Genomic DNA, 115343 nt, shown 5'->3' with positions numbered 1-115343 from the left:
TACCGAAGGTACGGGCTTCGTCCGGGATGATCGGAACGATGCGCGGGCCGATTTCCTTGTCCTTGACCAGTTGCGCGAGGATCCGCACGAACGCCATGGTGGTGGAAATTTCACGGTCGCCGGAACCGTCGAGGATCGCCTTGAGGGTGTCCAGGTCCGGGGTCGGTACGCTGAAGCTCTGGGCGCGACGCTGAGGCACGAAACCGCCCAGTGCGGCACGACGCTCGGCCAGGTAACGGGCTTCGGCGCTGTTTGGCTCCGGCTTGAAGAACGGCAGGTTTTCCAGCTCTTCGTCTTTCACCGGGATGTCGAAGCGGTCGCGGAACAGCTTCAGGCTGTCGACGTCGACTTTCTTGGTGTTGTGCGCGGTGTTCTTCGCTTCGCCCGCACCGGTGCCGTAACCCTTGATGGTCTTGGCCAGGATGACGGTCGGTTGTTCTTTGTGGTTGACCGCTTCGTGGTACGCCGCGTAGACCTTGTACGGGTCGTGGCCGCCACGGTTGAGTTTCCAGATCTCGTCGTCGGACAGATCAGCAACCATCGCCTTGAGTTCTGGCGTGTTGAAGAAGTGTTCACGCACGAACGCGCCGTCTTTGGCTTTGTAGTTCTGGTACTCGCCGTCGATGACTTCGTCCATGCGACGTTGCAGGATGCCGTCGACGTCTTTGGCCAGCAGTGGGTCCCAGAAACGGCCCCAGATGACTTTGGTCACGTTCCACTGAGCACCGCGGAACACGCCTTCGAGTTCCTGGATGATCTTGCCGTTGCCGCGAACCGGGCCGTCGAGGCGCTGCAGGTTGCAGTTGATGACGAAGATCAGGTTGTCCAGCTTCTCGCGGCCGGCCAGGGAGATCGCGCCCAGGGATTCCGGCTCGTCGCACTCGCCGTCGCCCAGGAAGCACCAGACTTTCTGTTTGCCCGGCTGGATGAAGCCGCGGTGTTCCAGGTACTTCATGAAGCGTGCCTGGTAGATCGCCTGGATCGGGCCCAGACCCATGGATACGGTCGGGAACTGCCAGAAGTCAGGCATCAGCCAAGGGTGCGGGTAGGACGACAGGCCCTGACCGTCGACTTCCTGGCGGAAGTTGTTCATCTGGTCTTCGGTGATGCGGCCTTCCATGAATGCGCGGGCGTAGACGCCTGGCGAGGTGTGGCCCTGGAAGTAGATCAGGTCGCCGCCGTGTTCGTCGGTCGGGGCCTGGAAGAAGTAGTTGAAGCCGATGTCGTACAGGGTCGCACTGGAAGCGAAGCTGGAGATGTGACCACCCAGGTCAGAATCTTTCAGGTTCGTACGCATTACCATGGCCATCGCGTTCCAGCGTACCAGCGAGCGAATGCGGCGTTCCATGAACAGGTCGCCAGGCATGCGTGCTTCGTGGGTAACGGGGATCGTGTTGCGGTAAGGCGTGGTGATGGCGTAAGGGAGCTGCGAACCGCTGCGGGTTGCCAGTTCACCCATACGGGTCATCAGATAGTGAGCACGGTCTTCGCCTTCTTTGTCGAGAACCGATTCCAGGGCGTCCAGCCATTCCTGGGTTTCGACGGGATCGAGGTCTTGCATGGCTTGCTCCAGGGCGGAAAGGCTTCCAGAATCGGTTGCCTGAGTTTGCGACTGGCCTTGTGGGCAGACGATTTAAAATTCTTGGATTGCCGACAGGTTGTTCCGGCGGCGTGTAGTTTTACTACAAATCATCCGGCATTTCAGCCTTTCGAATGTATAGACGAGTAGTAAAACTACAGATGAAAGGCTTGTGGCCTCCGACTGCGTTGTGAGAATAATCGTTAAGGTTGGTCTTTAGCCATCCGAAAAAGGTGAAAGTTTGATGCTGGCTGCCAAAGAAAAAGAAATTTCAGCTATTTCTCACTTTTGTTCGACAGTCCTTCGCGTAGCGGTTTTTCATTCATCACTACAAGCGGCCATTTACACGCCGATCAAGGATAGACCATGACCCTGCCCGCGCTTGCCGAACTGCCCGCCATTCTCCTGCCGTTGGTCAGCCGATCGGAGCAGTCGTTCCGTGCGGCCGTCGCACAACTGGAAGACGATCACGGCTTCTCGTCCTGGACGCCGGAACGCTGGGCGCAGTTCGCCCGCGTCAGCGCCGCCAGCGATTTCGTCATTGAACAGAGCGTTCGTGACCCTTTGATGTTGTTGTCGCTGGTGCAGTCCGGCGAACTCGACCGGGCATTCGCTCCCGGTGAGTTGTGCGGGCAGATGGCGGCTGCGGTCGCCACCGCGCAGACCGAAGACGAATTGGGCCGCGTCCTGCGCCGTCAGCGCACCCGGCATCAGGTGCGGATCATCTGGCGCGACCTCAACCGTCAGGCCGATCTGGTGCAGACCTGCCGCGATCTCTCGGACATGGCCGACGCCAGCATCGATCAGGCCTATCAATGGTTGTACCGCCGCCATTGCGAGCAGTTCGGCACGCCGACCGGCCGGCGCAGCGGCGAACCACAGCAAATGGTCATCCTCGGCATGGGCAAGCTCGGCGCGGTCGAGCTGAACCTGTCGTCGGACATCGACCTGATCTTCGCCTATCCCGAGGGCGGCGAAACCGTCGGCGTGAAACGCCCGCTGGATAACCAGGAATTCTTCATCCGCCTCGGCCAGCGCCTGATCAAGGCTCTCGACCCGATTACCGTCGACGGTTTCGTGTTTCGCGTCGACATGCGCCTGCGCCCGTACGGCTCGTCCGGCGCGCTGGTGCTGAGCTTCAATGCGCTGGAGCAGTATTACCAGGATCAGGGCCGCGACTGGGAACGCTACGCGATGATCAAGTCGCGGGTTGTGGCTGGCGATCAGGTGGCGGGCGAGCAGTTGCAGGAAATGCTGCGGCCGTTCGTGTACCGGCGCTATCTGGACTTCTCGGCGATCGAAGCGCTGCGCACCATGAAGCAGCTGATCCAGCAGGAAGTGCGGCGCAAGGGCATGGCCGACAACATCAAGCTGGGTTCCGGCGGTATCCGTGAAGTCGAGTTCATCGCCCAGGCCTTTCAACTGATTCACGGTGGTCGCGACCTGAGTCTGCAACAGCGCCCTCTATTAAAGGTGTTGAGCACGCTCGAAGGGCAGGGCTATCTGCCGCCAGCGGTCATCAGCGAGCTGCGCGAAGGCTACGAATTCCTGCGTTACACCGAACACGCGATCCAGGCGATTGCCGACCGCCAGACCCAGATGCTGCCGGACAGCGCTCAGGATCAGGCGCGTATCGCATTCATGCTCGGTTTCGCCGACTGGGAAGCGTTCCACGAGAAGCTGATGTTCTGGCGCGGCCGGGTGGCCTGGCACTTCGCGCAAGTGATCGCCGATCCCGATGAGGACGAGGGCGCCGAGAGTGAAGTGGTGGTCGGCGGAGAATGGCTGCCGCTGTGGGAAGAGGCGCAGGACGAAGAGGCGGCCTGTCGCCAGTTGGAGGAGGGCGGTTTCGCCGACGCGACCAAGGCCTTGAAGGCATTGGCGAGCCTGCGTGCCAGCCCGCAGTTGCGGGCGATGCAGCGTCTGGGGCGCGAACGTCTCGATGCCTTTATTCCGCGCCTTCTGGCTCAGGCGGTGGAGCACGAAAATCCCGATCTGGTGCTGGAGCGGGTGCTGCCGCTGGTCGAGGCGGTGGCCCGGCGTTCGGCTTATCTGGTGTTGCTGACGGAAAACCCCGGCGCGCTGCGGCGTTTGCTGACGCTGTGCGCCGCCAGCCCGTGGATCGCCGAGCAGATCACCCGTTTCCCGCTGCTGCTCGATGAACTGCTCAACGAGGGCCGGCTGTTCAAGCCGCCGTTGGCGCCGGAGCTGGCCGCCGAGTTGCGTGAGCGTTTGACGCGGATCCCGGAAGACGACCTCGAACAACAGATGGAAGCGCTGCGTCATTTCAAACTGGCGCACCGCTTGCGCGTCGCCGCCTCGGAAATCGCCGGCAGCCTGCCATTGATGAAAGTCAGCGATTACCTGACCTGGCTGGCCGAAGCAATTCTTGAGCAAGTGCTGGCCCTGGCCTGGCGCCAGACCGTGGCCAAATACGGCACGCCACTGCGCACCGATGGCACGCTGTGCGATCCCGGCTTCATCATTGTCGGTTATGGAAAAGTCGGCGGGATCGAGTTGGGGCATGGTTCGGATCTGGATCTGGTGTTCATCCACGATGGCGATCAGCAGGCCGAAACCGATGGCCCGAAACCCATCGATGGCACGCAGTTTTTCACCCGGCTCGGCCAGCGGATCATTCACTTGCTGACGGCGCAGACCAACTCCGGCCAGCTGTACGAAGTGGACATGCGCCTGCGTCCGTCCGGGGCGTCCGGGCTGCTGGTCAGTTCGCTCGGCGCGTTTGCGCGCTATCAGGAAAATGAAGCCTGGACCTGGGAACATCAGGCCCTGGTGCGGGCGCGGGTGCTGGTGGGCAGCCAGGATGTCGGCCAGGCCTTCGAGAGCGTCCGGGCCCAGGTGCTGGGCAAGGCTCGGGATCTGGCGAAACTGCAACAGGAAGTGAGCGAGATGCGCGCCAAGATGCGCGACAACCTCGGCAGCAAGAGCACCGCCGCCGGCACCGGGGCGAATGCCTTCGAGTCCACGGCGCCGTTCGACCTCAAGCAGGACGCCGGAGGTATCGTCGATATTGAATTTATGGTGCAATACGCGGCCCTGGCGTGGTCGCAGACCCACCCGCCGTTGCTGCGCTGGACGGACAATATCCGCATTCTGGAAGAGTTGGAGCACGAAGGGCTGATGCCGGCCGAAGACGCCAGCCTGTTGCGCGAGGCCTACAAGGCCTATCGTTCCGCCGCCCACCGGCAGGCCTTGCAGAAGGACGCCGGGGTGATACCGGGCGATCAGTTCGCGGACGAACGGCGGCAGGTGATGCGGATCTGGCGTGAGCTGGGGCTAAGCTGATTCTCGAGACGGGGAGGCGTGAAGCCTCCCCGGTTCGTTTATGGAAACCACATGAATATTCTGATCGTTGGGCCCAGTTGGGTCGGTGACATGGTGATGGCGCAGACACTGTTTCAGTGTCTCAAGCAGCGCCACCCACAGTGCGAAATCGACGTGCTGGCCCCGGAGTGGAGCCGGCCGATCCTCGAACGCATGCCCGAAGTGCGCAAGGCCTTGAGCTTCCCGCTCGGCCACGGCGCGCTGGAGCTGGCGACCCGTCGGCGAATCGGCAAATCCCTGGCCGGTCAGTACGACCAGGCGATCCTGCTGCCGAACTCGTTGAAGTCGGCGCTGGTGCCGTTCTTCGCCGGCATCCCGAAACGCACCGGCTGGCGCGGCGAATTCCGCTACGGCCTGCTCAACGACGTGCGCACGCTGGATAAAGAGCGTTATCCGCTGATGATCGAGCGTTTCATGGCGCTGGCTTACGAGCCGAACGCCGAGCTGCCAAAACCTTATCCGCGCCCGAGCCTGCAGATCGATCCGGTGACCCGCGAGGCCGCATTGGCCAAGTTCGGCCTGACCCTCGACCGCCCGGTGCTGGTGCTGTGCCCCGGCGCCGAATTCGGTGAAGCCAAACGCTGGCCGTCCGAGCATTACGCCAAGGTCGCCGAGGCGCGCATCCGTGAAGGCTGGCAGGTCTGGCTGTTCGGTTCGAAGAACGATCACGCGGTGGGCGAAGACATTCGCGCGCGGCTGATTCCGGGCCTGCGCGAAGAGTCCGTGAATCTCAGTGGCGGCACTTCGCTGGCCGAGGCCATCGACCTGATGTCCTGCGCCGACTCGGTGGTCTCGAACGATTCCGGTCTGATGCACGTGGCCGCTGCGCTCAATCGCCCGTTGGTGGCGGTCTACGGTTCGACCTCGCCGGGTTTCACCCCGCCGCTGGCCGAGCATGTGGAAATCGTCCGCCTGGGTCTCGATTGCAGCCCTTGCTTCGATCGCACCTGCCGTTTCGGCCATTACAACTGCCTGCGCCAGCTGATGCCGGACGCGGTCAACGATGCCTTGCAGCGTTTGCAGGGCTCTGTGGTCGAGGTCCATTAACTTGCGGGTATTGCTGATCAAGACTTCATCGCTGGGCGACGTGATTCACGCGTTGCCGGCGCTGAGCGACGCCGCCCGGGCGATTCCCGGGATCAAGTTCGACTGGGTGGTGGAAGAAGGCTTCGCCGAGATTCCGACCTGGCACCCGGCTGTAGGCAAAGTGATTCCGGTGGCGATCCGCCGCTGGCGTAAGAATCTCTGGAAAACCATCACCAGCGGCGAATGGAAGCGCTTCAAGCAGTCCGTTCGGGCTAACAAATATGACCTGGTGATCGACGCTCAGGGCCTGCTGAAAAGCGCCTGGCTGACCCGCTATGTCAAAGCCCCGGTGGCCGGTCTCGACAAGGGCTCGGCCCGCGAACCGATCGCCGCGCGCTTTTATGACCGCAAACTGGCGGTGGCCCGTGGGCAGCACGCCGTCGAGCGCGTGCGCCAGTTGTTTGCGATTGCTTTGGGTTACGACTTGCCCAAAGGCCTGGGCGATTACGGCCTCAACGTCGAGCGTCTGGTCGAGCTGCCGCGCAAGAATGCCTACGTGGTGTTCCTGCATGGCACCACCTGGGACACCAAGCACTGGCCGGAGGCCTACTGGCGCGAGCTGACCGAACGGGTCGGCTACCTCGGCGTCGGGATCAAGCTGCCGTGGGGCAATCCGCTGGAGAAGGCCCGGGCCGAGCGCATCGCCGCCGGTTTCAAACACGCCGAAGTGTTGCCGAAACTGAACCTGGCCGGGGTCGGCAAGGTATTGGCCGGCGCCCAGGCCTGCGTCGCGGTGGACACCGGCCTCGGTCACCTTGCCGCCGCTTTGGATGTGCCGACGATTTCCCTGTTCGGCCCGACCAATCCGGGCCTGACCGGCGCCTACGGCAAGCTGCAGATTCACCTCGGCAGCGATTTCCCGTGCGCGCCGTGCCTGCAAAAGAAATGTACGTATCAACCGACCGCGCAGGATGCCCGTCAGTTTGACCTGAAACGCGAGTGGCCCCTGTGCTTCACGCGTCTGAATCCCGAGCGTGTTGCCAGCCGACTGAGCACGTTGTTGATGGCTGAGGAGCTGCGCTGATGCAATTGGCTTTTGTCCTGTACAAATATTTCCCGTTCGGCGGTTTGCAGCGCGATTTCATGCGCATCGCCCTCGAATGCCAGAAGCGCGGGCACCAGATCCGCGTCTACACCCTGATCTGGGAAGGCGACGTGCCGCCCGGTTTCGAAGTGCTGGTGGCGCCGGTCAAGGCGTTCTTCAATCACCGCCGCAACGAAAAGCTCAGCGCGTGGATGGAAGCGGACCTGGCCAAGCGCCCGGTGGATCGTCTGATCGGTTTCAACAAGATGCCGGGGCTGGACGTCTACTACGCCGCCGACGGCTGCTTCGAAGACAAGGCGCAGAACCTGCGCCATTCGCTGTATCGCCGCTGGGGCCGCTACCGCCACTTCGCCGAATACGAGCGTGCAGTGTTTGCCAAAGACGCGAAGACCGAAGTGCTGATGATTTCCGAAGTGCAGCAGCCGCTGTTCATCAAGCATTACGACACACCGCTGGAACGCTTCCACCTGCTGCCGCCGGGCATTGCCCAGGATCGTCGACGCCCTGCGGATGCCGACCAGATTCGCGCCGGTTTCCGCGCCGAATTCAATCTGAAGGACGACGAACTGCTGCTGGTGCAGATCGGCTCCGGATTCAAGACCAAGGGCGTCGATCGCAGCCTGAAAGCACTGGCCGCATTGCCCGCCGAGCTGAAGAAACGCACCCGGCTGTTTGTAATCGGCCAGGATGACCCCAAGTTGTTCCAGATGCAGAGTGCGACGCTGGGCCTGGGCGACAACGTGACGTTCCTCAAGGGGCGCAGCGATATCCCGCGTTTCCTGCTCGGCGCCGACCTGTTGATCCACCCGGCGTACAACGAAAACACCGGTACGGTGCTGCTTGAAGCACTGGTCGCCGGGTTGCCGGTGCTGGTCAGCGCGGTCTGCGGTTATGCCCATTACATCGCCGAGGCCGACGCCGGGCGAGTGCTGGACGAGCCGTTCGATCAGGCGCAACTGACGCAATACCTGACTGACATGTTGAACGACGACGCTGCACGGGCGGCCTGGAGCCGCAACGGTCTGGCCTTCGCCGAGACGGCCGACCTCTACAGCATGCCGCAGCACGCGGCCGATGTGATTCTGGCGGAGCACGCTTAAATGAAGTTGATGCTGGCTGAACCGTTCAAGAGCCTGTGGGCCGGACGCGACCCGTTCGCCGAGGTCGAGGGCTTGCAGGGCGAGGTGTACCGCGAGCTGGAAGCCCGCCGGACGTTGCGAACGGAAGTCGACGGCAATGGCTTTTTCGTCAAGATTCACCGCGGTATCGGCTGGGGAGAGATCTTCAAAAACCTGCTGACCGCCAAGCTGCCGGTACTCGGCGCGGGCCAGGAATGGAGAGCCATCCAGCGCTTGCAGGAAGTCGGCGTGCCGACCATGACCGCCGTCGCGTACGGCGAGAAGGGCAGCAACCCGGCGGATCAGCATTCGTTCATCGTCACCGAAGAGCTGGCGCCGACCATCAGTCTTGAAGACTTCAGCATCGACTGGGTCAAGCAACCGCCGGAGCCGAAACTCAAGCGGGCGCTGATCGCCGAGGTCGCGCGCATGACCGGCATGATGCACCGCGCCGGGGTCAACCACCGCGATTGCTACATCTGCCACTTTCTGCTGCACACCGACAAACCGATCACCCCGGAAGACTTCAAACTCTCGGTGATCGACCTGCACCGTGCCCAGACCCGCCCGGCGATCACCCAGCGCTGGCGCAACAAGGACCTGGCGGCACTGTACTTTTCCGCACTGGACATCGGCCTGACCCGCCGCGACAAATTGCGCTTCCTCAAAGGCTATTTCCAGCAACCGCTGCGCCAGATCCTGGCCGAAGAAGCGCCGTTGCTGAGCTGGCTCGAAGGCAAGGCCAACAAGCTCTACGCACGCAAGCAACGTTACGGGGATGCGCTCTGATGGCGGGTTGGAATCTGGAGCCTGAGTACAGTGAACTTGCGCAGTATTTCGGTAGCCTCGAAGCGGTATTTGCCCTGCAGGGCGAGCGCCTGACCCGCGATCCCTTGTCCGAAGTCATTCGCGTGCAGCTCAACGGCGTCAACTATTACGTCAAGCGCTACAGCGGTGCCGGCAAGGGCCTGCGGCGTTATCTGGGCAAGCCCCGGGTGAAGATGGAATGGCAGAACCTCAAGCGCTTCGCCAAGTGGGGCATTCCCACCGCCGAAGTGGTGGCGTGGGGTCTGGAGCGCAACGGCATGGCTTACGATCGCGGGGCGATGATCACCCGTGAACTGCCGCGCACCGAAGACCTGTCGGCGCTGGCCGAGCGCAACGATCCCAAGCTCAGGGATCGTGCCTGGGTCGACGGCGTCAGCCGGCAACTGGCCGGTTATACGCGTGTCATGCACGACCACCGCTTTACCCATAACGATCTGAAGTGGCGCAACCTGCTGATCGACGATCAGGCGCAGTTGTATCTGATCGACTGCCCGAACGGCGATTTCTGGCGCGGTTTCTGGCTCAAGTACCGGATCACCAAGGATCTGGCCTGTCTCGACAAGGTGGCCAAGTATCACCTGTCGAACACCCAGCGCCTGCGCTTCTACCTGCAATACCGCCAGCGTGACCGGCTGAATGCCGCCGACAAGCAACGGATTCGCCACGTGGTGAGATTTTTCGAGGGACGCGAATGACTGATTTTCTGGCCGCTGAAGACCGTGCGCTGCTGGAACGCCACGGTCTCGGCACGTTCGATGCGCTGTGGTCCAAGCAGCTCGACGCCGTGGATGAGCCCAACACCGATGGCGGCGGCTGGAGCAGCGTGTTTCGTCTGGAGCTGGAGGGGCATGGCTATTACCTCAAGCGCCAGTGCAATTACCTGACCCGCACCCTGCACGCGCCCTTCGGCGAGCCGACGTTCGCCCGGGAATTTCGCAACATCAGTCGTTACAACAAGCTCGGCATCCCGGCGTTGCAGGCGGCGTTCTTCGGTGAGCGCAAGGTCAACGGCGAAGTCCGTGCGATCCTGCTGACCCGGGCGCTGGATGGCTGGGACGATCTCGATTCGCTGTTGCAGCGCTGGTCGGACCTCGATGCCGCGCAGCAATCGGCGATTCTCAAGTCTTGCGGCCTGTTGGCGCGCCATCTCCACAGCATGCGTCAGGTGCACGGCTGCTTCTATCCAAAGCACATTTTCCTGCGCGCCGAGGGCGACGGCTATCAGGCGCAGTTGATCGACCTGGAAAAGACCCGGCCGTTGCTGTTCGGTCTGCGTGACCGGGTCAAGGACTTGGAACCACTGCTGCGCCGAGCGCCGGAGTGGAGTGACGCGCAATTGCGTGAGTTGCTGGCGGCGTATCTCGATCAGCCGACGGGCAGTTCGCTGGTGGATGCCTGGGTCACGCGGCTGACCGCGCGGCGCAGTCGCAAGGAGACCCGCTGATGCAGCTGTCCGACCTGAAAAATGCCGGGCGCACGCCGAGTCTGCCGCTCACGGTTTCGCTGGCCGATGCGGCGGGCGTTGCCGATTTGCAGTTGCTCAGTCTGTTGCGGGTGTTGCCGGGGCAGCGTTACGTCGGTGCCGGTGTGTGGCGCGGGCGTCCGGTGCTGGCCAAGTTACTGGTCGGCAACAAGGCTGCGCGGCATTTTCAGCGTGAGCTGGAAGGGGTGAAACTGCTCGCTGCTCAGGGCATGACCACGCCGTTGCTGCTGGCTGATGGATTGATGGAGGGCGAGGGTGGCTGGCTGCTGTTCGAGTTCCTCGAAGGTGCCGAAAGCCTGGGCGATGCCTGGAACAAGGTCGAATCCTTGCCGGTGCTGGCCGACGAACAATCGGCGGTGCTGGCCGAAGCGCTTGGTGCCATTGGTCAGTTACACGGCAAAGGTTTGTGGCAGGAAGACCTGCACCTGGACAACCTGTTGCGCCACGGTGGTCAGCTGTATCTGATCGATGGCGCCGGCATCTGTGCAGAAAGTGCCGGCCAGCCATTGTCCCGGCAGAAAGTGCTGGAAAACCTCGGGGTGTTTTTCGCCCAGTTGCCCAAGTCGCTCGAGCCGTTCACCGAAGAATTGCTGGTGTATTACCTGCTGAGCAACAGTGAACACGCGCTGCCGCTGGAGGCCTTGCAAAAGCAGATCGACAAGGTGCGCGCCTGGCGCTTGAAGGACTTCCTGATCAAGGTCGGTCGTGAATGCACGCTGTTCAGCGTCAAGCGCGGCGCGTTCGGTCTGCGGTCGATTCGCCGCGAGGAGGAGCCCGCGATGCTGCCGGTGCTGGAACAGGCCGATGCCTTGCTCGATCAGGGCCATCTGTACAAGACCGGCGGCGCGGCCAGTGTCGGCAAGGTCGAGGTTGCCGGGCGTCCTCTGGTGATCAAGCGTTACAACATCAAGAATTTTGCCCATTGGCTCAAGCGCTTCTGGCGTCCAAGCCGCGCCTGGCATTCCTGGCGCGAAGGCAATCGCCTGGCGTTTCTCGGCATTGCCACACCAAAACCGCTGGCAGTGCTGGAAACCCGCTTTCTCTGGCTGCGCAGCAAGGCTTATCTGATCACCGAGTACCTGGCCGGACCGGACATCATCGAGCGTTTTGCGCCGTATGTTGAAAACGGTGCGGCGCCGGAAGCCGAGTTGCAGGCGCTGGATCAGCTGTTTGCACGGTTGATCGCCGAACGCATCAGCCATGGCGACTTCAAGGGTCATAACCTGTTCTGGCAGGAAGACCGCTGGGCGCTGATCGATCTGGACTCGATGTGCCAGCACGGCTCGGTGAGCAGCTTCGCTCCGGCCTATGCCCGGGATCGTGCGCGGTTCATGCGCAACTGGCCTGAGAGCAGTGCGCTGTATCAGGTAATTGATCAGCGCTTGCCCAGGGATGTAGCGGGCGCTGCGTGATTATTTTCGCCAGCGCGTAAGACGTTTCTGCAGTTGAATTCGGGTAAGGCATGTGGCGACAAATCCTTGTGATTTGTCCTACGGCCTTTCCGGAAGCCATGAACTGCCCCTCGCAAAACCCCGATGCTAGTTTGCCCCGACGTTCCCGGAGGGCAAATCTTGACCATCAAAAACGCTATCACGATCGGCGCATTATCCCTGGCACTGTCCGGCTGCGGCACCGCCGTCACGGTGTTGCAGGACGACGACGGCGCCACGCGCGGCCTGCGCAAACAGAAGACCTACTGTCAGTCGATTCCGCGCATCTACAGCGGGCTTGCCCATGATTTCTGCCTGCTGCACGCGCCGCCCGATCCTACCGGCATTCTGGTACCGGTCGTCCTGCTCGACCTGACCCTGTCCGGTGTGTTCGATACGGCTTTTCTGCCGTACACGATCTATCGCCAGGCGGTGGACGGGAATATCAGTGTTTATTGGCGACCAAGCCGTGGATAGTCCCATGGACAAGGGTTCTGTGGGTTGAACGACATGGGGCAATTCGCGCAGGGTCATTCCCGCCACGTTTACGCTATAATCCCGCCCTTTAGCTGTCTCTCGCCCGGTGCGAGGGCACATCATTTTTCAAGGCGCATCGCGCCTGAATGCAGACTAAAGAGGCTAGACCCCTGTGGCATTGACGATTCTTGGCCTGTCCGGCGCCCTTAGCCATGATCCTTCAGCAGCCTTGTACATCGACGGCAAGCTGGTCGCGGCGGCTGAGGAAGAGCGCTTCGTGCGCGATAAACATGCAAAGAACCGCATGCCCTACGAATCGGCGAAGTTCTGCCTGGAGCAGGCAGGCATCAAACCGTCCGACGTAGACGTGGTCGCGATTCCGTTCGCTCCGATCAGCATTTTCGGCAAGGCCCGCTGGCAGTACGCCAAGCGTTACTGGTACGCCCCGGACCGTGCACTCGACGCGATCCTGATGGGCAACCGTCGCTACAAGCGCTATCGCAACAAGATCGTCTGGTGTCTGGAGCAACTGGGCTTCGATCCGAAGAAAATCAAGATCGAGCCGGTTGAACACCACTTGGCCCACGCTTCCAGCGCCTACCACTGCTCGGGTTTCAAAGAGAAAACCGCGATCCTCGGCATCGACGGCAAGGGCGAGTACGCCACGACCTTCTTCGGTTATGGCGAGAACGGCAAGATCCACAAGATCAAGGAATTCTTCGATCCGGACTCCCTCGGCGGCCTGTACGGTGCGATCACCGAGTTCCTCGGTTTCGACATGCTCGACGGCGAGTTCAAGGTCATGGGCATGGCGCCGTACGGTGACGCCAGCAAATATGATTTCTCGCGCCTGGCTTCGTTCGAGAACGGCGAGCTGGTGATCAACACCGACTACGCCAACGTGATCGGCCTGCGTCGCTATAAAGAGAAGGGCAAGGGTTACTACTTCTCGCCGAAGCTGATCGAGTGGCTGGGTCCGAAGCGCGAAGGCGATATTGCCGACGAGCCGTACATCCATTACGCCGCCAGCATTCAGGCGCTGTTCGAAAAAATCGCGCTGCAGATGATCGACTACTACCTGGGCGACGTGCTCAAGGAAACCGGCAAACTGGCCTATGCCGGTGGCTGTGCGTTGAACGTCAAGCTCAACCAGAAAATCATCGCCCGTGATGACGTCAAGGAACTGTTCGTACAGCCTGCCTCCGGCGATGCTGGCACCGCAGTCGGCGCAGCAGCTTACGTGTCCAACGCCCGTGGCGTGCCGGTCGAGAAGATGGAACACGTCTACCTCGGCCCGTCGTACAGCAACGAAGACGTGATCGCCGCGTGCGCCCGTCACGAGAACAAGCCGACCTGGCGCAAGCTCGACAACATGCCGGAGCAGATCGCCAAAATCATGGTCGATGGCAACCCGGTGGCCTGGTTCCAGGGCCGCATGGAGTTCGGTCCGCGTGCACTGGGCGGTCGTTCGATCATCGGCTGCCCGAGCGTGGCTGGCGTGGCTGACCGCATCAACCACCAGATCAAGTTCCGCGAGCGCTGGAGGCCTTTCTGCCCGTCGATGCTCGACACCGTTGCGCCGCAGATGATCAAGATCGATCACCCGGCACCGTTCATGACCTTCACCTTCGAAGTGGCGGAAGAGTGGAAGACCCGCGTGCCGGAAGTCGTCCACGAAGACGGTACGTCCCGGGCCCAGGTGCTCAAGCGCGAATACAACCCGCGCTACTACGACATGATGAAGGCGCTGGAAGTGCTGACCGGCAACGGCGTGTCCCTGAACACCTCGCTCAACCGCCGCGGTGAACCGATGATCTGCTCGCCGACCGATGCCCTGAACATGTTCTTCGGCTCGGATCTGCAGTACCTGATCATGGAAGACATCCTGGTGGTCAAAGAAGGCGCAAACGCTTATGACACGCTCGGCTGAACGCCATGTGCTGCAGTTCTGTCACGGCTATGACGGGCCGTTCCTCGACTGCGCGCGGCAGTACGCCAGCCTGTTCGCGGGCACCGGTTATCGGGTCACCACGGTCTTTTTGACCGGGGCTGCCGATAGCGAGGTGGCCGCAGCCTGCGCCTCCGATGAAGTGTTGTTCATGGAATACAGCTCCAAGGCCATTCGTGGCTTGAAGCTGGGCGCCATCGGCGATCTGCGCAAGATCGCCGCTTCACGCAATTTCAGTTTCTGCATCGCCCATCGCTTCAAGCCGATCTACATCGCCTTGCTCGGCACTTCGCTGCCGGTGATTGGCGTGCATCACGCGTTTGGCGATTACAAACGCGGCTCGCGCAAACTCTTTGCGCAGATTTTCCGCAAGCGTTTGAGCCTGCTCGGCGTGTCCGATGCAGTGCGCGACGACATGCGCCGTTGCCTGCCGAAATGGCCGGCGGCGCGCATCCAGACCCTCTACAACCGCATCGATGTCTCGGCGTTGCAGATGAGTCAGGTGTCGGCCCGTGAAGCCCGCGAGACCCTCGGTCTGTCAGCGGATGCGTTCATTGTCGGCAACGTCGGTCGTCTGCACCCGGACAAGGATCAGGCCACGCTGCTGCACGGTTTTGCTGCGGCATTGTCCGGTCTGCCGGCCAACAGCCAACTGGTGATTCTCGGCAAAGGGCGTCTGGAACAAGACCTCAAGGAACTGGCCCGTGAACTGGGCATCGGTGATCGCGTGTTGTTCCTCGGCCAGGTGCCGGACGCACGCAATTACTTCCGGGCGTTCGATGTGTTTGCCCTGAGTTCCGACCACGAACCGTTCGGCATGGTGCTGCTGGAGGCCATGGCCGCCGGCGTGCCGTTGCTGGCCACGGCGTGCGGCGGGGCGAAGGAAGTGGTCGAAGGCGTCGGAATCCTGTTTCCGCTGGGTGACGCCGAGCATCTGGCCCAGGGCCTGAAACATCTGGCCGGTATGGACGAGCAGCAGCGTCGTCAGTGCGCCGAGATGATGTTCGACCGCCTGCGCGAGCGTTTCTCCGACCGCGCCGTACGCGACACCTTCTGGCATTTGCCGCAAGTTACCGATCTGGCACCGAGGGGCTGATGCTCAACCGATTTCAAGGCTGGCGCGAACGTGGCTGGTCGCCCGTTGACGCCTCAACTTATGCACAGGCCTGGCAGCGTTTTGGCGGCAGCGTCGCGACTCATCCCATGGTCGTCGAGCGTCTGGCGGATCTGGCCGGCATCCCGGTGCGCTATCTGGCCTGGGAGCAGCAGGGCGAAGTCAAAGCCGCGATCCCGACCTGGGGCCGCGACCTGGCCTTGTCCAAGGACGTGCTCAAGCGCAACGGCAAGAAAGGCTTGTTCGACCTGGGCAACGCCGAGCTGATCCTGCCGGCCGCCGTTGATGCCCAGGCCCCGCTGCGCCATCGCGGACGCTACCTGTCGGCGCTCAACGAAAACCGCTTCAGCGGCCTCAAGTTGCAGACCGAACAACTGGCCATGGCCCGTACCCCCGAAGAACTGTCGAAGAAGTTTCGCTACAACCAGCGCCGTGAACTGCGCCTGCTGGAAGAGGCGGGCGGCGTGGTGCGGCCGGTCAGCGACTTCTCCAGTGCGGAGTTGGCGGCGATCTACTGCGACCTGTTCCAGCGTCGCTGGGGTTTCCCGGCCACTGGCGCGGCACGCATGGCCGAAGTCATCGAACTGTTGCGCGAGCTGTTGATCGGCTCGGTGATCTTCCTCAACGACGCACCGATCGCCATCCAACTGGTGTACCGCGTCGAAGCCCCGGAGTGGATCAGCGTCGAGTACATCAACGGCGGCGTCGACCCCGAAACCCGTGAATTCAGCCCCGGCAGCGTCCTGAGTTTTCTCAATACGCAAAGTGCCTGGGAGCAGGCGCGGGCACTGAACAAGCCGCTGCGCTTTTCCTTCGGTCGCGCCGACCGTGAATACAAGGATCGCTGGTGCAATCCTGTGCCGGTCTTCACCGTATGAGTCAGCCCATGAGCCGCAAACAGCAACTGCTCAAACGTCACCGGCGCAATAAGCGCATCGGCCTGCTGATCGCACTGATCGTGTTGATCATCCTCGGCGTGCTGGTGGCCTGGTGGTTGCCGCTGGTGCTGGCGGTGGTCGGCTGGATTGCCCACGAAGCGTGGTTCGCCGATCACCTGTTCTATTCGCCGAAAGACGATTACCAATACAGCTTTCCGCCGTTCACTCCGCAGCCAAAAGTGCATTTGAACGGTGAGCAATTGCGCCTCGACGAGGGCGTGATGCTGGTGGACGACGCCACGCTGATCCTCGCCGTGAAGGTCAAAAGCAGCTTCCTGGGACGCTTCTTCGACCCTCGGGTCGAGCTGGCCGGTGGCACAAATCCCGATGTGCAGACGTTCGAGCGCGGCGTCAACGGTCTGCGTTATCTGAACCTCAGCGGGCAGGCGCAGGCCTTGTCGCAGGGCCAGTTGCGTCTGCGCGGGCGCTTTTGCCGGGTCTCCGGCGAGCCGATGCTGTGGGCGCTGGAGCAACCGGACTACCGTCAGCAGCGGGTGATGGTCATCGCCCCTCACGCCGACGATGCCGAACTGGCCGCCTACGGACTGTACAGCCAGGCCAAAGAAGCCTGGATCGTGACCCTGACCGCCGGCGAGATCGAAGCCGAACACTATCAACAGATGGGACTGAACAAGGTCGACGCGGCGCGTCTCAAGGGCCGCTTGCGTGCCTGGGACAGTCTTGCCGTACCGCGCTGGGCCGGGGTACCGCAGGAGCATTGCGTGCAGCTCGGTTACTTCTGCCTGCAACTGGCGGCGATGCAGGCTGCGCCGAATCAAACAGTTGGCTCGCGGGAAGCCGATCTGAGCGACACACGCCTGTTCCGTCAGCTGAATCCGTTTGCCTTGCCCGGCGATGCCGACGGCGCGCCGACCTGGAACAATCTGCTGGCCGACCTGCGTGATGTGCTGTTGCGTGCGCGCCCGGATGTGATCGTGCTGCCGCACCCAACGCTCGATCCGCATCCCGACCATATCTGCGCCCAAGAGGCGGTGCTGGAAGCCTTGCGCGGTCTCGATTACCAACCGACGCTGCTCGGTTACGCCAACCATTTGCATGACAACGACCGTTGGCCGATGGGCGACAGCGGGCAGGGCATTGCCCTGCCGCCGACGTTCGATGCGACCCTCGCGATGCAGCCGCTGTGCCTGCCGCTGTCGATCGAACTGCAGCGGGACAAGGCCATGGCGCTGGGCATGATGCATGACCTGCAGCCACCGGCGCCGTTCAAGCGTCGCCTGCGCCGGCTGTTTCAGCGACTGCTGGCTGGTCGGCGTCCATCGGTCTACGGCGAGAACGAATTTTTCCGCAAAGCGGTCAGACGCCAGGAGTTGTTCTGGGTACTGAAGCAGAGCGAAACAGGCGCGACGGGATCGCACCGGGGAGAGGTATGAGTCAACGCGCAAAGGTGCTGCAGCTGCAGCCCGATTACAACGTCAAATCCCATGATTTCGCCGACCTTGCCGAGCAAATCGTCAAGGCGCTGCCGACCGATCGTTACGAAGTGACCGCCGCCTTCCTGCGCGGTAAACCCGGACCGGGCGAGGCGGTCAGCCGTGCCGACCGTTCGGTGTATTTCGAGTTTTCCGACAAGTCCCTCAAAGGCATGCGCCTGCGGGCGATGTGGCAGCTGTACAAGTTCTGCCGCCGGGAAAAGTTCGACGTGGTGATCTGCAACCGCTTCAAACCGGTGAACATGATGCTGACGCTCAACCGCTGGTTGAAGGTGCCGTTGTGCATCGGTATTTCTCACGGCTTCGGCGAGTACGACCGCTTCTACCGTCGTCGCCAGACTCAGCGCCTGATCGACCGCCACTGGCGTTTCGTCGGCGTTTCGCCGGCGGTCAAACAGTACCTGCTGGACTGCGATTGCGGTTTCACTGACCAGAACACGTACGCGATCACCAATGCCATCGACATCGAGCAGGCCGAGGGTTTGCAGCACAGCCGCGAACGTGCGCGCGAATTGCTGGGGATCGATCCGAAGGTGCGCCTGATCGGTGCGCTGGGGCGGCTGGTGTCGGTCAAGGGCCACACTTACCTGTTGCAGGCCTTCGCCCAACTCAAGGAAAAATACCCGAACACCCAGCTGGCCATCATCGGTGCCGGACGCCTGCAGGCGCCTCTGGCCGCCGAGATCGAACAGTTGGGACTGAGCGGCCGGGCGCACCTGCTGGGCTTCAAGGAAAACGCCCTGCAATACGTGCGCGCGTTCGATATCTGGACCATGCCGTCGCTGGCCGAAGGTCTGGGCCTGGCCTTGCTGGAAGGCATGAGCGGGCACCTGCCGGTGATCGCCTCGAACGTGCCGGCCATGCTGCCGCTGATCGAAGGTGCCGGTGGCCTGTCTATCACCCCCAAGGACGTACCGAGCCTGGTGGCGGCGCTGGACACCTACCTCGCGCTGTCGGATGACGAGCTCAAGGCCAAGGGCGAGCAGGCCTACCGCTATTTGCAGGAACAGCACGACATCGAGGTTTTCCGCCAGGAATACCTGAACCTGATCGACTCCGGCCTGGAGCAGGCCCGCAAGGAACAGCCATGAGCGATACAAGTGCCCTGAGCGGTGCCCAGCCCCTGGTCACCGTCATCATCGCGTCCTACAACCACGGGCCGTACATCGAGGAAAGCATCCTCAGTGTCATCAATCAGACCTACCGGAACATCGAGCTGCTGGTGATCGACGACGGTTCGAAGGACGACAGCGTCGAGCGCATCAAGGCCTTGCAGGAAAAGCACGGCTTCGATTTCCGGGTGCAGCAGAACCAGGGCCTGACCAATACGCTCAACGGCGCCATCGCGCGGGCCAAAGGCAGCCTGATCGTACCGTTCGGCTCCGACGACATCATGTACCCGGACCGGATCGCCACCCAGGTCGCCTATATGGACGGCAAACCGGAAGTGGGCATCTGCGCCGGCAACATCGAGCTGATGGACGCCGACGGCAATCTCTATCCGGAAAAGCGTCAGCGCCGGGACGTGCCGTTCCGGCGCCTGGATTTTGATGACATGTTCCTGGAGCGCAAACCGTATCCGCCGGCGCCGACCCTGATGATCCGCCGTGAGGCGCTGGACAAGGTGGGCGGGTTCGACCCGACGATTCGTCTTGAAGATCTGTACATCGAGCTGAAAGTGACCCGCGCCGGGTACTTCATCGATGGCCTGAACGTGGTGATGGCGCGCTATCGCAAGCACGCCACCAATTCCTACAAGAACCACCGTTTCATGATCGAAAACATTCTGCGCACCTATGCGCTGTTCAGCGATCATCCGCTGTACGACGAAGTGCGCTACAAGTCGCTCAACTCGATGTTCCTGAAAACCGCCAACCGCGATCGCAAACTGGCGCGGGAGCTGCTGGCGCAGATTCCTTTCAAGGCCTGGAACAAGAAGACCTGGCGCGGTTTGGGCCGGTTGCTGTTCTCGCCGCTGGAAAAGGACTGAGGTCGTTGTCGCTCGCGGTCAGCGAGCGACTTTTTCCGACAGTTTCTTGCTGCCTTTCTGACGCTGGCGAATCCATTGCACCACGTTCCTGCCCGCATTCATGCCGGGTTGCTCGATGTAAAGGAATGTCGCGCTGCTGATCAGAATCAACAGGCACGTGCAGGCAGCCATCAACGGCAGGTAAACCCAGGTCTCACGGGCATCGAGGTCCAGCGCCAGCGGCAGGCGCTGAACCATCAGCCAGAGCACGAAACCATGGAGCAGGTAAGTGCTGTAGCTGATCTCCCCCAGCCAGCGGATGCTGCGCGGTTTCAAGGCGCCGAACAGGGTGTTGCCCGAAGCCACGATCACAAAAAACAGCGACAGCAGAAACAGCGGAGCGGTTTTGAACGCCCGGTTGAACACGGTGAACGCCAATGCCAGCGCCACCAGGGCAATTACGCTGGCCAGCGTCGTGCGGCTCCAGGCCACCAGCTGCGGGCGCCGGACCCAATAGGCGGCGGCAATTCCGCCGAGAAAACTGGCCAGGAAATGCTTCTTGAGCGAATGCTCCCAGCCGACCAACTGGTACAGCGCGTAAATCCCGATCAGGCACAGCACTACTTGCAGCCAGTTGCCGCGATAGACGAATACCAGGGCCGCCAGTGGCAGCGCCAGATAGAAAAACACTTCATAGGCCAGCGTCCAGGTGACGTTGGAGATCAGCATGCCGGTTTGCGGATACTGGTTGACGTCGGGGCGATCGAACGTCAGCCACAGCAGGCCCTGTTTGAACAGCTGTGACACCGGCTCCTTCAGTTGCCAGTCCTGCAGGTAGAACACGGTGACGAACACCGCCAGCATCAATGGCAGATACAGCGGATACAACCGGAACACTCGCGAAATACCGAAGGCCAGCCAGTCGTGCTGACGGCCCTGGGCCAACAGACGACTCCAGAACAGAAAACCGGTAATCATGAAGAACAGGGCCACGCTGCCCTGGCCCAGCATCGAGTAGAAATTGCTCGGCGGAAACTCGAACACGCCCGTGCGCAGAAAGATCCAGGTAATGATCGAGTGATGCACGAATACACCGAATGCCAGATAGCCGCGCAGGCCATCGATGCTGGCATAGCGGCTTTCACCCGAATGCTGCAGATGGCGTGCGATTTTCGGCACGGCCCGCAGCAGCAACGCGGCGGTGACGGTGGCCAGCAGATAGGCGGCCGGCGCAATGAACGGACTGGTCTGAATCATCAATGAACCCGAGCCGGCGTGTTGCCGGCCAGCACTTGCCTGTGCAGATTGTCTACGGCGGATTTCGACGCCGTTACGGCGTACCCCTGGAGCAGCGCTTCGAGGTGATCCTCGAACAGCCAGCGTTTGTCGACGGTGTAGCGTTGCATGTGGCGCAGATTACGCTGGCGCAGTGACAGGCTGAGGGGTGAAGGGTAGATCCGCAGGTCGGCCAGATCGATCAGCCCGAACTCGCCATCCTCCAGCACCAGCACATTGCCCAGATGCAGCGAGCGGAAATACACACCCTGCTCATGCAGGCCGGCCATGAATTTGCCAAAACGCTCCACCAGCGCCTGTCGCACGGCCGGCGCGGTGATTCCCTGCAAGACCTGGCGCAGGGTATGGCCTGGCAGCGGCGTGTAATGTACGGCACTGCTGCCGTCGTCGAGGCGATACAGGTTCAGCACCTGGGGCGTGGGAATGCCCATCCGGCGCAACTGCTCGCTGTTGACGGCAAACCGCTCGGAATACGGGTTGAAACTGCCCGAGGTATACCAGCGGCGGCGGCGAAACAGCTTGAGAAAGCTGCCATCGGACAGGCGCAGCACCTTCGGCCCCAGGCCGTCCTCTTCAATCACCTGAGCGTCAGTACTCAGCTGTTGCAGCGCGGATGCCGAAAGCCTCCGGACCGGCATTGTCAAAAGGCGTCGGGCACGCTGATTGATGCTCAGGGCTGCAATCAGTGCCAGCGGAATCCACAGCAGGAACCAGTGCTCCTTGGGTCTCGAGATGATCCCGCCACCCTCGGTCAGTCCGGCACCGATGCCGAAGACCAGCCAGGTCGAGGCGATGATCAGCAGCGGCTGCACGCGCTGGCGCCAACTGCTCAGCAACCCCCAGGCCTGAAAAAACAGCCAGGGCAGCATGCCGAGGATGCCGACGTAATAAAGCACGCCCAGCGCAAAACTGTGCGGTTCCTGAAAGTTGTAACCGACACCCGGGTCAATCGCCAGTGCTGCGTTGTAGCCGTGGCCGATCCATGGGTGTTCGGCGATTTTTTCCAGGGCTTGCTGCCAGATTTCGAAACGGTAGGAGTCACCGCGTTCGATGATCATCTTCGAGAACAGCACCGACACGGCTGCACCAGCGACCGCCAATGTCCCCAGCAGCACCAGCGAGCGTCGGTTCCAGCAAATCAGGCTCAGCCACAATGCCGCCATGGTCAGCGCCACCAGCGGGGTGCGCGAGCCGGTCCCGATCACGGCCATGAACATGATCAGCATCGCGGGGATGCTGAGCCAGTACAGCCGGCGATTCTTGCAGGTCATGCTCAGGCTGAGCCAGTAGGCGCAGAAAAATCCGAACAGATGGGAGCTGAGCAACGGGTTGTCAAACGCGCCGCCGCCGATCAGGCGCTCGCCGGGTGCAGAGTGGAGCACGAATGGAATCAGGAAAATGATCGTTGCGACCAGGGCCACCAGCGCGGCGCCGAACAGTAATGGCGAAAGAATGTCGCTGCGGTAACGAACCAGCAGGAAACACCCGGCGAACAGCATCAGGGTATGCAGCGGGGGTTTGAACATGCCGCCTATCGGCTCCCCCTGCGGCCCCCAGCAAAGGCTCAGCAGTGCCCAGGCGGCAAACAGCAGCAACGCAATGAATACTGGCTCACGCAGCATTTCCTTGAGTTCCCTGGGGCGCAGGCACAGTGCAATCAGCGTCGGAATGCTGAACAAACCGTAAAACAGCTTGTGATGAATACTGCGACCCGGCAGGAAAAACAGCGCGCACAAGAGCAGGAAGTAGCCGACGGGAAGTATCCACAGGCTGATGAAATCGAAAATTCGATTGGACGTACTGCTGAAGCCGCGAAGTTGCATGCTGAGAGATTCAATCCTGAAGTTGATCGGCCATTTCGATGATGGCTATTTGACGCTGAAAAAGACGCATAACAATAACAGCCTTTGGCCGATTGCCAGAACCCTGAAGAAGCTGTGCTAAAGTCAGCGTCCTTTTTATCGACTTTCGCGTGATATGACCGACTCCAGTCCCGCCGCAAGCCCTTCGAGCTTGAAAATCTACTTCCGCCTGCTCGGCTATGTCCGGCCGTACATCAGTCTGTTCCTGATCAGCATCGTCGGTTTTCTGATTTTTGCCTCGACCCAGCCGATGCTCGGCTACATCCTCAAGTACTTTGTCGACGGTCTGTCCAATCCCGAGGCAGTACTGTTTCCCACCGTGCCTTACCTGCGCGACCTGCAACTGCTGCAGGCCGTACCGCTGCTGATCATCCTGATCGCCGCCTGGCAGGGGCTGGGATCTTATCTGGGCAACTATTTCCTGGCCAAGGTTTCCCTGGGCCTGGTGCATGACCTGCGGGTACAGCTCTTCAACAACCTGCTGGTCCTGCCCAACCGTTATTTCGACAAGCATAACTCCGGTCACCTGATTTCGCGCATCACCTTCAACGTGACAATGGTCACGGGGGCGGCAACAGATGCGATCAAGGTCGTAATCCGTGAAGGCATGACGGTGATCTTCCTGTTCGCCTCCCTGCTGTTCATGAACTGGAAGCTGACGCTGGTGATGGTTGCGATCCTGCCGCTGATCGCCGTGATGGTGCGCACCGCCAGCAAGAAATTCCGCAAGCAGAGCAAGAAAATCCAGCTGGCCATGGGCGACGTGACCCACGTGGCGTCGGAAACCATTCAGGGCTATCGCGTGGTACGCAGCTTTGGCGGCGAAGCCTACGAGGAAAAGCGCTTCCTCGATGCCAGCCAGGGCAATACCGACAAGCAGCTGCGCATGACCCGCACCGGGGCTATCTACACGCCGTTGCTGCAACTGGTGATCTACAGCGCCATGGCGATCCTGATGTTCCTCGTGCTGTACCTTCGCGGCGACGCCTCGGCCGGTGACATGGTCGCCTACATCACGCTCGCGGGCCTGCTGCCCAAACCGATCCGTCAGTTGTCCGAAGTCAGTTCGACCATCCAGAAAGGCGTGGCCGGGGCCGAAAGCATTTTCGAGCAACTGGACGTCGAGCCGGAAGTCGATACCGGCACGGTCGAGCGCGACTCGGTCAGCGGTCGCCTCGATGTACGCAACCTGAGCTTCACCTATCCGGGCACCGAGCGTCAGGTGCTCGATGACATCAGTTTCTCGGTCGAGCCGGGGCAGATGGTGGCGCTGGTGGGGCGTTCGGGCAGCGGCAAGTCGACCCTGGCCAACCTGATCCCGCGCTTCTATCACCACGACAAGGGCGAGATCCTGATCGACGGTGTGGAAGTCGAGCAATACAAGCTGCTCAATCTGCGTCGCCACATTGCCCAGGTCACCCAGCACGTCACGCTGTTCAGCGACACCGTGGCCAACAATATCGCCTATGGCGATCTGGCAGGGGCACCGCGCGAAGACATCGAAAAAGCAGCGCGTGATGCCTACGCGATGGACTTCATTTCGCAACTGCCCGAAGGCCTGGACACTCAGGTCGGCGAGAACGGCGTGCTGCTTTCCGGCGGCCAGCGCCAGCGTCTGGCGATTGCCCGGGCCTTGCTCAAGAACGCGCCGCTGCTGATTCTCGACGAGGCCACCTCGGCCCTCGACACCGAATCCGAGCGACACATTCAAGCCGCCCTGGATCAAGTGATGAAGGGCCGTACCACGCTGGTGATCGCTCACCGTCTGTCGACCATCGAGAAAGCCGACCTGATTCTGGTCATGGATCAGGGCCGGATCGTCGAGCGCGGCACCCACGACGACCTGCTGGCACAGAACGGCTACTACGCCCGTCTCAATGCCATGGGTCTCGACGCCCCGGCCGAAGACATCGCCTGATCCCCCGGAAAACCCTGTGAGAGCGGGCCTGCTCGCGACAGCGGTGCAACAGTCAACATCAATGTTGAAGGTGCATGCGTCATCGCGAGCAGGCTCGCTCGCACATTCATTTGTATCCAGTCCTTTACCCTTCTTGACCAAACCGGCATAAAACCGGCCGTCGCGCTTGTTAAGGTTCCTGAACGAACTCTGACTTCAATCGAAGGGGCCATCCTCTTCGCGCGGGTGCTGGCATGCTGCAACGTTATCTGTGGAAATTGCTGCCCAAGCCGCAGCGGGCCTTTCTGCTGGGGCGCCTGTCGGTGGTCGACCGGCAAGTGGTGAACAAGTCGATGTCGGCCAGTCTGGCGTTTCCCGCTGCCTTCGAGCAGCGCGACTGTCTGTTTATCCACGTGCCCAAATGCGCCGGCAGCAGCTTGTGTGCGGCGATGTTCGACGGCTGGCGTCCGGGACACTTGCCGTTGTACTGGTACGAAGAGCAATTTCCCGAGCAATATGCCGCCGCCTACAAGTTCGCCTTTGTGCGCGACCCGCTGGAGCGCGCCTATTCGGCTTACGCCTTTTTGCATGGCAACACCTTGAGCGGGCGCGATCATGCCGCTCAGCAGATGGTTCGGCAGTATCGGGATTTTGATGACTTTGTCGCACGCTGGCTGCACCCGGAGACGATTTCGCGGCAGCTGCACTTTGCTGCGCAAACCGACTTTCTCACCGATTCACTGGGGCATCTGGCCCTGGACTTCATCGGTTACCAGGAGCATCTCGAGCAGGATTTCAAACAGGTCTGCGAGCGCTTGGGGATGGTGTGTCAGTTGCCGCACGTCAACAGCTCCCGGCAGCGCCAACCGCGGAAGGCGCGGGAGTTCTGCTCGGCGCGAACCCGTCGGCTGGTGCGTCGGGCCTATCAGCGTGACTACGAGTTGCTCGGTTATGAATGAGGCTCTGCGCAGTCTGGCGACACTGCCTGTCATCAGCCCCTATAGCCTTGCGCTGTCTCGCCAGGCGCGAGCCGCGCTCAAGGGGCAGCGGCCGCGTTGCCTGTGGCTGACCGGACTGTCCGGCGCCGGCAAGTCAACCCTGGCCAATTCGCTGGACCTGCACTTGCATCAGTTCGGGCTGCACACATTTCTGCTCGATGGCGACAACGTACGCAACGGATTGTGTCGTGATCTGGGCATGGACGATGCCGGCCGCCGGGAAAACATCCGGCGCATGGCGGAAGTCGCCCGGCTGATGGTCGATGCCGGCCTGATTGTCATCGTCGCAGCGATCTCGCCATTTCGTGCCGAGCGAGACGCTGCGCGGCAACTGTTTGCCGAGGGCGACTTCATCGAAGTGCATGTGAGCACTTCGCTCAAAGAGTGTGAGCGTCGTGATCCTAAAGGCTTGTATCAGGCCGTACGTCAGGGCCGTATCCAGCATTTCACTGGTATCGACAGCCCTTACGAGGCGCCGTTGGCGGCGGAGTGCCGGATCGACACGCAAGCCCTCGAGTTGAGCGAAGCCTGCGAGCGGTTGGCAACTTTTCTGCTTAAAAAATGAGCAAAAAAGCCAGCTGTTTCATCCTGTTGCAGCCACCGCACAAGCCTTCGCCAACCCTGTGTTAATATCGCGCCCCTGTTCATTTTGTATGTGGGTTGCTCCATGAAGTTGTCCATGCCGCGATTCGATCAAGCCCCTGTCTTGGTGGTCGGCGATGTCATGCTCGACCGTTACTGGCATGGTGGTACCTCACGGATTTCCCCTGAGGCGCCGGTTCCTGTCGTTAAAGTCGAGCAAATCGAAGACCGTCCGGGCGGTGCCGCCAACGTTGCCTTGAACATTGCCGCGCTGGGTGCGCCGGCGTCGCTGGTCGGTGTGACCGGTGACGACGAAGCCGCCGACAGCCTGAGCAACAGCCTCAAGGGTGCGGGCGTGCGAGCCTTGTTTCAACGCATCGCGCACCAGCCGACCATCGTCAAGCTGCGGGTCATGAGCCGGCACCAGCAATTGCTGCGTATCGACTTCGAAGAACCGTTCGCCACCGACGCCCTGGCCCTCGGCGCGCAGGTCGATGATCTGCTCGAAGGCATCAAGGTGCTGGTGCTGTCCGACTACGGCAAAGGTGCCCTGAAAAACCATCAGGCGCTGATCCGGGCCGCTCGTGCCAAAGGCATTCCGGTGCTGGCCGACCCGAAGGGCAAGGATTTCTCGATCTACCGTGGCGCGAGCCTGATCACCCCGAACCTCAGCGAATTCGAAGCCATCGTCGGCGGTTGCGCCGATGAGCACGAGCTGGTGGCCAAGGGCGCGACGCTGATGCATGACCTGGATCTCGGCGCGCTGCTGGTCACCCGTGGCGAACACGGCATGACCCTGCTGCGTCCGGATCATCCGGCCCTGCATTTGCCTGCGCGGGCCCGTGAAGTGTTCGACGTGACCGGTGCCGGCGACACGGTGATTTCTACCTTGGCAGCCGCGATTGCTGCCGGTGAAGAACTGCCGCACGCGGTAGCGCTGGCCAACCTGGCAGCGGGCATCGTGGTCGGCAAGCTGGGTACGGCGGCGATCAGCGCCCCGGAACTGCGTCGCGCCATTCAGCGTGAAGAAGGTTCCGAGCGTGGCGTGCTGGGGCTGGAGCAACTGCTGCTGGCAGTTGCCGATGCCCGGGCGCACAACGAGCGGATCGTGTTCACCAATGGCTGCTTCGACATCCTGCATGCCGGCCACGTGACCTACCTCGAGCAGGCGCGAGCGCAGGGCGATCGGCTGATCGTCGCGATCAACGACGATGCTTCGGTCAGCCGCCTGAAAGGGCCGGGCCGGCCGATCAACAGCGTAGACCGGCGCATGGCGGTTCTCGCCGGTCTCGGCGCGGTGGACTGGGTCATCAGCTTCGCTGAAGGCACCCCGGAAAACCTGCTGCGCGAGGTCAAGCCGGACGTGTTGGTGAAGGGCGGCGACTATGGCATCGACCAGGTTGTCGGCGCCGATATCGTCAAAGCCTACGGCGGCACCGTTAAAGTGCTGGGGCTGGTGGAAAACAGCTCGACCACGGCGATTGTGGAAAAAATCCGCAAGTCCGAGTGATGCAAACATATAGACCGCGCCTGCGACGACTCTCCGGAGTTACTCGCAGGCGCGGTCTTTTGCCGTTCAGGAATTCACTTTCTTGCGCGGCACGATCTTCTTCAGCAATTGCCTGGCCTTGCCGCGCAAGCGCGCCAGCCCCGTGTCCTTGGGTGGCGGCGTCAAACCCTGCTGGCGCAGCCAGTCTTTCCAGCGAATCCGCTCATCGCGCACCAGCCAGCCGTCCTGCCGGGCGAAACTTTCCGCCAGATAAAGACCGCGAGTGCCCGCCGGGTACAACTGACCTTTCTTCAGCGTATACAACTCAGGCAGCGGTTCGCCGTCCTGCAACGGCATCAAGTACAGATCGGGGCGCTTGCGGTCGAGCCGGGCGACCAGTTGATCGCCTTCCAGTCGTTCATCGACATGGAACAGGCTGAGGTTCTTGGCTTCCTTGGGCACGTCCAGCCGCAGGTCGTAGATCAATTGCAGGGACGCGGTCGGCAAGTGCACGTAAGCCCTCGGCCGTTCGAGCAATTGCAGATTGGCGCAGCGCACCGGCCGCGCCGAGCCGGACAGCGGCGTCAGGCGAAAGGGCAGGGCCTCGCGATAATGCAGCGCCGATGAGTACGGCGCCGGCAGCCAGGTGTCGTTGAAACGCCCGCCGAGCCAGCCTTCCGGTGTTTCCAGCAGGCATTCTTCGGCAATCTCCTGGATGGCCGTGTGCAGCGGGATATTCAGTTCATGCGCCGGTACGTAGCCGGAGATCAGTTTGAGCACCACATCACCGCGATCCTGCCGCCGCTGGCGTACCAGCACCCAATAATCGCGATTCTGCCAGTGCAGGGTCAGGCGCACCGAGACGCCGAGGTTGGCCAGCTCCAGCGCAAAGCGCTCGGCATCGGCCACGCTGACCGGCTTGCGCCGCTGCAGGGTCTGGGCGAAATTCAACGGCATGCCCACGCTCTGGTAGGTCAGGCCTTCCGGCGTGGCTTCGACGAACAGCGGCAGCGTCTTGAAGTTGCTCGGGTTCTTTCTGATGAGCGTACGCGGCATGTCGGCTCCTGCTTAAGGCCGCGAGGCGGCGTCAGTGACCACGAAGGACCTGGGCAACGGTCGCAACGTTGTGGGCGAGGTGCAGCGGATTGATCGTCCCGACAATGGCACTGGCCACGCCGGGCTGGGCGAACAGCAACTCGAAGCTGGCGCGCACCGGATCCACGCCGGGACTCAGGCACACATGACCGCTGGCCAGGGCCTTCTTCACCAGAATGGCTTTGCCGTGGGCAGCAGCATAGTCAATGACCGCCTTCTCGTTTTGTTCGTTCAGATTGTAGGTGACCATCGCGCAGTCGCCTTGCTCCAGTGCTTTGAGGCCACCGTCGACGGTTTTGCCGGAAAAACCGAAGCCGCGAATCTTGCCCTCGGCCTTCAGCGCCGCGAGGGTTGCGTAGACTTCGCTGTCGTTGAGGATCGCCAGATCGTTGCCATCGGAGTGCACCAGCACCAGGTCGATAAAATCGGTTTCAAGACGTTGCAGGCTGCGCTCCACCGACATCCGCGTGTGAGCGGCGCTGAAGTCGTGACTCGACTGGCCGTCGACGAATTCTTCGCCGACCTTGCTGACGATCACCCAGTCCTGACGCTGACCGCGCAGCAGTGGGCCGAGGCGTTCTTCGCTGCGGCCATAGGCCGGGGCGGTGTCGATCAGGTTGATGCCCAGCTCCCGCGCCTGCTTGAGCAGCATGCGCGCAGCGTCGTCGTCGGGGATCTGGAAACCGTTGGGATATTTCACACCCTGGTCGCGGCCGAGTTTGACGGTGCCCAGGCCCAGCGGCGAGACCAGCAGCCCGGTGCTGCCCAGCGGGCGATGCAAATCGTGCAGGGTCGGCAGGCTCATGGCAGCAGTTGCTCCCAGGCGGGAACGCCCATCGGTGGTTTTGGCAGCTCGGGCAACGGAGCTGCGTGGCTTGGCTGGATGCCGTCGCGTTCCAGGGAGGCAATCACCCGGTCAGCGAAGTCCGGGGCCAATGCGAGCTTGGTTGGCCAGCCGACCAGCAGGCGACCTTCTTCGGCGAGGAACGCGTTGTCCGGGCGGGTAAGACCGGTTTGCAGCGGTTCGGCGCGATCGACGCGCAGGGTCGCCCATTGCACGGTGCTCAGGTCGATCCATGGCAACAACTGGCCAAGTTCTTTCTGGGCGGTGGCGATCTGTTCGGCCGGCTCACGGGCCACGCCTTCGGATTCGGCAATGTCGCCGCCCAGATACCAGACCCACTGACCGTCAGCGGCAGGGTGGGTGGTCACGGTGATGCGCGGTTTGGTGCCGCCACCGAGGCAGTGCGCGTACAGCGGCTTCAGGCCCGGGCCCTTGGCGATGATCATGTGCAGCGGCCGGCGTTGCATGGCCGGATGAGTCAGGCCCAAAGCAGTCAGCAGGTCGGCGGTACCGGCACCGGCGCTGAGGACGATGCGCTGGGCACGAATCTCACGGCCATCGACTTTCAGACCGACCAGCACACCGCTTTCCAGTAACGGCTCGATGTCGTGGCCGGCGAGCAGACCGTCACCCGACAAATCCGCCAGACGCTGGATCAGGCTTGGCACGTCGATCACCAGCTCGGCGAGACGGTAGACCTTGCCCTTGAAGCGTTTGTCTTGCAGGGCCGGCGGCAGTTGATCGCCCTTGACCTGATCGACCCGGCCACGCACCGCTTTGCTGGCGAAGAAACTGGTCAGATTGCCGGCCAGTGTGCCCGGCGACCACAGGTAATGGGCTTCGGACAACAGGCGCACGCCGGTCAGGTCCAGTTCGCCGTTGCCGGCCAGGGCTTCACGCCAGCGGCGCGGCATGTCGGCGATGGCTTCCGAGGCACCGGTCAGCGCACCGTGCAGCGCGTACTTGGCGCCGCCGTGGATGATGCCCTGGGACTTCACACTCTGCCCGCCGCCGAGGCTGGCACTTTCCACCAGCACGGTCGAGAAACCCTGGCGACGCAGGCGCGCGTTCAGCCAGAGACCGGCGACACCCGCGCCGACAATCAGCACGTCGGTGGAAATTGGAGATGGCATGCAACGACCTCAAGGCTCAAATAAGCCGCAAGTTTCAAGCTTCAAGCTGCAAGCTGCAACCCGAAGGGGAAAAATCGGCTTGGCTTGGCTTGGCTTGCAGCTTGTGGCTTGAAGCCTGTCGCTGCTGTTAATGGCCGGCGGTTTTCGAGAACAGTTGAATCACCACCACGCCGAGCACGATCAGCGCCATTCCGAGCATCGCCGGGATATCTAGCTTCTGCCCGTAGATGAACAGCGCCGCGACACTGACCATCACGATGCCCATGCCGGCCCACACCGCGTAGGCCACGCCCACCGGCACGCTGCGTACCACCAGGGTCAGCATCCAGAACGCAATGGCGTAGCCGACGATGACCAGCACCAGTGGCAATGGCGTGCTGAAGCCTTTGACGGCTTTCATCGAAACGGTCGCGATCACTTCGGCACAGATGGCGATGGCCAGGTAGACGTAAGCGTTCATGTTCAAATCCTCGTGTGTAGCATTGCTTTCTGAGGCGGCATTCTAGTGACTCCCCAGATGGGGTAAAGTCATTACCTATCTGTTTAAGAGATGGGTTGGCCTGATGAGCATGCAATGGAATCTGGAGCAGTTGCGGGTGTTTGTCGGCGTTGCCGAGCAGCGCTCGTTTTCCGCCGTGGCACGTCAGCAGCGTAAGGCACAGTCGGCGATCAGCAGCGCGATTGCCATGCTCGAGGACGACCTCGGTGTCAGTCTGTTCGAGCGTAGCAGCGGCCGTCAGCCGAGTCTTACCGAAGCGGGGGAGGCGTTGCTGGAGGAGGCGCGTGAAGTGTTACGCCAGTGCGAGCGCCTGAACGGCCGGGCCGTGGCCATGATGCGCGGGCAGGAAGCGCAGCTGCGGGTGGCCCAGGATGAGGCGATGCCCTATCAGGCGCTGGTGGAAAGCTTCGCCGCCCTGGCCGAGCAGTTTCCCAGTCTGGAAGTCCAACTGACCAGCGCCGCCCAAGGTGAGGTTTCACGCAAACTGGTGGAGCGCCGGGCCGATCTCGGGCTGCTGTTCTATCACGATGAAATCCCTGAAGCGCTGGAGCGCCGGGTGCTGGGCAGTGTGGAAATGGTCACGGTCTGCGGCGTCAACCATCCCTTGGCAGCGCAGGCTTACGTCACCTGCCAGCAACTGGCGCAGCATCGGCAGTTGTTGATGTCGACCCAGACCAGCATTTATCCCGGCAACGAACCGGCCAGTCCGCAGGTCTGGCGCGCTGACAGTTTCTACGTGATGGCCGAATGGCTGGTGCGTGACCTCGGCTGGGCCTGGCTGCCGCGCCACGTGGTGCAGTACTCGGCGTATCAGGGCCTGATGGTGGAACTGGACAGCGAATGGACGCCGCCGGCGCTGGTGGTGGAACTGGTCTGGCGCCGTGATGAACCGCTTGGACCGGCGGCGCGCTGGCTGGCGGAGCGATTTGCCATACACCTGCGGGCGATCGGCGGCAAAAGCCGATAAACTCCGCCGCCATGAATAGAACTCTCTACACCGCGCTGTTTTACCTGGGGCTGCCATTGGTGGCGATTCGGCTGTGGCTGCGCTCGCGCAAGGCGCCGGCGTATGCCAAGCGGATTGGCGAACGTTTCTCCTACGGCATGCCGACTCTGCAGCCCGGAGGTATCTGGGTTCACGCCGTCTCGGTGGGCGAGAGCATCGCGGCTGCGCCGATGATCCGTGCGCTGCTGCAACGTTATCCACAACTGCCGATCACCGTGACCTGCATGACGCCGACCGGGTCGGAACGCATTCACGCAATGTTCGCCAACGAGCCGCGCATCCAGCATTGCTACCTGCCTTACGACTTGCCCTGCGCGGCGGCGCGTTTTCTGGATCGCGTGCAGCCGAAACTGGCAGTGATCATGGAAACCGAGCTTTGGCCCAACCACATTCACCAATGCGCCAAACGCGGGATTCCGGTGGCGCTGGCCAACGGACGCCTGTCCGAGCGTTCGGCCAAAGGCTATGGCCGCTTCAGCAAACTGACCGCGCCGATGCTCGCCGAGATGAGCCTGTTCGCCGTGCAGACCGAGGCCGAAGCCCAGCGCTTCCGTGATCTCGGTGCGCGTGCGGAGACAGTTGAAGTCACCGGCTCGATCAAGTTCGACCTGACCATCGACCCGCAACTGCTGCAACGCGCCGCTGAACTGCGCGGCCAATGGCAGGCGCTGGAGCGCCCGGTGTGGATCGCCGCCAGCACCCATGAAGGCGAAGACGAAGTGGTGCTGAATGCCCATCGCCGTTTGCTGGCCAACCATCCCGATGCACTGCTGATTCTGGTGCCGCGTCACCCCGAGCGTTTCAATTCGGTGTTCGAGTTGTGCCAACGCGAAGGTTTCGCCACGGTGCGTCGTTCGACCGGCGCGAGCGTCGATGCACAGACTTCGGTGCTGCTCGGCGACACCATGGGCGAATTGCTGTTTCTCTATGCCTTGGCCGACAGCGCGTTCGTCGGCGGCAGTCTGGTAGCCAACGGCGGGCACAATCTGCTGGAGCCGGCGGCGCTGGCGAAACCGGTGATCAGCGGACCGCATCTGTTCAACTTCCTCGACATCGCCGCGCAACTGCGCAGCGCCGGAGCCTTGGCCGAGGTGGATGATGCCGAAGGTCTGGCGATAGAAGTGCAGCGTCTGTTCGAACTGCCGCGCGACGCACAGCGCATGGCCGATGCCGGGCTGAGCGTGATGCGCCGCAATCAGGGCGCGTTGCAGCGCTTGCTCGATGGCCTGGGAAGGTTGATCGACCGCGCATAAAAAAACGCAGCCTCGGGGCTGCGTTTTTTGTTTAAGGCCGGGCCTTGAGCTGGGCTTCCGCAGCCTTGGCCAGATCCGGCGGCAGGAAATCCTTGTCCGGGTTGTAGTCGGCCTTCAGATAACGCGTCAGATCCTGCAGGTCGCCTGGGTTCAATGTCCCCGCTGCCTGCTTCAGACGCAGGTTGTCGAGGATGTAGTCGTAGCGGGTGTTGTTGTAGTTGCGCACCGAGGTGTAGAGCTGACGCTGGGCGTCGAGCACATCGACGATGTTGCGCGTCCCCACCTGGTAACCGATTTCCGTGGCTTCCACCGCGCTCTGGTTGGAGATGATCGACTGGCGGCGCGCCTGCACCTGCTCGACGTCGGTGTTCACCGCGCGGTGCAGGTTGCGGGTGTTCTCCACCACTTGCCGGCGCAGGCCTTCACGCTGCTGCTCGGTCTGGTCCAGCCGCGAGTAGGACTCGCGCACCTGGGAGCTGGTCAATCCGCCACTGTAGATCGGGATGTTCAGTTGCAGGCCCACGGTGCTCTGCTCGACGTTGCCACTGTACGGCGTACCGAACGCGTTCGGGTTGGAGAAGCCGAGGGCGTCGTTGTCGCCTTTTTCGTATTTGGCCACCGCGTCGAGGGTCGGCAGGTGGCCTGCCTTGCGCTGTTTCAGGGTCTGTTCGGCGGAGCTGACCGCGTAGTTGCTGGCCAGCAGATTGAGGTTCTGTTTCGCGGCGGTATCGACCCAGGCCTTGGCGTCGTTCGGCGCCGGCGGCAGGATCGGCAACGTGTGGACGATGCCCTGGATCGAGTTGTACTGGCGGTTGGTCAGGGTGATCAGCGCTTGGAACGCATCATCGACCTGACGCTGGGCGACGATCCGGTTGGCCCGCGCGGTGTCGTAGCTGGCTTGCGATTGCAGCACGTCGGTCTTGTCCGACAGACCCACATCGAAGCGCTCGTTGGACTGGTCGAGCTGGCGCTTGAACGCGGCTTCCTCGGCCTTGGTCGAGGCCAGGTTGTCCTGGCTGCGCAGCACGTTGAAGTAGCTTTCGGCGGTTTGCAGGATCAGGTTCTGCTCGGTGGCCGAGAGTTGCAGCGCGGCCTGCTCATTGACGTCCTTGGCGGCCTGGTACTGGAACCAGCGATCGGCGCGGAACAGCGGTTGCGCCAGCGTCGCCTGATAGGAGTGCGCGCTGCGATTGGCGATGGCCGAGGGCTGGTCGATCGAGGTGCGCACATTGGCGACTTCAGCGCCGCCCGACAGGTTCGGCAGCAGCCCGGCGCGGGCCTGGGGCACCACTTCTTTCTGCGCACCGTACTGGGCGCGGGCGGCGGCCAGGTCGGCGTTGTTGTCGACGGCTTCCTGATAAACGCTGACCAGATCGGTCCTGGTCGATAAAGGCGCTTCTGCTGCCCAGGCCGTTGCGGTGGACGCACAAGACACGGCGACAGCCAGTGAGAGTTTGCGCAGCATGAGGCGATCCCTAGCATGAATATTATGGAAATAATCCGGGCGCCAAAGGTAAGGCGCGGCCCATGCAGCGTCAAGGCGCAGCATGGCGTAGCGAGTGTAGTAGCGCCGGCGGCAGGCAACAATCTGCCAATTGCGCCATTCATCATGGTGTTTGCCACGGTGTTGGCGTTCTTTGCCGGTTGTGTCTAGACTGGCCGGGTTCTTGTCGGGGTGCCTTGCTATGAGGCTGAGATCGAATAATTTCGGATCCCGTTGAACCTGATCAGGTTAGCGCCTGCGTAGGGAACAAGATTTCTCGTCACCCGGCGAGTCCTCTTGTGCTTCGTCCGGGATATTGTTCGACAATCGAACGCTCGACGACGATGCACAGCACCAGTCCTGGTGCGTCCGTGCCTTTCAGGTTCTGCTCCGACAATCCACTGCCTGGATGCTGTCTGGAGAGCCCGTGATGACTACAAAATCTAAAAATGCGATCAACCTGAGTGACTCGGCCAAGGTCGACGAGCAGTCGGTTCAACCGTTCACCCGTTCGCAAAAAGTCTACGTTCAGGGCTCCCGCCCGGACATCCGCGTGCCGATGCGCGAAATCACCCTCGATGTGACCCCGACCGACTTCGGCGGCGAAATCAACGCGCCGGTCACCGTCTACGACACCTCCGGCCCTTACACCGATCCGAATGTGGTGATCGACGTGCGCAAAGGCCTGGGCGACGTACGTTCGGCGTGGATCGACGACCGTGGCGACACCGAGCGCCTGCCAGGCCTGAGCTCGAATTTCGGTCAGGAGCGTCTGGCCGATCCTGAGCTGACCAAACTGCGTTTCGCTCACGTCAACAACCCGCGCCGCGCCAAGGCCGGGGCCAACGTCAGCCAGATGCACTACGCGCGCAAAGGCATCATCACCGCCGAGATGGAATACGTCGCCATCCGCGAAAACATGAAGCTGCAAGAGGCCCGCGCTGCCGGCCTGTTGAAGCAGCAGCACGCCGGCCACAGCTTCGGCGCGAGCATCCCGAATGAAATCACCCCTGAATTCGTGCGCGAAGAAATCGCCCGTGGTCGCGCGATCATTCCGGCCAACATCAACCACGTCGAGCTGGAACCGATGATCATCGGCCGCAACTTCCTGGTGAAGATCAACGGCAATATCGGCAACAGCGCGCTGGGTTCGTCCATCGAAGAAGAAGTGGCGAAACTGACCTGGGGTATTCGCTGGGGTTCGGACACGGTGATGGACTTGTCCACCGGCAAGCACATCCACGAAACCCGCGAGTGGATCATCCGTAACTCGCCGGTTCCGATCGGCACCGTGCCGATTTATCAGGCGCTGGAAAAAGTGAATGGCGTCGCCGAAGACCTGACCTGGGAGCTGTTCCGCGACACGCTGATCGAGCAGGCGGAGCAGGGAGTCGACTACTTCACCATCCACGCCGGCGTGTTGCTGCGCTACGTGCCGCTGACCGCCAAACGTGTGACCGGCATTGTGTCCCGTGGCGGTTCGATCATGGCCAAGTGGTGCCTGGCGCACCACAAAGAGAACTTCCTCTACACCCACTTCGACGAAATCTGCGAAATCATGAAGGCCTACGACGTCAGCTTCTCGCTGGGCGACGGTCTGCGTCCGGGCTCGATTGCCGACGCCAACGACGAAGCGCAATTCGGCGAACTGGAGACCCTCGGCGAGCTGACCAAGATCGCCTGGAAGCACGACGTGCAATGCATGATCGAAGGCCCCGGCCACGTGCCGATGCAGTTGATCAAGGAGAACATGGACAAGCAGCTGGAGTGCTGCGACGAGGCGCCGTTCTACACTCTCGGCCCGCTGACCACCGACATCGCACCAGGTTACGACCACATCACCTCCGGCATCGGTGCGGCGATGATCGGCTGGTTCGGTTGCGCGATGCTCTGCTACGTGACGCCGAAGGAACACTTGGGCCTGCCAAACAAGGATGACGTGAAGACCGGGATCATCACCTACAAGATCGCGGCCCATGCGGCGGATTTGGCCAAGGGGCACCCGGGCGCGCAGATCCGCGACAACGCCTTGAGCAAGGCGCGTTTCGAATTCCGCTGGGAAGACCAGTTCAACCTCGGTCTGGACCCGGACACCGCCCGTTCGTATCACGATGAAACCCTGCCGAAGGATTCGGCGAAGGTCGCGCATTTCTGTTCGATGTGCGGGCCGAAATTCTGCTCGATGAAGATCACTCAGGAAGTCCGCGAATACGCGGCCAACCAGCGGATCGACGCGGTCGACGTGGATGTCGCCCAGGGCCTGGCGGAACAGGCCGAGCGGTTCAGGAAGGAAGGCAGTCAGCTGTACAAGAAAGTCTAGCCACGAGCGGCAAGCTACAAGCTACAAGAGGAGAAGCAGTCCGCATATCGCTTCTGACTTGTAGCTTGCAGCTTGCAGCTTTTTTTCTGCTTCTCTGTGAGAAACGTCCTTGAGCATTCAACCCGGTACTTATTCCCCCGACCTCGCCGTGCCCGCCAACCAGCGTGTGTTCGGCGGTCGCGATCTGTTTTCCCTGTGGTTTTCCCTCGGCATCGGCCTGATGGTGTTGCAGACCGGTGCGTTGCTGGCGCCGGGGCTGGGCCTTTCGGGATCGCTGCTGGCGATCTTTCTCGGCACCCTGGTCGGCGTTCTGTTGCTGGCCGCCGTTGGCGTGATCGGCAGTGACACCGGCCTGTCGTCGATGGCCGCGCTGAAACTCAGCCTCGGCAGCAAAGGCGCGAGCCTGCCGGCGCTGCTCAACCTGCTGCAACTGATCGGTTGGGGTTCGTTCGAAATCATCGTCATGCGCGATGCGGCCAGCCTGCTCGGCACCCGTGCGTTCAGCGAAGGTTCGCTGTGGGCCAGTCCGATGCTGTGGACGCTGTGCTTCGGCGCATTGGCGACATTGCTCGCGGTCAGCGGGCCGTTGACGTTCGTGCGCAAGATTCTGCGCAAGTGGGGCATCTGGCTGATTCTGGCCGCGTGCATCTGGCTGACCTGGAATCTGTTCGCCAAGGCCGATCTCGCCGCCTTGTGGGCACAGGCCGGGGATGGCTCGATGCCGCTCGCCGTGGGCTTCGACATCGCCATCGCGATGCCGCTGTCGTGGCTGCCGCTGATTGCCGACTACTCGCGTTTCGGCAAGAAGGCGAAGAACGTGTTCGGTGGTACGGCGATCGGTTTCTTCATCGGCAACTTCTGGCTGATGAGCCTCGGCGTGGCCTACACGCTGGCATTCGCGCCGAGCGGTGAAGTCAACGCGCTGCTGCTGGCACTGGCCGGCACCGGTCTGGGGATTCCGCTGTTGCTGATTCTGCTGGACGAGTCGGAGAACGCTTTCGCCGACATTCACTCGGCAGCGGTTTCCAGTGGGATTCTGTTGCGTCTGAAAGTCGAGCATCTGGCGCTGGCCATCGGGGTGATCTGCACCCTGATCGCCTTGCTCGCGCCGTTGGCGCAGTACCAGAACTTCCTGTTGCTGATCGGCTCGGTGTTCGCACCGCTGTTCGGCGTGGTGCTGGTGGATCACTTCATCCTGCGCAAGCGCAGTGCTCAGGTGGCATCGGCCGCGTTGCGCTGGCCGGCGCTATTGGCCTGGCTGGGTGGCATCAGCACCTATCACTTGTTGGCCAATCTGTATCCGGATGTCGGCGCGACCCTGCCGGCGCTGGTGCTGGCAGGGCTGCTGCAACTGGTGCTCGGCCGGGCTTTCAGTTACGGCCGGGAAACAGCTCGGGCTTGAGAATGCCGTTCAGGCGCGGGTAAGGGATCTTCAGTTCGACGTGGCCCAGCGCATAAGGCGCGATGGTGGTCACGTCGTACTTGAGGATCACGCCGCCGTAGGTCAGCGCCACGTTCGGGGTTTTGACGAACGGCCAGCTCTTCACGAATTCCGGTTCCTGATCGAGCTTGGTGCTGATCAGCCAGCTGTTGTGCGCCACTTGCGCCGCTTTCCAAAATGCCTCTTCCTGACCCGGCAGCAGCATGTCCGCCAAGGTCAGCACCTTGTGTTGCTGACGCGAATAGTTGATGAAACCGCGTCCCGGCGTACCGTGGGCACCGCCGGTGTCCAAATAGCTCGAGGTTTCGATGATCACCAGACCGTCATGCTGCTCGCGTACTTTCGCCTGCAAATAGCTGCTGTTGCGCGGGCCGGCGTTGGCCAGGAACTGCTCGCGATACGCTGCCAGCGTCGGCGCCACCGGGGCGTTCGGTGCGGTGCGGGTCATTTGCAGCAGGCGTTTTTCGATGATGCCGTCCAGCGCCGGTTCTGCCGGGAAGCGCAACGTATCGATGTTTACCAACGGACAGTCCTGGTTGGAACAACCGGGTTTCAGCGTTTCCGAGGCGTCGCGGGTGGTTTCCAGCGGCGTGCGCAGGTTGGGCTGGAACAGGCTGGCGCAGGCGCCCAGGGTCAGGGCGATGGCGGCCACGGAGGCAATTTTGAAAAGCGACATGGGCGTCCTTTCTGAAGCAGGGGAAGGCAAAAAGTTACCGCTTCGACTCTCAACGAAGCGGTCAGTTCGCCACTAAGCTAATTAGAGTGGGTTTCGCCTCCACCGTCCATCCCGCTGACAGCAAAGGGGCTGCATCAAACGTCACCGGCGCGTTAGGATGGCGCGAAGTCGAGGTCGCAGGTAAGGCGCCTCGTATTGGATTTGCAGTAAAGAGGATGCTCATGACCGATTTTGCCAAAGCCATTCCGACCGCCGTCGATATCGTGCGACGCGAGCAGTGCTACAAGGGCTTCTACAAGCTCGACCGTCTGCACTTGCGCCACGAACTGTTCGCCGGTGGCATGAGCCGCGAAATCAATCGTGAAGTGTTCGTGCGCCACGATGCGGTGTGCATGCTGCCCTACGATCCGCAGCGCGATGAAGTGGTGCTGATCGAGCAGTTTCGCGTCGGGGCTCTGGGCAAGGCGGACAACCCGTGGCTGGTGGAACTGGTCGCCGGTCTGATCGACAAGGACGAACAGCCGGAAGAAGTTGCTCACCGCGAGGCGCAGGAGGAAGCTGGGCTGGACATCAAAGCCCTGTGGCCGATGACCAAATACTTTCCATCGCCGGGTGGCAGCAACGAGTTCGTACATTTGTATCTGGGGCGTTGCAGCACCGAAGGCGCGGGCGGCCTGCATGGGCTGGAGGAAGAAGCTGAAGATATTCGCGTCACGGTCTGGGCCTTTGAAGATGCCTTGCAGGCCGTACGTGACGGACGGATTGCCAATGCGGCGAGCATCATCGCCTTGCAGTGGCTGGCGCTCAATCGCGCCGAAGTGAGGGGGCTATGGTCGTAAACAAGTTGCGCGATCGCTACCGCGTCGACCTCGCAGGGCTGCAAGCCGCCTGCGAGGCGAACTACGCGCGCCTGATGCGACTCTTGCCGGACATGCGCAGCGACCCCGAAGCGCGGCGCATCGCGGTAACCCAGGGCGACCAGATGCTCGGCGTGCTGACTCTGGAAGTGCTGCAGGCCTGTCCGTACACCACGACTCTGCAGGTGCGTCAGGAACACAGCCTGCCATGGCTGCCGGTGCCGCAACTGGAGGTGCAGGTCTATCACGACGCGCGTATGGCCGAGGTGATCAGTGCCGAGCATGCGCGACGCTTTCGCGGCGTCTATCCTTACCCGAATGCGGCCATGCACCAGCCGGACGAAAAAGCCCAGCTCAATCTGTTCCTGGGTGAATGGCTGAGTCATTGTCTGGCGTGCGGACACGAATACGCGGCAGTCCGATAACCAGCGCAAGTTGTGAACTGCGTCCGGTTCGCCGGTTTCTCTTTGTGGTGTCCCCCCGCATAATTGCCGCACCTATCCAGTCCCGCGATCCCGGGGGAGAACGCCTTGCCGAGCGTATCGACTTTGACCACCGCCGACACGGCGCTGCTGGTGCAACTCTCTGACAGCCATCTGTTCGCCGAGGCGGAAGGAGCGCTGCTGGGCATGAACACCCGTGAGAGTCTGCAAAAAGTCATCGAGCTGGTGCTCGAGCAGCAACCGCGGATCGACCTGATCGTGGCCAGCGGCGACCTGTCCCAGGACGGTACGCTGGAGTCCTATCAGCTGTTTCGCCAAATGACGGCACAGATCGATGCCCCCGCCCGCTGGATCCCCGGCAACCACGACGAACCGCAAATCATGGCGCAGGCGACGGTGAAGAGTGCATTGCTGGAGTCTGTGGTGGATGTCGGCAACTGGCGTGTGACCCTGCTCGATTCGGCGGTGCCCGGATCGGTGCCGGGGTATTTGCAGGATGACCAACTGCAATTGCTCGCCCGCTCCCTGAGTGAAGCGCCGGATCGCCATCATCTGGTGTGCTTTCACCATCATCCTGTGTCGATCGGTTGCGCCTGGATGGAGCCGATCGGCTTGCGCAATCCGGAAGCGTTTTTCGACGTGCTCGACCGTTTCCCGCAGGCCCGCGCCGTACTGTGGGGACATGTCCATCAGGAAATCGACCGCGAACGCAACGGCGTAAGGCTGATTGCCTCGCCGTCGACCTGCATTCAGTTCGAGCCAGGCAGTGAAGATTTCAAGGTCGGCGAGCAGGCACCGGGGTATCGCTGGTTGCGCTTGTTGCCGGATGGGCGGCTGGAGACCGGCGTGGAGCGTGTCACCGGTTTTGATTTTCAGGTGGATTACGGCTCCAACGGTTACTGATTGACGGATGCAGCGCTGATTTCCTCGGGTGCTGGCCCAACATCCCCTGACTCCCTGTAAACTCCGCTTTCTTCAGCCGACGCCCAGGGAGCTCAAATGTCCGGTTCGATTCTCTATATCCATGGTTTCAACAGCGCGCCGGCCTCGAAAAAGGCCTGTCAGCTGGTCGAGGTGATGGAGCGGCTGGGTTTGAGCGACCAACTGCGTGTGCCGGCGCTGCATCACCACCCACGCGAAGCCATCGGTCAGCTGGAACAGGCAATCGCCGAACTCGGCCGGCCATTGCTGGTGGGAAGCTCGCTCGGCGGCTACTATGCGACTCACCTGGCCGAGCGCCATGGCCTGAAAGCCCTGCTGGTCAACCCGGCCGTCAGCCCGCACCGGATGTTCGACGGACACCTGGGCACCCAGAAAAACCTGTACACCGACGAAACCTGGGAGCTGACCCACGACCACGTGACGGCCCTGGCCGAGCTGGAAGTGCCGGCGCCGCAGGATCCGCAGCGATATCAGGTATGGTTGCAGACCGGGGATGAAACGCTGGATTATCGCCTTGCCCAGCAGTATTACCGGGCCTGTGCCTTGCGCATTCAGGCCGGCGGCGACCACAGTTTCCAGGGATTTGTTACACAATTGCCGGCATTGCTCGGCTTTGCCGGGATTGGCGCCGATACCTATCAGGCAATCGATTTCACCGCACTGTGAAGTCTTGCCCCATTTTCATTGAATCACTGACGACGAGACCCTATGGCCACTCCCAGCGCTAGCTCCTATAACGCCGACGCCATCGAAGTCCTCTCGGGCCTCGACCCGGTGCGCAAACGCCCCGGCATGTACACCGACACCAGTCGGCCGAACCACCTTGCCCAGGAAGTCATCGACAACAGTGTCGACGAAGCCCTGGCCGGCCACGCCAAATCGATCCAGGTCATCCTCCACGCCGACCACTCGCTGGAAGTCTGCGACGATGGCCGTGGCATGCCGGTTGACATCCACCCGGAAGAGGGTGTTTCGGGCGTTGAACTGATCCTCACCAAGCTCCATGCGGGCGGCAAGTTTTCCAACAAGAACTACCAGTTCTCCGGCGGTCTGCACGGGGTGGGTATTTCCGTGGTAAACGCCTTGTCGACCCAGGTGCGGGTGCGGGTCAAGCGTGACGGCAACGAATATGAAATGACCTTTGCCGACGGCTTCAAGGCCACCGATCTGCAAGTGATCGGCACCGTCGGCAAGCGCAATACCGGGACCAGCGTGTACTTCGCGCCGGACCCGAAATACTTCGACTCGCCGAAATTCTCCATCAGCCGCCTCAAGCATGTGCTCAAGGCCAAGGCCGTTCTGTGCCCAGGGCTGCTGATCAGTTTCGAAGACAAAGGCACCGGCGAAAAGGTCGAGTGGCATTACGAGGATGGCTTGCGCTCCTATCTGGTGGATGCGGTCAGCGAATTCGAGCGTCTGCCGGATGCGCCGTTCTGCGGCAACCTGGCCGGCACCAAGGAAGCGGTCGAGTGGGCCCTGCTTTGGCTGCCGGAAGGCGGCACTTCGGTCACCGAAAGCTACGTCAACCTGATCCCGACGGAGCAGGGCGGTACCCACGTCAACGGTCTGCGTCAGGGTCTGCTCGACGCGATGCGCGAGTTCTGCGAATTCCGCAGCCTGCTGCCGCGCGGCGTGAAGCTGGCACCGGAAGACGTTTGGGAGCGCATCGCTTTCGTTCTGTCGATGAAGATGCAGGAACCGCAATTCTCCGGTCAGACCAAGGAACGTCTGTCGTCCCGTGAAGCGGCGGCGTTTGTCTCCGGCGTGGTCAAGGATGCGTTCAGCCTGTGGCTCAACGCCAACCCGGAAACCGGTCTGGCCCTGGCGGAACTGGCGATCAGCAACGCTGGCCGGCGCCTGAAAGCCAGCAAGAAAGTCGAACGCAAGCGCATCACCCAGGGCCCGGCATTGCCGGGCAAACTGGCCGATTGCGCCGGGCAGGACCCGATGCGTTCCGAGCTGTTCCTGGTGGAAGGTGATTCCGCCGGCGGTTCGGCCAAGCAGGCGCGAGACAAGGAATTCCAGGCGATCCTGCCGTTGCGCGGCAAGATCCTCAACACCTGGGAAGTCGACGGCAGCGAAGTGCTGGCCAGCCAGGAAGTGCACAACATCGCCGTGGCCATCGGTGTCGATCCGGGCGCCGAGGACATGAGCCAGCTGCGCTACGGCAAGATCTGCATCCTCGCCGACGCCGACTCCGACGGTCTGCACATCGCAACCTTGCTCTGCGCCTTGTTCGTCCAGCATTTCCGCCCACTGGTGGATGCCGGTCATGTCTACGTGGCAATGCCGCCGCTGTACCGCATCGATCTGGGTAAAGAAATCTACTACGCCCTCGACGAAGCCGAGCGCGACGGGATCCTCGACCGTCTGGTGGCTGAGAAGAAGCGCGGCAAGCCGCAGGTCACCCGATTCAAAGGCCTGGGTGAAATGAACCCGCCGCAACTGCGCGAAACCACCATGGACCCGAACACCCGGCGCCTGGTGCAGTTGACCCTCGGGGACGACTTCGCCCAGACCTCGGAAATGATGGACATGTTGCTGGCGAAAAAACGCGCTGGCGACCGCAAGACCTGGCTCGAATCCAAGGGTAACCTCGCCGAGGTTCTGGCCTGATGCGGTTTGGCTGGGCCTTGGCGGGTGCATTGCTGCTGGGTTCGATGACGGTGTCGGCGGAGCCTGTGCAAGAGCTGCGCGTGCTCGCCGAACACCCGGTCGAAGGCATGCGCGGCGGCAACCTGTCGGGGCTGGCCTTGTGCGGCAATGACCTGTGGACCGTTTCGGACCGCGACGATGATCAGATCTACCGTCTCGATATCCGCGACCGGGTCTGGCAGGCCACGGCCGTGCGCATCGATCCGCCGAAAGTGCCGGACAGCGGCTTGCCGTGGGGCATCAGTTCGCGCACCTGGGCGGCGTCGTTCATTCGGGGCGGGGATCTGGATTTCGAAGGCATCAGCTGTGACAGCGCAGGCAACCGCTACATCGTCAGCGAAGCCCACGCGGCCGTGCTGCAAGTGCCGCCGCAGGGGCCGTCGTCGTGGCTGAAAATCTCGCCGATGATGGTTCGCGAGGCGCGGGCCAGCGGCATGCTGCTGCAATTCAACGCGTTATTCGAAGGGCTGGCGATCAACCCGGCGGGCGATCAGATGTGGCTGGCTGCCGAGCGGCAAAGTCGCGGTTTGTTGCTGATCAAACGCCAGCAGACGGTGTGGGATTGTGACGGTCGCTGCGTGCTGCTCAGTGAAGGCGGCATGGAAATGCAACCGCCGCAGTTCCCGAAAGCCCGTCCGGTCAATCGGGATTTTTCCGATATCTCCCTGTTCAACGGCAAGCTGTTTACCCTTGAGCGCAACGCGTACCAGATCTGTCGTCGCGATGCGCAGACGGCCAGGGTCGAGCTCTGCTGGTCGTATGCGGCCGAGCTGTTGCAGGCCAATCGGCGTTATTCACAGAACTTCGGCCTGGAAGAAGCGCTGGTGGTCGATGCTCAAGGCGCCTGGATCGGCGTCGACAACAATTTCGGCCCTCGCGCCGACGGCGAGGTTCGCCCGATCATCTGGCGTTTCGCCGCGCCTGAGGGTGGCTGGAGCGCCAAGCCGTGAGCCAGCAACCGCCGGGCAAGCGCGCCGGTCGGGTGCTGATGATTCTGGCGTGGTGCGCGGCGCTGTTTCTGGCCACGCGGTTTTTCAGCCAGTGGGAAGAACGCCAGCGTAATCCCAATGTGGAAGTGGCTTCGCAGCAGGGCAACGGCTTTATCGAAGTGAAATTGATCGGCAACGCCCAGGGACATTTTGTCGCCAGCGGCCTGATCAACGGTCGGCCGGTAGAGTTCATGCTCGACACCGGCGCGACCGATGTGGCAATCCCGGCCGAGGTGGCGAAAGACCTCAGGCTGGAAGAAGGTTTCGGTGTGACCCTGAGCACGGCCAATGGCCTGAGCCAGGGCTATCGCACCCGTATCGACCGCCTGCAACTGGGCGATATCGTGTTGCGGGATGTCCGCGCACTGGTGGCGCCCGGCCTGCATGGCGATCAGGTGCTGCTCGGCATGAGCGCCCTGAACAAACTTGAATTTACCCAGCGCGGTGGCACCATGCTGCTGCGCCAGACAACGAACCGATGAGGCCCGCATGAGCGACTCCCTTGATCTCAGCCTGGACGGTGTAGAACGCCGCTCGCTGGCTGACTTCACCGAAAATGCCTACCTCAACTACTCCATGTACGTGATCATGGACCGCGCCCTGCCGCATATCGGCGACGGCCTGAAACCGGTACAGCGGCGTATCGTCTACGCCATGAGCGAGCTGGGGCTGGATGCCGATTCCAAGCACAAGAAGTCGGCGCGTACCGTCGGCGACGTGCTCGGCAAATTCCACCCGCACGGCGACTCGGCGTGCTACGAAGCGATGGTGCTGATGGCCCAGCCGTTCAGCTATCGCTACACGCTGGTGGACGGCCAGGGCAACTGGGGTGCGCCGGACGATCCGAAGTCCTTCGCCGCCATGCGTTACACCGAAGCGCGGCTGTCGCGTTACTCCGAAGTGCTGCTCAGCGAATTGGGCCAGGGCACCGCAGACTGGGGCCCGAACTTCGACGGCACCCTGCAGGAACCGCTGGTGTTGCCGGCACGTTTGCCGAACATCCTGCTCAACGGCACCACCGGGATCGCCGTGGGCATGGCCACCGACGTGCCGCCGCACAACCTGCGCGAAGTCGCCACCGCCTGCGTGCGCCTGCTCGATGAGCCGAAAGCCACGGTCGAACAGCTCTGCGAACACATTCAGGGCCCGGACTACCCGACCGAAGCGGAAATCATCACCCCGCGCGCCGACCTGCTGAAAATGTACGAAACCGGCAAGGGCTCGGTGCGCATGCGCGCCGTGTACCACGTCGAGGACGGCGACATCATCGTCACCGCGCTGCCGCACCAGGTCTCCGGGGCCAAGGTGCTGGAACAGATCGCCGCGCTGATGCAGGCCAAACCATCGAAAGCCCCGCAGATCGCCGACCTGCGTGATGAATCCGACCACGAAAACCCGTGCCGCATCGTGATCATCCCGGTCAACAGCCGTGTCGATCACGAAGCGCTGATGCAGCACCTGTTCGCCAGCACCGAGCTGGAGTCGACCTACCGGGTCAACGTCAACATCATCGGTCTGGACGGCAAGCCGCAGCTGAAAAACCTCCGTGCGTTGCTGGTGGAGTGGCTGGAATTCCGCGTGCTGACCGTGCGTCGCCGCTTGCAATTTCGCCTCGACAAGGTCGAGCGTCGCCTGCACCTGTTGGACGGTTTGCTGATTGCCTACCTCAACCTGGATGAAGTGATCCACATCATCCGTACCGAGGAGCATCCGAAAGCCAAACTGATCGAGCGTTTTGCCCTCAGCGAAATCCAGGCCGACTACATCCTCGACACCCGTCTGCGTCAGTTGGCGCGACTGGAAGAGATGAAGCTGCGCGACGAGCAGGACGAACTGCTCAAGGAACAGGCCAAGCTGCAAGCCCTGCTGAGCAGCGAAGCCAAGCTGAAAAAACTGGTTCGCAGCGAACTGCTGAAAGATGCCGAAACCTACGGCGACGACCGTCGGTCGCCAATCGTCGAGCGCGCCGAAGCCAAGGCGCTGACCGAACACGATCTGCTGCCGAACGAGAAAGTCACCGTTGTGCTGTCGGAAAAAGGCTGGATCCGTTCGGCGAAGGGCCACGATATCGACGCCACCGGCCTGTCGTACAAGGCCGGCGACGGCTTCAAGACTTCGGCGGCGGGGCGTTCGAACCAGTCGGCCGTGGTCATCGACTCCACGGGCCGCAGTTACTCGCTGGCCACCCACACCCTGCCATCGGCACGGGGCCAGGGTGAGCCGTTGACCGGCCGTCTGACGCCGCCGCCGGGCGCAACGTTCGAGTGTGTGCTGATGCCTGAGGAGGACTCGCTGTACGTGATCGCCTCCGACGCCGGTTACGGTTTTGTGGTGAAAGGTGAAGACCTGCAGGCCAAGAACAAGGCCGGCAAGGCCCTGTTGAGCCTGCCGAACAACGCCAAGGTGATCGCGCCGCGTCCGGTTGCCGATCGCGAACACAACTGGCTGGCCTCGGTGACGACCGAGGGTCGCCTGCTGATCTTCAAGATCAGCGATCTGCCACAATTAGGGAAGGGCAAAGGCAACAAGATCATCGGTATTTCCGGTGAGCGTGTGGCCAGTCGCGAAGAATATGTCACGGACATCGCCGTTCTTCCGGAAGGCGCCACCTTGGTGCTGCAGGCCGGAAAACGCACCTTGTCGCTGAAGGCCGACGACCTCGAACACTACAAAGGTGAACGTGGTCGCCGTGGTAACAAACTGCCACGTGGCTTCCAGCGAGTGGATGCGCTGCTCGTCGAAAACCTCAATTAGGCGTCCTAGACGCTCCGATCTACGATTTAACCCGTAGATCGGCGCTTTGGCGCTGGAGTCGGAACGCATATTCACGGATGATATGGCCTTTCCAAGCGCCGGCGTGGCCGAGCGTTATTCATATTTATTGAGTATTTTCACTGTGGTCAGCCTTGTGGCGGCCACCTGGACGGGATGATGACTTCTCTGCGCCCCCTTATTTTCCTGCTCGCCGGCGTTCTTGGTCTGGCGGGTTGCAGCGTTCACCAGCCGGTGTCGCTGTATCAGCTGGACAGCGGAAGTCCGGCCCAGCCTGCGCAAAGCGCGGGCATGGCAGTTTTGCTGGGCCCTGTGATCGTTGCCGATTACCTGCAACGGGAAACCCTGTTGCAGCGTCAGCCGGACGGCAGCCTGCAGGCCTCGACCGATGGTCGCTGGGCCGGTAGCCTTTCATCGGACATCGATCAGTTGCTGTTGCGTCAGGTTGCCGGGCATCTGGACAGTCAGCGCGTGGTGCTGGCGCCAGCGACCCTGGGCTTCACCCCGGATGTGCAGGTGCTGTTGACCATCACTCGTCTGGATTCCGGTGCCAAGCAACCGGCGATTCTGGACGCGCAATGGCGCCTGATCGACCGCCGTGGCCAGGTGCGTGACAACCGCATCGTCCATCTGCAGGAGCAACATGCCGGTACCACCGCCGCACAGGTGCAGGCGCAGGGCGTGTTGTTGCAGCGTCTGGCCGAGCAACTGTCGGTAGCGCTCAAACCGTTGGCCAATCAGCCACCGGTCGCCGAGGCGCCACGCAAGTCGGCACCGAAACCGGCAGCGCCGGCGGCGGAAGCCGAAAAGCAGCCGAAGATACCGATGGCTTCGCCGATTCGTACGGATATGGAAGTGTTTCGCTTCTAAGGCTGGAACGAGTCAGAACAGAGCCCGCCTTGTGCGGGCTTTGTTGTGTCTAGAGCTGTGAAAAGTCAAAAGCCCCTCACCCCCGCCCTCTCCCGGAGGGAGAGGGAGCCGACCGAGGTGTCTGGCGTTATCCATCGACCTGAAAGATCTTGGCGATTATGGATTTGGCGCAGTGCGGTCTTACGATTGTGGATTCGGCACGGCACGTTCAGGTCGGTGTAGATACCCAATATTCTCCTATCAGTCCCCTCTACCTCTGGGAGAGGGCTAGGGTGAGGGGGCTCCAAAGCCTGGCGCAATCACGAAAACGCCACGCACAAAAAAGCCCGCAGACAATCACTCATCTGCGGGCTTCTTCACATCAAGGGCAAGGCCTCAGGCCCGACGCTCATGCATCCGCGCCAGTTGCCGCTCAAGCATCGACGGATAAGGCTCCATCAACCGCTCCACGCAGCAAGCCCCCTCAGGGCTGGCAATCGGCCGGATTCGTGCGCGCTGGCGAATCAGCGCGTCGTCACCGATCTTGCGCTCCACCAGCAGCAGGTTGCGGCTGTGTTGCGACAGAGCCAGGGCGTCCTGGGCGGAGTCGGTCAGCAACAGGTCGATCTGGCTCAGGCCGAACAGCTCGTCGCCGAGGGTCAGGCCCAACTGCAATTGCAGGGTGATGCCGCTGTCGGCGACTTCGATCTGCAACTGGTGGCCCAGCGCCCGCAGCAGCTCGCCGCAGCAGATGGCGTTGGTCAGGTAATCGTCGCCGCTGTCTTCAGTGTGGAACAGCATCAGGGTGCTGCCGTCGTTCAGGGTTTCGATTTCGCCCTGGTACAACGAAGCAGCCTGCTCCAGACAGTCGCGATAGCGATCCTGCAACTCTTCCAGACGTGCGCGCGGCAAACGGCGCAGTTGTTCCTGCGAGCCCAATTGCACCGCCAGCACCGCCGTGTGTTGCGGCACGCTCGGGGTCGGTCGGCGCACGGCCGGTTGCGCGGTATCGCTCAGCGATTCGTCACGCAGATCGGCGAACGGGTCTTCGTCATCGTCGTCTTCAACGGTGCTGACCACATGGCGTGGCGCAGGCTTCTGCGCAGCCATCGGGCGGCTTTCGTCGAAACTCGGATCACGCAGGTTGCGCACTTCGAATTCCGGCTCGTCGTCCTCGAACTCGGGTTCCGGTTCCGGCTCCGGTTCGGCCGGCTCCGGGGCGTAGTTGGCGTGCAACTGGCGGGCAAGATCGCCGATCTCGTCCTGACGCTCGATACCCGGCGTGTATTCGTCGATCCGGCGCAGCCACACGCGCAATTGCAGCAGCGGCGTGGAGATGTGCCGGCCCAGACGCAGGCTCAGGGCCAGGGACAGTGCCAGCAGGATTGCACTCAGGATGCCCATGCTTTGCAGGCTGATGGTCATCGGCTGCTGGAACTGATCCATGTCCAGGCTGATGCGCAGTTGTCCGGCGGTCACGTCCTGGAAGGTGATCTTGCTCTCGTACATGCCCTCGGCTTCGCCCAGCAGGCCGTGCTTGGGCCGCTGACCGGACTCGGCGAGGATGCGGTTGTCCACACTGTAGATGGCGGCGTGGGCCACCAGTTTGTTCTTGGTCAGGTTGTTGAGCAGCACGTTGAGGCTGAGGATGTCGTTGGACACCAGCAGTTCGGTGGCAGAGGTGGCGGTCTGCGTAGTCAGGCTTTCGCCCAGCGCATCGGCCTGCTCGTGCATGGCCTGCTTGAACTGCAGGCCCATCACGCAGGCATAGATCACCAGGGCCAGGGCGACCAGGATCACGTTATGGCTGGCAATGCGCAATGCAATCGGTACACGGCGGTGGCGCAGTGCACGGAAGATCAGCAGAAAGAAGTTATCGGTTTTAACTGGCGTGGGCCGGTTCACTGAGCTCGGCTCTTTTGTCCGTGAAGTTGACGCGCAGTATAGCGACAGGCCCTAGACCGGCAAAGCGCTGGCGGTGCCCGATGGTCACTGAAAGTGGGTAGAATGCGGTTTTTTTCCAGTTGCGGGGGTGCGCGTTGCGCGAAATCGTCCTGATTAACATCACGGGAGTCGACCGTCCGGGTCTGACGGCGGCCATTACCGGTGTTCTGGCCCAGGGTGGTGTGAATATCCTCGACATCGGTCAGGCGGTGATCCACGACATGCTGTCGTTCGGCATCCTCGTGGAAATTCCCGACTCCGAGCAAGGCAAGTCGGTGCTCAAGGACATCCTGTTCAAGGGCTATGAGCTTGACCAGCAGGTGCGTTTCACCCCGGTGTCCGAAGAGGATTACCAGCAATGGGTGGGCAATCAGGGCAAGAAGCGCCACATCGTTACCCTGCTGACCCGCAAGGTCACCGCCGGCCAGTTGCAGGCTGTGAGCTCGATCACCGCCAAATACGGCCTGAACATCGACCATATCGACCGTCTGTCGGGTCGCATGCCGCTGGACACCCCGGCTGACAAGGGCAAGGGCTGCATAGAGTTCTCCGTACGAGGCGAAGCGGCCGATCCGCAGGCCCTGCGCGCCGAGTTCCTCAGCGTGGCTCAGGAGCTGAACGTCGACATCGCCTTCCAGGAAGATTCGCTGTTCCGTCGCAACCGTCGTCTGGCGGTGTTCGACATGGACTCGACCCTGATCGAAGCCGAAGTCATCGACGAACTGGCCAAAGCCGCCGGCGTCGGCGACCAGGTTTCGCAAATCACCGAGCGGGCAATGGCCGGCGAGCTGGATTTTCGCGCCAGCTTCAAAGAGCGTCTGGCACTGCTCAAGGGCCTGGATGTCAGTGTGCTCGATTCGATCGGCGCCTCGCTGCGCCTGACCGAGGGCGCCGAAACCCTGTTTGCCGAACTCAAGCGCCTGGGCTACAAGACCGCGATTCTGTCGGGCGGCTTCACCTACTTCGCCAAGCAATTGCAGGCCAAACTCGGTATCGACTACGTGTTCGCCAACGAACTGGAAGTGGTCGACGGCAAGTGCACCGGCGTGGCAATCGAGCCGATCGTCGATGCCCAGCGCAAGGCCGATCTGCTGAAGCAGCTGGCTGAAAAAGAAGGTTTGCGTCTGGAGCAGACCATCGCCGTGGGCGACGGCGCCAACGACCTGCCGATGCTGGCGATTGCCGGTCTGGGCGTGGCGTTCCGCGCCAAGCCGCTGGTCAAGCAGTCGGCGAAGCAGGCGATCTCGACCCTGGGGCTGGATGGCGTGCTGTACCTGCTGGGCTTCCGCGATCGCGACGGACAGCTCTGACGTCGGCGCAGGATCGCAGCCCTCGGCTGCGGTCCTGGCTCAAAGGGATTTCCACAACGAGTCGAAATCTTCCTCGCTTCCGCCATTCTGCGCGGCCTCCAGCGAGCGATAGGCAAACTGATTGAAACTGTGAGTGCTTGCCACCCGCCGATCCAGCCCGGCGCGGTGCTCTTCACCCTGGGTGTTGATCAGCACTTTATTGCCTTCCTGAAACGGCAGCCGTGGCGCCAGTAACGTCGCCGGCAAGTCGATCGCACTGATTTCCGGCAATAACAACCCTCGCAGGTAATGGCTGTGATCATCCCGGGTGCGCACCAGCTGCAAGCCGCAGGGCTGAGCGTGGGGCGCCACCAGTTCGATGCCCATTTGCGTACCGGCGCCGCGCACCTGGCGGATCCAGCGCACCACGGCAATGCTCCAGCCCTGATTGAGGCTGTCCTGAATCCCGACCATTTCCCCGGCCTGCAATTCGGCAGGTACTTCCTTTGGCCAGGCCAGGCAGTAACCGCCGGGGCTGTGGTTGATGACGGGCAAGGCATAAGTCGGATAATGCGGCGGGCTGTCGGTGCCGCTTTCGTCGTCGGCCAGCGGTTCGTAGCGGATTTCCTCGTAGGGCAGCAATTCGTCGGACGTACCCTGTGGCGCGGCATCGAACGCCTGGCTCCAGCTGTCCTTTTCCCCCTGAACCACCGCGCGGCTGAAATTCGCCGCACGGGCGCCGGGGTGCTTGAGCAATTCGCTGAAAGTGCGTTCGCCGCCGAGGTAGAAGTGCAGGGCGCTCATGCCGACGCACACGGTCAGGTTGCCCTGGCCGACGGTGCGCTGAAAGCTGCGCTCGGCGGTTTCGCCCCAGGTCGCGTGCAGGTGTTGCAGGGTGTCGAGGGTCAGGCCGGCCGGCACGGGCAGCGGCGTCGTTGTGTCCTGATGCTGAAGGTGCGCCTCGATGGCATTCACCAGCGGTTGCGGATCAAAACCGAGCAACCCTGCCTGTTGCTCGCTGCGAAACTGCGAGCGGTAACGCGGGCCGGCGTCGATGTCTGCCGAGACCGCGAACAAGCCCGCGCCCGGATGGGCGGGCTGCAGCTTCAGCCACGCGCTCCAGGGTTCCACCACCTGGGCCAGGCGCGCGATCTGGTTCTGTCGCAACTGATTGCAGCGAGCGCTGCCCAGCAACAGGGCCGCGAGGTAGGTCTGCTCGACACTCAGATCTACGGTCAGACTGGCGAGGTCGTCGCGTACCCGGCGATGCTGCAGTTGCAGCTCGCAGGCGCAGCGAAACAATTGATGCAGTTCGAACCACAGCTGTTCCGGCGCCGGGCTGTACAACTGCGTGGCGCGAACCAGTTGCCCTTTCAGCGCGTGGGCCGCCCGCTGCAGCGCTTCGCTCACCAGGGCTGCACGATCCCGGGAGAACTTGGGCGCGATCCGCAGAATGATCTGTTTGTAACCGATGGCCAGCTGACTTTGCAGGGCCTGGCTCAGGTTGCTGATCTTGCGTGAACGCTCATCAAGCATGATCGCCTGATGCAGAAAATGCCGTTCCAGGTGCTGGCAGACGAAATACACCTCAGGCCGCAACAGCTCAAGCAAATGCAAGCGGTTGTCGCTGGGGGTCAGCAGTTGATTGAGTTCGTTGAGGCCTTGATACAGCAGGCGCGCGGTTTCGCCGATGTTGGCCTTGGGCAGGTCGGCGATCCAGCGTTTGAGGTCGCGCGGGGTGGCTTCACAGAAGGACAGGCGCAACTGCGTGGGCGTCGGGGCGCTCAGTGGTGGTCGGGATCGTGGCTCACTCATGCCGTGACAAGCTCCGGCGGCGAATAGGGCAATGCCCAAAACTCTAGCAGTTGTGGTCTGTTTCGCAGGTGTTTGTCAGGGTTTTTTACCGTTGGTCTACTGGCCTGGTGCCATTCCCGCAGGCGCTACTAGTCTCTCAGACGTGCGATCGGAAACGCACGGTTGCACGGCCTGCCGTCAACGTCGGGGCAGGTCTCCCGAAACTTCAAGGAGATGAGGTTCATGTCTAAATACGCAGTGGCAAATCAATGGGGCGGTAGTTCGGCACCTTGGCATCCGGGTGGAACCTGGGTGCTGGGCGCGCGGGACAACCAGAACGTCGTCGCGATCGAGATCAAGTCCGGCGACGGTGGCAAAACCTTTACCGGCACCATGACCTACGCCGGTGAAGGCCCTATTGGCTTCAAGGCTCAGCGCACTGGCCAGAACCAGTACAACGTCGAGAATCAGTGGGGTGGCAACGATGCCCCCTGGCATCCAGGTGGCAAGTGGGTGATCGGCGGGCGGGATAACCAGAACGTTATCGCGTTGAGCGTCACGTCGAGTGACGGCGGGAAAAACCTCAGTGGCACCAATACCTACGCCAACGAAGGGCCGATCGGCTTCCGTGGGCAGATAGAGTAACGGCGCCACCCAGGTCGTGTCCGCCCCTTCGCAGACGTGCGAAAGGGCGGATCAACCGGTTCATGCGTTCGACAGTGCCAAGGCCTGGCCCATCTGTACCGGCGAGCCGGCCTTCAGTTCTTCAACCCACTTCACCTGATCCGGCCCGAACAGCACGATCGCGGTCGAACCCAGTTTGAAGCGCCCCAGTTCCGCACCTTTTTCCAGATGGATCGGCGCACGGGCGGCTTCGTCGTAACGGAAGGTTTTCAGTTCGCGCTTCGGCGGCGTGACCAGACCGGCCCACACGGTTTCGATCGATGCCACGATCATCGCGCCCACCAGCACCACGGCCATTGGCCCGCGCTCGGTGTCGAAGATGCACGCTACGCGCTCGTTACGGGCGAACAGTTCCGGAACGTTTTCCGCGGTGGTCTGGTTGACCGAGAAGATCCGGCCCGGAATGTAGACCATTTCGCGCAGGGTGCCGGCCAGCGGCATGTGCACGCGGTGGTAGTCCTTCGGCGACAGGTAAACAGTCGCGAATTCACCGCCCATGAACGGCGCCGCATTCGCCGCATCGCCGCCCAGCAGTTCCAGCACGCTGAAGCTGTGGCCCTTGGCCTGGAAGATGCGGCCGTGTTCGATCGGGCCGAGCTGGCTGATCGCACCGTCGGCCGGGCTGAGGATCGCGCCCGGAGTCTGGTCCAGTGGACGTGCGCCGTCTTTCAGCGCGCGGGTGAAGAAGGCGTTGAAATGCTCGTAAGCGGTCACGTCTTCAACCAGTGCCTGCGACATGTCCACTTGATAACGCTTGGCGAACCAGGTGGTGAAGGCATTCTTGAACCAGCGCACGCGGCACTCTGCGACGCAGCCGGCCAGGCGCGACAGCAGGTGATGAGGCAGCAGGTACTGGCTGATGATAAACAAACGCTCTTTCATGACTGTCCTTAAAAATCCTTAAAGCTCGACGGGGGTGTCGGGGTGGTTGCCCCATTCGCCCCAGGAACCGGCGTAGCCCTTGACCCGCGGATAACCGAGGGCCTTGGCCACCAGATAAGTGAAACCGGACCGGTGATGGGTCTGGCAGTGGGTAATGATTTCTTTGTCTTTGGTGATCCCGAGGCTTTCCAGGATCTGCGGCATGTCGGTGCGGATGCGCAACTGGCGCGCCTGATCCATGCCCGCCGTCCATTCGAAATTGACCGCGCCGGGGATGTGCCCGCCCTTGGCTGCCAGGACCTTCTCGCCGGAATACTCCAGCGGCCCGCGAGCGTCCCAGATTGCCAGGTCGGCGGCGCCGAGACGGCTTTGCAGGTATTCGCGGGTGGCGGTCGGTTCCTCGTGCAGGGTCAGGGCAACCGGGCCACCCGCCGCCGGAGGAATCTGGATCGACATCGGCGAACCTTCCGCCAGCCACGCCGGCAGTCCGCCGTCGAGGTAGTGATACTTGTCGTGGCCGATCACGTCGAGCAGCCAGATGAAGCGCCCGGCCCAGCCGCCGCCTTCGTCGTCATAGACCACGTAGACCGCATCTTTGCGATGACCCAGCTCACCGAACAGTTCTTCGAGTTTTTCTTTGCTCGGCAACAGGCCCGGAGCCGGCGCCTGACCCAGCTGGGTGCGTTTCGGATCAACAAAACGTGCGCCGGGAATGTGTCCCTCGGCGTAGCGGGCGGCACTGGTCAGATCCACCAGAATCAGATCGCGGGATTCGAGGCGCGGCAGCAGGTCGCTCGGCTCGATCACCAGGGCCAGGCCAGAGAAATCAGACATGTGAGGTCTCCAGAGCACAAAGGGGAAGGATTGTAGCTGTCATTGGCCGCGCTGGCTAAAACTGTGCAGGGCTTTCTCGATGCACTGCGCGGTTTTGCCGAAAGCCTGCACAGTGATGTCGGCGAACGGCCCGCCACCCTGGTCGGCGACCACGATCATGATCACCCGGCCGTTGTTCACCAGCGAGCGCAGGAACAGGTGTTCGCCACGAAACAGCGCGCGCAGCGAGGGCGGCAGCAGGGCGGAAAACTGGGCGTTGTTGTCCGGGGTGATCCGCACTTGCGCCTGCTGCGTGAGCAAGCGTTGCAGCACCGAACTCTGGCTGACGACGAAATTCAGCGCAGCGGCTTCCTTCGGCAACCCCGAGGTTTGATGGACGCGCAGATTGGCGTGGCTGCGGTCGGCCATCAGGATCATCACCCGGCGCATGCCACTGGCGACCAGCGCATCGCGGGCGGCGACGGTCAGGCTCATGGCGTTGGTGAAGCGGCTTGGCACGGCCAGCAGCTCGGCGCATTGCCGGCGCCACTGGCTCAGGTCGTCAGCGGACGGCGCCGCAGCCGGCAGCATTCCGGCGGGCAGGCGACGGGTGCCCCACGGCCACAGCAGCGAAACCGCCGGGTGCCAGAGGTCGGGCATGAAATGATGACGAGCGCTGACGGCGGCCTGCTGGTGCAACTGTTGTTGTACCTCGTCCATCGAGATTTGCAGGTAGAGGCTGGTCAGGTACTGCCAGCGCTCACTGTGCGGACTGTCCCAGGCCTGTTGCGCCGAGAGTGCCAGACCGTTGGCCAGCAGTACGGTATTGGCCGGTTGATTGAGCCAGCGACGCAGGGTCGGGTCGTCGTCGAGGCGATTTTGCTGGCGCAGCGGATGATCGACGTCGCGGGCAATGCGCAGGACTTTGACCAGTTCGCGCTGCTCGGTCAGCAGCAGCCGATAACCTTGCTGCACCCAGACCGGCAGACGCCAAGCTTCGACCAGCGCTTCGCCGATTTTCAGCAGGCGCACACCGAACAGCTGCTTTTCCACGACTCGCGCTGATTCGCCCTTGTGGATAACCCGTACTTCCCACTCTTCAAGCAGTTTGGGAAAGGTCAGCGCCAACGGCCACAGCGGCGACAGAAACAACAGGCTGCCCCAATGAATGTCCTGCCAAAGTCGCGCCAGGCGACTGGCGAAAAAACCGTTGGCCTGTTGCGTGGCGTGCTGGCTGATCATCTGCAACTGGCGCAGGGGCTGGGGGATCTGCGCGGCAGGTTCGGCGGGCAGGCGAGCCAGCAGTTCTTCGGTACGGCCAAGGCCGAGGCGATTGATCGCCACTTCGAGGTTTTCCGCCGGCGCGCTCATGTTGCCTTGGGTGTGGCGGTTGGCTTCGCGGATGATGCTCAGGGCCAGCGCCGGGCTGTCCTGCATCAGGTCGGCAATGTCGCGCAGCGAGCTGCGGTCATCGCGAATCGCCCGGCAGACCCGGTCATGGGCATCTTGCGGCACCGGCAGGCGAACGCTGTCGAGCAGCTTCACCCAGCCATCGAGTGTGGTCGGTTTCACGTGTGGGACGTTCGTTTCATTAGCCATGTCTGGACGAGATCTTCACTGACTGTAGACGCGCCCGGCATGGGCTAAATTGGCTTTTCGCCTGAACTGGCTATAGTCTGGCGCAGTTTTGCCGATAAGTAGAAGAAGAGATTTTTTAACTTCCGAATATGACCTTGAACCCGACTTAAACAAGTACCTTTCTACCTATGGCTAAAATTATCGGCATCATCGTCGTATTCGCGAGCGTGCTCGGCGGATACGTGCTCTCCCACGGCAAGATTGCCGCCCTGATCCAGCCCTTCGAGGTGATGATCATCGGCGGTGCGGCACTCGGAGCATTCCTCCAGGCCAACCCCGGCTACATGACGATGCACGTGCTCAAGAAATCCCTGAGCATGTTCAGTTCGCGTTTCAGCCACACGTTCTATCTGGAAGTGCTGGGCCTGATCTACGAGATCCTCAACAAGAGCCGCCGCGAAGGCATGATGGCCATCGAGGGCGACATCGAAGATGCCGCCGCGAGCCCGATCTTCGCCAAGTACCCGGCGGTACTGAAAGACGAGCGCATGACCGCGTTCATCTGCGACTACCTGCGCATCATGTCGTCCGGCAACATGGCTCCCCACGAGCTGGAAGGCCTGTTCGACATGGAACTGTACAGCCTGAAGGAAGACCTCGAGCATCCGTCCCACGCGGTGAACGGCATTGCCGACGCCATGCCGGGTTTCGGTATCGTTGCGGCGGTACTGGGTATCGTGGTGACCATGGCCTCCCTGGGTGAAGGCGATCAGAAATCCATCGGTCTGCACGTAGGTGCGGCACTCGTGGGTACCTTCTTCGGTATTCTCGCGGCGTACGGTTTCTTCGGCCCGCTGGCGCACTCCCTGGCCCACGATGCCAAGGAAGAGCTGAACGTTTACGAAGCCATCAAGGCCTCGCTGGTGGCTTCGGCTTCCGGCATGCCGCCATCGCTGGCTGTCGAGTTCGGTCGCAAGGTTCTGTACCCGGCTCACCGTCCAAGCTTTGCCGAGCTGGAACAAGCCGTTCGCGGTCGCTAAGTCATGGAAAATAACCAGCCGATAATCATCAAGCGCGTCAAGCGCATCGCCGGCGGGCATCACGGCGGGGCGTGGAAGATCGCCTTCGCCGACTTCGCGACGGCGATGATGGCGTTCTTCCTGGTGTTGTGGCTGCTGTCCACCGCGACCCCGGAACAGAAGATCGCCATCGCCGGTTACTTCAAGGACCCGGTCGGTTTCTCCGAGAGCGGCACGCCGTACATCATCGACCTGGGCGGTACGCCGACCCTGGCGCCGGAAAACACCCTCAACCCTGAAGTGAAGTCGCAACCGCAACCGGACAAGGTCACGGTCGACACCGAACAGGTTGAAGGCATGGCCGAACAGGTCGAGAAGGAACGCCTGGAACTGCTGCTGCAAGAACTGCAGAACAAGGTCGACGAGAACCCGCAACTGCAGAAGTTCAAGGACCAGATCCTCTTCGAGATCACGCCGAACGGCTTGCGCATCCAGATCATGGACGCCGAGAACCGGCCGATGTTCGACTCGGGTTCCGCACGGCTGAAGCCGTACTTCGAAGACATCCTGCTGGCCATGGCCGACACGATCAAAGCGGTGCCGAACAAGATCAGTATCAGCGGCCACACCGATGCCAAGCCTTATGTAGGCAATGGCGACTTCGGCAACTGGGAGCTTTCGGCCAACCGTGCCAACGCCGCCCGGCGTGCGCTGGTGGCGGGCAGTTATCCGGACTCGCAAGTGGCGCGTGTGGTGGGCTACGCCTCGTCGGCGCTGTTCGACAAGGAGAACCCGTTCAACCCGGTCAACCGCCGCATCGACATCGTGGTGCTGACCAAGAAGGCCCAGGCGGCCATCGAAGGTGCGCAAGGCGCCGACCCGTCGAAACCGGCAGATCAAGGCCAGAACGGCGCCGCGCCGGCTACCCCGGTCGACCCGAACGCCTTGCCGGCGGATCAGCAACCGGTACCGGCCCACGAGTTGCGCGAACGGCTGAACCTGTTCGACGACCCGCTGCCGAAACCGACCGAACCGGGCAGCGCGGCGCCAGCCCCGGCGCCTGCACCGGCCCCCGCGCCGAAACAGTGACCCACAAAAAAGCCGCGAGATGATCGCGGCTTTTTTGTGTCTGGGTACTTGAAAGTCTAGTAACCGTTTTCCGGCAGGCTGGCGATGATCGAGCGGTAGCTGTTCATTCGCTGCTGCTGCACGCGGCCGTCTTCCAAGGCCTTGAGGAGTGCACAACCGGGTTCGCGATCGTGCTTGCAGTCGCGGAAGCGGCAGGTGCCGAGCAGATCGTTGAACTCGATGAAGCCGGCTTCGACGTCGGCGCGGCTGACGTGGCCGAGGCCGAATTCACGGATGCCCGGGGAGTCGATCAGTTCACCGCCGCCGGGGAAGTGGAACAGGCGTGCGGTGGTCGTGGTGTGGGTGCCCTGACCCGACAGCTCGGACAGCGGGCCGACGCGGGTTTCGACTTCCGGCAGCAGACTGTTGACCAAGGATGACTTGCCGACACCGGATTGACCGACGAACACGCTGATGCGCCCGTCGAGCTGCTTCTGCAATTGCTCCATACCGTTGCCGTGGTGCGCCGAGACTTCCAGCACCGGATAACCCAGTGTGCGGTAGACCGCCAGCAGCGCATTCAGCGCCGGGGCGTTCTGCTCGTCGATCAGGTCGAATTTGTTCAGCAGCAGCAACGGGCGGATGCCGGCGTGTTCGGCGGCGACCAGATAACGGTCGATCAGGTTGGCATGAGGTTCGGGCAGCGGGGCGAAGACGATGACGATCATGTCGACGTTGGCGGCCACCGGCTTGAGCTGGCCACGGCTGTCCGGACGGCACAGCTCGGTGGTGCGCGGCAGTTGCGCGACGATCACGCCGATGCCCTGGTTGCCGGCGCGCCATACTACCCGGTCGCCGGTGACCAGCGCCGGCAGGTTGGCCCGCAGATGGCAGCGGAAGACCTGGCCGGCCAGCTCACCGTCAACGGCCTCGACCTCGACCTGCACACCGAAGTGGGCGATCACCAGGCCGTGCTGTTCCGGGCCGAGGTCGCCGCCTTCGAGCGCCTCGACAGCCGAGGACTCGCGTTTGGCGGCGCGGGCGGCGCGCTCGCCCTGAATCTTTTCGATGCGCCAGTTTTGACGACGATTGAGTTGGCGTTTGGCCATGGGTGTTCCGTCTGAAGAATGCAGCGATTAGGTAAAACGGCCGCGAGTTTAGCACGCCCGGCAGGCTGCCTAGGCTAAACTGCGCAGCATTGCTCAGGAGCCGAAAAATGCAAAACCCGCAGAATCTGATCTGGATCGACCTGGAAATGACCGGTCTCGATCCGGAAAACGACGTCATCATCGAAATGGCCACCATCGTCACCGACAGTGACCTGAACACCCTGGCCGAAGGCCCGGTGATCGCCATCCACCACAGCGACGAAGTCCTCGCCCGCATGGACGAGTGGAACACCCGCACCCACGGCAACTCCGGCCTGACCCAGCGCGTACGTGAAAGCCGCGTGAGCATGGCCGAGGCCGAGGCCGAGACCATTGCCTTCCTGGAAAAGTGGGTGCCGAAGGGCAAGTCGCCGATCTGTGGCAACAGCATCTGCCAGGATCGGCGCTTCCTTTATACCCACATGAAGTCGCTGGAAAGCTACTTCCACTACCGCAACCTCGACGTCTCCACGCTCAAGGAACTGGCCGCGCGCTGGGCGCCGGACGTGCGTGACAGTTTCAAGAAGGGCAGCACTCACCTGGCGCTGGACGACATCCGCGAATCCATTGCCGAGCTGCAGCATTACCGTAAGCATTTCATCAAGTTCTGAGATCGGCACCTACGCCGGGGTGCCCTCTTTTGGTGCCTCGGTGAAGTGAGTAGACTGCGCGCCTTCCTGCCAGGATCGCCACCATGTTGCTGATGCTCTACCTCGTCGCCATTACTGCCGAAGCCATGACCGGCGCCCTGTCTGCGGGCCGTCGCGGCATGGACTGGTTCGGCGTGGTGCTGATCGCCTGCGTCACCGCATTGGGCGGCGGTTCGGTGCGCGACGTGCTGCTCGGGCATTACCCGCTGACCTGGGTCAAACATCCGGAATATCTGGTACTGACGACGATTGCGGCGATGATCACCGTGTTTACCGCACGCTGGATGCGTCACCTGCGCTCGCTGTTTCTCGTGCTCGACGCGGTCGGTCTGGTGGCATTCACCCTGATCGGCTGCATGACCGCCCTGGAAATGGGCCACGGCATGCTGGTGGCTTCGGTCAGCGGCGTGATCACGGGTGTGTTCGGCGGCATCCTGCGCGATATCTTCTGCAACGACATCCCGCTGATCTTCCGCCGCGAACTCTACGCCAGTGTCTCGTTCGCTGCGGCGTGGTGCTACATGCTCTGTCTGTTCCTCAATGTGCCGAGCGAGCAGGCGATTCTGATCACGTTGTTCGGTGGCTTTCTATTGCGGCTGTTGGCGATTCGCTTCCATTGGGAAATGCCGAAGTTCGTCTATAACGACGCGCCTTGACGGTCGGCGTGCTGTTTCAAAGCCCATTCCACATGTTCTCGCACCAGCTCTGACGGGTATTCGCGCCGCGCCTTGAGTGCTTCCAGCACTGGAATGCTTGACGGTGCATTTCCCAGTCCCACCGCCAGATTTCGCAGCCAGCGCTCGTAACCGGCCCGACGTAGCGGCGAACCCTCGGTGCTGCTGAGGAATTTGTCTTCATCCCACATAAACAGTTCGGCCAGTTCTGCGTTGTCCAGATTGTGCCGTGGCTTGAAATCGCTTTCGCCGGACGGGCGGGCGAAGCGGTTCCACGGGCAGCAGATCTGGCAATCGTCGCAGCCGAACACACGGTTACCGATCAGCGGTCGCAGATCTTCGGGGATGGCGTTCTTCAGTTCGATGGTCAGGTAGGAAATGCAGCGTCGCGCGTCCAGCACGTACGGGCCTACGAAAGCGTTGGTCGGGCAGATGTCGAGGCATGCGGTGCATCGGCCGCAATGTTCGGTGCTATGCGGTTCATCCACCGGCAACGGCAGATCGACGAACAGTTCAGCGAGAAAGAAATAACTGCCGGCCTTGCGATTGAGCACCAGAGTGTTTTTGCCGATCCAGCCCAGCCCGGCCTGCTCGGCGATGGCTTTTTCCAGCACCGGGGCGCTGTCGACGAAGGCTCGGAAACCGAACGGGCCGATTTCGGACTGAATCCTGTCCGCCAGTTGTTGAACGCGTTTACGGATCAACTTGTGATAATCGCGGCCCAAGGCGTAACGCGAGATGTAGGCTTTTTCCGGTTTGCCCAGCAATTGCGCCATTTGTGTGTCGCCCGGCAGGTAGTCCATGCGCAGCGACACCACACGCAGGGTGCCCGGCACCAGTTCTTCAGGGTGCGAGCGTTTGCTGCCGTGGGCGCCCATGTACTCCATTTCGCCGTGGTAGCCGGCCTCGAGCCAGCGTTGCAGGTGCTGCTCATGCTCGGCCAGGTCCAGACCGCTGATGCCGACTTGCTGGAAGCCCAACTCGCGGCCCCAGTCCTTGATGGATTGGGCGAGGGCGGGAAGATCGGTGGTGATGGCGGACATGAGGCGAGAGAAACCGGAGCTGAGGTGCGTATAATTCTGCCAGACATCGGAGCCCGAAGACGCATGCCGCACACTAAAGATCAATTACCCGACGTGCTGTACCGTGCCGCGCAAGTGCGCGAACTCGATGCACGGCTGATCGCCGCCGGCACGCCGGGCTTCGAATTGATGCAGCGTGCCGCCCATGCCACGTGGCGCGCGCTGGTGCGCCAATGGCCGGCCGCGAATGAAATGACGGTGCTGGCCGGACACGGCAACAACGCCGGCGATGGTTATCTGGTGGCGGCGCTGGCCCATCGGGCGGGTTGGCAGGTTCAGGTGCTGGCTGTCGGTGAGCCGCAGCGTTTGAAGGGCGATGCCGCTGTGGCGCACGCCGAAGCCGTGGCCGAGGGTGTATCGATTGCCCCATGGGATCTGTCCTGTGAGTTGCGCGGCATCGTCGTTGACGCGTTGCTCGGCACCGGCCTGAGCGGCGAGGTGCGTGAGCCTTATGCCGCTGCGATTGCGTCGATCAATGCCAGCGGGCTGCCAGTGGTGGCGGTCGATATCCCTTCCGGATTATGCGCCGACACCGGCCATGCGCTGGGTGAAGCGGTGCACGCCGACCTCACCGTGACTTTTATCGGGCTGAAACTCGGGCTGTTCACGGGCGAGGCGGTGGATCATGTCGGCGAACTGCTGTTTAACGACCTGCAGGCCACGGCCGAAAATTTCAGTGACATTTCTGCCATCGCTCAACGGCTCAACGCGATTAACCTGCCGCGTCCGGCTGCCCGTGCGCCGGCTGCCCACAAGGGGCGTTTCGGCCATGTGCTGCTGATCGGCGGCGATCACGGCTTTGGCGGGGCGATCCTGCTGAGCACCGAAAGCGCGTTGCGCAGTGGTGCCGGGATGGTCTCGGTCGCGACTCGCCCGGAACATGTGCCGGCGGCGCTGAGCCGGGTACCGGAAGCCATGGCGCTGGGCACTTCTTCGGCCAATCAACTGATGGGGCTGCTGGACAAGGTGTCCGTGCTGGTGGTCGGGCCGGGGCTTGGGCAGGCCAGTTGGGGGCGAGCGCTGTTGTCGGCCGCTGCCAATGCAGCGCTGCCTCAAGTATGGGACGCGGATGCGCTGAACCTGCTGGCCTCGGGTTTTGTCAGTTTGCCCAGGGATTGCGTGATCACGCCGCATCCGGGGGAAGCGGCGCGTTTATTGGGGATCAGTACCGCCGAAGTGCAGGCTGATCGTCCGGCGGCCACGCTGGCGTTGAGCAAAAAATATACAGCGGTGGTGGTGCTCAAAGGCGCAGGCAGTCTGATCGCTCATCCCGATGGTCGTCTGGCGCTGTGTCATCAAGGCCATCCGGCGATGGCCACTGCCGGGCTCGGCGATGTGCTGGCGGGCCTGATCGGCGCACTGCTGGCCCAGGGCATGGACGGTTTTGACGCCGCGAGTCTGGCAGTCTGGCTGCACGCCAACGCCGGTCTGCAACAAGGTAAATTCGGCCGTGGGCTGGCGGCCAGTGATCTGATTCCAGCCATTCGTCAGTTGTTGGAGGAGCATGCACCGTGTCTGAAGTAACCCTGTACCTGGCCGATGAACAGGCCATGAGCGACTTTGGCGCACGCATCGCCCGTATCACCCAGGGCCATGGCCTGATCTTTCTCCAAGGCAACCTCGGGATGGGCAAAACCACGCTGTCGCGGGGCATCATTCGCGGTCTGGGGCATGTGGGAGCGGTGAAAAGTCCGACCTTCACGCTGGTCGAGCCCTACGAGATCGGTGACGTTCGCGCGTTTCACTTCGACCTGTATCGTCTGGTCGATCCCGAGGAACTGGAGTTTCTCGGCATCCGCGACTATTTCGAAGACGACGCCCTGTGCCTGATCGAATGGCCCGATAAAGGTGCAGGCTTTTTGCCAAAGCCTGACCTGACCATTACCATTAGCCCGCAAGACAGCGGACGTTCGCTGACCATTTTATCCCAGGGCTCGCGCGGCGAGGCCTGGTGTGCCGCTTTGGCATTGGAAACCAATTGAATGATGGGGTTAGGTATGCGCTTTCGCGCGTTGGTGGCTGCCGTTGGACTGATGTTGATGGCAGTAACCGTCAACGCTGTGGCCGAGACGAAGGTCAACAGCGTGCGCCTGTGGCGGGCGCCGGACAACACGCGACTGGTGTTCGACCTGACAGGCCCGGTGCAGCACAGCGTCTTCACGCTGACCGCGCCGGATCGTCTGGTGATCGACATCAACGGCGCCACCCTCGGCGCGCCGCTGAATGTGCAGACCGCCAACACGCCGATCACTGCGATGCGTTCGGCCCAGCGCACGCCGACCGACCTGCGGGTGGTCATCGACCTGAAAAAAGCGGTCACTCCGAAAAGCTTCTCGCTGGCGCCGAACGCCCAGTATGGCAACCGTCTGGTGGTCGACCTGTTCGACAACCCGGCTGACGCCGCACCGCCGCCTGCACCTGCGCCGTCGGTCGCGACCGTTCCTGCAGTGCCTGTCACGCCGGCGGAACCTGCGATCAAGCTGCCACCGGCCCCGGCCGGCAAGCGCGACATCATTGTGGTGATCGATGCCGGTCACGGTGGCGAAGACCCTGGAGCGTCGGGTTCGCGCGGCCAGCGTGAAAAGGACGTGGTGTTGCAGATCGCCCGTGAGCTGCAGCGTCAGGTCAACGGCATGAAAGGCTTCCGCGCCGAACTCACCCGTACCGGTGACTACTTCATCCCGTTGCGCGGTCGTACCGAGATTGCCCGCAAGAAGGGCGCCGACCTGTTCGTCTCGATCCACGCCGACGCTGCGCCGTCTGCGGCGGCGTTCGGTGCGTCGGTGTTTGCCCTGTCTGATCGTGGAGCCACCTCGGAAACCGCCCGTTGGCTGGCCGACAGCGAAAACCGTTCCGACCTGATCGGTGGTGCCGGCAACGTCAGCCTCGACGACAAGGACCGGATGCTGGCCGGCGTTCTGCTCGACCTGTCGATGACCGCCTCGCTGACCTCCAGCCTCAACGTCGGCCAGAAGGTCCTGACCAACATTGGCCGGGTCACCCCGCTGCACAAGCAGCGCGTGGAACAGGCCGGATTCATGGTGCTGAAATCGCCGGACATCCCGTCGATCCTGGTGGAAACCGGCTTCATCTCCAACGCCAACGAAGCGAGCAAACTCTCGGCAGCGAGCCACCAGCAGGCGCTGGCGCGCTCGATCAGCAGCGGCGTGCGCCAGTTCTTCCAGCAGAATCCGCCACCGGGCACTTACATCGCCTGGCTGCGTGATTCGGGCAAGATCGCTCAGGGACCGCGTGATCACCGGGTAGGTCCGGGTGAGACCGTGGCGATGATTGCCGTGCGTTATCAGATTTCGCCGGCCACACTGCGTAGTGCCAACAATCTGAAAAGCGATGATCTGAAAGTCGGTCAGCACCTGACCATTCCCGGCACCGAACTGGCGTCCAAAGAATGAACCAGGTCCTGAACGCTGCCCGCATTGAACTGCTCAGCCCGCGGCTGGCGAACCAGATCGCCGCCGGTGAGGTAGTCGAACGCCCGGCCTCGGTGATCAAGGAGCTGCTGGAAAACAGCCTCGACTCCGGCGCCAAGCGTATCGACGTCGATGTCGAGCAGGGCGGCGTCAAACTGCTGCGAGTGCGTGACGACGGCAGCGGCATTTCCGCTGATGACCTGCCGCTGGCCCTGGCCCGTCACGCCACCAGCAAGATCCGTAACCTGGAAGACCTCGAACAGGTGATGAGCCTGGGTTTCCGGGGCGAGGCTTTGGCTTCGATCAGCTCCGTGGCGCGTCTGACCCTGACCTCGCGTACCCGCGACGCCGATCAGGCCTGGCAGGTCGAGACTGAAGGCCGCGACATGGCGCCTCGCGTGCAGCCAGCGGCGCACCCGGTCGGCACTTCGGTGGAAGTCCGTGACCTGTTCTTCAACACTCCGGCACGCCGCAAATTCCTCAAGACTGAAAAAACCGAATTCGATCACCTGCAGGAAGTGATCAAGCGTCTGGCGCTGGCGCGTTTCGACGTGGCCTTCCACCTGCGCCACAACGGCAAGACCATCCTCAGCCTGCACGAAGCCCACGATGATGCGGCCCGCGCCCGGCGTGTGGCGGCGATCTGCGGTTCGGGCTTCCTCGAGCAGGCGCTGCCGATCGAGATCGAACGCAATGGCCTGCATTTGTGGGGCTGGGTCGGTCTGCCGACCTTCAACCGCAGTCAGGCGGACTTGCAGTATTTCTTCGTCAACGGCCGTGCGGTGCGCGACAAACTGGTGGCCCACGCGGTGCGTCAGGCTTATCGCGATGTGCTGTTCAATGGCCGGCATCCGACGTTCGCACTGTTTTTCGAGGTCGATCCGGCAGCGGTCGACGTCAACGTGCACCCGACCAAGCACGAGGTGCGCTTCCGTGACGGGCGCATGGTGCATGACTTCCTGTATGGCACCTTGCACCGGGCCCTCGGTGATGTGCGCCCGGAAGATCAGCTTGCTGGTTCGGTGACCACCGCGATCGTCCGGCCAACTGGCCTCGAAGCCGGTGAATTCGGACCGCAGGGCGAAATGCGTCTGGCGGCCAATGCGTTGCTGGAGCAGCCGCAAGCGCAGCCGGCGTTCAATACCTCGTCGGGCGCCAGTGCGGGCGGCGCTTATCAGTATCAATACACGCCGCGTCCGCAATCGACCGTGCCGGTTGCCGAGGCCCAGGCCGCGTACCGCGAGTTTTTTGCGCCGCTGCCTGAAGCGAATGCCAACGCGCTGCCGGCCGGTCAGGAAGACATCCCGCCGCTGGGTTATGCGCTGGCGCAGCTCAAGGGCATCTATATTCTTTCCGAGAACGCCCAGGGCCTGGTTTTGGTGGACATGCACGCCGCTCACGAGCGGATCATGTACGAGCGTCTGAAGATCGCCATGGCCAGCGAAGGCCTGAGCGGCCAGCCGCTGCTGGTGCCGGAATCGCTGGCGGTCAGTCAGCGCGAGGCCGATTGCGCCGAAGAACATGCGGCATGGTTCCAGCGCCTCGGTTTTGAATTGCAGCGCCTTGGCCCGGAAACCCTGGCCATCCGGCAGATCCCGGCCCTGCTCAAACAGGCCGAAGCCAACCGACTGGTGGGCGATGTGCTGTCGGACTTGATGGAATACGGCACCAGCGACCGGATTCAGGCGCATCTGAATGAACTGCTCGGCACCATGGCCTGCCACGGCGCGATCCGCGCCAACCGCCGCCTGGCCTTGCCGGAAATGAACGGCCTGCTGCGCGACATGGAAAATACCGAGCGCAGCGGTCAGTGCAACCATGGCCGACCGACCTGGACCCAGTTGGGCCTGGACGATCTGGACAAACTGTTCCTGCGCGGTCGTTGATGAGCCAGCTTCCTCCAGCGATTTTCCTGATGGGCCCGACCGCTGCGGGCAAGACCGACCTGGCCATCGAGCTGACCAAGGTGCTGCCGTGCGAGCTGATCAGCGTCGATTCGGCGCTGGTCTATCGCGGCATGGACATCGGCACCGCCAAGCCTTCCAAAGAACTGCTGGCCGAATTCCCTCATCGACTGATCGACATTCTCGATCCGGCCGAAGCCTATTCGGCAGCGGATTTCCGTCGTGATGCGCTGGAGGCCATGGCCGAGATCACCGCACGTGGAAAAATTCCGCTGCTGGTGGGCGGCACGATGCTCTATTACAAGGCTTTGATCGAAGGTCTGGCGGACATGCCGGCGGCCGATCCCGAGGTTCGCGCGCAGATTGAAGAAGAGGCTGCACGCCTTGGCTGGCAAGCCCTGCACGAGCAACTGGCGGTCATCGATCCCGAGTCGGCGGCACGCATCCATCCGAACGATCCACAACGACTGAGTCGTGCGCTGGAAGTTTACCGGGTCAGCGGTCAGAGCATGACTTCGCTGCGCCTGCAACAATCTGCGCAAAGTGCTGAAGCGGCCGCATCGGGACTGCAACAATTGCCCTATACTGTCGCGAACCTGGCGATTGCACCAACTAATCGCCAGGTACTGCACGAGCGCATTAAACAAAGATTCACAAGTATGCTGGAACAGGGATTCATCGACGAGGTCGTAGCCCTGCGTAATAGAAGTGACCTGCATGCCGGGTTGCCGTCTATACGTGCGGTAGGCTACCGCCAGGTCTGGGACTTCCTGGATGGCAAGCTGACGTCGGCCGAGATGCAGGAGCGGGGCATCATCGCCACGCGCCAATTGGCCAAACGCCAGTTCACCTGGCTGCGCAGCTGGAAAGATTTACACTGGCTCGACAGTCTGGATTGCGACAATCTGCCACGCGCCTTGAAATACCTTGGGACGATCTCCATATTGAGCTGAGTCCTTGCAATTGCCGTCTATCCTTGGGGGTGTGGCGGCAAAAGCCATCTGTTTACCTATTTTTTATATTGAATCCTTAAAGGAGTGCGGCACATGTCAAAAGGGCATTCGCTACAAGACCCTTACTTGAATACTTTACGTAAAGAGAAAGTGGGGGTTTCCATCTACCTGGTGAACGGGATCAAACTGCAAGGCACGATCGAGTCGTTCGACCAGTTCGTTATCCTGCTGAAGAACACCGTCAGCCAGATGGTTTACAAACACGCTATCTCTACAGTCGTGCCGGTTCGTCCAATTCGTCTGCCAAGCGCAACCGAATCCGAAGCAGGTGACGCTGAGCCAGGTAACGCCTGATAGGAGTCTCCTTTGTTCTTTGAGCGCCACGGTGGTGGTGAACGAGTCATCCTCGTTCACTTGGATGGACAGGACCCTGAGGCGCGCGAAGATCCGCAGGAGTTTCAGGAACTGGCAAATTCGGCTGGCGCCGAGACCGTTGCGTTTTTTAACGTGCCGCGTCATCGGCCAACCGCCAAATACCTGATTGGCAGCGGCAAGGTCGAGGAACTGCGCGACCTGGTTCACGCCGAAGAAGCCGATCTGGTGATCTTCAATCACGTCCTCACGCCCAGTCAGGAACGTAACCTCGAACGTGTTTTCGAGTGTCGCGTGATCGACCGTACCGGTCTGATTCTCGATATTTTCGCCCAACGCGCCCGTACCCATGAGGGCAAGCTCCAGGTAGAGCTGGCCCAGCTTGACCACATGAGCACCCGGCTGGTCCGCGGTTGGACTCACCTTGAGCGTCAGGGTGGCGGTATCGGCATGCGCGGCCCGGGTGAAACCCAGCTCGAAACCGACCGGCGACTGCTGCGGGTACGCCTGCGCCAGATCAAGGGCCGACTGGAAAAAGTGCGCAGCCAGCGCGAACAGTCGCGTCGCGGCCGCTCGCGTGCGGATATCCCTACCGTGTCTCTGGTGGGATATACCAACGCCGGTAAATCCACGCTGTTCAATAACGTGACCAAGTCCGACGTGTACGCTGCTGACCAGCTGTTCGCCACGCTCGACCCGACCCTGCGCCGTCTGGATCTGGACGACCTGGGGCCGATTGTCCTGGCCGACACCGTGGGTTTCATTCGCCACTTGCCGCACAAACTGGTCGAGGCATTTCGGTCTACGCTCGAAGAGTCGAGCAACTCCGACCTGCTGTTGCACGTGATCGATGCGGCCGAACCGGATCGCATGTTGCAGATCGAGCAGGTGATGGTGGTACTGGGCGAGATCGGTGCCCAGGACTTGCCGATCCTCGAGGTCTATAACAAACTCGATTTGCTTGAAGGCGTTGAGCCACAAATCCAGCGCGATGAAAACGGCAAGCCCCAGCGGGTCTGGTTGTCAGCCCGTGATGGCACCGGTCTGGAATTGCTTGAGCAAGCCATTGCCGAATTGCTCGGCAGCGATTTGTTCGTGGGTACCTTGCGTTTGCCTCAGCGGTTTGCGCGTCTGCGTGCACAGTTTTTCGAGTTGGGCGCGGTACAGAAAGAAGAATACGACGAAGAAGGTGTCAGCTTGCTGGCCGTTCGATTGCCACGCTCGGAGCTCAATCGACTGGTCAGTCGTGAAGGCGTTGTGCCGACGGAGTTCATCGAGCAACACACTTTGCAATAAAAGCCTGACAAAGCGGTTGTGCCGCAACGGCAGGCATTCTGTAGCATTGGTCGGCGCGCCGTGGGTGCGTCTTTGCTTTATCAGATGGAGAGCGCTATGGCTTGGAATGAGCCGGGTGGCAACTCGAACAATCAGGATCCTTGGGGTGGCAAGCGTCGCAACAACGGCGACCGCAAGGGACCGCCGGATCTCGACGAGGCCTTCCGAAAGCTGCAGGAAAGCCTGAACGGGTTGTTCGGTGGTGGAAAAAAACGCGGTGATGACGGTGGTGGCTCGGGCAAGAGCGGTGGCTTCGGCGGCCTGCTCGGCATCGGCCTGGTCGTGCTGGCGGCCGTCTGGCTGTACAGCGCGGTGTACGTCGTGGACGAGCAGGAGCAGGCCGTGGTGCTGCGCTTCGGCAAGTACTACGAGACTGTCGGTCCCGGCCTGAACATCTACTTCCCGCCGATCGACAAGAAGTACATGGAGAACGTCACGCGTGAGCGTGCCTACACCAAGCAGGGCCAGATGCTGACCGAAGACGAGAACATCGTCGAAGTGCCGCTGACCGTGCAGTACAAGATCAGCAACCTGCAGGACTTCGTGCTGAACGTCGACCAGCCGGAAATCAGCCTGCAACATGCGACCGACAGTGCGCTGCGCCATGTGGTGGGTTCCACCGCGATGGACCAGGTGCTGACCGAAGGTCGTGAGCTGATGGCCAGCGAGATCAAGGAGCGTCTGCAACGTTTCCTCGATACCTATCGCACCGGTATCACCGTCACCCAGGTCAACGTACAGAGCGCAGCGGCACCGCGTGAAGTGCAGGAAGCCTTCGATGACGTGATCCGCGCCCGTGAAGACGAGCAGCGTTCGCGCAACCAGGCTGAAACCTACGCCAACGGCGTGGTGCCGGAAGCCCGTGGCCAGGCCCAGCGTATCCTTGAAGATGCCAACGGTTACCGTGACGAAACGGTCTCGCGCGCCAAGGGTGAGGCAGATCGTTTCACCAAACTGGTTGCCGAGTATCGCAAGGCGCCCGAGGTCACTCGCCAGCGTCTGTACCTGGACACCATGCAGGAAGTCTTCAGCAGCACCAGCAAGGTGCTCGTGACCGGCAACAAGAACGGCCAGAGCAACCTGCTTTACCTGCCGCTGGACAAGATGATTCAGAACAGCTCGGGCAGCAATGCACCGGTCACCGGTTCGGCTGCCGCCAGTAACAACACGGACGTCACGCCGCATGTCACTGACGTGCCGCAGTCGCGTACAAGGGAGACCCGCTGATGAGCAATAAATCGCTGATCGCCCTGATCGTTGGCGTTGTTGTGGTATTGGTTGGCTGGAACTGCTTCTACATCGTCGCTCAGACCGAGCGCGCGGTGTTGCTGCAATTCGGTCGCGTGGTTCAGGCTGATGTTCAGCCAGGTCTGCATGTGAAGGTTCCTTACGTTAACCAGGTGCGTAAATTCGACGCACGTCTGATGACGCTGGATGCACCGACACAGCGTTTTCTGACGCTGGAAAAGAAAGCCGTGATGGTCGATGCCTACGCCAAGTGGCGCGTGAAAGATGCCGAGCGCTTCTACACCGCAACCTCCGGCCTCAAGCAGATCGCCGACGAGCGTCTGTCCCGTCGTCTGGAATCGGGTCTGCGTGACCAGTTCGGCAAGCGCACCCTGCACGAAGTGGTCTCGGGTGAGCGCGATGCACTCATGGCTGACATCACCGCATCGCTGAACAAGATGGCGGAAAAGGAGCTGGGTATCGAAGTGGTTGATGTCCGGGTCAAGGCCATCGATCTGCCGAAAGAAGTGAACCGCAGCGTGTTCGAACGTATGAGCACCGAGCGTGAGCGTGAAGCTCGCGAGCACCGCGCCAAGGGTAACGAGCTGGCCGAAGGCATCCGTGCCGACGCCGATCGTCAACGCCGTGTGTTGCTGGCTGAAGCCTATCGTGAATCCGAAGAGATTCGCGGTGACGGTGATGCCCAGGCCGCTGCGATCTACTCCAAGGCCTACGGCCAGGATCAGGAATTCTACGGTTTCTACCGTAGCCTGCGTGCCTACCGTGAAAGCTTCGCGAACAAATCCGACGTCCTGGTCCTCGACCCAAGCAGCGACTTCTTCCGTTACCTGGAAAAGTCCAAGCCTTGATACGACGTTGACCTGAATCATTCCGCCCGGCGGCTAAAACCTCGGGCGGGGTGATCCTTTGGGAAAACGTGTGTATGATGCGGCAGCCGGGAAATTCCCGGCTTTTTTGCGTCTGCACGTTTGATTGCTGTTTTTGTTGCAGAGGATCGGGTTGAATGGCCCGACAGTTTTTCGAGGAAAGTGATGGGCGAAGCCGGTAACAGGCCTTTCGCCGCGTCGTCCATGCGCGTGCGTTTTGAACGTACCGGTCATTTTCTGCTTCACTCAAGGCTCGCCCTCGGGCTGGCCGCCCGGATCTAAGGGGAATGGCGTAATGGCAACGGTAGACCGCTGGCTGCTGCCAGATGGCATCGAAGAAGTACTGCCACCGGAAGCGGCGCGCATTGAAGTCGCGCGTCGTCAGGTGTTGGATCTGTTCCAGAGCTGGGGTTACGAGTTTGTCGTGACTCCCCATATCGAGTACCTGGAATCCCTGCTGACCGGCGCGGGCCAGGACCTGGATCTGCGTACCTTCAAGGTCATCGACCCGCAATCGGGCCGGCAGATGGGGTTCCGTGCCGACATCACGCCGCAAGTGGCGCGCATCGATGCGCACACCCTGCGTCGCGAAGGCCCGAGCCGTCTGTGCTACGCCGGCAGCGTGCTGCATGCCCAGCCGCGTGCCTTGTCGTCCTCGCGCAGCCCGATCCAGTTGGGCGCCGAGTTGTACGGCGATGCCAGCCCGAGCAGCGACGTCGAAGTCATCAGCCTGATGCTGGCCATGCTGCAACTGGCCGATGTGCCGGACGTGCACATGGACCTCGGGCATGTCGGCATCTACCGAGGTCTGGCCCAGGCGGCCGGTCTGTCGGGTGAAGTCGAGCAGCAGTTGTTCGATGCGTTGCAACGCAAGGCCATCGACGAGGTCATTACCCTGACCGAAGGCCTGCCGGCCGATCTGTCCGGCATGCTGCGTGCGCTGGTCGACCTGTGCGGCGGCCGTGAGGTGCTGAGCGCTGCCCGCGAGCGTCTGGCCAATGCGCCGGCACCGGTACTGGCGGCGCTGGAAGATTTGCTGGCGATCGCCGAGCGTCTGTCGGTGCGCTTCCCGGAGCTGCCGCTGTACTTCGACCTCGGCGAGCTTCGCGGTTATCACTACCACACCGGTGTGGTGTTCGCGGTGTTCGTGCCAGGTGTTGGCCAGTCCATCGCCCAGGGCGGTCGCTACGACGACATCGGCGCCGACTTCGGTCGCGCCCGTCCGGCTACGGGCTTCTCCACCGATTTGAAAACCCTGGTGACCCTGGGGCGTGCTGAGATCGAGCTACCGTCTGGCGGTATCTGGATGCCTGACAGTACGGATGCGGCACTCTGGCAGCAGGTTTGCCAGTTGCGCAGTGAGGGTCAGCGTGTCGTTCAGGCGTTGCCTGGACAACCTTTGGCCGCCGCCCGTGATGCGGACTGCGACCGGCAATTGATCCAGCAGAACGGGCTTTGGCAAGTATCGCCACTGGCTTCTTGAGTTTTCCTGCCGGCTGACGCCGGCACCAAGTTTGCGCGAATGAGGACAAGTGTTATGGGTAAGAATGTCGTAGTCCTGGGCACCCAATGGGGTGATGAGGGCAAAGGCAAGATCGTTGATCTGCTGACCGAACATGCTGCCGCCGTAGTGCGCTACCAGGGTGGCCACAACGCCGGTCACACTCTGGTGATCGACGGTGAAAAAACCGTCTTGCACCTGATCCCGTCGGGCGTGCTGCGCGAAGGCGTGCAGTGCCTGATCGGCAACGGCGTGGTGGTTGCACCTGACGCCCTGCTGCGCGAGATCACCAAGCTGGAAGAGAAAGGCGTACCGGTGCGCGAGCGCCTGCGCATCAGCCCTTCCTGCCCGCTGATCCTGTCCTTCCACGTGGCGCTGGACCAGGCCCGTGAAAAGGCCCGCGGCGAGCTGAAGATCGGTACGACCGGTCGCGGCATCGGCCCGGCTTACGAAGACAAGGTTGCACGTCGCGGTCTGCGTGTCGGCGACCTGCTCAACATGCCGCGCTTTGAAGACAAGCTGCGTGAGCTGGTGGACTACCACAACTTCATGCTGGTCGGTTACTACAAAGAGGCTGCCATCGAGTACGAAAAGACTCTGGCCGAGTGCAAGGAATACGCCGAGCTGCTCAAGCCGCTGATGCTGGACGTGACTGCCGAGCTGCACGACCTGCGTCGCGCCGGCAAAGACATCATGTTCGAAGGCGCCCAGGGTTCGTTGCTCGACATCGACCACGGCACCTACCCGTACGTGACCAGCTCCAACACCACCGCGGGTGGCGTGGCGACCGGTTCGGGCGTTGGTCCGATGTTCCTGGACTACATCCTGGGCATCACCAAGGCTTACACCACTCGCGTAGGTTCGGGCCCATTCCCGACTGAGCTGTTCGACGAAGTCGGTGCGCACCTGGCCAAACAAGGTCACGAGTTCGGCGCTACCACCGGCCGTGCCCGTCGTTGCGGCTGGTTCGACGCCGTTATCCTGCGTCGCGCTATCGATGTGAACAGCATCTCGGGCATCTGCCTGACCAAGCTGGACGTACTCGACGGTCTGGAAACCATCAACATCTGCACCGGCTACAAGGATGCACAAGGCAACGCCGTTGCTCCGACTGACGCTGACAGCTACGTGGGCCTGCAGCCTGTGTACGAAGAAGTGCCAGGCTGGAGCGAGTCGACCGTGGGTGCCAAGACCCTGGAAGAGCTGCCGGCTAACGCTCGTGCCTACATCAAACGCGTTGAAGAGTTGATCGGCGCGCCGATCGACATTATTTCGACGGGGCCGGACCGCAACGAAACCATCGTTCTGCGTCATCCGTTCGCTTGATAAGTCGTTGATGTAAAAAACAAAGGCCCCTTCATCGGGGCCTTTGTCGTTTATGCCTGTTGGACGGCATGACCTTTGCTGTGATTCTGTCTACAAGAGTGCCATCAAATTAATGGCGTCAGACGTAGAGGGATTCAAAGTGTCAGCCGTTCTCTCACTGTTACAAAGCCGTCTGTTGCGGCCCGTGTTCGTTACCCTTGGTATCGCTCTTTTGGTGCAAGTGCTGGTGGCCGTCGCCCTGACGCGGAGCACCGTGACCGCGCTGGAAGCCGATCTCGGCACTCGCCTGGGCGCCGATAGCCAGAAGTTGTCCGTAGAGCTGGAGCAGGCCGGGCGCGAAGTCACGTCGAGTCTCGACAACCTCTCCTCGAGTACCCGTCAGCGTCTTACCGCCGGTCTTTCCTCGCGTCTGAAGGAGGAGCAGTCGCAGCTGCGTGCGACGTTGGAAAAAGACCTGAAGGATTCGGCCAATGACATGGCTCAGTTGCTGGCCTCCGTGGCGCCCCGTGCCATGTGGGACAGCGATGTACCGACCCTTTCCGAATTCGCCCGCCGGGCCCAGCGTAATCCCAACGTGCTGTTCGTGGTGTATGACGACGCCACCGGCCAGCATCTGACTCGCTACCTCAACCGCGAAAACCCGATCAACAAGGCCCTTTTGGAAAAGGGTCAGGGCGAGCGGGCGCTGGATAAAGTGCTGGATGCGGCGAAGAACGATCCGTCGGTCTACTACCTTGAAGCTTCGATCAATCCCAATGGCGTGGAAATCGGCAAAGTGCTGATGGGCGTCTCGACCGCCTCGGTTGAAACCGATCTGGCGGCGCTCGATCAGCGCTTCACGGCGTTGATTGCCAGCAGCGATCAACTGGTTGGCGACAGCCTCAAAGGCGCCGCTGCCGACAGTGCCACCGCCATGCGTGCGCGCCTGCAATCGGCGCAATCCACGGCTGCCGAAATGAAGGCCAACACCACCAGTACCGTACAGGACGCAGCAGCAACTCTGCGCTGGCGTATCGGTATGGGCCTGGCGCTGGTCGGTGCCGGGGTGCTGTTGCTGCTGGCGGTGGTGCTCGGTCATCGGGTCGTCAATCGCCTGAAAATGCTCAACGCCGCCATGGATGACCTGGCCGCAGGCGAGGGTGATCTGACCAAGCGCGTGCAGATCAACAGCAAGGACGAAATCGGCGACATGGCTTCGGCGGTCAATCGCTTTGTGGACAAGTTGCAGCCGATCGTGCGCGAGGCCGGGGATGTGGCTCAGCGTACCGGTGTGGAAATCGGCGCCATGACCCTGCGCAATGCCGGTGCCGATGCAGCGGCCGGAATGCAGCGTGATGAAGTGGCCGAAAGTCTGCGGGCACTGTCGCAAATGGCCGACGAGGCGCAGTCGGAAAGTCATGCAATGCAGGCGGCGTTGAAGCAGGTGGTCGATATTCGTCAGGCCACTGACGAGAACACTCGCACCTCGGCCAAGGTCGGCAGCCTGATCGAGGCGCTGGCGGGGCAGGTCGACACCGGGGCGAAAGTCATCGAGCGGCTGGCGCAGCAGAGCGAACAGATCGAAGTGGTGCTGACCGTGATTCACGGCATCGCCGAGCAAACCAACCTGCTGGCGCTCAACGCCGCTATTGAGGCGGCCCGTGCTGGCGAGACCGGCCGCGGGTTTGCGGTGGTGGCGGATGAAGTCCGGGCGTTGGCGAGCAAGACCCAAAGCTCCACCGGAGACATTCAAGCGCACATCGTGGCCCTGCAGCAGGGCGCCCGTGAAGCGGTCGAGGCGATCGGTCAGGCCGGGCGTCAGGCCAGCGAAGGTTTGCTGGTGCTGCGTGACAGTGCGCGGTTGCAGCAATCGGTGCAGGCGTCGGTCGAGCAGGTGCATGCGGCGATTGGCCTGGCGACTCAGGCAGCGGCGCATCAGGCGCAAGGCGCGCAGGCTGTGCGGGGGCGCGTCGAAACGATTCATGCCCAGGCCGAGAAAGCCGCACAAGCGGTCGTCGAGACCACGGCCAGCGGCAAGGTGCTGGATGGTCTGGCGGCGCAACTCAAGGCCAGTCTGGGGCAGTTCCGAGCTTGATGTAGCGGGCAAAAAAATCGCAGCTTCGGCTGCGATTTTTTTTATCGGCTCAAATACATCCTGGTTGTCAGCAGGTAGACGGGTAATCCCGACACCACAATCAACAACGCCGCATAAGGCGCCGCCGCTGCGAACTCGACATTTGCGGTATGCGCCCAGACTTCAGTCGCCAATGTGTTGAGCCCGGTCGGACTCAGCAGCAATGTAGCCGTCAGTTCTTTCATGGCATCCAGAAACACCAGCGCAAACGCTGCGCCCAGTGCCGGGAAGATGATCGGCAGGGTCACCCGGCAGAACGCCGTGAACGAAGAGGCGCCGAGGGTGCGGGCGGCTTCTTCGAGTTGCGGGGCAGCCTTGTTCAACGCCGTGCGGATCGGCGCCTGAGCCAGCGGCAGAAACAGCAGTGCATACGCAATCAGCAATAGCGCGGAAGTCTGGTACAGCGCCGGCACGTAATGCAGGGCGAAATACACCAGCGTCAACGCGATTACCAATCCCGGCAGGGCGTGCAGCAGATAGGGCAGGCGTTCGGCCCAGATCGCCAGTTGGCCCTTGTAGCGCACCACCAGCAATCCGACCGGCACTGCCAGCGCCAGACACAATCCAGCGCCACCCAGCGATAGCGCCAATGAAGACAGCAAGGCTTCAGTGATCGCCGCAACCGGGAATGCCGCTGACGATCCCACGGCGAGCCAGTAGGCCAGCATGCCCAGCGGAATCCCGCTGCCGACAATCGCCAGCATCAGGCAATACAGCTGACCGGCAATCGCCCAAGGGCCCAGTCGCACTTGTTCAGCTCGACGCGCCGCACCCTGGCCGGTACGTACATGTCGTCCCTTGCCGCGCACCCGCAACTCCAGCCACAACAGCATCAGGCACAGCGCCAGCAACACTGCCGACAGCATCGCCGCGTTGGCATTGCTGAATTCCAGTTCGAATTGCTGATAGATCGCAGTGGTGAAGGTTTGCAGGCCAATGATCGACAGTGCGCCGAATTCCACCAGCATGTGCAGCGCAATCAGCAGCGAACCGGCCAGCAGCGAAGGCCAGAGCAGCGGCAGGGTGACGCGGAAAAACACGCCCCAGCGATTCTGTCCCAGGGTGCGAGCGGACTCCTCAAGAGAAGGATCAAGATTGCGCAGCGTGGCGGCTACCGGTAGGAAGATCAGCGGGTATTTCGACAGGCTCATCACCAGGATCGCCCCGCCAAGGCCTTCAAACTGTGCGCTCAACGACACCCAGGTGAAGCTGCTGACAAACGCCGGCACCGCGAACGGCAGGCAAAGAATCACGCCCCACAGCCGTCGGCCCGGCAGATTGCTGCGCTCCAGCAGCCACGCCAGCGACAGACCGATCACGCCACAGGTCACGGTCACGCCAACCATCAGCGCCAGCGTGTTGCGCAGCAGGCCGAACACATAGGGGCGCCACAGCAAGTGCAGCGCTTCGGTCCAGCCCGCCTGCCAGGCCTTGAGCCCGACGTAGGCCAGCGGCAACAGGCTCATGACCACCAGCAACAACACCGGCAGCACCAGCCAGATCGACGGCCGCTTGCGCCTTGGCACGTAGCCCCCGCGTGTAGCGGGGGCGGATAACGATGCGGTCATCAGTTCAGGCCAACTTCACGTTCCAGCTCCAGCGCTTCTTCGGCGTTGCCCAGATCGGCCGGCGTGACGTCCGGCGCTTCCAGTTCGCTGAACGGCTTGAGGCCGCGATCCGATTCCATGCCTTTGTGCAGCGGGTATTCGGCGGTGGTCTGGGTGATCACGCGCTGGCCTTCTTCGCTGGCCATGTAGGCGAGAAATTGCTGGGCTTCTTTTGGGTGTTTGCTGGATTTCAGCACGGCTGCGCTGGAAACGGTGATCAGGCCGCCAACGTCGCCGCCGGTGAAGTAATGCAGTTTCGAATCAAGCTGGCCTTTTTCCCGTTGCAGGGCGAACCAGTAATAGTTGTTCACCAGCACGGTGGCGACTTCGCCGTTTTCCACCGCCTTGAGGGCAACCATGTTGTTGCTGTAGGTCTTGCCGAAGGCGCGCAGGCCGGTCAGCCATTCTTCGGCGGCTTCGCGACCGTGCTTTTTGATGATGGCCACGGCCTGTTCCTGGAACGCGCCGCTGGTCGGGACGAAGCCGACCTTGCCTTGCCACTGCGGATCGGCGAAATCCAGCACCGATTTCGGCAGGTCTTTTTCGTCGATCAGTTTCGGGTTGAAGGCCACCACGCGAACCCGGGCGGTGACGCCGATCCAGGTGCCGTTGCCGGCGACATATTCTTTCGGCAGAACAGCCAGGGTCGCGTCGTCGGCCTTGGCCAGCAGCCCTTGCTCGCCGAGGTTGTTCAGCGGCGGGGATTCTTCGGTGTAGATGACGTCGGCGGGCGAGCGGTCGCCTTCTTCGATGATCTGGCTGGCCAGCTGGTTGCTGCTGCCCTTGCGCACATTCACGTGAATGCCGGTCTTGGCTTCGAAGGCTTTGGCGATCGCGTCGCCGACTTCCTTGTGTTGACCGTTGTAGAGCGTCAGGGAAACCGTGTCGGCAGCCTGGGTGAGGGGAGTGGCGAGTGCCAGGCCGAGCAGGGTGAAGGTCAAGCCGCGGCGCAGGGTATTTCGAAACATCATTCGCAGGGTTCCTCACTGTCGCATTGCAAAAACTTGCAACAATGATAAACGATATTGTTTCTCAAGTGCGCCTTGCGGGGAGGGGGTGGGTCTGATAGGCGTTGGGATTCAGGTTTTCCAAACCCCGGAAACGCAAAAACCCGCTTTCGCGGGTTTTTGTGAGATTCAAGATCGTGATCTTGAATTTGAATTGGTGCCCAGAAGAAGACTCGAACTTCCACGACCGTAAGGTCACCAGCACCTGAAGCTGGCGTGTCTACCAATTTCACCATCTGGGCATCTCGTCAACGTGTGTGCGTCGTCGATGGCGCGCACTATACGGAGCGACTTTTTAACTGTAAACCCCTGCCGGCAAAAAAAATGATTTTTTTTACCAGCGGTGTTCAAAACGGCTTTCGAACGTCGATAGAGGGCTTTAGAAAGGCCTTTATAGTCTGAAATTTCCCGTTTGATGGCGCCTATGCCAAACTAACCCGCATATAGACAAGGTGAAAACTCTCTAATGGCCGATTGGCAGTCCCTCGATCCCGAGGCCGCTCGTGAAGCGGAAAAATATGAAAACCCTATTCCCAGCCGCGAACTGATCCTTCAGCACCTTGCTGATCGAGGTTCGCCTGCTGCCCGCGAGCAACTGGTCGAAGAATTTGGTCTGACCACAGAAGACCAGATCGAAGCCCTGCGCCGCCGCCTGCGCGCCATGGAGCGCGACGCTCAACTGATCTACACCCGCCGCGGCACGTATGCGCCGGTCGACAAGCTCGACCTGATCCTCGGTCGCATCAGTGGTCACCGGGACGGCTTCGGCTTCCTGGTGCCGGATGACGGCTCCGACGACCTGTTCATGAGCCCGGCGCAAATGCGTCTGGTGTTCGACGGCGACCGTGCCCTGGCGCGTGTTTCCGGCCTGGACCGTCGCGGTCGTCGCGAAGGCGTGATCGTCGAAGTGGTGTCCCGTGCCCACGAAAGCATCGTCGGCCGCTACTTCGAAGAAGGCGGTATCGGCTTCGTCGTCGCGGACAACCCGAAGATCCAGCAGGAAGTGCTGGTGACGCCGGGCCGTAACGCCAACGCCCAGATCGGTCAGTTCGTCGAGGTGAAAATCACTCACTGGCCGACTCCGCGCTTCCAGCCGCAAGGTGATGTGATCGAAGTGGTCGGCAACTACATGGCGCCGGGCATGGAAATCGATGTCGCCCTGCGCACCTACGACATTCCCCACGTCTGGCCTGAAGCCGTTTTGAAGGAAGCCGGCAAGCTCAAGCCGGAAGTCGAAGAGAAAGACAAAGAGAAGCGCGTCGATCTGCGCCATCTGCCGTTCGTCACCATCGATGGCGAAGATGCCCGCGACTTCGACGACGCGGTCTACTGCGAAGCCAAGCCAGGCAAGCTGCGCCTGTTCTCCGGCGGCTGGAAGTTGTACGTGGCGATTGCAGACGTTTCCAGCTATGTGAAGATCGGTTCGGCTCTGGATAACGAAGCCCAGGTGCGCGGCAACTCGGTGTACTTTCCCGAGCGCGTGGTGCCGATGCTGCCGGAGCAGCTCTCCAACGGCCTGTGCTCGCTGAACCCGCACGTTGATCGTCTGGCCATGGTTTGCGAGATGACCATCTCCAAGTCCGGCGAAATGACCGATTACTGCTTCTATGAAGCGGTGATCCATTCCCACGCCCGTCTGACCTATAACAAGGTCAGTGCAATGCTGGAAACGCCGAAGGCGACCGAAGGGCGCAAGCTTCGCGGTGAATACACCGACGTCTTGCCGCACCTCAAGCAGCTCTACGCGCTGTACAAGGTATTGCTGGCTGCCCGTCACGTGCGTGGCGCGATCGATTTTGAAACGCAGGAAACCCGGATCATCTTCGGTTCCGAGCGCAAGATTGCCGAAATCCGTCCGACCACCCGTAACGACGCGCACAAGCTGATCGAGGAATGCATGCTGGCGGCCAACGTGGCCACCGCCGAATTCCTGAAGAAGCACGAGATCCCTGCGCTGTACCGCGTCCACGACGGCCCGCCGCCGGAGCGTCTGGAAAAACTGCGCGCGTTCCTCGGTGAGCTCGGTCTGTCCCTGCACAAAGGCAAGGACGGCCCGTCGCCGAAGGACTATCAGGCCTTGCTGGCCAGCATCAAGGATCGTCCGGATTTCCACCTGATCCAGACCGTGATGCTGCGCTCCCTGAGCCAGGCGGTGTACAGCGCCCAGAACGAAGGCCACTTCGGCCTGAATTACGAAGCCTATACCCACTTCACCTCGCCGATCCGTCGTTACCCGGACCTGCTCACGCACCGGGCGATCCGCAGCGTGATCCATTCGAAACAGGACACCCCGCACGTTCGCCGTGCCGGTGCGATGACCATTCCGAAGGCGCGCATCTATCCGTACGACGAAGCAGCGCTGGAGCAACTCGGCGAGCAGTGCTCGATGAGCGAGCGCCGTGCCGACGAAGCGACCCGCGACGTAGTGAACTGGCTCAAGTGCGAGTTCATGAAAGACCGCGTGGGCGAGTCGTTCCCGGGCGTGATCACTGCCGTGACCGGTTTCGGGCTGTTCGTCGAACTGACCGATATTTACGTCGAAGGTCTGGTGCATGTTACGGCGTTGCCGGGTGACTACTACCACTTCGACCCTGTGCACCACCGCCTGGCGGGCGAGCGCACCGGTCGCAGCTTCCGTCTTGGCGATACCGTTGAAGTCCGGGTCATGCGCGTCGATCTCGACGAGCGCAAGATCGACTTCGAGATGGCTGAAAAAACCCTTAGCGCGCCGATCGGTCGCAAGAAGCGTAGCGCCGAGACGACCACTCCTGCAGCCAAGGTTGTGGAAGAAAAGGCTCCGGCGAAATCTGCCAGCCGTCGTCCGGCCAAGGAAAAGGCTGTCGAGGCCTATCGTCCGGCCGATGCCGTGGCGAAAAACGCCGAGCTGCGCAAAAGCCGTGAATTGAAGAAGGCCTTGCTGGCCGATGCCAAAAACGGTGGTAAAGCGGCGTCCGGGGGAAAGACCGGACGGTCGGTGCCTGACAAGGCTTCCGGCGGCAAGCCAGCCAAACCGAGCAAACACCGTAAAGGCCCGCCGAAAGCGGGTTCCGCTCCAGCCAAAAGTGGCGGGGCGCGTAAACCGAAGGCGAAGTCATGAGTCAGTTGGAAAAAATCTACGGCGTTCACGCGGTAGAAGCGTTGCTGCGTCACCACCCTAAACGCGTCAAGCAGATCTGGCTGGCCGAGAGTCGCAACGATCCGCGGGTGCAGACGCTGATCGAGCTGGCCAACGAAAACCGGGTCCAGATCGGTCAGGCCGAGCGCCGCGAAATGGACGCCTGGGTCGAAGGCGTGCACCAGGGCGTGGTGGCGGACGTCAGTCCGAGCCAGGTCTGGGGCGAGGCGATGCTGGACGAGCTGCTCGATCGCACCGAAGGCGCGCCGCTGTTGCTGGTGCTCGACGGCGTGACCGACCCGCACAACCTCGGCGCCTGCCTGCGTTCGGCGGATGCCGCCGGTGCGCTGGCGGTCATCGTGCCAAAAGACAAGTCGGCCACCCTGACCCCTGTGGTGCGTAAAGTGGCTTGCGGCGCGGCGGAGGTGATTCCTCTGGTGGCGGTGACCAACCTTGCGCGCACCCTGGAAAAGCTTCAGCAGCGCGGGTTGTGGATTGTCGGCACGGCGGGTGAGGCCGAAGTCAGCATCTATGACCAGGATCTGACTGGTCCGACCATCCTGATCATGGGTGCCGAAGGCAAAGGCATGCGTCGTCTGACTCGTGAACATTGCGATTATCTGGTGCACCTGCCGATGGCCGGTAGCGTCAGCAGTCTCAACGTGTCGGTTGCGACAGGTGTGTGTCTGTTCGAAGCCCAGCGTCAGCGCGGTGCCAAGGCCAAGGCGGCTAAAAAGGCTTAAGCCTCACGGCGTCATAAATGTGGGAGCGAGCCTGCTCGCGAAGCGGAGTTACATTCAGCATCATTGTTGGATGTTAAGCCGCCATCGCGAGCAGGCTCGCTCCCACAGTGTTTTCTGGTGTGGCAGAAAGTGTGACTGTTCAAATAATCACCAATTGCCTTGCGCCTCTTCAGTCCCTTCTCTACAATTGCGCCCCTTGCTGTGGCGGCAGGCATGCATGTGCCCCGCGCCAGCAAGTCCATAAGTGTCATTCACTCCTTGTCTGACCGTTTTTGAGCGGCAGGCTACAACCCGTAAGGAGCATTCATGCGTCATTACGAAATCATCTTTCTGGTCCACCCTGACCAGAGCGAGCAAGTCGGCGGCATGGTTGAGCGTTACACCAAGCTGATCGAAGAAGACGGCGGCAAAATCCACCGTCTGGAAGACTGGGGCCGTCGTCAACTGGCCTACGCAATCAACAATGTTCACAAGGCTCACTACGTGATGCTGAACGTTGAGTGCACTGGCAAGGCCCTGGCCGAGCTGGAAGACAACTTCCGCTACAACGATGCTGTGATCCGTAACCTGGTCATCCGTCGCGACGAAGCCGTTACCGGCCAGTCCGAGATGCTCAAGGCTGAAGAAAACCGCAGTGAGCGCCGTGAGCGTCGCGAACGTCCTGAGCACGATGGCAGCGCCGATGGCGATGACAGCGATAGCGACAGCGACAACAGCGATAACGCTGACGAGTAATCCACGGACCTTTTAAGGAGCCTATCAAATGGCACGTTTCTTCCGTCGTCGTAAATTCTGCCGCTTCACCGCTGAAGACGTGAAGGAGATCGATTACAAAGATCTCAACACTCTGAAAGCCTACGTATCCGAGACCGGCAAAATCGTTCCAAGCCGCATCACCGGTACCAAAGCTCGTTATCAGCGTCAGCTGGCCACCGCTATCAAGCGCGCCCGCTTCCTGGCCCTGCTGGCCTACACCGACAGCCACGGCCGCTGAGACCGGGCAGTCGACAAGTAGCAAAGGATTGAATGCATGCGTGCCTTAGCTGAGTTCATCATGCGCGGCCGTATGCAGGCCACTCTCGTAGTGGCCGGGTGTGCAACATTGCCGTTGTTGTATTGGTTGGGTGCTGCCGCCGGGAGCCTGGTGCTTCTGCGGCGCGGATTGACCGACGCCCTGGGCGTCGTGTCGCTGGGACTGCTGCCGGCATTGATCTGGTGGTTGTATGCCGATGACCCACGGGCACTTCTGGTGCTGCTGGGGTCTTCGGGGCTTGCGCTGGTGTTGCGCGCAAGCGAGTCCTGGGTCCGTACGCTACTGGTCAGCGTAGCCATGGGGCTGGTGTTTTCAGTGGTGCTCGGGGCGGCGTTCGCGCCCCAGATCGAGATGCTGGCGCAGGCCTTGGTAAAGGTCATGCCCGCGCTTCTCGGTGATGCCTACCAACAATTGTCGGTAGACGAGCAGGCGCGTTTCGCGTCGCTGATCGCACCGGTCCTGACCGGCCTGATTGCGGCCTTGTTGCAGATCGTCAGCGTGCTGAGCCTGATTGTCGGGCGTTATTGGCAGGCGTTGTTGTACAACCCGGGTGGTTTTGGTCGCGAGTTTCGCGCCATCCGGATCCCGCTGGGACCGGCGATGTTGCTGCTGGCGTTGATGCTTCTGGGCCCGAATCTCGGTGCACAGATGGCCATGTTGACGCCGTTGTGCAGTGTGCCGCTGGTGTTCGCCGGGCTGGCCCTGATTCACGGGCTGGTGGCGCAAAGGCGACTGGCCGGTTTCTGGCTGGTGGGGTTGTACGTGACGCTGTTGCTGTTCATGCAGCTGATCTATCCGTTGCTCGTGGTTCTGGCCATTGTCGACAGCCTGATTGATTTTCGCGGTCGGGTGTCGAAAGACACCGATAACGCGAACGGTGAAGGTTAAAAGTTAAGAGGATTTCCACATGCAACTGATCCTTCTGGAAAAAATCGCCAACCTGGGCAACCTGGGCGACAAAGTAAACGTTAAGGCCGGTTACGGCCGTAACTACCTGCTGCCTTTCGGCAAAGCCACCGCTGCGACCGCTGCCAACCTGGCCGCGTTCGAAGAGCGTCGCGCTGAGCTGGAAAAAGCCGCCGCAGACCGTAAAGCATCGGCTGAAAGCCGTGCTGCCCAACTGGCCGAGCTGGAAGTGACCATCACTGCCACCGCTGGCGACGAAGGCAAGCTGTTCGGTTCGATCGGTACTCACGACATCGCTGACGCACTGACCGCCTCCGGCGTTGAAGTTGCGAAAAGCGAAGTTCGTCTGCCGAACGGCACCATCCGCAACGTGGGTGAATTCGACGTGGCCGTGCACCTGCACGCCGAAGTTGAAGCCACCGTGCGCGTTGTCGTGGTAGCAGCTTAAGCAACACCCTGATCGACTGGCGGCTTGTCCGTCAGACGGTTAACATCGGGCACGATCCTGTTTACAGGTCGTGCCCTTTGTCTTTCTGCACTCCCTGCTTTTCCTGATTAAAAAGTGGCCATGAACGAAATCTCCGCTCCCGAGCAATACGATCTGCAAACTGCCGCGCTGAAGGTGCCGCCGCATTCCATCGAGGCCGAACAGGCTGTACTCGGTGGTCTGATGCTGGACAACAACGCCTGGGAACGCGTGCTCGATCAAGTCTCCGACGGCGATTTCTACCGACATGACCACCGTCTGATTTTCCGTGCGATCGCCAAACTGGCCGATCAGAACTTGCCGATCGATGTCGTGACCCTTGCCGAGCAACTGGACAAGGAAGGTCAGACTTCGCAGGTCGGCGGCCTCGGTTACCTTGGCGAACTGGCGAAAAACACGCCGTCCGTCGCCAACATCAAGGCTTATGCGCAGATCGTCCGCCAACGTGCGACGTTGCGTCAGTTGATCGGTATCAGTACCGAAATTGCCGACAGCGCCTTCAATCCCGAAGGTCGCACAGCCGAGGAAATCCTCGACGAAGCCGAGCGGCAGATCTTCGCGATTGCCGAAGCCCGGCCAAAAACCGGCGGCCCGGTGGGTGTGAATGACCTGTTGACCAAGGCCATCGACCGCATCGATACCCTGTTCAACACCGCCGACTCGATCACTGGCCTGTCCACCGGCTACACCGACCTCGACGAGAAGACCAGCGGCCTGCAACCGGCCGACTTGATCATCGTCGCCGGCCGTCCGTCGATGGGTAAGACGACTTTCGCGATGAACCTGGTGGAAAACGCCGTGTTGCGCAGCGACAAGGTCGTGCTGGTGTACTCCCTCGAGATGCCAGGCGAATCGCTGATCATGCGTATGCTGTCGTCCCTCGGCCGTATCGACCAGACCAAGGTGCGTTCCGGCCAGTTGGAAGATGACGACTGGCCGCGCCTGACCTCGGCAGTCAACCTGCTCAACGACCGCAAGCTGTTCATCGATGACACCGCCGGCATCAGCCCGTCGGAGATGCGTGCCCGGACCCGGCGTCTGGTGCGCGAGCACGGCGACATCGGCCTGATCATGATCGACTACCTGCAGCTGATGCAGATCCCGGGTTCCAGCGGTGACAACCGGACCAACGAGATTTCCGAGATCTCCCGATCCCTGAAAGCCCTGGCCAAGGAATTCAACTGCCCGGTAGTCGCCCTGTCGCAGCTCAACCGTTCCCTGGAACAACGTCCCAACAAGCGCCCGGTGAACTCCGACTTGCGGGAATCCGGAGCGATCGAGCAGGACGCCGACGTGATCATGTTCGTGTACCGGGACGAGGTGTATCACCCGGAAACCGAGCACAAGGGCATCGCCGAGATCATCATCGGCAAGCAGCGGAACGGCCCGATCGGCTTCATCCGCCTGGCGTTCATCGGCAAATACACCCGTTTCGAGAACCTTGCCCCGGGTAGCTATAACTTCGACGATGACGAGTAAGGACTAAGCGTTTCAACCGACTGCATCAGCCGGTTGAAACGGATGCTTCCGACAATCGTTGCTACAGGTCGGCTGAATTGTCAGAGAAGGGCGGTCCTATTTCGCCAGTTCAAATATTTTTCGTGCCGTTTTGCCGTCGAACGATTCACGCCAGATCGGGACGTGCGGCAAGCCGGCCTGCTCATCCTGGCGCTGGGACGAGGCGCCCCGTCTGGCCTGATCGAGCTTTTTGAGATGGGCACCCTTGACCGTGAAGTTCAGCGCGACGCTGTTCTTCCTGTCGTAGTGAAAATGGGCTTCCCACAAAGGTGAACCGTCGGATCGATCAGTGATGGAATAAACGTCCAGAAATGATTTGTTCTGGCCTTTGCCTACCGGCTGGCGATCAACAGTCCTGGTCGCGCCGAGCTCCGCGTGATCCAGCAGATAGTTCAGGCGCAGTATGTCCAGCACGTCCCGATCTTTGTACATCCGTATCAGGATCTTCTGTCCTTCGGCGGTCAATAAATTGCCAGCGTTTCGCAGACGACCGACCAGCCCCGTGATCTCGCGGTCCTCGGTTCCCTTGCTGTGGTGTTCAAGCAAACGTGCCTGCTCGTTGAGTCGGTCCGCCTCGGTACCCAGAAACTCGATGATTTCCGTCGGGTTGGTTTTTCCGGTTTCCTTGGCTCTTGCTTCGTCCTGATGAGTTTTGACTTCGGCCAACAAGCGGTTCGCTTCGCCAAGCAGCTGTAGCCTGGTCGTTGCGCCAATCGGCGGGCGTACGGGCAACCATTCACCTTCGCGTTTTTCGTATCGCTGAGGCAGATTGTTTGGGTGGAAAGGATCAGGCACCTTGAGGGTGACGTTGCCGTCTGGGGCAATTTCCTGTTCTCCCACCAGTACCTTGTAGGTGCCGCGCTGGCGGGTTCGAAATATTTTCCTTGGAGGAGGGGGAGGCGCCGCTTCCGCATGGACCGGTTGTGCAGGAACAAAATCGAAATCGATCTCCTGATCAAGACGGGGAAGCTCGGTATTGCGGTCAAAGGTGGCAAAGATCTCGGTCAGCGTGCTCTCGATTCTCTTCTCGAACAAATCGGTCAGCGCGATGATTTCTCTGAGGTGAGCAGTGTTTTCAGGCGTCTCGGAGGCCACTTGCGCTTCAAAACGGATCTTCTCTGCCTTGATCTGATCGAGGGCCAACAGCAGCGCGGGCGGTTGCTCTCGCCTGGGCACATTTTCCAGGTCTTCGCTGAACAGGCGGGCAGCCCGCGCCGATTGCATACCTGTGCCGGCAGGGTTTTCGGGGTTGTTCGCAAACAGGTACAGGTAGGCTATCAGCTTGTTGCAATTGACCTCGTCGGCTCCGTGAACGCTGCGGTTCATTTCGTCCAGTTCAACTGATCGCCTCGGTGCAACTTGTTTGATCTGATCCACCACCGTTTGACGGATGTCGAGCAGCTTGAGCTTCCTGTTGTAATGCCCAATGAGTTTCCTGTAACTATCGAGGTTGTAGGCCTGTACGCTGGGCTTGATTCGCAAATCCATTATTTGCAGGAGGCTGTTCAGGGCCACCACTCTGTCCATCCGGATTTTCTGCAAGCTCTGTGTGGTGAATCTTTCTTTGATTTGATGCTTCCAGTCCTCGTGGTCGATGAACCTTTTTGCAAAGTCATCATGCAGTCGGGTGTGCTTGAACAGGAGCAATTCAAGTTCGGCAAAGCTCAAGGTACGTTCGGCACTTCCAACGGGGAGGGCAAAAGCCTTTACCCAGAGAGCATTGGCGACATCGGTTGACTGGTTGATTGCTGCGTGAGCCGCCTCGAAGGGTTCCCATCCCACATGTTGGACCTGGGGTATCTGAACTCCCCGACGACGGTGCATTCCTCCCTTCAGACCCACGGATACTGCAAACCAGGCGTTCGCCTCGCCGCGGGAAATCGCCAGGGTTTCACCGGGCCGACTCGCGTTGTAGATATTTGTATCGTCGTTTGCCACGGGATCCGTGGGTTTGACAATGCGCCAGACCTTCTGTTGAGGAGAGGATGCATCGATATCCTGCATGACTTGATAGGCCTGATTTTCAATGACGACGTAACGCTTGCCTTCGAACGCGTATATCCCGTTGTCATCCGCCACCGCGTCAGTGAAGTCCAGAGAGGTACGGAAGTCTTCCAGGCGACGGCTGCTCAGACTGAAGGTCATCGACTCCGGATCGAGCATCGGGTACCAGAGCCTGCTGTCGGGGTCTTGCAGAAGCAGCGGGCCGGACGGGACTCGCTCACTGCTCAGCCTGGCGCGGTACAGGCCGCTCTCGCTGTCCAGGCCGACCAGAAAGATGCTGCCGTCGAGCATGTCGACAAACTGCCGTCCCTTGAACCACCTGAATCCCTGGGCATCGGGCTGAGGCAACTGGACATCAGACGCGATCCGGTATTCCTCCAGAGAGGGCCGCGTCGCTGGCATGTTTTGCGTTGTGGAAGGTATTTCGCTGATGTTCACTTGCGGCGCAGGGGTGATGGCATCCAGATCAATATCCGCCTGCGTTTTGCCCGACCCGCCGAGGCGTTCGCGATGGTGGATCACCGGCGAGGAGAACCGAGTCGGATCGGCTCCGGGAAGCGACTCGTTTGCTCGGCGTGAAGGAGGTGTATGTACTTCTACGGTAGTGTTGCCCCTGGAGGGCGGTTTTACTGGCATGGGGTGTTCATCCTTGAATACTTGATTCAGTCGTCGGCGTCATTGCCTTGTTTGGCTGCGAACCCGAAACGTGCGAATCATCGGGAGCAGCGGGTTGGTCCAGCTCCTGACGGGTCAGGGTCTGCATCAATGTCGCTTCATCTATTGCCAGTTGTCCTTGCAGATCATCGCTTTTCGCCTGGTATTGCTCCATGGTCAGTTGTTTGGCTTCGAGGCTTTCATGCAGCTCGGCGAGTCGGGCCTGATAAGGCTCGCGCTGCTCTTCGAATTGCTGTCGATACTTGCTCGTCAGGTAGTCTTTCCAGAATTCGCGTGAAAGCAGAGCCTGGCGTTCCGCAGGCGAGTTATCCAGGTCAATCACGGCTTTATAAACCCCGCTCAGCATTTCGCGGGTAACGCGACCCATCCCGATGAAACTGACGTTTTCTGGCTGGCCCGGAAGTTCAAGGGAGTCCTTGAGCCCGAATCGATAGGCCAGTCTGATTTCGACCTCTTCCTGCAAACGCAGGACGTGCGGTCGTTTTTCCTCCTCGGAAACCTGCGGATCCCTGACGATTGCTTCGCTGCGCTGAATATCTTCCGCAGCGAGTCTGTCGACTTCCTGCAAACGGAACAGACGGCGCGACAAATGCACCAGTTGCGGGCCCAGCGCGTGATCCCCGGCTTGTTTGCGGGCGCTGTAGACCATGGTCAGAACCTCGAGATTGCCAAAGGAGAAGGCCGCTCGATCGCAGCAGGCCGGTTCGCCGGCACGATCGAAAAGATCCCGACGCAATTGATCCGATTCAGCGCTGTTTTCACTGATCGAATCCAGAACGTTCCAGACCCTGCGCTGCAAATCCGGGTGTGCGACCGGGCCGGCGTTCAGGCGTTGCAACACGGTGAAGAAAGCTTGCGCCCCCTGTTGGCTGATCAATCTTTGCCACTGTTCCCGTTTCAGCGCAACCTGCTGTGCAGGCATGCCTTGAGTCCAGCGCAAGAGCCCGTCCGAAGGTGAATGCGCTGACGGAAGTGCGTTTCTGAGAAGAGTGTTTTCCAGGAATGCTTGTGTATTCAGCGACGGCTGGGCGCGAGTTATCGAGAGCAAGCGACTCAAGTCACCCGAGACCAGTCTCTGAGCAGCGACACGGTCGCGGAAACGCTGGATGCGCTCCAGGGAGACTTCTGACAGCGGGTTGCCACTCACGTCGGTCACACTGTTTACTCGAAGCTGCTGGAGCAGCAGTGCATCGGGAGGGTCGATGATTGCGTCCGGAATTGTCGTGATCCGATTGTCGTACAGCAGGATGTCTTCCAGCGCCGGTTGTGCCGATAGCCCGGGCGGCCAGGTATCAATGCTGGTGTTGCCCAGGTTCAGCGAGCGCATATCCGTGATTGCGCTGAAGTCCGGAGTGATGCCCAGTGGATTATCGTTGAGCATCAATGCTCGCAGCGTTACGCGTTCGGAGAGTATGCGAGCTGTTTCCGGCGTCAGCGTGATCCGATTGTTTTGCAGGGACAGCCGCGTCATGGCATGCATTTGTCCGATCGCGGCAGGAAGCTCGCGTAACTGGTTGTTCGACATGTCCAGCCAGCGGACATGCTGAAACCTCGCCAGGAAACCATCCGGGGAAACGCTCAGGTTCATGCCGCTCAGTTTCAGTGAACCGACATGACTGAAATCAACGTCGTTCAGATCCGGTACGCTGTCCAGGCGTAAACCGTTCAGTTTCAGTTCCAGGCCTATGGGCGTTCCATCGGCGGCGTACTTTTGCGGTGTTTCACGTCTCCAGCAAGCGAGTATTCGTGTTTTCGCCCTGTAACGATCGCCCAGTCTGTCGGGATCGAGTTGCATCTGGTTTGCCCGCACGTAGCGCTGCCGGGAACCGCCACCGGAAAACGACCAGGCATTCAACTGACTTTCCAGGGTCTGAAACTCTCGTTCGAGCCGTGTAATTGTGGCTTCCGTATCCGGCCCCAGGCCGCTCAGGAATTCTCGGGCCTCGTGGATGCTTTTATGGGGGTGGATGTTCTGAAGTCGCTTTACCAACGGGCTGGGAAGAATGAAGGCATCTTTGACGGTGTAGATCTCGTTGATGGGATATCGATTCGAGGCGAGCTCCCAGAAGCGGTCGAAATGCTGCCAGTAGCCCTCGGAGAACTGATTGCCGTCCAGCAGTGTGACGGCATTGATCCGGACTTGGGTGAGCCCTTGTTCACCGCTTGGGTCGAGCAGCTCGGGCGGGACCTCGCGCAATCGGTTGGAGCGCAGGTCGATCTGGTCCATTTCGGTTTGAGTCCGTAATCCCGCTGGCCACTGATCGATTCCTGTATGGCTGAGATTGAGATTTCTCAGCTCGGACATGTTGCTGAAGTCAGGTGTCATGCCCAGGGGGTTACCCGACAGATCAAGTTGCTTGAGCCTGACCATGCTGCCGAGTGCTTGCGCACCTTTTTGATCCAGCACAATCCGGTTGGAGTGCAGATCGAGCATGGTCAGTTCGGGCATCGCGCGGATCGAGTCAGGAACTGCGGTGAGCCCCGATTCGACAATGCTCAGGCGGGTAAGTCGTGGGAAATGTGTCAGAAAGTCATCGCCGGTGCCTGGCCAGGCTATGCCTTTGATTTTCAAAACCTCGATATGCCCAAAACTCACCTTCAGGGGCGGAAGTGCTCCTCCTCCGCCCTCCGGCAGCCAGAGAATCGTGCCTGATTCTCGGCGCCAGCAACGCAGGATGTGATCGTTTACACGAACTGCCCAGTGCTTGTGGGCCTGTGAAGCCTCGGCGGTTTGCTGGATCCAGGCCACCAGATCCTCTTTCAGAGTCGCTAATTCGGCCTCCAGTCGTTTCAGTCCACCTTCGACATCCTTTCCCAGTGAATCCATGGCGGCTCTGAGCCCCGGCTCATCAAGGGCCGGGTAAAGCTTGCGAAGACGCCCCAGATGCGTTTGCAGGAACCGGCCGAGCGCGGCGTTCAGTTGAGCGCCGGACGGATTGCCTGAGGTGTTTCCCCGTCCCGGAAACATCCCCCCTGCGCCGCCGACGACCAGTCCGCTCCAGCCGATCCGCTCATCATAGAAAACAGCTTCCGACCTGCCCGGGCGCGTGGCGACATATCGGTTGTGCTCGTCCCGGGCCACCGCATCCTGGGGCCGGACGATGCGCATCACCTGAAGGTTCGGCGAGGATGCCTCCACATCATGCATGGCCTGATAAGCCTGATTGTCGATGACCAGGTAGAGCTTGCCTTCGAAACGATGCAATCCATCGCTGTCAGGCACCTGGTTAGAAAAGTCCAGAGAGGTACGGAAGTCTTCCAGGCGACGGCTGCTCAGACTGAAGGTCATCGACTCCAGATCGACCATCGGGTACCAGAGCCTGCTGTCGGGGTCTTGCAGAAGCAGCGGGCCGGACGGGACTCGCTCACTGCTCAGCCTGGCGCGGTACAGGCCGCTTTCGCTGTCCAGGCCGACCAGAAAGATGCTGCCGTCGAGCATGTCGACAAACTGCCGTCCTTTGAACCACCTGAATCCCTGGGCATCGGGCTGAGGCAACTGGACATCAGACGCGATCCGGTATTCCTCCAGAGAGGGCCGCGTCGCTGGCATGTTTTGCGTTGTGGAAGGTATTTCGCTGATGTTCACTTGCGGCGCGGGTGCGATGGCATCCAGATCGATATCCGCCTGCGTTCTGCCCGACCCGCCGAGGCGTTCGCGATGATGGATCACCGGCGAGGAGAACCGAGTCGGATCGGCTCCGGGAAGCGACTCGTTTGCTCGGCGTGAAGGAGGTGTATGTACTTCTACGGTAGTGTTGCCCCTGGAGGGCGGTTTTACTGGCATGGTTATTCATCCTTGAATCATGGTTGCATCAGCTCCCTTGGTCGGAGTGATGCGCATTGGCGGCTATTGCCGAACCGGTGTCCCGGCGGCCGGTTCGCTTGCGCAGTCGAAGAGCTTTTGCGCAACTTTCGGGCTGATGTATTCCCGCCAGATGGGCTGGTGGGCAAGGCCCGCCTGCTCCTGGCGTTGCTGAAATGCGCTGCCCGCTCCGGCCTGGGCGAGTGTTTTCATGTGTGCTCCCCTGACCGTGTAATCCAGCGCCGGGCGATCCTGTCGGTCGTAATGGAAGTGGGCCTCCCATAGCGGGGTATTGGCGGAGCGGTCATTGATCGAATAGACGTCGAGAAATGATTTGTCCTTGCCCTTGCCCAGCTGCTTGCGGGCAACGATCTTGATGACATTGAGCTGCGAATGTTCGAGCAGGTAGTTCAGTCGCAACACGTCCAGTACTGCCTTCTCCTTGTACATGCGGACCATGATGTCGCGTCCCGCTGTACTGAGCGAATCACCGGCTGCTTTCAGGCGAGCGATGACGCTGGCGGCCTGCGCATCGCTGGCAATACCCTCGATGCTCTCCAGACGGCTGGCCAATCCGTGAAGCTCGTCGGCGCTTTCGTCCAGTGATTCCCGAATACTGGTCGGATTGGACTTGCGGCTTTCCATCGCCAGTCCCTCGTCCAGTAATCCATCGACCCTGGCCAGCAGCTGAGTTGCCTGGCCGAGCAGTTGGGGAGGGGAAGCCGCTGGTGACGCAGAGCGCATGGGGCGCCATTCGCCCTGTCTTTTCTCGTAGCGTTGAGGCGGATCTTGCGGTTTGAACGGGTCTGGAACGTCAATGGTGACGCTACCGTCCGGATCGACTTGCCTGACCCCTACCAGAACCCGATAAGTCCCATGCTGGCGGGTCCGGAAGATCTTTCGCGGGGCGCTCGGGGTGGCGGTCGGAACGGACTGCTGCGGCACGAAGTCCAGGTCGATGTCCTGATCGAGTGCGGGCCACTCGGTGTTGCTGTTGACCCTGGCGTAGATATCGTTCAGCTGGCCGTCGATCCTCGACTCGAATGTTCCGAGTACGGACATCGCTTCGTGCAGGTAGGGTGTCTTCGTGGTGGGCAAAGCCGGCAACAGATCTTCGAAACGGCCTTTTTCCAGTCTGATTTCATCGAGTGCCAATTGCAGGACAACTGGCCGGGACTGTCCGGAAACGTTGTGCAGCTCTTCTACAAACAGGTTGACGGCCATGTAGCTGCGCATTCCGAACGGCGGCGGGATGGTCGGATCATCGGCGAGCAGGCGCAGGCAGAGGTTGTATCGGGCGCAGTTGATCTGATCAACGCCGGGTATTCCCCGGTTGAGCTCTTCGATTTCGGATGTGGCGCTGCGGGATACCTTGCGTACCTGATCCATCACGGCCTGGCGGTCATCGAGGACCCGCAGTTTTTTGTTCATGTGAGCGAGGTTGCCTTTCAGCGAATCAACCGTCATCAGTGCAACCGAGGGATAAACCCGGCGATCCATGATGGCGAGCAGTTTGTTTAAATAGTCGACCCTGGCCAGCTGTTGCTCATGCAGCTCGGTTTTGTAGACGCCGCCGGCTTTCATCATGACCAGCCAGTCCTTGTTGTCGATGAGTGACTGGACGAACTCGGTCTGAAGGCGGATATGTTTGAGGGTGTGGACTTCAAGTCCGATCAGCTCCGCTCTTTCGAGGTCGCTGCCTTCCGGCAAATGTTTGGCGACGTCCCAGAGTTCATTGAAGCGCGCGTCCGAGGCTTGCAGCGCAGCAAAGGCTTCCCTGATGGGCTCGTACCGCTGCAGCAAATGCGCAATGTTGGCTCGGGCAGTGGCGGTCCGGGGCATTCCACCCAGAAGGCCGGAGCGGCTCGAAACCCAGCCGTGATCGGCGTCTCGAACAATGCCCAGGGTTTCACCGGCACGGCTTGGGCGATAAACGTTCTCGGTGTCGTGGGCGACCGGATCCTTCGAATTGACGATGCGCCAGACCTTCCTGGCGGGAGAGGAAGCGTCGATGTCGCGCATGACCTGATAGGCATGGCCTTCAATGACCGCGTATCGCTTGCCTTCAAAACCGTGCAGTCCGTCGCTGTCTGGCGATGCACCGGCGAAATCCAGGGGGGTGCGAAAGCCTTCCAGACGTTTTTGTGGCAACGGGTAACCGATCAGGTCAGCGTCGTCGGGCGAAAACCAGCGCAGGCTGAATGGATCCTGCAGCAGGATCGGCCCGGAAGGTTTCAATTCGCCGGGCAGTTTGGCGCGGAACAACCCGTTGTCAGGGTCCTGGCCCACATGCAGGACGTGGCCATCCTCGGTATTGACGAAAAGTCGACCTTTCAGCTGGATGAGACCCTGATCGTCGGGATCCGGCAGCGAGCCGCCAGGACGGATGCGATAGTCCGCCAATGAAAGCGGCGCTGGAATCACCGGTATTGCGGAATTCGGGATTTCGCTGACAGTCAACGGTGGTGCCGGTGTTATTGCATCCAGATCACCGACAGTCGGCAACCTGGCTAGTCTCTGGTCGGGAACGGGAGGTTGGTTGATCGGGGGCAATCGCGAGGCAGTGTCACTCCTGAAGAGAGGGTCTTTGACCGGGCGCGAGGGCGGAGCATGTACTTCAGCGGTAGTAATCCCCCTTGGAGGCGGTTTTACGGGCATGTCTTTTCATCCTTGAATACTGATTCAGTTGTCGGCGTCATTGCCTTGTTTTGCTGCGAACCCGAAAGGTGCGACACATCGGGAGCGGACCGGGAGCGGGAAACGGCAATTGGAGAAACCGACCACGGTCGTCGGAATTGGTCAAAATTTGTGCTATATTCCGCGCCCGCGAAATTCAATGAAAGCCAACACCGGTTATCGACATGCAAGCAGCCAAGCCGTTATTTGACTATCCAAAATATTGGGCCGAATGTTTCGGGCCAGCGCCGTTCCTGCCCATGAGCAGGGAGGAGATGGATCAGCTTGGCTGGGATTCCTGCGACATCATCATTGTTACGGGGGATGCCTACGTCGATCACCCGTCGTTCGGCATGGCGATCATCGGCCGGCTGCTGGAGTCGCAAGGCTTCCGCGTCGGGATCATCGCGCAGCCGAACTGGCAGTCCAAAGACGACTTCATGAAGCTCGGCGAGCCGAACCTGTTCTTTGGCGTCGCGGCCGGCAACATGGATTCGATGATCAACCGCTACACTGCCGACAAGAAAATCCGTTCCGACGACGCCTACACCCCGGGCGGCATGGCCGGCAAGCGTCCCGACCGCGCGAGCCTGGTCTACAGCCAGCGCTGCAAGGAAGCCTACAAGCACGTGCCGATCGTGCTCGGCGGCATCGAAGCCTCCCTGCGCCGCATCGCCCACTACGACTACTGGCAGGATCGCGTGCGCAACTCGATCCTGATTGACGCCAGCGCCGACATCCTGCTGTACGGCAACGCCGAGCGGGCGATTGTCGAAGTCGCCCAGCGTCTGTCCTACGGGCACAAGATCGAAGACATCACCGATGTGCGCGGCACCGCGTTCATCCGTCGCGACACACCCGCGGGCTGGTACGAAGTCGACTCCACGCGCATCGACCGTCCGGGCAAGATCGACAAGATCATCAACCCGTACGTCAACACTCAGGACACTCAGGCTTGCGCGATCGAGCAGGAGAAGGGGCCGGTTGAAGACCCGCAGGAAGCCAAGGTCGTGCAGATCCTGGCCAGCCCGAAAATGACCCGTGACAAGACCGTGATCCGCCTGCCGTCGATGGAAAAGGTGCGTAACGACCCGGTTCTGTACGCCCACGCCAACCGCGTGCTGCACCTGGAAACCAACCCGGGCAACGCCCGTGCGCTGGTGCAGAAGCATGGCGAGATCGACGTCTGGTTCAACCCGCCGCCGATTCCGATGACCACTGAAGAAATGGACTACGTGTTCGGCATGCCTTACGCACGTGTTCCGCACCCTGCGTACGGCAAGGAAAAGATCCCGGCCTACGACATGATCCGTTTCTCGGTGAACATCATGCGTGGCTGCTTCGGCGGCTGCACCTTCTGCTCGATCACCGAGCACGAAGGCCGGATCATCCAGAACCGTTCCGAAGAGTCGATCATTCGCGAAATCGAAGAGATCCGCGACAAGGTGCCGGGCTTCACCGGCGTCATTTCCGACCTCGGCGGCCCGACCGCGAACATGTACCGCATCGCCTGCAAGAGCCCGGAAATCGAATCCGCGTGCCGCAAGCCGTCCTGCGTGTTCCCGGGCATCTGCCCGAACCTGAACACCGACCACTCGTCGCTGATTCAGCTGTACCGCAGCGCCCGTGCGTTGCCGGGTGTGAAGAAGATCCTGATCGCCTCCGGCCTGCGTTACGACCTCGCGGTCGAGTCGCCGGAGTACGTCAAGGAGCTGGTGACCCACCACGTCGGCGGTTACCTGAAGATCGCCCCGGAACACACCGAGGAAGGTCCGCTCAACCAGATGATGAAACCGGGGATCGGCACCTACGATCGCTTCAAGCGCATGTTCGAGAAGTACACCAAGGAGGCGGGGAAAGAGCAGTACCTGATCCCGTACTTCATCGCCGCGCACCCGGGCACCACCGACGAAGACATGATGAACCTGGCCCTGTGGCTCAAGGGCAACGGCTTCCGCGCCGATCAGGTGCAGGCGTTCTATCCGTCGCCGATGGCCACCGCCACCGCGATGTATCACTCGGGCAAGAACCCGCTGCGCAAGGTCACTTACAAGAGCGACGGCGTGACCATCGTCAAGAGCGAAGAGCAGCGCCGTCTGCACAAGGCGTTCCTGCGTTATCACGACCCGAAGGGCTGGCCGATGCTGCGTGAAGCGCTGACCCGCATGGGTCGCGCCGACCTGATCGGGCCGGGCAAGAACCAGTTGATCCCGCTGCATCAGCCGGCCACCGACAGCTACCAGAGTGCCCGTCGCAAGAACTCGACGCCGGCCGGCAGCCACAAGGTCGCGAAAGAGAAGACCACCAAGATCCTCACCCAGCACACCGGCCTGCCACCGCGCGCCAGCGACGGCGGCAATCCGTGGGACAAGCGTGAACAGGCCAAGGCCGCGGCATTCGCCCGCAACCAGCAGGCCGCCAAGGAGCGCAAGGAAGCCGCGAAAGGCAAAGGGCCGAAACCGGCACGCAAGCCGGTCGTACCGCGCTGAAACGCACTTGAGCCAAAACAGAACGCCAACCTTCGGGTTGGCGTTTTGCTGATCGTTCCCACGCTCTGCGTGGGAATGCCTCTAGGGACGCAGAGCGTCACGGGCTGCATTCCCACGCAGGAGCGTGGGAACGATCACGGGAGAGGGTCAGGGGAAGGGGCTCTTCGCAACATTTGCGTGCAACTGTGCCAAACCATTTCACCGCATCGCCCGATTTTGGTGCTGTACTGCCCTAAGCATTCCGGGAAAGCGCCCAAGCCTCTGCATGGCATAAGTCTTGCGCGCTTTCGAATACGCTTGGGCTCGCAGGAGGCACGCCGTGTCGATTCATGTCGCATTGCATCACGTCACGCATTACCGCTACGACCGCGCTGTCGAACTCGGCCCGCAGATCGTGCGTCTGCGCCCGGCTGCCCACAGCCGCACGCGGATTCTGTCTTATTCACTGAAAGTCTCGCCCGAGCAGCACTTCATCAACTGGCAGCAGGACCCTCAGGGCAACTACCTCGCACGGCTGGTGTTCCCCGAGAAAACCGCCGAACTGCGGATCGAGGTCGATCTGTTGGCCGAGATGGCGGTGTTCAACCCGTTCGACTTTTTCCTCGAACCCTACGCCGAGAAAATCCCCTTCGCCTACGCCGCCGATGAACGCAAGGAACTGGCGCCGTACCTCGAAACCCTGCCGCTGACGCCGAAATTCCAGGCCTATCTGGACGCCATCGACCGCACACCATTGCCGGCCGTGGATTTTCTGGTGGCGCTCAACCAGCGTCTGAGCGAAGACATCAATTACCTGATCCGCATGGAGCCGGGTGTGCAGACCCCGGAACACACCCTCGAACACGCCTCCGGCTCCTGTCGGGATTCGGCGTGGCTGCTGGTGCAACTGCTGCGCAACCTCGGGCTGGCGGCGCGTTTTGTCTCCGGTTACCTGATTCAACTGACCGCCGACGTGAAAAGCCTCGACGGCCCGTCCGGCACCGAAGTGGACTTCACCGACCTGCACGCGTGGTGCGAGGTGTATCTGCCCGGCGCCGGCTGGATCGGTCTCGATGCGACGTCGGGGTTGTTCGCCGGTGAAGGGCATATCCCGCTGGCCTGCAGTCCTGATCCGTCCTCGGCCGCGCCGATCAGTGGCTTGGTGGAGCCTTGCGAGTGCGAGTTCAGCCACGAAATGTCCGTGGAGCGGATCTGGGAAGCACCGCGGGTCACCAAGCCCTACACCGATGAGCAATGGCTGGCGATCCAGGCGCTGGGCCGGCAGATCGATGCCGACCTGCTGGAAGGCGATGTGCGCCTGACCATGGGCGGCGAACCCACCTTCGTGTCCATCGACGACCCCGACGGCGCCGAGTGGAACACCGCCGCGCTGGGTCCGGACAAGCGCCGGCTCTCCGCCGAACTGTTCCAGCGCATGCGCAAACATTACGCGCCCAAAGGGCTGGTGCATTTCGGTCAGGGCAAATGGTATCCGGGTGAGCAACTGCCGCGCTGGTCACTGAATTGCTACTGGCGCCGGGACGGTGTGCCGATCTGGCACAACAACGCACTGATCGCCGATGAGCAGCAGGATTACGGCGCTACGGGTGAGCTGGCCGGGCGCTTTCTGGCGAGTGTCGCCGAGCGCCTGAAACTGCCGACACGCTTCGTGTTCCCGGCCTACGAAGACAACTTCTATTACCTCTGGCGCGAGGGCGCCTTGCCGAGCAACGTCAGCGCCGAAGACTCGCGTCTGGAGGAGCCGCTGGAACGTGCGCGGCTGCGCAAGGTGTTCAGTCAGGGGCTGGACAAGGTTATCGGCCAGGTGTTGCCGCTGGCGCGCACCGCCAAGGGCGATCAATGGCAGAGCGGGCGTTGGTATCTGCGCGGTGAGCATTGCCGGCTGGTGCCGGGGGATTCACCGCTGGGCTATCGCCTGCCGCTGGGCTCGCAGCCCTGGGTGAAGGCAGCGGAGTATCCGTTCATTCATCCGAACGACCCGAACCAGGATTTCCCCGAGCTGCCCGAAACCTCGCAGCTCAACGACCACCGTGAGCCGGCTCCGGCAGACGAGCGTGTACCGAAGATCGATGAGTCCGCCGACTGGCTGACCCGCACCGCCTTGTGCGCCGAGGCCCGGGAAGGCCGGTTGTACCTGTTCATGCCGCCGCTGGAGCGGGTCGAGGATTATCTGGAACTGGTCGCGGCCATCGAAGCCACCGCCGAAGAGCTGCATTGTCCGGTGTTGCTGGAAGGCTACGAGCCGCCGAGCGATCCGCGCCTGAGCAATTTCCGCATCACCCCGGATCCCGGCGTGATCGAGGTCAACGTGCAGCCGTCCGCGACGTGGGACGAGTTGGTCGAACGCACCGAGTTTCTGTACGAAGAAGCGCGCCAGACCCGACTTTCCACCGAGAAATTCATGGTCGACGGGCGGCACACCGGCACCGGCGGTGGTAACCATTTCGTGCTCGGCGGCGCGACACCGGGCGATTCACCGTTTCTGCGCCGTCCGGACCTGCTGCGTAGCCTGATCAGTTACTGGCACAACCATCCTTCATTGTCGTACCTGTTTTCCGGTCTGTTCATCGGCCCGACCTCTCAGGCGCCGCGGGTCGACGAAGCGCGCAACGACGCGCTGTATGAACTGGAAATCGCTTTCGCACAAATGCCGGCGCCGGGAGAGGAATGCCCGCCGTGGCTGGTCGATCGCCTGTTGCGCAATCTGCTGATCGACGTCACCGGCAACACCCACCGCGCCGAGTTCTGCATCGACAAGCTGTATTCACCGGACGGCGCCACCGGGCGCCTCGGGTTGCTGGAGTTGCGTGGTTTCGAGATGCCACCCCATGCGCGCATGAGCCTGGCGCAGCAGCTGTTGTTGCGAGCGCTGGTGGCGCGGTTCTGGCGCGAGCCCTATGCGCCGCCGAAACTGGCGCGCTGGGGTACGGAGCTGCACGACCGCTTCATGTTGCCGCACTTCATCGAGCAGGACTTCGCCGACGTCATCGTCGAACTCAACAATGCCGGTTACCCCCTGCGCGCTGAATGGTTCGCGGCGCACCTTGAGTTCCGTTTTCCCAAGGTCGGCGATTACGCCGTCAACGGTATCGAGCTGGAATTGCGCCAGGCCCTTGAACCCTGGCACGTGCTGGGCGAGGAGGGCGCGGCGGGCGGCACGGTGCGCTACGTTGACTCATCGCTGGAGCGTTTGCAGGTCAAGCTTGCGGGGCTGCCGCCGCAGCGCTATCTGCTGACCTGCAATGGCATCCCGGTGCCGCTGCAACCGACCGGACGGGTTGGCGAGTTTGTCGCGGGTGTGCGTTTCCGCGCGTGGCAACCGGCCAATTGCCTGCAACCGACGATCCCGGTGCATGCGCCGCTGGTGTTCGACTTGCTCGATACCTGGATGCAGCGCTCGCTGGGCGGTTGCCAGTACCACGTCGCGCATCCGGGCGGGCGCAATTACGAGACGCTGCCGGTCAATGCCAACGAAGCGGAGAGCCGGCGCATGGCGCGGTTCTTCCGCATCGGACACACGCCGGGGAAACTTCCGATACCGAACCTGACAATCTCCGACGAGCTACCGATGACTCTCGATTTACGACGTTTTTGATTCGTACACGACCCCCGGATTTTTCGTATATCCGGGCGTCATGTGCCTGCGTTAGTCTGACCGTTCCTTGCCGGCTGCCGAGCTTTCCATGCCTGACCTGCTTGACCGCTACCCGCTGACGGCGGGCACCTATCACGAACTGCTCGACGACAGCGGAGCGGTGCGCCCGCACTGGCGGCGGCTCGTCGACCAATTGCAGCGCAGCACCCCGGCGCAACTGGTGCAGCGTCAGGCGTTGCTGACCCGGCAGATTCAGGAAAACGGCGTTACCTACAACGTCTATGCCGACCCAAAGGGGGCGGACCGTCCGTGGGAACTGGATCTGCTGCCCCACGTGATCGCCGCCGATGAGTGGCAACAGCTGTCCGCCGGAATCGCCCAGCGCGCGCGGCTGCTCAATGCGGTGCTGGCAGATCTGTACGGCCCGCAGCGGTTGATCCGCGAAGGCTTACTGCCGGCGGAGCTGGTGTTCGGCCACAACAACTTTCTCTGGCCCTGTCAGGGCATTGCGCCGCCGGACGGTGCCTTTCTGCATCTGTATGCCGTGGATCTGGCGCGCACGCCGGACGGGCGCTGGTGGGTGACGGCGGATCGTACCCAGGCGCCATCGGGTGCCGGTTACGCGCTGGAAAACCGCACCATCGTGTCCCGCGCCTTCCCCGAGTTGTATCGGGATCTGAAAGTGCAGCACCTGGCCGGCTTCTTCCGCACCTTGCAGGAAACCCTGGCCCGTCAGGCACCCTGCGACGATGACGCGCCGCTGGTGGTGTTGCTGACCCCGGGGCGCTTCAACGAAAGCTATTTCGAACATCTTTATCTGGCCCGCCAGCTCGGTTATCCGCTGGTGGAGGGCGGTGACCTGACGGTGCGTGATGCCACGGTCTACCTGAAAACCCTCAGCGGCCTGCGCCGGGTGCACGCGATCCTGCGTCGGCTCGACGATGACTTCTGCGATCCGCTGGAGTTGCGCACCGATTCCGCGCTGGGCGTTCCCGGATTGCTGGACGCGGTGCGTCAGGGCCGGGTGCTGGTGGCCAACGCGCTGGGCAGCGGCGTGCTGGAGTCGCCGGGGCTGCTGGGTTTTCTGCCGAAGATCAATCAGTACCTGTTCGGCGAAGAGCTGATTCTGCCGTCCATTGCCACGTGGTGGTGCGGCGAAGCGCCAGTGTTGGCCCAGGCCCTGGAGAAACTGCCGGAGCTGTTGATCAAACCGGCGTTCCCGTCGCAAAGCTTCGCTCCGGTTTTTGGCCGGGATCTGAGCGAAAAACAGCGTGAAAGTCTCGCTGCGCGCATGCAGGCACGCCCTTATGCGTATGTTGCGCAAGAACTCGCCCAGTTGTCCCAGGCGCCGATCTGGCAGCCCGAGGACGGGCAACTGCAGCCCCGGGCAATCGGCATGCGCATGTACGCGGTGGCCAGTCACGATGGTTATCGGGTGCTGCCCGGTGGCCTGACCCGGGTCGCGGCCGAAGCCGATGCCGAAGTGGTGTCGATGCAGCGCGGTGGTGCGAGCAAGGACACCTGGGTGCTGGGGGATCGGCCGCCGAGCGGTGAGCAGTGGAAAGCCCAGCGCAATATCGGCGTACCTGATCTGGTGCGACGCGATCCGTATCTGCCGTCGCGGGTGGTTGAAAACCTGTTCTGGTTCGGCCGTTACTGCGAGCGCTGCGACGACAGCGCGCGGCTGCTGCGGATCATGCTCGCGCGCTACGTCGACGGCGATGACCCGCAAGCCCTGCAGGCTGCGGTGGATCTGGGCGAGCGGCTGATGCTGCTGCCGGATGAAGGCGAACTGCCGGAACGCTTGCTTGCGGCGCTGCTCGGCGAGGACTGGTCGTTCAGCCTGCGCTCCAACCTGCAGCGCTTGCAGTGGGCGGCTTCGCAAGTGCGCGGCAAGTTGTCCCGGGAAAACTGGCAGGCGCTGGTGGAGCTGCAACGTGAGGCTGCGGAACTGGACACCGACGAACCGGACTTCGGCGAGTTGCTGGATTTTCTCAACCGGCTGGTGATGTCGCTCGCGGCGCTGTCCGGGTTTGCCCTCGACGACATGACCCGTGACGAAGGGTGGCGCTTCCTGATGATCGGCCGGCGGATCGAGCGCCTGCAATTTCTCAGCAGCAGCCTCGCGGGTTTCTTGCGTGGCGCCGGGGCGTTCGATCAGGCCGGGCTTGAGTGGTTGCTGGAATTGGGCAACAGCAGCATCACCTATCGCTCGCGTTATCTGGCAGTGGCGCAGTTGATTCCGGTGCTCGACCTGTTGCTGCTGGACGAGCAGAACCCCCATGCGGTGCTGTTCCAGTTGAAGCTGGTGACCCGCACCCTCAAGCGGCTGAATGATGACTTCGGTGTGCCGAGGGAGGCAGGATTGCCGCCGCTGGTCGAGCGTCTGGCGCGTTTCGACCTGAGCTGTCTGGAGAATCCTCTGTTTGGCGAGTCCAGCGTGCGCTCGGCCCTCGATGGTCTGGCGGATCTGCTGCAGGAGATCGCCGACGCCAGCAGTCAGGTCTCGGACCGTCTGGCCCTGCGCCATTTCGCCCATGTCGATGATGTCAGCCAGCGTACGGTGTCCGTCTGATGAGCGCCCATTACCAGATCTTTCACGACACCTGCTATCGCTACGACAGCCCGGTGTCCCTGGCCCAGCAACTGGCGCATCTGTGGCCGCGCGAATGCGACTGGCAGCGCTGCACCGAACAACAATTGCTGATCAGTCCGGAGCCGACCACTCGCCGTGACGAGCAGGATGTCTTCGGCAATCCGCTGACCCGCCTGGCCTTCGAACGGCCCCACGATGAATTGCAGGTCAACGCACGGCTGACGGTCGAAGTGCTGGCGCGGCCCGTGGTGGATTTCCACCAGTCACCGGCCTGGGAAATGACCCGCAACGCGCTGACCTACAGCAGCCAGCCGCTGTCCGCCTCGTTGCTGGAAGCCTGTCGCTACCGATTTCAGTCGCCCTACGTGCATCTCAAACGCAGCTTCGTCGAGTTTTCGGAGAGCTGTTTCCCGGCCGGCAGACCGTTGATGCTGGGTGTGCAGGCCTTGATGCAGAAGATCTTCAGCGAATTCACCTTCGATGCCGAAGCGACCCAAGTCGCCACTCCTCTGGTGGAGGTGCTGGAGCGGCGGCGCGGGGTCTGTCAGGACTTCGCGCACCTGATGCTCGCCTGTGTGCGATCACGGGGATTGGCGGCGCGTTACGTCAGCGGCTACCTGCTGACCCAGCCGCCACCGGGGCAGCCACGGTTGATCGGCGCCGATGCATCCCATGCCTGGGTCTCGGTGTTTTGCCCGGTGCTGGGCTGGGTGGATTTTGATCCGACAAACAATGTGCAGCCGGCACTGGAGCACATCACCCTGGCCTGGGGCCGGGATTTTTCCGATGTCTCGCCGTTGCGCGGGGTGATTCTGGGGGGAGGGAGCCATGATCCGGAGGTGCGGGTCACGGTGATGCCACTGGAATAACGGAGTTCAGAAATGTGGCCCGCTCCTTAATGGTTCTGTGTTGTAACAGCTGATGAGGGATTTCCAATGTTTCCGGTTTCAATCAAAGGTGTTCTGCAAAACCCGGAAGGTAAGGTTGTGCTGATGCTCAACGAGCGTGACGAATGGGAATTACCCGGGGGACGGATTGAGTTGGGTGAAACGGCGCAGGAATGTCTGGCTCGGGAAATTGCAGAAGAGCTGGACGTGAACGTGGCAGTGAGGACGCCGGTGGACTCCTACCTGTTTGAAGTCATCCCGGGCAAGCATGTCTTTATCTCGACCTATCGCTGCCAGCTGCTGGGCGAGTTCAAGCCGACCATCAGTCACGAGCACAAGAAGATTGGCCTGTTCGACCCGGCACAACTGCCGGTTAACCTGCCGGGGGGCTATCGCGAGTCGATTGCCAAAGCGCTGGGTCTGTAAGGGCCGGCGGTGAAGCCGCCAGCCCCGTCACGGATCAATGGAGCCTGATTCGATCATCAAGCCCGATGTGGCTCAGGCGTCGGGCGCCGGGTCTTTCGGTGTCTCAACATCATCATCTTCAGTCGCCACTTCACCGTCAGGGTTCAGTGCCGCTTCTTCAGCCATCTGTTTCTTGCGCTGAAGCTTTTCCTCTTTCTTCTGTTCCTTGGCCAGGTCACGTTGACGTTTGGCGAAGGAGTAATTGGGTTTGGCCATGGGCGATCCTCTGGGGTCGAAGGTGAGGTTGAGCGGCGCGTATTCTGCCCTGTATCGGTGCCCGGCGGTTAACCGGGTTTCTGGTCGACCCATTTGGGGGTGACGGTGGGGGTCCAGTTGTCGAGGGCTTCGAGCAGCGTTTGCGGCGATTCACTCACTTGCAGCATGTCACGGTGCGGCGCGCGAACGAAGCCTTCGCCGACGATGTGATCGAGAAATGCAGTGAGTTTGCTGTAGAAACCGTTCACCTCGAGCAGGCCCAGTGGCTTGCCGTGATAGCCGAGCTGGCCCCAGGTCCAGACTTCGAACAGCTCCTCCAGGGTGCCAAGGCCACCTGGCAGGGCAATGAACGCATCGCTGAGTTCGGCCATCCGCGCCTTGCGCGCATGCATGCCGTCGACCACTTCCAGACGCGTCAGGCTCTTGTGACCGATTTCCTTGTCCATCAGGCTCTGCGGGATGATGCCGATCACTTCGCCGCCGGCCCCCAGTGCAGCGTCGGCGACAATCCCCATCAGGCCGACAGCGCCACCGCCGTAGACCAGCGTCAGCTTACGCTCGGCGATAGCTGTGCCGAGGGCGATGGCGGCTTCGGTGTACGCCGGGGTGGTGCCGGCGTTGGCACCGCAAAATACACAAACGGATGTGAGAGACATGCCTTCCTCCTGGGTCAATCGGTCACAGGGTAATGGCTGGCACGCCTTGATCCAAGGGCTAGACTTCGCGTTTCGGGGTTTCACAGGTGCCGCTGGCGCCACAGGCGTAAGCAGCGAGCAGACTGCACAACAGGCTGTTGAAGGACATGACGGATGCTCCAGATGAGTGTTGAGCCCTGAAGATACGACCCGGCCATACGTCTGGCTGTTAGATTGTTTCGATGAGTGTCATAGCCTGAAAGTTGTATACAATTTTTGACTCAAGTCATAGGAACTTGCGAAGATTTCAGGCAGTCTTCCAACCATTCGTGTTTTGTTAACCCTGCCTTGGAGATTCACCATGTTTTCCAAAGTTGTTGCGGTATCCCTGCTGGCGCTGGCCAGCAGCCAATTGATGGCTGCCGAGTGCAAAACCACCGTTGATTCCACCGACCAGATGTCCTTCAACACCAAGGCCATCGAAATCGACAAGAGCTGCAAGACCTTCACCGTCGAGCTGACCCACTCCGGCAGCCTGCCGAAGAACGTCATGGGCCATAACCTGGTGATCAGCAAAGAAGCCGACATGCAGCCGATCGCCACCGACGGCCTGGCCGCCGGCATCGACAAGAACTACCTCAAGGACGGTGACGAGCGCGTTATCGCTCACACCAAGATCATCGGCGCCAAGGAAACCGACTCGTTGATCATCGACGTGTCCAAGCTCAAGGCTGACGAGAAGTACGGCTTCTTCTGCTCGTTCCCGGGCCACATCTCGATGATGAAAGGCACCGTGACCCTGAAGTAATTCGGTTCACGGATAACACGAAAGACGCCGCTGCAAGTGATTGCAGCGGCGTTTTTTTCTGCAGAGCAAAGTGTAACTGATGATAACCGTCGGTCTGAAATGCACCTCAACCTGTAATTTCTGACAGTAGACGCAGATTTCAAAGATGAGTCAGATGAGGAGGCGCTTAGATGTCTTTGCGTTTCCCTTCAGAAAAAGGAGTTTTTGTATGACTGATCAAGAGAAACTGCCCGCGCAACACACTTTGGTTCAGACGGGGCAGAGGAGTACTGCGAAAAGTACAACCATTATCGAATCCGTTACTGATGGTGATGGTAAACCTATTGAAGATGGCGGTTTCGCGGAAAATCGAAATTTATCTATTATTGGTAGTGCTGCTCCTGATCAAAAGGCACAGCTCCTTGATTACGGTGAACCCGCACACCCTCCCGTATATGTTGATAGAAGTGGCCACTACAGTTTGATCGCTCCAGATCAGAAAAACGGGGTACATCTCTACACCGTGAAAACCACCGACGAGCAAGTCTCTGCTTCATACACAGTTCACGTGGTAGCGCCTCAGGACGCCAGTATTTCGTGGATAAGCAATTCCAACGGAGATGTCATCGAAAATGGTGATAGCACGACATCTGTCGATCTGAAATTTGAAGGCAGCGGTGAGTCAAATTCGAAAGTCACACTTAAGGATAAAGGAGTTACCGTAGGCATTCTGAACGTCCTTGAAGGGGGGTGGAGTGCTGCACTGACAGGGCTGCAACCCGGGGAGCATGAATTCACAGTGGTAGGAAGCACTGGTGTTGAGTCCAAACCCTGGATCGTTGTGATTGTGGGCAGCGTGACGCTAACTATTCAGTTTCTTTTGGGAGAGAGCGGGCAGTTGATCGGTAATCAGGAGCAGACGACTGATACATCATTAACGGTTGTAGGTACGGCAAACCGAAGTGAAAAAGGAAAAATAGTCGACTACGACAACAACCTGGTTGAATTCGTGACCGACCCGAATGGAATTTTCACGGCTAAGATTTCGAATCTGGCGCAAAAGGTTCATACCATCAGAGCGATAACGGATGATGGTCGAATCTCGGCCCCTCGGGTGTTCAGGGTTGTTAAAGCATAAGCCCGTTAAATCTGCCATCGAGTCTTGAGCAAAGAAAAGCCCGCTGAGGATCACTTCTCAGCGGGCTTTTTCATTCACTCACCGATCATGGCGCAAACGGCATGACCCGCTTGTGATGAGTCTTTTTGTAGGTGTTGACGATGATGTCGAACGCTTCCTGACGCACCGGCTCGCCGTGCAGGAACGCGTCGATCTCGGCGTAGGTCACGCCGTGGGAGGCCTCGTCCGGCTTGCCCGGCGACAGGTCTTCCAGATCCGCCGTCGGCACTTTTTCCACCAGCGATTCCGGTGCGCCGAAGCTGCGGGCGATGGCCCGGACCTGGTTTTTCACCAGACCGCTGAGCGGGGCCAGATCGCAGGCGCCGTCACCGAACTTGGTGAAGAAACCCATTACCGCTTCCGCCGCGTGGTCGGTGCCGATCACCAGGCCATGGGCCGCGCCGGCGATGGTGTACTGGGCGACCATGCGCATCCGGGCCTTGGTGTTGCCGAGCACGAAATCCACCGACACCGCGTGCTTGCCTTCGAAGGCTGCGACTTCGCTGGCCAGGGATTTGACCGCCGGGCCGATGTTGACGGTGTGGCGCTCGTCCGGGGCGATGAAGTCTACCGAAGCCTGGGCATCGTGTTCATCGAACTGCACGTCGTACGGCAGGCGCACTGCGATGAACTTGTAGGCCTCATCGCCGGTGCGCTCGCGCAGTTCACGCATGGCGCGCTGGGCCAGCAGGCCGGCGGTCAGTGAGTCGACCCCGCCGCTGATGCCCAGCACCAGGGTCTTGAGTCCGGAACTGGTCAGGCAATCCTGGATGAAGGTGATGCGGCGGGCGACTTCCGCTTCGAGGGCCTGGTGATCGGCGAACGGCGGCTGAACGTTGAGCTGTTCAGCAATCTCACGCTGTACGGCTTGCATGAATTCACTCCTTGCTGGAAAGGCTGGAAACGGCAGGAACCTGGAAAACGTGTCGCAAATAGGCGACGAAATTCGGGTCTTTGCAGTGGGTCTTGCCCGGCTCGTCGGAGATCTTCGCCACCGGTTGGCCGTTGCAGGCGGTCATTTTAAGCACGATGCTCATCGGTTCGACACCCGGAATGTCACAGGTCAGGTTGGTGCCGATGCCAAAGCTGACATTGATCCGGCCGCGCAGCGCCCGGAAGATCTCCAGCGACTTGGGCAGGGTCAGGCTGTCGGAGAACACCAACGTCTTGCTCATAGGATCGATGCCGAGCTTGTGATAGTGGGCGATGCATTTTTCGCCCCACAGCACCGGGTCCCCGGAGTCGTGGCGCAGACCGTCGAACAGCTTGGCGAAGAACAGATCGAAATCGCCGAGGAAAGCGTCGGTGGTAATGCAGTCGGTCAGGGCGATCCCCAGCAGGCCGCGATATTCGCGAACCCAGCAATCGAGGGCGGCGATCTGGCTGTCGATCAGTCGTGGGCCGAGTTGCTGGTGAGCCATGATCCATTCGTGGGCCATGGTGCCCAGCGGTTTCATGTCCAGTTCGCGGGACAGATGCACGTTGCTGGTGCCGACGAAACGCCCGGGGAAATCGTGCTTGAGCACGTTCACCACTTCTTCCTGCACGCGGTAGGAAAACCTGCGACGGGTGCCGAAATCGGCGACCTGCAACTGCGACAGTTCTTCCGCCGAGGCATTGGCGGTGAGCCAGTCGAACTTGCGGTAAAGCTGTTCGCGAGCCTGTTCCAGCACCGTTTCACGGTAGCGATAGCGGTTGCGCACTTCGCTGACGATCGCCAGCAGCGGCACTTCAAACAGAATCACATGCAGCCATGGCCCGCGCAGGCGGATGAACAGCTCGCCGTTCTCGATGCCGGTGTGCAGATAGCGCAGGTTGAAACGGAACAGACCGAGGAAGCGCAGGAAATCCGGCTTGAGGAACGAGATGCGCTCGAGAAAACTCAACTGATCGGCGCTCAGGCTCAACTCGGCCAGACGCTCGACCTGGAAGCGGATCTCCGCCAGGTACGGGCGCAGATCTTCACTGTTACGGCAACGAAACTCCCATTCGACTTCGACGTTGGGGTAGTTGTGCAGCACCGCCTGCATCATCGTCAGTTTGTAGAAGTCGGTGTCGAGCAGGTTCTGCACGATGCGATCGGCAAACACGCTCTCGCTCATAACGGGGTCTCCAGGCGGGCCGCGCGTTGGCGCGGTATCAATCAATGGCGCTAGTGGCGCATATCCTGGATGAAGATTGCTAGCGATTTTTTGTTCGGTGGCCTGCTTTTGTTTTTGACGGCTTTTGCTTTTTTTTTCCTGCAGCCGCTTTTTGTTCGGGATACAAATCGAGGGAGGCTTGAATGACCAGCTCAAGTCGTTCCCAACTTTTTATGTACTCTGCGAGACGCGAATGCCTAGGGATGAGGTTGGTTTCAACCGCTTTGATCATTGCTGCCCTGAGCATTGCATAGGTTGCTTTTTCAGCCATGAGTGAAGTCTCCCTTGAAGGAAACCTGGTCGAGTGTGTCAACGCCATCTTGAAGTAATACATAAACGGGAAGTATCAGTCGGTACAGATCTGAGTCATTGATGTCCTTGATGGTTACGGATGTCAGGGTCTCCAGAAGGCTGACAGCAGCGCGGATTCTGAAGCAGGCATCTTCGAACAACTGGCTGGGTGCGGCGTGTGTATCTATCAAGTAAGTTGGACTGTTGGTCGCATTGGCTTTAAGTGGGGAATAACGATTCATCGGACGCGTCCTGATAATTGTTTTTGGCTTAATTAGTAGAAGAGCTGTTTGTTTTTCCAGCCAATTTGGTGGGGGCGTAAGTATTGGTTTGCTGAGCCATTGCGGGGTCGAATGGCTCAGCGCTCGGCTTAAGTATTTAAGCTGATCGTGTAGTTGCTTCGTTGGCTAGCGATGACAAACTGCGATTTATCGTTTGTAGTTCTCTTGGTTGCGGCGGCCAAGCCAACGGGTCGAGATCAAGATCAAGAAACTTGCTGGAATCGAAAATGGGCGTATTGATTCCGATACGACGCTGCTCGTCGTAATCTCGCAAGATCCGAAGACAAACTTTAAACAGCAGTGCCATGGCTACAAGGTTGACCAGCGCCAGCAACGTCATGGTGATGTCGGCGAAAGCAAGCACGGTCGAAAGATCCTCTACCGCCCCCCATAACACCAAAACCAATACCAGCGATCGGTAGAAGAACAGCGTTTTTCGAGGCTCGCCAAACATGAACCGAAGGCTGTTTTCCCCGAGGTAATAGTTGTAGAGCATCGCCGTGAAGACGAACAGCGCCAGCACCACACTGATGAACATTCGCCCCCATTCACCGACCACGGCTGCCAACGAGTTTTGTGCCAACGCAACACCGTCGCCCTCAAATCCAGGCGAGTAGAAACCCGAAAGCAAAATGAGTAATGCCGTGCACGTACAAATCACGAACGTGTCGATGAATACGCTGAATGCCTGCACCACGCCCTGTGCCACGGGATGGTCGGTTTTCGCCACGGCAGCAACATTGGGAGCGCTGCCCAGGCCCGCTTCATTGGAAAACACACCACGTCTCACACCCATGACGATTGCGCTGCCGATCAATCCACCAAAGGCTTGATCCAGACCGAACGCGCTTTGGATGATAGTCATCAGCATTGGTGGAACCTGATCGAACTGCAGCACGATCACGTAACTCGTCACGCCGACGTAAGCGAGAACCTTCAACGGCACCAACAAGTCGGCTACGGCAGCTATTCGTTTTATCCCACCCATAAAAACTGCCCCGAGCAGCAGGGACATTGTGAGTCCTGACCACATGGGCGCCAGACCGAAAGCGTCTTTCAGCGAATGTGAGACTGCATGCGATTCGAGACCATTGATTGCAAATCCAAACGTCACTAGCAGTAGAAGCGCTGCAATTGTTCCGAGCCAGCGTTTGTCCAGACCGTGCTCGATGTACCAAGAGGGGCCGCCTCGAAACAGGCCATTCCCATCGCTACGTTTGTAGAGTTGGCCCAGTGTGCATTCGAAGAAGCTACTCGACATGCCGAGCAAGGCTGTCATCCACATCCAGAACACGGCGCCGGGTCCTCCCATGCTCACTGCAATCCCTACCCCGACGATGT

The 115343-nt window shown here is 61.1% G+C and carries 92 protein-coding genes, 1 tRNA gene and 1 riboswitch (1 of these 94 running past the window's edge); of the genes, 64 read left to right on the top strand and 29 right to left on the bottom strand.

Going from position 1 to position 115343, the window contains the following annotated elements:
* Window positions 1–1561 carry the 5' portion of a pyruvate dehydrogenase (acetyl-transferring), homodimeric type gene (gene aceE / locus AC07Y2_RS18690; protein ID WP_103386568.1) on the bottom strand. 1085 nt of this gene lie to the left of the window's left edge, so only the first 1561 of its 2646 coding nucleotides appear in the window; it begins with the start codon at window positions 1559–1561; the stop codon falls past the left edge of the window.
* Between the two features lie 384 nt (window positions 1562–1945).
* Here aceE and glnE point away from each other — a divergent pair, with 384 nt between their 5' ends.
* The 15 genes from glnE to AC07Y2_RS18615 all read left to right on the top strand — a co-directional run bounded on the left by glnE (window position 1946) and on the right by AC07Y2_RS18615 (window position 19835).
* Window positions 1946–4885, top strand: coding sequence for a bifunctional [glutamate--ammonia ligase]-adenylyl-L-tyrosine phosphorylase/[glutamate--ammonia-ligase] adenylyltransferase (glnE, locus tag AC07Y2_RS18685; RefSeq protein ID WP_103386569.1), 2940 nt, complete (start codon window positions 1946–1948; stop codon window positions 4883–4885).
* Window positions 4886–4936: 51 nt separating this feature from the next.
* Window positions 4937–5971: a lipopolysaccharide heptosyltransferase II gene (gene waaF, locus AC07Y2_RS18680; protein ID WP_039766536.1), complete on the top strand. Its 1035-nt coding sequence runs from the start codon at window positions 4937–4939 to the stop codon at window positions 5969–5971.
* 1 nt (window position 5972) lies between these two features.
* Window positions 5973–7034 carry a lipopolysaccharide heptosyltransferase I gene (gene waaC / locus AC07Y2_RS18675; RefSeq protein ID WP_039766539.1) on the top strand — a complete coding sequence of 354 codons (1062 nt, stop codon included), beginning with the start codon at window positions 5973–5975 and terminating at the stop codon, window positions 7032–7034.
* The gene (locus AC07Y2_RS18670) at window positions 7034–8155 is read left to right on the top strand and encodes a glycosyltransferase family 4 protein (protein ID WP_074689606.1); all 1122 of its coding nucleotides are present in this window, start codon (window positions 7034–7036) and stop codon (window positions 8153–8155) included. Before waaC ends, AC07Y2_RS18670 begins: the two co-directional genes overlap by 1 nt.
* On the top strand, window positions 8156–8962 hold the full coding sequence (gene rfaP, locus AC07Y2_RS18665) for a lipopolysaccharide core heptose(I) kinase RfaP (protein ID WP_074689607.1): 807 nt from the start codon (window positions 8156–8158) through the stop codon (window positions 8960–8962).
* A complete protein-coding gene (locus AC07Y2_RS18660) occupies window positions 8962–9696 on the top strand; it encodes a lipopolysaccharide kinase InaA family protein (protein ID WP_039766546.1) in 735 nt (244 codons plus the stop codon). Before rfaP ends, AC07Y2_RS18660 begins: the two co-directional genes overlap by 1 nt.
* A complete protein-coding gene (locus AC07Y2_RS18655) occupies window positions 9693–10445 on the top strand; it encodes a lipopolysaccharide kinase InaA family protein (RefSeq protein ID WP_103386570.1) in 753 nt (250 codons plus the stop codon). The genes AC07Y2_RS18660 and AC07Y2_RS18655 overlap by 4 nt, the downstream gene beginning before the upstream one ends.
* Window positions 10445–11896 carry a lipopolysaccharide kinase InaA family protein gene (locus AC07Y2_RS18650; RefSeq protein WP_103386571.1) on the top strand — a complete coding sequence of 484 codons (1452 nt, stop codon included), beginning with the start codon at window positions 10445–10447 and terminating at the stop codon, window positions 11894–11896. Before AC07Y2_RS18655 ends, AC07Y2_RS18650 begins: the two co-directional genes overlap by 1 nt.
* Window positions 11897–12055: 159 nt before the next feature.
* A complete protein-coding gene (locus AC07Y2_RS18645) occupies window positions 12056–12391 on the top strand; it encodes a YceK/YidQ family lipoprotein (protein ID WP_039766553.1) in 336 nt (111 codons plus the stop codon).
* 172 nt (window positions 12392–12563) lie between these two features.
* Window positions 12564–14321 carry a carbamoyltransferase family protein gene (locus tag AC07Y2_RS18640; protein WP_007952261.1) on the top strand — a complete coding sequence of 586 codons (1758 nt, stop codon included), beginning with the start codon at window positions 12564–12566 and terminating at the stop codon, window positions 14319–14321.
* Window positions 14305–15435: a glycosyltransferase gene (locus tag AC07Y2_RS18635; protein ID WP_103386572.1), complete on the top strand. Its 1131-nt coding sequence runs from the start codon at window positions 14305–14307 to the stop codon at window positions 15433–15435. The genes AC07Y2_RS18640 and AC07Y2_RS18635 overlap by 17 nt, the downstream gene beginning before the upstream one ends.
* Window positions 15435–16331, top strand: coding sequence for an antimicrobial resistance protein Mig-14 (locus AC07Y2_RS18630; protein ID WP_103386573.1), 897 nt, complete (start codon window positions 15435–15437; stop codon window positions 16329–16331). Before AC07Y2_RS18635 ends, AC07Y2_RS18630 begins: the two co-directional genes overlap by 1 nt.
* An 8-nt stretch (window positions 16332–16339) precedes the next feature.
* The gene (locus AC07Y2_RS18625) at window positions 16340–17785 is read left to right on the top strand and encodes a PIG-L deacetylase family protein (protein WP_103386574.1); all 1446 of its coding nucleotides are present in this window, start codon (window positions 16340–16342) and stop codon (window positions 17783–17785) included.
* Complete coding sequence (locus AC07Y2_RS18620) at window positions 17782–18936, top strand: glycosyltransferase family 4 protein (protein WP_103386575.1); 1155 nt, start codon at window positions 17782–17784, stop codon at window positions 18934–18936. The genes AC07Y2_RS18625 and AC07Y2_RS18620 overlap by 4 nt, the downstream gene beginning before the upstream one ends.
* A gap of 14 nt (window positions 18937–18950) precedes the next feature.
* Window positions 18951–19835 (top strand): glycosyltransferase, encoded by an 885-nt coding sequence (locus tag AC07Y2_RS18615; RefSeq protein ID WP_103386603.1) that lies wholly within the window; start codon window positions 18951–18953, stop codon window positions 19833–19835.
* An 18-nt stretch (window positions 19836–19853) separates the two neighbouring features.
* On the opposite strand, the gene AC07Y2_RS18610 is transcribed toward AC07Y2_RS18615, so the two are convergent.
* Window positions 19854–21071 (bottom strand): acyltransferase family protein, encoded by a 1218-nt coding sequence (locus AC07Y2_RS18610; protein ID WP_085667713.1) that lies wholly within the window; start codon window positions 21069–21071, stop codon window positions 19854–19856.
* Entirely contained in the window at window positions 21071–22933 is a 1863-nt protein-coding gene (locus tag AC07Y2_RS18605; protein ID WP_103386576.1) for a bifunctional O-antigen ligase/aminoglycoside phosphotransferase family protein, read from the bottom strand. The genes AC07Y2_RS18610 and AC07Y2_RS18605 overlap by 1 nt, the downstream gene beginning before the upstream one ends.
* Before the next feature lie 154 nt (window positions 22934–23087).
* Here AC07Y2_RS18605 and msbA point away from each other — a divergent pair, with 154 nt between their 5' ends.
* From msbA to hldE, 4 genes are all read left to right on the top strand, one after another.
* Window positions 23088–24890 carry a lipid A export permease/ATP-binding protein MsbA gene (gene msbA / locus AC07Y2_RS18600; RefSeq protein ID WP_039766570.1) on the top strand — a complete coding sequence of 601 codons (1803 nt, stop codon included), beginning with the start codon at window positions 23088–23090 and terminating at the stop codon, window positions 24888–24890.
* Window positions 24891–25123: 233 nt separating this feature from the next.
* Complete coding sequence (locus tag AC07Y2_RS18595; protein ID WP_103386577.1) at window positions 25124–25828, top strand: sulfotransferase family 2 domain-containing protein; 705 nt, start codon at window positions 25124–25126, stop codon at window positions 25826–25828.
* Window positions 25821–26432, top strand: a complete 612-nt coding sequence (gene cysC / locus AC07Y2_RS18590) for an adenylyl-sulfate kinase (RefSeq protein ID WP_039766574.1) — start codon at window positions 25821–25823, stop codon at window positions 26430–26432. Before AC07Y2_RS18595 ends, cysC begins: the two co-directional genes overlap by 8 nt.
* 102 nt (window positions 26433–26534) lie before the next feature.
* The gene (gene hldE, locus AC07Y2_RS18585) at window positions 26535–27959 is read left to right on the top strand and encodes a bifunctional D-glycero-beta-D-manno-heptose-7-phosphate kinase/D-glycero-beta-D-manno-heptose 1-phosphate adenylyltransferase HldE (protein WP_039766576.1); all 1425 of its coding nucleotides are present in this window, start codon (window positions 26535–26537) and stop codon (window positions 27957–27959) included.
* 66 nt (window positions 27960–28025) lie between these two features.
* Here hldE and AC07Y2_RS18580 read toward each other — a convergent pair whose 3' ends face one another.
* The 4 genes from AC07Y2_RS18580 to AC07Y2_RS18565 all read right to left on the bottom strand — a co-directional run bounded on the left by AC07Y2_RS18580 (window position 28026) and on the right by AC07Y2_RS18565 (window position 31470).
* On the bottom strand, window positions 28026–28994 hold the full coding sequence (locus AC07Y2_RS18580) for a metal ABC transporter ATPase (protein WP_074689616.1): 969 nt from the start codon (window positions 28992–28994) through the stop codon (window positions 28026–28028).
* A 31-nt stretch (window positions 28995–29025) separates the two neighbouring features.
* The gene (locus AC07Y2_RS18575; protein WP_103386579.1) at window positions 29026–29838 is read right to left on the bottom strand and encodes an aldo/keto reductase; all 813 of its coding nucleotides are present in this window, start codon (window positions 29836–29838) and stop codon (window positions 29026–29028) included.
* Window positions 29835–31010, bottom strand: a complete 1176-nt coding sequence (locus tag AC07Y2_RS18570) for an NAD(P)/FAD-dependent oxidoreductase (protein WP_103386580.1) — start codon at window positions 31008–31010, stop codon at window positions 29835–29837. Before AC07Y2_RS18570 ends, AC07Y2_RS18575 begins: the two co-directional genes overlap by 4 nt.
* Before the next feature lie 127 nt (window positions 31011–31137).
* Window positions 31138–31470: a DMT family transporter gene (locus tag AC07Y2_RS18565; protein WP_007952237.1), complete on the bottom strand. Its 333-nt coding sequence runs from the start codon at window positions 31468–31470 to the stop codon at window positions 31138–31140.
* 103 nt (window positions 31471–31573) lie between these two features.
* Here AC07Y2_RS18565 and AC07Y2_RS18560 point away from each other — a divergent pair, with 103 nt between their 5' ends.
* Window positions 31574–32476: a LysR family transcriptional regulator gene (locus AC07Y2_RS18560; protein WP_039766582.1), complete on the top strand. Its 903-nt coding sequence runs from the start codon at window positions 31574–31576 to the stop codon at window positions 32474–32476.
* A gap of 11 nt (window positions 32477–32487) precedes the next feature.
* Window positions 32488–33768, top strand: a complete 1281-nt coding sequence (gene waaA, locus AC07Y2_RS18555; protein WP_103386581.1) for a lipid IV(A) 3-deoxy-D-manno-octulosonic acid transferase — start codon at window positions 32488–32490, stop codon at window positions 33766–33768.
* 31 nt (window positions 33769–33799) lie between these two features.
* On the opposite strand, the gene AC07Y2_RS18550 is transcribed toward waaA, so the two are convergent.
* A complete protein-coding gene (locus tag AC07Y2_RS18550) occupies window positions 33800–35233 on the bottom strand; it encodes a TolC family outer membrane protein (RefSeq protein WP_039766588.1) in 1434 nt (477 codons plus the stop codon).
* Between the two features lie 196 nt (window positions 35234–35429).
* A riboswitch (TPP riboswitch) is annotated at window positions 35430–35535 on the top strand.
* Between the two features lie 146 nt (window positions 35536–35681).
* Between AC07Y2_RS18550 and thiC the strand changes: the two genes are divergently transcribed.
* Together thiC and cytX are read left to right on the top strand one after the other, a co-directional pair.
* Window positions 35682–37571, top strand: a complete 1890-nt coding sequence (gene thiC / locus AC07Y2_RS18545; RefSeq protein ID WP_103386582.1) for a phosphomethylpyrimidine synthase ThiC — start codon at window positions 35682–35684, stop codon at window positions 37569–37571.
* Window positions 37572–37680: 109 nt separating this feature from the next.
* Window positions 37681–38973: a putative hydroxymethylpyrimidine transporter CytX gene (gene cytX / locus AC07Y2_RS18540; protein ID WP_103386583.1), complete on the top strand. Its 1293-nt coding sequence runs from the start codon at window positions 37681–37683 to the stop codon at window positions 38971–38973.
* On the opposite strand, the gene AC07Y2_RS18535 is transcribed toward cytX, so the two are convergent.
* Window positions 38942–39688 (bottom strand): RsiV family protein, encoded by a 747-nt coding sequence (locus AC07Y2_RS18535; RefSeq protein WP_074689622.1) that lies wholly within the window; start codon window positions 39686–39688, stop codon window positions 38942–38944. The genes cytX and AC07Y2_RS18535 overlap by 32 nt on opposite strands.
* 221 nt (window positions 39689–39909) lie before the next feature.
* Between AC07Y2_RS18535 and AC07Y2_RS18530 the strand changes: the two genes are divergently transcribed.
* The 9 genes from AC07Y2_RS18530 to AC07Y2_RS18490 all read left to right on the top strand — a co-directional run bounded on the left by AC07Y2_RS18530 (window position 39910) and on the right by AC07Y2_RS18490 (window position 49216).
* Complete coding sequence (locus AC07Y2_RS18530) at window positions 39910–40527, top strand: NUDIX domain-containing protein (RefSeq protein WP_007952223.1); 618 nt, start codon at window positions 39910–39912, stop codon at window positions 40525–40527.
* Entirely contained in the window at window positions 40518–40970 is a 453-nt protein-coding gene (locus AC07Y2_RS18525; protein ID WP_039766596.1) for a DUF1249 domain-containing protein, read from the top strand. The genes AC07Y2_RS18530 and AC07Y2_RS18525 overlap by 10 nt, the downstream gene beginning before the upstream one ends.
* A gap of 105 nt (window positions 40971–41075) precedes the next feature.
* The gene (gene cpdA, locus AC07Y2_RS18520; RefSeq protein ID WP_103386584.1) at window positions 41076–41891 is read left to right on the top strand and encodes a 3',5'-cyclic-AMP phosphodiesterase; all 816 of its coding nucleotides are present in this window, start codon (window positions 41076–41078) and stop codon (window positions 41889–41891) included.
* A 96-nt stretch (window positions 41892–41987) separates the two neighbouring features.
* Window positions 41988–42596 (top strand): YqiA/YcfP family alpha/beta fold hydrolase, encoded by a 609-nt coding sequence (locus tag AC07Y2_RS18515; RefSeq protein WP_103386585.1) that lies wholly within the window; start codon window positions 41988–41990, stop codon window positions 42594–42596.
* Between the two features lie 42 nt (window positions 42597–42638).
* Complete coding sequence (gene parE, locus AC07Y2_RS18510) at window positions 42639–44546, top strand: DNA topoisomerase IV subunit B (RefSeq protein ID WP_039766602.1); 1908 nt, start codon at window positions 42639–42641, stop codon at window positions 44544–44546.
* The gene (locus AC07Y2_RS18505; protein ID WP_039766604.1) at window positions 44546–45535 is read left to right on the top strand and encodes an esterase-like activity of phytase family protein; all 990 of its coding nucleotides are present in this window, start codon (window positions 44546–44548) and stop codon (window positions 45533–45535) included. The genes parE and AC07Y2_RS18505 overlap by 1 nt, the downstream gene beginning before the upstream one ends.
* Entirely contained in the window at window positions 45532–46056 is a 525-nt protein-coding gene (locus AC07Y2_RS18500; RefSeq protein WP_039766607.1) for a retropepsin-like aspartic protease family protein, read from the top strand. The genes AC07Y2_RS18505 and AC07Y2_RS18500 overlap by 4 nt, the downstream gene beginning before the upstream one ends.
* A gap of 7 nt (window positions 46057–46063) precedes the next feature.
* Entirely contained in the window at window positions 46064–48328 is a 2265-nt protein-coding gene (parC, locus tag AC07Y2_RS18495; protein WP_064382912.1) for a DNA topoisomerase IV subunit A, read from the top strand.
* Between the two features lie 177 nt (window positions 48329–48505).
* Entirely contained in the window at window positions 48506–49216 is a 711-nt protein-coding gene (locus AC07Y2_RS18490; protein WP_039766610.1) for a PqiC family protein, read from the top strand.
* A gap of 375 nt (window positions 49217–49591) precedes the next feature.
* Here AC07Y2_RS18490 and AC07Y2_RS18485 read toward each other — a convergent pair whose 3' ends face one another.
* Window positions 49592–51100: an AhpA/YtjB family protein gene (locus tag AC07Y2_RS18485; RefSeq protein ID WP_074689624.1), complete on the bottom strand. Its 1509-nt coding sequence runs from the start codon at window positions 51098–51100 to the stop codon at window positions 49592–49594.
* A gap of 134 nt (window positions 51101–51234) precedes the next feature.
* Here AC07Y2_RS18485 and serB point away from each other — a divergent pair, with 134 nt between their 5' ends.
* Window positions 51235–52449 (top strand): phosphoserine phosphatase SerB, encoded by a 1215-nt coding sequence (gene serB, locus AC07Y2_RS18480; protein ID WP_039766615.1) that lies wholly within the window; start codon window positions 51235–51237, stop codon window positions 52447–52449.
* A 39-nt stretch (window positions 52450–52488) separates the two neighbouring features.
* Here the strand turns inward: serB and AC07Y2_RS18475 are convergent, their stop codons facing one another.
* Complete coding sequence (locus AC07Y2_RS18475) at window positions 52489–54243, bottom strand: cyclic-di-GMP receptor FimW-related protein (RefSeq protein ID WP_103386586.1); 1755 nt, start codon at window positions 54241–54243, stop codon at window positions 52489–52491.
* A 222-nt stretch (window positions 54244–54465) separates the two neighbouring features.
* On the opposite strand from AC07Y2_RS18475, the gene AC07Y2_RS18470 reads away from it, so the two are divergent.
* Window positions 54466–54867 (top strand): lectin OAA family protein, encoded by a 402-nt coding sequence (locus AC07Y2_RS18470; RefSeq protein ID WP_039766619.1) that lies wholly within the window; start codon window positions 54466–54468, stop codon window positions 54865–54867.
* A gap of 60 nt (window positions 54868–54927) precedes the next feature.
* Here the strand turns inward: AC07Y2_RS18470 and asd are convergent, their stop codons facing one another.
* Genes asd through AC07Y2_RS18455 form a run of 3 tightly spaced genes read right to left on the bottom strand, consistent with a single transcriptional unit; the run spans window position 54928 to window position 58200 of the window.
* Window positions 54928–55788: an archaetidylserine decarboxylase gene (gene asd, locus AC07Y2_RS18465; protein ID WP_007952166.1), complete on the bottom strand. Its 861-nt coding sequence runs from the start codon at window positions 55786–55788 to the stop codon at window positions 54928–54930.
* An 18-nt stretch (window positions 55789–55806) separates the two neighbouring features.
* A complete protein-coding gene (locus AC07Y2_RS18460; protein ID WP_039766622.1) occupies window positions 55807–56622 on the bottom strand; it encodes a rhodanese-like domain-containing protein in 816 nt (271 codons plus the stop codon).
* A gap of 39 nt (window positions 56623–56661) precedes the next feature.
* Window positions 56662–58200 (bottom strand): HDOD domain-containing protein, encoded by a 1539-nt coding sequence (locus tag AC07Y2_RS18455; RefSeq protein ID WP_103386587.1) that lies wholly within the window; start codon window positions 58198–58200, stop codon window positions 56662–56664.
* Window positions 58201–58367: 167 nt separating this feature from the next.
* On the opposite strand from AC07Y2_RS18455, the gene motA reads away from it, so the two are divergent.
* Window positions 58368–59219 carry a flagellar motor stator protein MotA gene (gene motA / locus AC07Y2_RS18450; protein WP_007952169.1) on the top strand — a complete coding sequence of 284 codons (852 nt, stop codon included), beginning with the start codon at window positions 58368–58370 and terminating at the stop codon, window positions 59217–59219.
* Window positions 59220–59222: 3 nt separating this feature from the next.
* Window positions 59223–60287 (top strand): flagellar motor protein MotB, encoded by a 1065-nt coding sequence (gene motB, locus AC07Y2_RS18445; RefSeq protein WP_103386588.1) that lies wholly within the window; start codon window positions 59223–59225, stop codon window positions 60285–60287.
* A gap of 56 nt (window positions 60288–60343) precedes the next feature.
* On the opposite strand, the gene rsgA is transcribed toward motB, so the two are convergent.
* Window positions 60344–61375 (bottom strand): small ribosomal subunit biogenesis GTPase RsgA, encoded by a 1032-nt coding sequence (gene rsgA / locus AC07Y2_RS18440; protein ID WP_039766628.1) that lies wholly within the window; start codon window positions 61373–61375, stop codon window positions 60344–60346.
* Window positions 61376–61482: 107 nt separating this feature from the next.
* Here rsgA and orn point away from each other — a divergent pair, with 107 nt between their 5' ends.
* The gene (orn, locus tag AC07Y2_RS18435; protein WP_065258764.1) at window positions 61483–62025 is read left to right on the top strand and encodes an oligoribonuclease; all 543 of its coding nucleotides are present in this window, start codon (window positions 61483–61485) and stop codon (window positions 62023–62025) included.
* A gap of 83 nt (window positions 62026–62108) precedes the next feature.
* Window positions 62109–62720, top strand: coding sequence for a trimeric intracellular cation channel family protein (locus AC07Y2_RS18430; protein WP_039766632.1), 612 nt, complete (start codon window positions 62109–62111; stop codon window positions 62718–62720).
* Here the strand turns inward: AC07Y2_RS18430 and queG are convergent.
* On the bottom strand, window positions 62702–63781 hold the full coding sequence (gene queG, locus AC07Y2_RS18425) for a tRNA epoxyqueuosine(34) reductase QueG (protein ID WP_074689629.1): 1080 nt from the start codon (window positions 63779–63781) through the stop codon (window positions 62702–62704). The two genes, AC07Y2_RS18430 and queG, sit on opposite strands and share 19 nt — an antisense overlap.
* Before the next feature lie 63 nt (window positions 63782–63844).
* Between queG and AC07Y2_RS18420 the strand changes: the two genes are divergently transcribed.
* From AC07Y2_RS18420 to AC07Y2_RS18365, 12 genes are all read left to right on the top strand, one after another.
* On the top strand, window positions 63845–65344 hold the full coding sequence (locus AC07Y2_RS18420) for an NAD(P)H-hydrate dehydratase (RefSeq protein WP_103386589.1): 1500 nt from the start codon (window positions 63845–63847) through the stop codon (window positions 65342–65344).
* Window positions 65332–65802, top strand: coding sequence for a tRNA (adenosine(37)-N6)-threonylcarbamoyltransferase complex ATPase subunit type 1 TsaE (gene tsaE, locus AC07Y2_RS18415; protein ID WP_103386590.1), 471 nt, complete (start codon window positions 65332–65334; stop codon window positions 65800–65802). The genes AC07Y2_RS18420 and tsaE overlap by 13 nt, the downstream gene beginning before the upstream one ends.
* A 51-nt stretch (window positions 65803–65853) precedes the next feature.
* A complete protein-coding gene (locus AC07Y2_RS18410) occupies window positions 65854–67233 on the top strand; it encodes an N-acetylmuramoyl-L-alanine amidase (protein ID WP_371916417.1) in 1380 nt (459 codons plus the stop codon).
* Entirely contained in the window at window positions 67230–69137 is a 1908-nt protein-coding gene (gene mutL / locus AC07Y2_RS18405; RefSeq protein WP_039766643.1) for a DNA mismatch repair endonuclease MutL, read from the top strand. Before AC07Y2_RS18410 ends, mutL begins: the two co-directional genes overlap by 4 nt.
* Window positions 69137–70108 carry a tRNA (adenosine(37)-N6)-dimethylallyltransferase MiaA gene (gene miaA, locus AC07Y2_RS18400; RefSeq protein ID WP_085667724.1) on the top strand — a complete coding sequence of 324 codons (972 nt, stop codon included), beginning with the start codon at window positions 69137–69139 and terminating at the stop codon, window positions 70106–70108. The genes mutL and miaA overlap by 1 nt, the downstream gene beginning before the upstream one ends.
* Window positions 70109–70201: 93 nt before the next feature.
* The gene (gene hfq / locus AC07Y2_RS18395) at window positions 70202–70462 is read left to right on the top strand and encodes an RNA chaperone Hfq (protein WP_007902656.1); all 261 of its coding nucleotides are present in this window, start codon (window positions 70202–70204) and stop codon (window positions 70460–70462) included.
* A gap of 12 nt (window positions 70463–70474) precedes the next feature.
* Window positions 70475–71776: a ribosome rescue GTPase HflX gene (gene hflX, locus AC07Y2_RS18390; RefSeq protein WP_074689634.1), complete on the top strand. Its 1302-nt coding sequence runs from the start codon at window positions 70475–70477 to the stop codon at window positions 71774–71776.
* Between the two features lie 96 nt (window positions 71777–71872).
* Complete coding sequence (gene hflK / locus AC07Y2_RS18385) at window positions 71873–73042, top strand: FtsH protease activity modulator HflK (protein ID WP_039766653.1); 1170 nt, start codon at window positions 71873–71875, stop codon at window positions 73040–73042.
* Window positions 73042–73911 carry a protease modulator HflC gene (gene hflC, locus AC07Y2_RS18380; RefSeq protein WP_007950723.1) on the top strand — a complete coding sequence of 290 codons (870 nt, stop codon included), beginning with the start codon at window positions 73042–73044 and terminating at the stop codon, window positions 73909–73911. The genes hflK and hflC overlap by 1 nt, the downstream gene beginning before the upstream one ends.
* Before the next feature lie 313 nt (window positions 73912–74224).
* Window positions 74225–75412, top strand: a complete 1188-nt coding sequence (locus AC07Y2_RS18375) for an ATP phosphoribosyltransferase regulatory subunit (RefSeq protein WP_011332186.1) — start codon at window positions 74225–74227, stop codon at window positions 75410–75412.
* 54 nt (window positions 75413–75466) lie between these two features.
* A complete protein-coding gene (locus AC07Y2_RS18370) occupies window positions 75467–76756 on the top strand; it encodes an adenylosuccinate synthase (protein WP_039766659.1) in 1290 nt (429 codons plus the stop codon).
* 139 nt (window positions 76757–76895) lie between these two features.
* A complete protein-coding gene (locus AC07Y2_RS18365) occupies window positions 76896–78830 on the top strand; it encodes a methyl-accepting chemotaxis protein (RefSeq protein WP_103386592.1) in 1935 nt (644 codons plus the stop codon).
* A gap of 41 nt (window positions 78831–78871) precedes the next feature.
* Here AC07Y2_RS18365 and AC07Y2_RS18360 read toward each other — a convergent pair whose 3' ends face one another.
* The 3 genes from AC07Y2_RS18360 to AC07Y2_RS18350 all read right to left on the bottom strand — a co-directional run bounded on the left by AC07Y2_RS18360 (window position 78872) and on the right by AC07Y2_RS18350 (window position 81725).
* The gene (locus tag AC07Y2_RS18360; protein ID WP_103386593.1) at window positions 78872–80437 is read right to left on the bottom strand and encodes an ABC transporter permease; all 1566 of its coding nucleotides are present in this window, start codon (window positions 80435–80437) and stop codon (window positions 78872–78874) included.
* Entirely contained in the window at window positions 80437–81447 is a 1011-nt protein-coding gene (locus tag AC07Y2_RS18355) for an extracellular solute-binding protein (protein ID WP_039766666.1), read from the bottom strand. The genes AC07Y2_RS18360 and AC07Y2_RS18355 overlap by 1 nt, the downstream gene beginning before the upstream one ends.
* Window positions 81448–81638: 191 nt before the next feature.
* A tRNA-Leu gene (locus AC07Y2_RS18350) sits at window positions 81639–81725 on the bottom strand.
* Window positions 81726–81949: 224 nt separating this feature from the next.
* Here AC07Y2_RS18350 and rnr point away from each other — a divergent pair.
* From rnr to dnaB, 7 genes are all read left to right on the top strand, one after another.
* Window positions 81950–84580 carry a ribonuclease R gene (gene rnr, locus AC07Y2_RS18345; RefSeq protein ID WP_103386594.1) on the top strand — a complete coding sequence of 877 codons (2631 nt, stop codon included), beginning with the start codon at window positions 81950–81952 and terminating at the stop codon, window positions 84578–84580.
* Window positions 84577–85341, top strand: a complete 765-nt coding sequence (rlmB, locus tag AC07Y2_RS18340) for a 23S rRNA (guanosine(2251)-2'-O)-methyltransferase RlmB (protein WP_039766671.1) — start codon at window positions 84577–84579, stop codon at window positions 85339–85341. The genes rnr and rlmB overlap by 4 nt, the downstream gene beginning before the upstream one ends.
* 306 nt (window positions 85342–85647) lie before the next feature.
* A complete protein-coding gene (gene rpsF, locus AC07Y2_RS18335; RefSeq protein ID WP_007950702.1) occupies window positions 85648–86076 on the top strand; it encodes a 30S ribosomal protein S6 in 429 nt (142 codons plus the stop codon).
* A 28-nt stretch (window positions 86077–86104) separates the two neighbouring features.
* Window positions 86105–86335 carry a 30S ribosomal protein S18 gene (gene rpsR, locus AC07Y2_RS18330; RefSeq protein ID WP_002551829.1) on the top strand — a complete coding sequence of 77 codons (231 nt, stop codon included), beginning with the start codon at window positions 86105–86107 and terminating at the stop codon, window positions 86333–86335.
* Window positions 86336–86371: 36 nt separating this feature from the next.
* Window positions 86372–87262 carry a YybS family protein gene (locus AC07Y2_RS18325; protein ID WP_039766674.1) on the top strand — a complete coding sequence of 297 codons (891 nt, stop codon included), beginning with the start codon at window positions 86372–86374 and terminating at the stop codon, window positions 87260–87262.
* Window positions 87263–87281: 19 nt separating this feature from the next.
* The gene (gene rplI / locus AC07Y2_RS18320) at window positions 87282–87728 is read left to right on the top strand and encodes a 50S ribosomal protein L9 (RefSeq protein ID WP_003186385.1); all 447 of its coding nucleotides are present in this window, start codon (window positions 87282–87284) and stop codon (window positions 87726–87728) included.
* Between the two features lie 120 nt (window positions 87729–87848).
* Entirely contained in the window at window positions 87849–89246 is a 1398-nt protein-coding gene (gene dnaB / locus AC07Y2_RS18315; RefSeq protein ID WP_011332193.1) for a replicative DNA helicase, read from the top strand.
* A 96-nt stretch (window positions 89247–89342) separates the two neighbouring features.
* On the opposite strand, the gene AC07Y2_RS18310 is transcribed toward dnaB, so the two are convergent.
* From AC07Y2_RS18310 to AC07Y2_RS18300, 3 genes are all read right to left on the bottom strand, one after another.
* Window positions 89343–91925, bottom strand: coding sequence for a hypothetical protein (locus tag AC07Y2_RS18310; protein ID WP_256587020.1), 2583 nt, complete (start codon window positions 91923–91925; stop codon window positions 89343–89345).
* 7 nt (window positions 91926–91932) lie between these two features.
* Window positions 91933–95748: an NEL-type E3 ubiquitin ligase domain-containing protein gene (locus AC07Y2_RS18305; RefSeq protein WP_103386595.1), complete on the bottom strand. Its 3816-nt coding sequence runs from the start codon at window positions 95746–95748 to the stop codon at window positions 91933–91935.
* A gap of 63 nt (window positions 95749–95811) precedes the next feature.
* The gene (locus tag AC07Y2_RS18300) at window positions 95812–98226 is read right to left on the bottom strand and encodes a hypothetical protein (protein WP_146040488.1); all 2415 of its coding nucleotides are present in this window, start codon (window positions 98224–98226) and stop codon (window positions 95812–95814) included.
* 401 nt (window positions 98227–98627) lie between these two features.
* Between AC07Y2_RS18300 and AC07Y2_RS18295 the strand changes: the two genes are divergently transcribed.
* From AC07Y2_RS18295 to AC07Y2_RS18275, 5 genes are all read left to right on the top strand, one after another.
* Window positions 98628–100931: a YgiQ family radical SAM protein gene (locus AC07Y2_RS18295; RefSeq protein WP_039766786.1), complete on the top strand. Its 2304-nt coding sequence runs from the start codon at window positions 98628–98630 to the stop codon at window positions 100929–100931.
* Window positions 100932–101250: 319 nt separating this feature from the next.
* On the top strand, window positions 101251–104526 hold the full coding sequence (locus AC07Y2_RS18290) for a transglutaminase family protein (protein ID WP_103386597.1): 3276 nt from the start codon (window positions 101251–101253) through the stop codon (window positions 104524–104526).
* An 88-nt stretch (window positions 104527–104614) separates the two neighbouring features.
* Window positions 104615–107101: a circularly permuted type 2 ATP-grasp protein gene (locus tag AC07Y2_RS18285; protein ID WP_103386598.1), complete on the top strand. Its 2487-nt coding sequence runs from the start codon at window positions 104615–104617 to the stop codon at window positions 107099–107101.
* A complete protein-coding gene (locus AC07Y2_RS18280; RefSeq protein WP_103386599.1) occupies window positions 107101–107991 on the top strand; it encodes a transglutaminase family protein in 891 nt (296 codons plus the stop codon). The genes AC07Y2_RS18285 and AC07Y2_RS18280 overlap by 1 nt, the downstream gene beginning before the upstream one ends.
* A gap of 66 nt (window positions 107992–108057) precedes the next feature.
* Window positions 108058–108435 carry an NUDIX hydrolase gene (locus AC07Y2_RS18275; RefSeq protein ID WP_085667729.1) on the top strand — a complete coding sequence of 126 codons (378 nt, stop codon included), beginning with the start codon at window positions 108058–108060 and terminating at the stop codon, window positions 108433–108435.
* A gap of 72 nt (window positions 108436–108507) precedes the next feature.
* On the opposite strand, the gene AC07Y2_RS18270 is transcribed toward AC07Y2_RS18275, so the two are convergent.
* Both AC07Y2_RS18270 and AC07Y2_RS18265 read right to left on the bottom strand, forming a co-directional pair.
* Window positions 108508–108690, bottom strand: a complete 183-nt coding sequence (locus AC07Y2_RS18270) for a hypothetical protein (protein ID WP_064593122.1) — start codon at window positions 108688–108690, stop codon at window positions 108508–108510.
* 68 nt (window positions 108691–108758) lie between these two features.
* Window positions 108759–109346, bottom strand: a complete 588-nt coding sequence (locus AC07Y2_RS18265; protein WP_103386600.1) for a cytokinin riboside 5'-monophosphate phosphoribohydrolase — start codon at window positions 109344–109346, stop codon at window positions 108759–108761.
* 340 nt (window positions 109347–109686) lie between these two features.
* On the opposite strand from AC07Y2_RS18265, the gene azu reads away from it, so the two are divergent.
* Both azu and AC07Y2_RS18255 read left to right on the top strand, forming a co-directional pair.
* Complete coding sequence (azu, locus tag AC07Y2_RS18260) at window positions 109687–110133, top strand: azurin (RefSeq protein ID WP_103386601.1); 447 nt, start codon at window positions 109687–109689, stop codon at window positions 110131–110133.
* 208 nt (window positions 110134–110341) lie between these two features.
* On the top strand, window positions 110342–111250 hold the full coding sequence (locus AC07Y2_RS18255; protein WP_103386602.1) for a hypothetical protein: 909 nt from the start codon (window positions 110342–110344) through the stop codon (window positions 111248–111250).
* An 85-nt stretch (window positions 111251–111335) separates the two neighbouring features.
* Here AC07Y2_RS18255 and nadE read toward each other — a convergent pair whose 3' ends face one another.
* From nadE to AC07Y2_RS18230, 5 genes are all read right to left on the bottom strand, one after another.
* A complete protein-coding gene (gene nadE / locus AC07Y2_RS18250) occupies window positions 111336–112163 on the bottom strand; it encodes an NAD(+) synthase (protein ID WP_085648079.1) in 828 nt (275 codons plus the stop codon).
* A 4-nt stretch (window positions 112164–112167) separates the two neighbouring features.
* Entirely contained in the window at window positions 112168–113391 is a 1224-nt protein-coding gene (pncB, locus tag AC07Y2_RS18245) for a nicotinate phosphoribosyltransferase (RefSeq protein WP_011332202.1), read from the bottom strand.
* Window positions 113392–113470: 79 nt separating this feature from the next.
* Complete coding sequence (locus AC07Y2_RS18240) at window positions 113471–113701, bottom strand: hypothetical protein (protein ID WP_146040489.1); 231 nt, start codon at window positions 113699–113701, stop codon at window positions 113471–113473.
* Window positions 113694–113963, bottom strand: coding sequence for a hypothetical protein (locus AC07Y2_RS18235; RefSeq protein WP_039766693.1), 270 nt, complete (start codon window positions 113961–113963; stop codon window positions 113694–113696). The genes AC07Y2_RS18240 and AC07Y2_RS18235 overlap by 8 nt, the downstream gene beginning before the upstream one ends.
* A 136-nt stretch (window positions 113964–114099) precedes the next feature.
* On the bottom strand, window positions 114100–115343 hold a 1244-nt coding region (locus tag AC07Y2_RS18230; RefSeq protein WP_103386604.1), incomplete at its 5' end, for an alanine/glycine:cation symporter family protein.

It is taken from the genome of Pseudomonas sp. GW456-12-1-14-TSB6, assembly GCF_059424205.1.
This window is presented reverse-complemented; position numbering and strand designations above follow the sequence as displayed.

Coding starts and splice junctions, on each gene's coding strand:
- AC07Y2_RS18605 (WP_103386576.1), bottom strand. CDS start 22,933: ATGCAACTTCGCGGCTTCAGCAGTACGTCCAATCGAATTTTCGATTTC.
- AC07Y2_RS18475 (WP_103386586.1), bottom strand. CDS start 54,243: ATGAGTGAGCCACGATCCCGACCACCACTGAGCGCCCCGACGCCCACG.
- AC07Y2_RS18630 (WP_103386573.1), top strand. CDS start 15,435: ATGCTCAACCGATTTCAAGGCTGGCGCGAACGTGGCTGGTCGCCCGTT.
- miaA (WP_085667724.1), top strand. CDS start 69,137: ATGAGCCAGCTTCCTCCAGCGATTTTCCTGATGGGCCCGACCGCTGCG.
- AC07Y2_RS18420 (WP_103386589.1), top strand. CDS start 63,845: ATGCCGCACACTAAAGATCAATTACCCGACGTGCTGTACCGTGCCGCG.
- nadE (WP_085648079.1), bottom strand. CDS start 112,163: ATGCAAGCCGTACAGCGTGAGATTGCTGAACAGCTCAACGTTCAGCCG.
- AC07Y2_RS18470 (WP_039766619.1), top strand. CDS start 54,466: ATGTCTAAATACGCAGTGGCAAATCAATGGGGCGGTAGTTCGGCACCT.
- AC07Y2_RS18325 (WP_039766674.1), top strand. CDS start 86,372: ATGCGTGCCTTAGCTGAGTTCATCATGCGCGGCCGTATGCAGGCCACT.
- AC07Y2_RS18565 (WP_007952237.1), bottom strand. CDS start 31,470: ATGAACGCTTACGTCTACCTGGCCATCGCCATCTGTGCCGAAGTGATC.
- AC07Y2_RS18255 (WP_103386602.1), top strand. CDS start 110,342: ATGACTGATCAAGAGAAACTGCCCGCGCAACACACTTTGGTTCAGACG.
- AC07Y2_RS18595 (WP_103386577.1), top strand. CDS start 25,124: ATGCTGCAACGTTATCTGTGGAAATTGCTGCCCAAGCCGCAGCGGGCC.
- AC07Y2_RS18275 (WP_085667729.1), top strand. CDS start 108,058: ATGTTTCCGGTTTCAATCAAAGGTGTTCTGCAAAACCCGGAAGGTAAG.
- AC07Y2_RS18235 (WP_039766693.1), bottom strand. CDS start 113,963: ATGAATCGTTATTCCCCACTTAAAGCCAATGCGACCAACAGTCCAACT.
- AC07Y2_RS18265 (WP_103386600.1), bottom strand. CDS start 109,346: ATGTCTCTCACATCCGTTTGTGTATTTTGCGGTGCCAACGCCGGCACC.
- rplI (WP_003186385.1), top strand. CDS start 87,282: ATGCAACTGATCCTTCTGGAAAAAATCGCCAACCTGGGCAACCTGGGC.
- AC07Y2_RS18620 (WP_103386575.1), top strand. CDS start 17,782: ATGAGTCAACGCGCAAAGGTGCTGCAGCTGCAGCCCGATTACAACGTC.
- mutL (WP_039766643.1), top strand. CDS start 67,230: ATGAACCAGGTCCTGAACGCTGCCCGCATTGAACTGCTCAGCCCGCGG.
- cysC (WP_039766574.1), top strand. CDS start 25,821: ATGAATGAGGCTCTGCGCAGTCTGGCGACACTGCCTGTCATCAGCCCC.
- pncB (WP_011332202.1), bottom strand. CDS start 113,391: ATGAGCGAGAGCGTGTTTGCCGATCGCATCGTGCAGAACCTGCTCGAC.
- hflC (WP_007950723.1), top strand. CDS start 73,042: ATGAGCAATAAATCGCTGATCGCCCTGATCGTTGGCGTTGTTGTGGTA.
- AC07Y2_RS18530 (WP_007952223.1), top strand. CDS start 39,910: ATGACCGATTTTGCCAAAGCCATTCCGACCGCCGTCGATATCGTGCGA.
- motA (WP_007952169.1), top strand. CDS start 58,368: ATGGCTAAAATTATCGGCATCATCGTCGTATTCGCGAGCGTGCTCGGC.
- azu (WP_103386601.1), top strand. CDS start 109,687: ATGTTTTCCAAAGTTGTTGCGGTATCCCTGCTGGCGCTGGCCAGCAGC.
- hldE (WP_039766576.1), top strand. CDS start 26,535: ATGAAGTTGTCCATGCCGCGATTCGATCAAGCCCCTGTCTTGGTGGTC.
- AC07Y2_RS18560 (WP_039766582.1), top strand. CDS start 31,574: ATGAGCATGCAATGGAATCTGGAGCAGTTGCGGGTGTTTGTCGGCGTT.
- AC07Y2_RS18285 (WP_103386598.1), top strand. CDS start 104,615: ATGCCTGACCTGCTTGACCGCTACCCGCTGACGGCGGGCACCTATCAC.
- AC07Y2_RS18515 (WP_103386585.1), top strand. CDS start 41,988: ATGTCCGGTTCGATTCTCTATATCCATGGTTTCAACAGCGCGCCGGCC.
- AC07Y2_RS18660 (WP_039766546.1), top strand. CDS start 8,962: ATGGCGGGTTGGAATCTGGAGCCTGAGTACAGTGAACTTGCGCAGTAT.
- orn (WP_065258764.1), top strand. CDS start 61,483: ATGCAAAACCCGCAGAATCTGATCTGGATCGACCTGGAAATGACCGGT.
- AC07Y2_RS18370 (WP_039766659.1), top strand. CDS start 75,467: ATGGGTAAGAATGTCGTAGTCCTGGGCACCCAATGGGGTGATGAGGGC.
- AC07Y2_RS18240 (WP_146040489.1), bottom strand. CDS start 113,701: ATGGCTGAAAAAGCAACCTATGCAATGCTCAGGGCAGCAATGATCAAA.
- AC07Y2_RS18670 (WP_074689606.1), top strand. CDS start 7,034: ATGCAATTGGCTTTTGTCCTGTACAAATATTTCCCGTTCGGCGGTTTG.
- dnaB (WP_011332193.1), top strand. CDS start 87,849: ATGAACGAAATCTCCGCTCCCGAGCAATACGATCTGCAAACTGCCGCG.
- AC07Y2_RS18505 (WP_039766604.1), top strand. CDS start 44,546: ATGCGGTTTGGCTGGGCCTTGGCGGGTGCATTGCTGCTGGGTTCGATG.
- AC07Y2_RS18310 (WP_256587020.1), bottom strand. CDS start 91,925: ATGCCAGTAAAACCGCCCTCCAGGGGCAACACTACCGTAGAAGTACAT.
- AC07Y2_RS18355 (WP_039766666.1), bottom strand. CDS start 81,447: ATGATGTTTCGAAATACCCTGCGCCGCGGCTTGACCTTCACCCTGCTC.
- thiC (WP_103386582.1), top strand. CDS start 35,682: ATGACTACAAAATCTAAAAATGCGATCAACCTGAGTGACTCGGCCAAG.
- rpsR (WP_002551829.1), top strand. CDS start 86,105: ATGGCACGTTTCTTCCGTCGTCGTAAATTCTGCCGCTTCACCGCTGAA.
- AC07Y2_RS18270 (WP_064593122.1), bottom strand. CDS start 108,690: ATGGCCAAACCCAATTACTCCTTCGCCAAACGTCAACGTGACCTGGCC.
- AC07Y2_RS18625 (WP_103386574.1), top strand. CDS start 16,340: ATGAGCCGCAAACAGCAACTGCTCAAACGTCACCGGCGCAATAAGCGC.
- AC07Y2_RS18650 (WP_103386571.1), top strand. CDS start 10,445: ATGCAGCTGTCCGACCTGAAAAATGCCGGGCGCACGCCGAGTCTGCCG.
- AC07Y2_RS18550 (WP_039766588.1), bottom strand. CDS start 35,233: ATGCTGCGCAAACTCTCACTGGCTGTCGCCGTGTCTTGTGCGTCCACC.
- AC07Y2_RS18525 (WP_039766596.1), top strand. CDS start 40,518: ATGGTCGTAAACAAGTTGCGCGATCGCTACCGCGTCGACCTCGCAGGG.
- queG (WP_074689629.1), bottom strand. CDS start 63,781: ATGTCCGCCATCACCACCGATCTTCCCGCCCTCGCCCAATCCATCAAG.
- AC07Y2_RS18375 (WP_011332186.1), top strand. CDS start 74,225: ATGGCAACGGTAGACCGCTGGCTGCTGCCAGATGGCATCGAAGAAGTA.
- AC07Y2_RS18610 (WP_085667713.1), bottom strand. CDS start 21,071: ATGATTCAGACCAGTCCGTTCATTGCGCCGGCCGCCTATCTGCTGGCC.
- parE (WP_039766602.1), top strand. CDS start 42,639: ATGGCCACTCCCAGCGCTAGCTCCTATAACGCCGACGCCATCGAAGTC.
- hflK (WP_039766653.1), top strand. CDS start 71,873: ATGGCTTGGAATGAGCCGGGTGGCAACTCGAACAATCAGGATCCTTGG.
- motB (WP_103386588.1), top strand. CDS start 59,223: ATGGAAAATAACCAGCCGATAATCATCAAGCGCGTCAAGCGCATCGCC.
- AC07Y2_RS18460 (WP_039766622.1), bottom strand. CDS start 56,622: ATGTCTGATTTCTCTGGCCTGGCCCTGGTGATCGAGCCGAGCGACCTG.
- AC07Y2_RS18575 (WP_103386579.1), bottom strand. CDS start 29,838: ATGAGCCTGCCGACCCTGCACGATTTGCATCGCCCGCTGGGCAGCACC.
- AC07Y2_RS18570 (WP_103386580.1), bottom strand. CDS start 31,010: ATGCCATCTCCAATTTCCACCGACGTGCTGATTGTCGGCGCGGGTGTC.
- AC07Y2_RS18280 (WP_103386599.1), top strand. CDS start 107,101: ATGAGCGCCCATTACCAGATCTTTCACGACACCTGCTATCGCTACGAC.
- rfaP (WP_074689607.1), top strand. CDS start 8,156: ATGAAGTTGATGCTGGCTGAACCGTTCAAGAGCCTGTGGGCCGGACGC.
- AC07Y2_RS18455 (WP_103386587.1), bottom strand. CDS start 58,200: ATGGCTAATGAAACGAACGTCCCACACGTGAAACCGACCACACTCGAT.
- asd (WP_007952166.1), bottom strand. CDS start 55,788: ATGAAAGAGCGTTTGTTTATCATCAGCCAGTACCTGCTGCCTCATCAC.
- AC07Y2_RS18635 (WP_103386572.1), top strand. CDS start 14,305: ATGACACGCTCGGCTGAACGCCATGTGCTGCAGTTCTGTCACGGCTAT.
- AC07Y2_RS18490 (WP_039766610.1), top strand. CDS start 48,506: ATGACTTCTCTGCGCCCCCTTATTTTCCTGCTCGCCGGCGTTCTTGGT.
- AC07Y2_RS18535 (WP_074689622.1), bottom strand. CDS start 39,688: ATGTCGCTTTTCAAAATTGCCTCCGTGGCCGCCATCGCCCTGACCCTG.
- AC07Y2_RS18305 (WP_103386595.1), bottom strand. CDS start 95,748: ATGCCAGTAAAACCGCCCTCCAGGGGCAACACTACCGTAGAAGTACAT.
- AC07Y2_RS18580 (WP_074689616.1), bottom strand. CDS start 28,994: ATGCCGCGTACGCTCATCAGAAAGAACCCGAGCAACTTCAAGACGCTG.
- rlmB (WP_039766671.1), top strand. CDS start 84,577: ATGAGTCAGTTGGAAAAAATCTACGGCGTTCACGCGGTAGAAGCGTTG.
- AC07Y2_RS18655 (WP_103386570.1), top strand. CDS start 9,693: ATGACTGATTTTCTGGCCGCTGAAGACCGTGCGCTGCTGGAACGCCAC.
- AC07Y2_RS18295 (WP_039766786.1), top strand. CDS start 98,628: ATGCAAGCAGCCAAGCCGTTATTTGACTATCCAAAATATTGGGCCGAA.
- msbA (WP_039766570.1), top strand. CDS start 23,088: ATGACCGACTCCAGTCCCGCCGCAAGCCCTTCGAGCTTGAAAATCTAC.
- AC07Y2_RS18360 (WP_103386593.1), bottom strand. CDS start 80,437: ATGACCGCATCGTTATCCGCCCCCGCTACACGCGGGGGCTACGTGCCA.
- rsgA (WP_039766628.1), bottom strand. CDS start 61,375: ATGGCCAAACGCCAACTCAATCGTCGTCAAAACTGGCGCATCGAAAAG.
- AC07Y2_RS18430 (WP_039766632.1), top strand. CDS start 62,109: ATGTTGCTGATGCTCTACCTCGTCGCCATTACTGCCGAAGCCATGACC.
- waaF (WP_039766536.1), top strand. CDS start 4,937: ATGAATATTCTGATCGTTGGGCCCAGTTGGGTCGGTGACATGGTGATG.
- rnr (WP_103386594.1), top strand. CDS start 81,950: ATGGCCGATTGGCAGTCCCTCGATCCCGAGGCCGCTCGTGAAGCGGAA.
- AC07Y2_RS18410 (WP_371916417.1), top strand. CDS start 65,854: ATGTTGATGGCAGTAACCGTCAACGCTGTGGCCGAGACGAAGGTCAAC.
- parC (WP_064382912.1), top strand. CDS start 46,064: ATGAGCGACTCCCTTGATCTCAGCCTGGACGGTGTAGAACGCCGCTCG.
- hfq (WP_007902656.1), top strand. CDS start 70,202: ATGTCAAAAGGGCATTCGCTACAAGACCCTTACTTGAATACTTTACGT.
- waaA (WP_103386581.1), top strand. CDS start 32,488: ATGAATAGAACTCTCTACACCGCGCTGTTTTACCTGGGGCTGCCATTG.
- rpsF (WP_007950702.1), top strand. CDS start 85,648: ATGCGTCATTACGAAATCATCTTTCTGGTCCACCCTGACCAGAGCGAG.
- glnE (WP_103386569.1), top strand. CDS start 1,946: ATGACCCTGCCCGCGCTTGCCGAACTGCCCGCCATTCTCCTGCCGTTG.